The sequence below is a fragment of the Staphylococcus sp. HMSC055A09 genome (genome assembly GCF_001809655.1).
In the GTDB taxonomy this organism is placed as follows: Bacteria; Bacillota; Bacilli; order Staphylococcales; family Staphylococcaceae; genus Staphylococcus; species Staphylococcus capitis.
In genome coordinates this window covers 317-88,034 of sequence record NZ_KV798367.1, presented here as the reverse complement: position 1 = coordinate 88,034, position 87,718 = coordinate 317, and the positions used below count along the sequence as shown (strand labels likewise).

The 87,718-nt window shown below is 32.8% G+C and carries 91 protein-coding genes, 4 tRNA genes and 1 riboswitch; of the genes, 15 read left to right on the top strand and 80 right to left on the bottom strand.

Annotated elements, in window-relative coordinates:
• Positions 1–3: 3 nt before the first annotated feature.
• The 18 genes from HMPREF2642_RS05560 to HMPREF2642_RS05475 form a co-directional block, all read right to left on the bottom strand.
• Positions 4–77 (bottom strand) — tRNA-Gly (locus tag HMPREF2642_RS05560).
• A gap of 22 nt (positions 78–99) precedes the next feature.
• Positions 100–186: transfer RNA gene (locus tag HMPREF2642_RS05555), tRNA-Leu, on the bottom strand.
• Between the two features lie 275 nt (positions 187–461).
• Positions 462–920 (bottom strand): SprT family protein, encoded by a 459-nt coding sequence (locus HMPREF2642_RS05550; protein WP_037551231.1) that lies wholly within the window; start codon positions 918–920, stop codon positions 462–464.
• Positions 913–3,063, bottom strand: coding sequence for a Tex family protein (locus tag HMPREF2642_RS05545; RefSeq protein WP_070597719.1), 2,151 nt, complete (start codon positions 3,061–3,063; stop codon positions 913–915). The genes HMPREF2642_RS05550 and HMPREF2642_RS05545 overlap by 8 nt, the downstream gene beginning before the upstream one ends.
• Positions 3,064–3,228: 165 nt before the next feature.
• A complete protein-coding gene (gene sigB, locus HMPREF2642_RS05540) occupies positions 3,229–3,999 on the bottom strand; it encodes an RNA polymerase sigma factor SigB (RefSeq protein ID WP_002435824.1) in 771 nt (256 codons plus the stop codon).
• Entirely contained in the window at positions 3,974–4,453 is a 480-nt protein-coding gene (gene rsbW / locus HMPREF2642_RS05535) for an anti-sigma B factor RsbW (protein ID WP_002435518.1), read from the bottom strand. The genes sigB and rsbW overlap by 26 nt, the downstream gene beginning before the upstream one ends.
• 1 nt (position 4,454) lies before the next feature.
• A complete protein-coding gene (locus HMPREF2642_RS05530) occupies positions 4,455–4,781 on the bottom strand; it encodes an anti-sigma factor antagonist (protein WP_002435753.1) in 327 nt (108 codons plus the stop codon).
• A gap of 101 nt (positions 4,782–4,882) precedes the next feature.
• Entirely contained in the window at positions 4,883–5,860 is a 978-nt protein-coding gene (locus tag HMPREF2642_RS05525) for a SpoIIE family protein phosphatase (protein ID WP_211181889.1), read from the bottom strand.
• Positions 5,861–6,262: 402 nt separating this feature from the next.
• Positions 6,263–6,619, bottom strand: a complete 357-nt coding sequence (locus tag HMPREF2642_RS05520) for a type II toxin-antitoxin system PemK/MazF family toxin (protein ID WP_002435799.1) — start codon at positions 6,617–6,619, stop codon at positions 6,263–6,265.
• Positions 6,616–6,786 carry a type II toxin-antitoxin system antitoxin MazE gene (mazE, locus tag HMPREF2642_RS05515; RefSeq protein WP_002435513.1) on the bottom strand — a complete coding sequence of 57 codons (171 nt, stop codon included), beginning with the start codon at positions 6,784–6,786 and terminating at the stop codon, positions 6,616–6,618. Before mazE ends, HMPREF2642_RS05520 begins: the two co-directional genes overlap by 4 nt.
• A gap of 88 nt (positions 6,787–6,874) precedes the next feature.
• A complete protein-coding gene (alr, locus tag HMPREF2642_RS05510; protein WP_049427304.1) occupies positions 6,875–8,023 on the bottom strand; it encodes an alanine racemase in 1,149 nt (382 codons plus the stop codon).
• Positions 8,024–8,089: 66 nt separating this feature from the next.
• On the bottom strand, positions 8,090–8,446 hold the full coding sequence (gene acpS / locus HMPREF2642_RS05505) for a holo-ACP synthase (protein ID WP_002435510.1): 357 nt from the start codon (positions 8,444–8,446) through the stop codon (positions 8,090–8,092).
• Between the two features lie 48 nt (positions 8,447–8,494).
• Complete coding sequence (locus HMPREF2642_RS05500; protein ID WP_049427301.1) at positions 8,495–8,995, bottom strand: PH domain-containing protein; 501 nt, start codon at positions 8,993–8,995, stop codon at positions 8,495–8,497.
• Positions 8,988–10,487 (bottom strand): PH domain-containing protein, encoded by a 1,500-nt coding sequence (locus HMPREF2642_RS05495; RefSeq protein ID WP_070597718.1) that lies wholly within the window; start codon positions 10,485–10,487, stop codon positions 8,988–8,990. The genes HMPREF2642_RS05500 and HMPREF2642_RS05495 overlap by 8 nt, the downstream gene beginning before the upstream one ends.
• Positions 10,480–10,959 carry a PH domain-containing protein gene (locus HMPREF2642_RS05490; protein ID WP_049427295.1) on the bottom strand — a complete coding sequence of 160 codons (480 nt, stop codon included), beginning with the start codon at positions 10,957–10,959 and terminating at the stop codon, positions 10,480–10,482. Before HMPREF2642_RS05490 ends, HMPREF2642_RS05495 begins: the two co-directional genes overlap by 8 nt.
• Before the next feature lie 122 nt (positions 10,960–11,081).
• Positions 11,082–12,617 (bottom strand): degradosome RNA helicase CshA, encoded by a 1,536-nt coding sequence (locus HMPREF2642_RS05485; RefSeq protein ID WP_002435499.1) that lies wholly within the window; start codon positions 12,615–12,617, stop codon positions 11,082–11,084.
• Between the two features lie 303 nt (positions 12,618–12,920).
• Positions 12,921–14,276: a UDP-N-acetylmuramoyl-tripeptide--D-alanyl-D-alanine ligase gene (murF, locus tag HMPREF2642_RS05480; protein ID WP_049427292.1), complete on the bottom strand. Its 1,356-nt coding sequence runs from the start codon at positions 14,274–14,276 to the stop codon at positions 12,921–12,923.
• Between the two features lie 15 nt (positions 14,277–14,291).
• Entirely contained in the window at positions 14,292–15,362 is a 1,071-nt protein-coding gene (locus HMPREF2642_RS05475; RefSeq protein WP_002435813.1) for a D-alanine--D-alanine ligase, read from the bottom strand.
• 404 nt (positions 15,363–15,766) lie between these two features.
• Here HMPREF2642_RS05475 and HMPREF2642_RS05470 point away from each other — a divergent pair, with 404 nt between their 5' ends.
• A complete protein-coding gene (locus HMPREF2642_RS05470; RefSeq protein ID WP_064212371.1) occupies positions 15,767–16,978 on the top strand; it encodes an FtsW/RodA/SpoVE family cell cycle protein in 1,212 nt (403 codons plus the stop codon).
• Positions 16,979–17,033: 55 nt separating this feature from the next.
• Here HMPREF2642_RS05470 and HMPREF2642_RS11590 read toward each other — a convergent pair whose 3' ends face one another.
• The 3 genes from HMPREF2642_RS11590 to csoR all read right to left on the bottom strand — a co-directional run bounded on the left by HMPREF2642_RS11590 (position 17,034) and on the right by csoR (position 17,822).
• Complete coding sequence (locus HMPREF2642_RS11590) at positions 17,034–17,171, bottom strand: Lmo0850 family protein (protein ID WP_002435861.1); 138 nt, start codon at positions 17,169–17,171, stop codon at positions 17,034–17,036.
• Positions 17,172–17,307: 136 nt separating this feature from the next.
• Positions 17,308–17,514, bottom strand: a complete 207-nt coding sequence (locus HMPREF2642_RS05465) for a putative copper chaperone CsoZ (RefSeq protein ID WP_023351364.1) — start codon at positions 17,512–17,514, stop codon at positions 17,308–17,310.
• Between the two features lie 14 nt (positions 17,515–17,528).
• Positions 17,529–17,822 (bottom strand): copper-sensing transcriptional repressor CsoR, encoded by a 294-nt coding sequence (gene csoR / locus HMPREF2642_RS05460; protein WP_002435858.1) that lies wholly within the window; start codon positions 17,820–17,822, stop codon positions 17,529–17,531.
• Positions 17,823–18,007: 185 nt separating this feature from the next.
• Here csoR and cls point away from each other — a divergent pair, with 185 nt between their 5' ends.
• Together cls and HMPREF2642_RS05450 are read left to right on the top strand one after the other, a co-directional pair.
• The gene (cls, locus tag HMPREF2642_RS05455) at positions 18,008–19,492 is read left to right on the top strand and encodes a cardiolipin synthase (RefSeq protein WP_070597717.1); all 1,485 of its coding nucleotides are present in this window, start codon (positions 18,008–18,010) and stop codon (positions 19,490–19,492) included.
• A 56-nt stretch (positions 19,493–19,548) separates the two neighbouring features.
• The gene (locus tag HMPREF2642_RS05450) at positions 19,549–20,211 is read left to right on the top strand and encodes an HD domain-containing protein (RefSeq protein ID WP_002453696.1); all 663 of its coding nucleotides are present in this window, start codon (positions 19,549–19,551) and stop codon (positions 20,209–20,211) included.
• 58 nt (positions 20,212–20,269) lie between these two features.
• On the opposite strand, the gene yidC is transcribed toward HMPREF2642_RS05450, so the two are convergent.
• From yidC to HMPREF2642_RS05415, 7 genes are all read right to left on the bottom strand, one after another.
• Positions 20,270–21,142, bottom strand: a complete 873-nt coding sequence (gene yidC, locus HMPREF2642_RS05445; protein WP_002435877.1) for a membrane protein insertase YidC — start codon at positions 21,140–21,142, stop codon at positions 20,270–20,272.
• Between the two features lie 88 nt (positions 21,143–21,230).
• Complete coding sequence (gene thiE / locus HMPREF2642_RS05440) at positions 21,231–21,869, bottom strand: thiamine phosphate synthase (RefSeq protein WP_037551262.1); 639 nt, start codon at positions 21,867–21,869, stop codon at positions 21,231–21,233.
• A gap of 6 nt (positions 21,870–21,875) precedes the next feature.
• A complete protein-coding gene (gene thiM, locus HMPREF2642_RS05435) occupies positions 21,876–22,664 on the bottom strand; it encodes a hydroxyethylthiazole kinase (protein WP_002435520.1) in 789 nt (262 codons plus the stop codon).
• Complete coding sequence (gene thiD, locus HMPREF2642_RS05430) at positions 22,657–23,478, bottom strand: bifunctional hydroxymethylpyrimidine kinase/phosphomethylpyrimidine kinase (RefSeq protein ID WP_049427284.1); 822 nt, start codon at positions 23,476–23,478, stop codon at positions 22,657–22,659. The genes thiM and thiD overlap by 8 nt, the downstream gene beginning before the upstream one ends.
• Complete coding sequence (gene tenA, locus HMPREF2642_RS05425; RefSeq protein WP_002435801.1) at positions 23,471–24,160, bottom strand: thiaminase II; 690 nt, start codon at positions 24,158–24,160, stop codon at positions 23,471–23,473. Before tenA ends, thiD begins: the two co-directional genes overlap by 8 nt.
• A 77-nt stretch (positions 24,161–24,237) precedes the next feature.
• Positions 24,238–24,336, bottom strand: a riboswitch (TPP riboswitch).
• Positions 24,337–24,454: 118 nt separating this feature from the next.
• The gene (locus HMPREF2642_RS05420) at positions 24,455–25,180 is read right to left on the bottom strand and encodes a transglycosylase family protein (protein WP_002453702.1); all 726 of its coding nucleotides are present in this window, start codon (positions 25,178–25,180) and stop codon (positions 24,455–24,457) included.
• 394 nt (positions 25,181–25,574) lie between these two features.
• Positions 25,575–25,970 carry a single-stranded DNA-binding protein gene (locus tag HMPREF2642_RS05415; RefSeq protein WP_002435780.1) on the bottom strand — a complete coding sequence of 132 codons (396 nt, stop codon included), beginning with the start codon at positions 25,968–25,970 and terminating at the stop codon, positions 25,575–25,577.
• Positions 25,971–26,160: 190 nt separating this feature from the next.
• Between HMPREF2642_RS05415 and HMPREF2642_RS05410 the strand changes: the two genes are divergently transcribed.
• Complete coding sequence (locus HMPREF2642_RS05410; protein ID WP_049427281.1) at positions 26,161–26,604, top strand: YwpF-like family protein; 444 nt, start codon at positions 26,161–26,163, stop codon at positions 26,602–26,604.
• A gap of 80 nt (positions 26,605–26,684) precedes the next feature.
• On the opposite strand, the gene fabZ is transcribed toward HMPREF2642_RS05410, so the two are convergent.
• The 27 genes from fabZ to fdaB all read right to left on the bottom strand — a co-directional run bounded on the left by fabZ (position 26,685) and on the right by fdaB (position 50,700).
• Complete coding sequence (gene fabZ / locus HMPREF2642_RS05405; protein ID WP_002435844.1) at positions 26,685–27,122, bottom strand: 3-hydroxyacyl-ACP dehydratase FabZ; 438 nt, start codon at positions 27,120–27,122, stop codon at positions 26,685–26,687.
• Positions 27,123–27,166: 44 nt separating this feature from the next.
• The gene (murA, locus tag HMPREF2642_RS05400; RefSeq protein WP_002435807.1) at positions 27,167–28,432 is read right to left on the bottom strand and encodes a UDP-N-acetylglucosamine 1-carboxyvinyltransferase; all 1,266 of its coding nucleotides are present in this window, start codon (positions 28,430–28,432) and stop codon (positions 27,167–27,169) included.
• Between the two features lie 109 nt (positions 28,433–28,541).
• Positions 28,542–28,775, bottom strand: coding sequence for a DUF1146 family protein (locus HMPREF2642_RS05395; RefSeq protein ID WP_002453705.1), 234 nt, complete (start codon positions 28,773–28,775; stop codon positions 28,542–28,544).
• Between the two features lie 140 nt (positions 28,776–28,915).
• Positions 28,916–29,320 carry a F0F1 ATP synthase subunit epsilon gene (locus HMPREF2642_RS05390; RefSeq protein ID WP_002435826.1) on the bottom strand — a complete coding sequence of 135 codons (405 nt, stop codon included), beginning with the start codon at positions 29,318–29,320 and terminating at the stop codon, positions 28,916–28,918.
• A gap of 19 nt (positions 29,321–29,339) precedes the next feature.
• A complete protein-coding gene (gene atpD / locus HMPREF2642_RS05385) occupies positions 29,340–30,752 on the bottom strand; it encodes a F0F1 ATP synthase subunit beta (protein WP_070597716.1) in 1,413 nt (470 codons plus the stop codon).
• Positions 30,753–30,773: 21 nt separating this feature from the next.
• Positions 30,774–31,640 carry an ATP synthase F1 subunit gamma gene (atpG, locus tag HMPREF2642_RS05380; protein ID WP_002435866.1) on the bottom strand — a complete coding sequence of 289 codons (867 nt, stop codon included), beginning with the start codon at positions 31,638–31,640 and terminating at the stop codon, positions 30,774–30,776.
• Between the two features lie 81 nt (positions 31,641–31,721).
• Positions 31,722–33,233 carry a F0F1 ATP synthase subunit alpha gene (gene atpA, locus HMPREF2642_RS05375; protein ID WP_002435859.1) on the bottom strand — a complete coding sequence of 504 codons (1,512 nt, stop codon included), beginning with the start codon at positions 33,231–33,233 and terminating at the stop codon, positions 31,722–31,724.
• A 22-nt stretch (positions 33,234–33,255) separates the two neighbouring features.
• Positions 33,256–33,795, bottom strand: a complete 540-nt coding sequence (locus tag HMPREF2642_RS05370) for a F0F1 ATP synthase subunit delta (RefSeq protein ID WP_049427279.1) — start codon at positions 33,793–33,795, stop codon at positions 33,256–33,258.
• Complete coding sequence (locus HMPREF2642_RS05365) at positions 33,795–34,310, bottom strand: F0F1 ATP synthase subunit B (RefSeq protein ID WP_002435523.1); 516 nt, start codon at positions 34,308–34,310, stop codon at positions 33,795–33,797. Before HMPREF2642_RS05365 ends, HMPREF2642_RS05370 begins: the two co-directional genes overlap by 1 nt.
• 94 nt (positions 34,311–34,404) lie before the next feature.
• Positions 34,405–34,617: a F0F1 ATP synthase subunit C gene (gene atpE, locus HMPREF2642_RS05360; protein WP_001048816.1), complete on the bottom strand. Its 213-nt coding sequence runs from the start codon at positions 34,615–34,617 to the stop codon at positions 34,405–34,407.
• A 44-nt stretch (positions 34,618–34,661) separates the two neighbouring features.
• Positions 34,662–35,390, bottom strand: coding sequence for a F0F1 ATP synthase subunit A (gene atpB, locus HMPREF2642_RS05355; protein WP_002453710.1), 729 nt, complete (start codon positions 35,388–35,390; stop codon positions 34,662–34,664).
• A gap of 26 nt (positions 35,391–35,416) precedes the next feature.
• Entirely contained in the window at positions 35,417–35,767 is a 351-nt protein-coding gene (locus HMPREF2642_RS05350) for an ATP synthase subunit I (RefSeq protein ID WP_002453711.1), read from the bottom strand.
• 164 nt (positions 35,768–35,931) lie between these two features.
• Complete coding sequence (gene wecB, locus HMPREF2642_RS05345; RefSeq protein ID WP_049427274.1) at positions 35,932–37,065, bottom strand: non-hydrolyzing UDP-N-acetylglucosamine 2-epimerase; 1,134 nt, start codon at positions 37,063–37,065, stop codon at positions 35,932–35,934.
• A gap of 23 nt (positions 37,066–37,088) precedes the next feature.
• Positions 37,089–37,718: a uracil phosphoribosyltransferase gene (gene upp, locus HMPREF2642_RS05340; RefSeq protein ID WP_002435776.1), complete on the bottom strand. Its 630-nt coding sequence runs from the start codon at positions 37,716–37,718 to the stop codon at positions 37,089–37,091.
• 28 nt (positions 37,719–37,746) lie between these two features.
• A complete protein-coding gene (glyA, locus tag HMPREF2642_RS05335) occupies positions 37,747–38,985 on the bottom strand; it encodes a serine hydroxymethyltransferase (RefSeq protein WP_002453713.1) in 1,239 nt (412 codons plus the stop codon).
• Between the two features lie 25 nt (positions 38,986–39,010).
• Complete coding sequence (locus tag HMPREF2642_RS05330) at positions 39,011–39,535, bottom strand: TIGR01440 family protein (protein WP_037551281.1); 525 nt, start codon at positions 39,533–39,535, stop codon at positions 39,011–39,013.
• Positions 39,536–39,646: 111 nt separating this feature from the next.
• On the bottom strand, positions 39,647–40,063 hold the full coding sequence (locus HMPREF2642_RS05325; RefSeq protein ID WP_002435769.1) for a low molecular weight protein arginine phosphatase: 417 nt from the start codon (positions 40,061–40,063) through the stop codon (positions 39,647–39,649).
• Positions 40,060–41,103: an L-threonylcarbamoyladenylate synthase gene (locus tag HMPREF2642_RS05320; RefSeq protein WP_002435873.1), complete on the bottom strand. Its 1,044-nt coding sequence runs from the start codon at positions 41,101–41,103 to the stop codon at positions 40,060–40,062. The genes HMPREF2642_RS05325 and HMPREF2642_RS05320 overlap by 4 nt, the downstream gene beginning before the upstream one ends.
• 176 nt (positions 41,104–41,279) lie before the next feature.
• Positions 41,280–42,116, bottom strand: coding sequence for a peptide chain release factor N(5)-glutamine methyltransferase (gene prmC, locus HMPREF2642_RS05315; RefSeq protein ID WP_049427271.1), 837 nt, complete (start codon positions 42,114–42,116; stop codon positions 41,280–41,282).
• A complete protein-coding gene (gene prfA, locus HMPREF2642_RS05310; RefSeq protein WP_002435511.1) occupies positions 42,103–43,179 on the bottom strand; it encodes a peptide chain release factor 1 in 1,077 nt (358 codons plus the stop codon). Before prfA ends, prmC begins: the two co-directional genes overlap by 14 nt.
• Positions 43,179–43,778: a thymidine kinase gene (locus HMPREF2642_RS05305; protein WP_049427269.1), complete on the bottom strand. Its 600-nt coding sequence runs from the start codon at positions 43,776–43,778 to the stop codon at positions 43,179–43,181. The genes prfA and HMPREF2642_RS05305 overlap by 1 nt, the downstream gene beginning before the upstream one ends.
• A gap of 218 nt (positions 43,779–43,996) precedes the next feature.
• Positions 43,997–44,254: a type B 50S ribosomal protein L31 gene (locus tag HMPREF2642_RS05300; protein WP_002435494.1), complete on the bottom strand. Its 258-nt coding sequence runs from the start codon at positions 44,252–44,254 to the stop codon at positions 43,997–43,999.
• A gap of 118 nt (positions 44,255–44,372) precedes the next feature.
• Entirely contained in the window at positions 44,373–45,689 is a 1,317-nt protein-coding gene (gene rho / locus HMPREF2642_RS05295; protein ID WP_049427267.1) for a transcription termination factor Rho, read from the bottom strand.
• A gap of 302 nt (positions 45,690–45,991) precedes the next feature.
• A complete protein-coding gene (locus HMPREF2642_RS05290) occupies positions 45,992–47,419 on the bottom strand; it encodes an aldehyde dehydrogenase family protein (protein ID WP_049427266.1) in 1,428 nt (475 codons plus the stop codon).
• 191 nt (positions 47,420–47,610) lie between these two features.
• Positions 47,611–47,943 (bottom strand): winged helix-turn-helix transcriptional regulator, encoded by a 333-nt coding sequence (locus HMPREF2642_RS05285; RefSeq protein WP_002435794.1) that lies wholly within the window; start codon positions 47,941–47,943, stop codon positions 47,611–47,613.
• 89 nt (positions 47,944–48,032) lie between these two features.
• Positions 48,033–49,292 (bottom strand): UDP-N-acetylglucosamine 1-carboxyvinyltransferase, encoded by a 1,260-nt coding sequence (locus HMPREF2642_RS05280; protein WP_049427265.1) that lies wholly within the window; start codon positions 49,290–49,292, stop codon positions 48,033–48,035.
• Positions 49,293–49,839: 547 nt separating this feature from the next.
• Positions 49,840–50,700 carry a class IIb fructose-bisphosphate aldolase FdaB gene (gene fdaB / locus HMPREF2642_RS05275; protein ID WP_049427263.1) on the bottom strand — a complete coding sequence of 287 codons (861 nt, stop codon included), beginning with the start codon at positions 50,698–50,700 and terminating at the stop codon, positions 49,840–49,842.
• 220 nt (positions 50,701–50,920) lie between these two features.
• On the opposite strand from fdaB, the gene HMPREF2642_RS05270 reads away from it, so the two are divergent.
• Positions 50,921–51,442 carry a DUF2529 domain-containing protein gene (locus tag HMPREF2642_RS05270; RefSeq protein WP_002435809.1) on the top strand — a complete coding sequence of 174 codons (522 nt, stop codon included), beginning with the start codon at positions 50,921–50,923 and terminating at the stop codon, positions 51,440–51,442.
• 342 nt (positions 51,443–51,784) lie between these two features.
• Here the strand turns inward: HMPREF2642_RS05270 and HMPREF2642_RS05265 are convergent, their stop codons facing one another.
• The 3 genes from HMPREF2642_RS05265 to HMPREF2642_RS05255 form a co-directional block, all read right to left on the bottom strand.
• Positions 51,785–53,392, bottom strand: coding sequence for a CTP synthase (locus HMPREF2642_RS05265; RefSeq protein ID WP_049427260.1), 1,608 nt, complete (start codon positions 53,390–53,392; stop codon positions 51,785–51,787).
• Between the two features lie 295 nt (positions 53,393–53,687).
• Positions 53,688–54,224, bottom strand: a complete 537-nt coding sequence (gene rpoE / locus HMPREF2642_RS05260; RefSeq protein WP_002435872.1) for a DNA-directed RNA polymerase subunit delta — start codon at positions 54,222–54,224, stop codon at positions 53,688–53,690.
• A gap of 147 nt (positions 54,225–54,371) precedes the next feature.
• Entirely contained in the window at positions 54,372–55,232 is an 861-nt protein-coding gene (locus HMPREF2642_RS05255) for a GNAT family N-acetyltransferase (protein ID WP_023351346.1), read from the bottom strand.
• Positions 55,233–55,455: 223 nt separating this feature from the next.
• Between HMPREF2642_RS05255 and coaW the strand changes: the two genes are divergently transcribed.
• A complete protein-coding gene (coaW, locus tag HMPREF2642_RS05250) occupies positions 55,456–56,253 on the top strand; it encodes a type II pantothenate kinase (protein ID WP_049427259.1) in 798 nt (265 codons plus the stop codon).
• A gap of 86 nt (positions 56,254–56,339) precedes the next feature.
• On the opposite strand, the gene HMPREF2642_RS05245 is transcribed toward coaW, so the two are convergent.
• The 3 genes from HMPREF2642_RS05245 to HMPREF2642_RS05235 form a co-directional block, all read right to left on the bottom strand.
• The gene (locus HMPREF2642_RS05245; protein WP_002469798.1) at positions 56,340–57,005 is read right to left on the bottom strand and encodes a DUF2750 domain-containing protein; all 666 of its coding nucleotides are present in this window, start codon (positions 57,003–57,005) and stop codon (positions 56,340–56,342) included.
• 190 nt (positions 57,006–57,195) lie between these two features.
• Positions 57,196–58,386 carry an L-aspartate--L-methionine ligase LdmS gene (locus HMPREF2642_RS05240; RefSeq protein ID WP_049427256.1) on the bottom strand — a complete coding sequence of 397 codons (1,191 nt, stop codon included), beginning with the start codon at positions 58,384–58,386 and terminating at the stop codon, positions 57,196–57,198.
• On the bottom strand, positions 58,386–59,570 hold the full coding sequence (locus tag HMPREF2642_RS05235) for a M20 family metallopeptidase (RefSeq protein ID WP_049427254.1): 1,185 nt from the start codon (positions 59,568–59,570) through the stop codon (positions 58,386–58,388). The genes HMPREF2642_RS05240 and HMPREF2642_RS05235 overlap by 1 nt, the downstream gene beginning before the upstream one ends.
• A gap of 351 nt (positions 59,571–59,921) precedes the next feature.
• Here HMPREF2642_RS05235 and HMPREF2642_RS05230 point away from each other — a divergent pair, with 351 nt between their 5' ends.
• Positions 59,922–60,392 (top strand): S-ribosylhomocysteine lyase, encoded by a 471-nt coding sequence (locus HMPREF2642_RS05230; protein ID WP_070597715.1) that lies wholly within the window; start codon positions 59,922–59,924, stop codon positions 60,390–60,392.
• 261 nt (positions 60,393–60,653) lie between these two features.
• Here HMPREF2642_RS05230 and HMPREF2642_RS05225 read toward each other — a convergent pair whose 3' ends face one another.
• The 4 genes from HMPREF2642_RS05225 to deoC are packed head-to-tail and all read right to left on the bottom strand — an operon-like array spanning position 60,654 to position 64,194.
• Positions 60,654–61,004 carry a DoxX family protein gene (locus HMPREF2642_RS05225; protein ID WP_023351341.1) on the bottom strand — a complete coding sequence of 117 codons (351 nt, stop codon included), beginning with the start codon at positions 61,002–61,004 and terminating at the stop codon, positions 60,654–60,656.
• On the bottom strand, positions 61,001–62,191 hold the full coding sequence (deoB, locus tag HMPREF2642_RS05220; RefSeq protein WP_002435879.1) for a phosphopentomutase: 1,191 nt from the start codon (positions 62,189–62,191) through the stop codon (positions 61,001–61,003). The genes HMPREF2642_RS05225 and deoB overlap by 4 nt, the downstream gene beginning before the upstream one ends.
• A gap of 12 nt (positions 62,192–62,203) precedes the next feature.
• A complete protein-coding gene (locus tag HMPREF2642_RS05215; protein WP_070597714.1) occupies positions 62,204–63,505 on the bottom strand; it encodes a pyrimidine-nucleoside phosphorylase in 1,302 nt (433 codons plus the stop codon).
• Positions 63,506–63,531: 26 nt separating this feature from the next.
• Complete coding sequence (deoC, locus tag HMPREF2642_RS05210; protein WP_002435874.1) at positions 63,532–64,194, bottom strand: deoxyribose-phosphate aldolase; 663 nt, start codon at positions 64,192–64,194, stop codon at positions 63,532–63,534.
• Positions 64,195–64,486: 292 nt separating this feature from the next.
• Between deoC and deoD the strand changes: the two genes are divergently transcribed.
• Positions 64,487–65,197 carry a purine-nucleoside phosphorylase gene (gene deoD / locus HMPREF2642_RS05205; RefSeq protein WP_002453735.1) on the top strand — a complete coding sequence of 237 codons (711 nt, stop codon included), beginning with the start codon at positions 64,487–64,489 and terminating at the stop codon, positions 65,195–65,197.
• Between the two features lie 136 nt (positions 65,198–65,333).
• Here deoD and HMPREF2642_RS05200 read toward each other — a convergent pair whose 3' ends face one another.
• The 6 genes from HMPREF2642_RS05200 to HMPREF2642_RS05175 form a co-directional block, all read right to left on the bottom strand.
• Complete coding sequence (locus HMPREF2642_RS05200; protein WP_002435760.1) at positions 65,334–65,780, bottom strand: Dps family protein; 447 nt, start codon at positions 65,778–65,780, stop codon at positions 65,334–65,336.
• A gap of 253 nt (positions 65,781–66,033) precedes the next feature.
• On the bottom strand, positions 66,034–66,444 hold the full coding sequence (locus HMPREF2642_RS05195) for a thiol-disulfide oxidoreductase DCC family protein (RefSeq protein ID WP_002435797.1): 411 nt from the start codon (positions 66,442–66,444) through the stop codon (positions 66,034–66,036).
• 267 nt (positions 66,445–66,711) lie between these two features.
• Positions 66,712–68,088, bottom strand: a complete 1,377-nt coding sequence (locus HMPREF2642_RS05190; RefSeq protein ID WP_070597713.1) for an EVE domain-containing protein — start codon at positions 68,086–68,088, stop codon at positions 66,712–66,714.
• A gap of 237 nt (positions 68,089–68,325) precedes the next feature.
• Positions 68,326–68,556, bottom strand: a complete 231-nt coding sequence (locus HMPREF2642_RS05185; RefSeq protein WP_002453738.1) for a hypothetical protein — start codon at positions 68,554–68,556, stop codon at positions 68,326–68,328.
• A 62-nt stretch (positions 68,557–68,618) separates the two neighbouring features.
• Entirely contained in the window at positions 68,619–69,557 is a 939-nt protein-coding gene (gene manA / locus HMPREF2642_RS05180; RefSeq protein WP_049427244.1) for a mannose-6-phosphate isomerase, class I, read from the bottom strand.
• Between the two features lie 464 nt (positions 69,558–70,021).
• The gene (locus HMPREF2642_RS05175; RefSeq protein WP_049427241.1) at positions 70,022–70,675 is read right to left on the bottom strand and encodes an SDR family oxidoreductase; all 654 of its coding nucleotides are present in this window, start codon (positions 70,673–70,675) and stop codon (positions 70,022–70,024) included.
• A gap of 155 nt (positions 70,676–70,830) precedes the next feature.
• Here HMPREF2642_RS05175 and HMPREF2642_RS05170 point away from each other — a divergent pair, with 155 nt between their 5' ends.
• A complete protein-coding gene (locus HMPREF2642_RS05170; protein ID WP_030062749.1) occupies positions 70,831–71,148 on the top strand; it encodes an ArsR/SmtB family transcription factor in 318 nt (105 codons plus the stop codon).
• Position 71,149: 1 nt separating this feature from the next.
• Entirely contained in the window at positions 71,150–72,130 is a 981-nt protein-coding gene (gene czrB, locus HMPREF2642_RS05165; protein ID WP_049427239.1) for a CDF family zinc efflux transporter CzrB, read from the top strand.
• 57 nt (positions 72,131–72,187) lie between these two features.
• Here czrB and HMPREF2642_RS05160 read toward each other — a convergent pair whose 3' ends face one another.
• Complete coding sequence (locus tag HMPREF2642_RS05160; protein ID WP_070597712.1) at positions 72,188–72,919, bottom strand: metallophosphoesterase family protein; 732 nt, start codon at positions 72,917–72,919, stop codon at positions 72,188–72,190.
• A gap of 133 nt (positions 72,920–73,052) precedes the next feature.
• Here HMPREF2642_RS05160 and HMPREF2642_RS05155 point away from each other — a divergent pair, with 133 nt between their 5' ends.
• Entirely contained in the window at positions 73,053–74,252 is a 1,200-nt protein-coding gene (locus HMPREF2642_RS05155; RefSeq protein ID WP_064212370.1) for a hypothetical protein, read from the top strand.
• 65 nt (positions 74,253–74,317) lie between these two features.
• On the opposite strand, the gene HMPREF2642_RS05150 is transcribed toward HMPREF2642_RS05155, so the two are convergent.
• Positions 74,318–75,175: a Cof-type HAD-IIB family hydrolase gene (locus HMPREF2642_RS05150; protein ID WP_002453745.1), complete on the bottom strand. Its 858-nt coding sequence runs from the start codon at positions 75,173–75,175 to the stop codon at positions 74,318–74,320.
• Positions 75,176–75,446: 271 nt separating this feature from the next.
• Entirely contained in the window at positions 75,447–77,252 is a 1,806-nt protein-coding gene (glmS, locus tag HMPREF2642_RS05145; RefSeq protein WP_037551327.1) for a glutamine--fructose-6-phosphate transaminase (isomerizing), read from the bottom strand.
• A gap of 669 nt (positions 77,253–77,921) precedes the next feature.
• On the opposite strand from glmS, the gene HMPREF2642_RS05140 reads away from it, so the two are divergent.
• Genes HMPREF2642_RS05140 through HMPREF2642_RS05125 form a run of 4 tightly spaced genes read left to right on the top strand, consistent with a single transcriptional unit; the run spans position 77,922 to position 83,108 of the window.
• Positions 77,922–79,490, top strand: coding sequence for a PTS mannitol transporter subunit IIBC (locus HMPREF2642_RS05140; RefSeq protein WP_070597711.1), 1,569 nt, complete (start codon positions 77,922–77,924; stop codon positions 79,488–79,490).
• Between the two features lie 32 nt (positions 79,491–79,522).
• Positions 79,523–81,550, top strand: coding sequence for a BglG family transcription antiterminator (locus HMPREF2642_RS05135; RefSeq protein WP_070597710.1), 2,028 nt, complete (start codon positions 79,523–79,525; stop codon positions 81,548–81,550).
• A gap of 11 nt (positions 81,551–81,561) precedes the next feature.
• A complete protein-coding gene (locus tag HMPREF2642_RS05130) occupies positions 81,562–81,996 on the top strand; it encodes a PTS mannitol transporter subunit IIA (RefSeq protein WP_002435784.1) in 435 nt (144 codons plus the stop codon).
• Positions 81,996–83,108, top strand: coding sequence for a mannitol-1-phosphate 5-dehydrogenase (locus HMPREF2642_RS05125; RefSeq protein ID WP_002453750.1), 1,113 nt, complete (start codon positions 81,996–81,998; stop codon positions 83,106–83,108). Before HMPREF2642_RS05130 ends, HMPREF2642_RS05125 begins: the two co-directional genes overlap by 1 nt.
• A gap of 87 nt (positions 83,109–83,195) precedes the next feature.
• On the opposite strand, the gene glmM is transcribed toward HMPREF2642_RS05125, so the two are convergent.
• From glmM to HMPREF2642_RS05095, 6 genes are all read right to left on the bottom strand, one after another.
• Complete coding sequence (gene glmM, locus HMPREF2642_RS05120; RefSeq protein ID WP_049427228.1) at positions 83,196–84,554, bottom strand: phosphoglucosamine mutase; 1,359 nt, start codon at positions 84,552–84,554, stop codon at positions 83,196–83,198.
• Positions 84,555–84,581: 27 nt separating this feature from the next.
• Complete coding sequence (locus HMPREF2642_RS05115; RefSeq protein ID WP_023351328.1) at positions 84,582–85,514, bottom strand: CdaR family protein; 933 nt, start codon at positions 85,512–85,514, stop codon at positions 84,582–84,584.
• Position 85,515: 1 nt separating this feature from the next.
• Entirely contained in the window at positions 85,516–86,322 is an 807-nt protein-coding gene (cdaA, locus tag HMPREF2642_RS05110) for a diadenylate cyclase CdaA (RefSeq protein WP_002435856.1), read from the bottom strand.
• A 136-nt stretch (positions 86,323–86,458) separates the two neighbouring features.
• A complete protein-coding gene (gene rocF / locus HMPREF2642_RS05105; protein WP_023351327.1) occupies positions 86,459–87,367 on the bottom strand; it encodes an arginase in 909 nt (302 codons plus the stop codon).
• Between the two features lie 129 nt (positions 87,368–87,496).
• Positions 87,497–87,569: transfer RNA gene (locus HMPREF2642_RS05100), tRNA-Lys, on the bottom strand.
• A gap of 3 nt (positions 87,570–87,572) precedes the next feature.
• Positions 87,573–87,647, bottom strand: a tRNA-Gln gene (locus tag HMPREF2642_RS05095).
• Positions 87,648–87,718: the final 71 nt, after the last annotated feature.

Below are 87,718 nucleotides of genomic sequence, written 5' to 3'. Positions count from 1 at the left end.
AAATGGAGCGGGTGATGGGAATCGAACCCACAACATCAGCTTGGAAGGCTGAGGTTTTGCCATTAAACTACACCCGCATGTAGTATTAAATATATGATTTGGTGCGGCCGAGAGGACTTGAACCTCCACGGGATTAACTCCCACTAGGCCCTCAACCTAGCGCGTCTGCCATTCCGCCACGACCGCTGGCAAAACGCATAATTAAACTTTTAATTATCGAGAACAATAACTATTGTAAATTGTCGGTTACATTTTGTCAACACAAAATTAACTTAAAATTAATATTGTTAATTAAGGTTTGTTTTGCTTTCCTTGTTAAGACAACGATATCTATAATATATCATGTAATAATTATTGTCAATGTTTTTCACAACAAAATTTATATCAATTATAAAAAAGGTTGTTAGAAAACAGCATCTGCTTTTAACAACCCTTTTACTAAATATATATTTATATTTTTTCTATTTCTCAAAAACTTTAACTAATTTAAGTTTGCCACCGCAATGCCCGCATCTCATTATTTGAGTGTTCACTCTTTTAATACGTAAATAATTAGCTTTACAACTGACACATTGATATTTGTAATTAGCTCGACTTTCATATGTTTCAGTCGGATTGCAAAACCTTGGTGCACCTACTTTAGCGCTTAAAGCTTTAAAATCTGTATCTCTGTGTTGATACCCTTTACCAGCAAGATGAAGAAAATAATGACAAAGTTCATGTTTAACTATTTGAACTATCGCATCTTCTCCAAAATGCTTTAATTGTTTAGGGTTTATTTCTATATTGTGGCTTTTTAACAAATATCTTCCACCTGTAGTACGTAATCGTTGATTAAAATAAGCCTTATGTTTGAAAGGTACTCCAAAGTATTTGATGGCCAAGTTTTCAGTTAATCTTTGAAGTTCAATATTATTCATTTGGATCAATCATCGTTAAAAATACTTTGCCTTTATTTTCATCGATATCCAGAATCCAAACATCCACAATATCTCCCACACTTACAATATCCATAGGATTCTTTACAAATTTCTTAGAAAGTTTAGAAACATGGACTAATCCATCTTGTTTAACACCTATATCAATAAATGCACCAAAATCTACTACATTTCTAACAGTACCATTTAATTTCATGCCTTCATTTAAATCTTCAATGGATAATACATCAGATTTAAGGATTGGTGTCTCAAATTCATCTCTTGGATCTCTATTAGGCGCAATAAGTGATTTGATAATATCTTCTAGAGTGGGTTCACCAATATTCAATTGTTTCGCAAGCCCTTCAATATTCACATCACTTAATGTTGATTTTAATTGATCCGTACCTATATCATCAGCGCCTAAACCTAGTTGCTCTAATATTTCATAAGTCACTTCATAACTCTCAGGGTGAATCGCAGTATTATCTAATGGTTCTGAGCCATCAACGATACGTAAAAAGCCTATACTTTGTTCAAAAGTTTTAGAACCCAACCGTTTAATTTTACTAATTTCTTTATTATGTTTAATAGGTCCATTTTCTTCTCTATAATCAATAATATTTTGCGCAATAGTTGAAGATAGTCCTGAAACATATTGAAGTAAAGATTTTGAAGCTGTATTTACATCTACGCCTACTTGGTTAACTGCAGTTTCAACTACGAAAGTAAGCGCATTGCTTAATTCTTTTTGATTTACATCATGTTGATATTGACCTACCCCAATAGATTTTGGATCTATTTTAACTAATTCGCTTAATGGATCTTGAACTCTTCTACCTATAGATACAGCGCTTCGTTCTTCAACTTGAAAATCTGGAAACTCTTGTCTGGCAATTTCTGAAGCAGAATACACAGAGGCTCCCGCTTCATTGACAATGATGAATTGAGCATCTAATTTATATTTTTTAATTACATTTGCTACAAATTGTTCAGTTTCACGGCTAGCTGTTCCATTTCCAATCGCTAGTAATTCAATTTGATAATCTTTAATCATGTTGACCAGTTCTTTTTCAGAAGCTTCGATTTTAGATTTTGGAGGATGAGGATAAATGACGCTTTTAGCAATAAACGTTCCAAAAGGATTAATAACTGCTAACTTACATCCCGTTCTAAATGCCGGGTCCACACCGAGAATTTGTTTTCCTTTCATAGGTGGTTGTAAAAGTAAGTTTCTTAAGTTCTCACTAAAAACATCGATGGCATGTGTTTCTGCTTTCTGAGTTAAATCTCCTCGAACTTCTCTTTCAATCGAAGGCATAATTAATCGTTTAAGACTATCTTCAATAGCCTCTGCAATATAAGGACTTGCTTCATTATTTACTTGAATTAATTGTCGTTCAATGTCTTTTTTAATTCTTGATGTGTCAAATTCTATTTTAACGTTTAATACTTTTTCTTTCTCCCCACGATTCATAGCTAAAATTCTATGATTTGCAACACGCTTTACTGGTTCAGAATAATCATAATACATTGAGAAGATTTCTTTTTCATCTTCTGCTTTTTTCTTCTTAGCAGACACAATTTGACCTTGATGATATACATCTTTTAAAAGTCTTGAACGATATTTAGGGTCATCTGAAACTTGTTCAGCAATAATATCCTGTGCCCCTTTAATAGCATCTTCTACTGTAGAAACTTCTTCATTTATGAATTCTTGTGCTTTTTCATCAACATTCTTATCTAAATTCTTCTGAAGTAACCATTTTGCTAAAGGCTCCAACCCTTTTCTTTTAGCTTCAGTAGCACGTGTTTTCTTTTTCTGTTTATAAGGACGGTATAAATCTTCAACTCTTTGTAGTTTTGTCTGTTTAATAATATCTTTTTTTAAGTCTTCAGTTAGCATGCCTTGTTGTTCAATACTATGTATCACTTCATCTTTTCTTTTTTGAAGATTTTCCATATATCTATATTCATCATCAATTTGCTTAATTTCAACTTCATCTAGACCACCAGTTGCCTCTTTACGATATCTTGCAATAAATGGCACAGTGTTGTTATCTTCTAAGAGTTCAAGAACTGATTTAATTTGTTTCTCTGAAAAAGAATACTTTTCAACGATTGTTTGAATTAAATTTTTGTCCATTGTTCTACCACGCTTTTCTTTAAAAATTTCTTCACTAGTTTAACATAATTTTATAACTAGATTCTTCCTAGATATAATTTAGAATGCTTTAATCTTTTTTAAAGTTAAAAATTCTAACATATAAAAAGAAGTTCATTAACTCAGTCAATGAACTTCTTTTTATATTTATTGTTTAGCTGCTTCTTGCAACTTTTTGATTGCAGTACGTTGCAAGCGAGAGACATGCATTTGACTTAAGCCAATACGTTCGCCTGTTTCCTTTTGGCTTAAACCTTCTATAAATGTACATTGAATAATTTGTCTTTCTCTATCAGATAATATAGGTAAAATACGTTCTAGAATCATTCTCTTTTCAGTTAAATCATAATTATCATCTTGTTGACCCATAATATCTAATAGAGTGACAGTTGATCCGTCTTTATCTGCTTCAATAGAATGATCAACACTGAGCGCATTATAACTTTGACCCATCTCCATCGCTTCCAAGACTTCTTCATCCGAAACTTCAAGTCGTTGAGCAATTTCACTGATGGATGGTGAACGCTCAAGCTCATTTGTAAGTTCGTCACTTATCTTTTTAATTCTTGGACCAATTTCTTTAATACGTCTTGGTACATGAACACTCCATGTTTTATCTCTTAAATACCTTTTTATTTCACCAATTACGGTTGGAACTAGGAATGCTTCAAATTTTCGATCAAATGACAAATCAAATCTATTGATGGCCCCTATTAAACCAACCATACCAACTTGAACTAAATCTTCATGATGTGATTGCCCTTTTGAATATTTATATGCTAAAGATTCTATTAGTTTGCGGTAATGCGTAACTAATTTATCTTGAGCTTGGCTATTTTCATTTTCTTGGTGCTCTTTAATCCATTGGTTAATTTGTTCAGGTGATACATCATTAGCTGATTTCGACTCTTTCGCCATTATTTCGCACCTGCTCTTTTTTAATATACTTAATCATACTGATTGTAACACCAGATTCTTTATAGACCTTCACTTCGTCCATTAATGATTCAATAAGGAATAATCCTAAGCCGCCTTCGCGAAGAAAATCAATGTTTTCGTTATCGTCGTAAGGACCTAATTTTGATTTTGTTGTTTCATAATCAAAGCTTTCACCTTGATCTGAAATAACTATTTTTATTTTATCATCAAATATCTCAAAACATAAATTAATCATACCGGTTTCAGTATTTTGTTTATAAGCATGTTTTACAGCGTTAGTCACTGCCTCACTTACAGCTATTTTAGAATCTTCAATATCGTCATAAGATGCTCCAGCTCTTGAGAATACACCAGATAATGTTAAACGTATTAAACTTACGTATTCCGCAGAGGCTGGTAACCGCATTTCAATGTAATCTTGTCTTGATTGCATGTTATTCAACCTCCGTTCCTTCATTAACATGCATTAAATCTTTCAAACCGGTAATATCAAATAATCTACTGATTCGATCAGAAACACCTAATATATATAAATCTTTATCATTTTGGTTTAATGCTTTTAACGTTCCTACAAATAAACCTAATCCTGTAGAGTCCATGTAACTTACGTTAGCTAAATTAACATGAATGTCATGAGTCCCTTCTTGTCGCATTGGTACAAGTACCTCTTCTAATTCAGGCACTGTATATACATCTAATTCTCCGCCAACTTTAACTTCATAATAATCGTCATGAGTTACAGTTTCTATATTAAGATTCATTCGATACACTCCTAGTCTTTATCAAATCTGCTTCATTTCTACATTTGTGTTCAAAAATATGTATACCCTACGACTTGAAACTTTAATCTAAATTAGTTAAATTAATTTACTCTTTTTATAATTAAAATTGTCATATCGTCTTTTCTACTAGGATTTTGAACTTTTAAAATTCCTTCATAAATAATTTGAACTATATCTTGTGGATGCATATGTTTATATTTTTGTATTAAATTTAACAATTTATCTTTATCGATAAATTCACCTTCTCTATTTCTTGCCTCAGTTACTCCATCAGTAAAGATAATTATTAAATCTTCGAGATAAATAGGTATCTCTTGTTGATTATATCGAGTCTTCTGACTTACTCCAAGCACACGCCCACGAACGTCAATCTCTTCAAATTGTTCTGTTTCAGCTCGATAAATATAACCAGGCTCATGCCCTGCAGAACTACAATATAAAAGATGATTCATTTCTTCATACAAGCCATAAAACATCGTTACAAACATATTTTGGTTGACGTTTTTTTCGACAACTCGGTTAAGACGCTTTAATCCATCACTAGGCAATTGAGAGTGACCATATGAATCCATTCCAAATTTAATCATACTCATAGCTAAAGCAGCAGGTATACCTTTACCGATAACGTCCGCAACAGCGAAACTCATAGTCCCGTCTTTATGATCAATTAAATTAAAATAATCGCCACTTACCTTTTGAGCCGCTACGGAAATTACACCGATTTGTATACTATCGAATTGAGGTATATCTGTTTTAAGCATAGTTTGCTGAAGTCTAGAAGCCAAATCAATTTCTTTGTCGTGAACTTGTAATTTATTAACTAATCTTTGATAATCTCTATAACTATAACCGAATCCTTTTACTACCTCTTGAAGGACATCTAATGTACCGAGTATTTCTTTTTCTTCTAAATCTAATTGGTTAATATATGATTTATGAATTTCTACAATATCTTCTGGCAGTAAATCCTTTTTAATTACTTCATTTGTAAATTCTTCGCACTTTTTTATAAGTTGCGTTCGGTTTTCAGTAGTTAAACTTTCTTTTACAAGTTCCATATAATCTTTCTTAAATTCTTCCACAAGATGTGCCTCCTTACTTCCAATTCACAATTCCATATGCTTTTAATCTGGTACTTTTTGGAATTCTTTTTTATCTATAAAATGAATAGCAAATAACTAAAAAGCCACAGTTTCTTAATATCTAAAAAAGACTTTAGGATTGGAATACCTAAAGCCGAAAAACTCAAGACATTCTTTTATAATAAATGTATTTACATAATAACTATAATTATATGCTATTTAACTAATGAGAGGTAGCACTAGTCTTGATTTGCAAAAATTCTTGATGTAAGCAATCGGTCTAAAGTTACCTAGTTAATTAAGAGTTATAATTATTATAAAGTTATTGTCTTTAAATTCATTATTTTATTTATGTTAACTACATATAAAACGCTATAATCATTGATGGTCAAAATTATGTAATCCTAGACTGATATCTAGGGCGTTGTCAACTTCCTTCATCTTACTTTCAGACAAATAGGTCAACTTCTCTTTTAAACGTTTTTTATCTAGTGTTCTAATTTGTTCAAGTAAGATAACAGAGTCTTTATCTAACTTATATTTTTTCTTTTCAATTTCTACATGGGTTGGTATCTTCGCTTTATTAATCCTACCTGTAATAGCAGCAACTATGACAGTTGGACTATATTTATTACCAGTATCATTTTGTATAATTACAACAGGTCTTACTCCCCCTTGTTCAGACCCTTGAACTGGTGATAAATCAGCTAAGTAAACATCGCCTCTTCTAATCATTCATTCTTAGAGTTAGAAGTAAGATATGTTTCATTACAATCGCAAGCTTCACATTCGATGGGAAAAGCTTCCGTTGCTAGGGAGAGGTTTAAATCGGCCATTTGTGCATAGCCTTCTTTTAATGATTGTTCAAGACTGTGACTCCTAGATTGATTAAAAGATAACATATGAAGAACCTCCATCTGATTCCAAAAAAGTTGTTATTTAACCTTTAATTTATGTTTATAATAACAAATTTTTAACGCAGTGACTATACTATTTTAACAAATCGTTCGTAACCAATTGTTCTTCATTATGGTGATAAATTCTTGGTAAACGTTTTGATAAGTTACACAATACTTCATAATTGATTGTATGTTGCTTTTCAGCTAGAGACTCAACGGACTGTGGTGAATCTATATGATTATCCATCAATATCACTTTGTCTCCCATCTTCACATCATCAGGCACGCTCACAATAGTCTGATCCATACAAACCCGACCTACCACTTCACATTGATGGCCATTAACATTCACATAAGCACCTTGCATAGCTCTTAAATAACCATCGGCATATCCAACTGGTAGTATAGCAATTTTCATTTCTTTTTCAGCTGTAAAAGTTCGTCCATAGCTCACAGTTTCGCCAACTTTAAGAGATTTCACTTGTACTATTTCAGTAACGAGTTGAGCACTTGGGCGAAGATGTACTTTGACATTATCCCTAACATATTGTGAAGGATAATACCCATATAATGAGATACCTAATCTAATCGCATTACAAAATTGTCCATCCATTAATAAAGAAGCTGCAGAGTTTTGTGAATGAATGTAATTTGGTTTTTCAACTTGATTAACAATATCTTTAAAAAATTCATACTGTTCATTCATAGAATCCCCTGGTTCATCTGCGCTAGCGAAATGGGTAAACACGCCTTCAAAAACAAGATCATCTTTTTTATTAATTATATCAACAACATCTTTATACTCTTCAACATCTTTCATACCTAATCGACCCATACCAGAATCTATTTTGGCATGTAACCAAAGTTTTTTCTCATTTTTTTCAGGTATATTTCTAATAGCTTCTTTAAGCCAAGCTTTTGAAGGTACAGTAAGAGCTACACGATGTTGAATAGCTTTACTTATGTCTTTAGTTGGAATGACACCTAAGACTAGTAGTTTTGCATCAATTCCATGCATTCTTAATTCAATAGCTTCATCAAGTGTTGCAACTGCGAAAAACGAAGCCCCATGTTCCATTAGGTGATGTGCTACTTTTACACTACCTAATCCATAACTATTAGCTTTAATGACTGATATAACAGTCTTGTTATGATGTAACTGATTGAATGTTTGATAATTGTTTAATATTGCATCTAAATTAACATTTAAATAGGTTGATCTATAGAATTTTTCCGACATGAAAAGGTCCTCCTTGAAACTACTCGCTTAATACTAAAATATTAATACATTTATTATATAACGCCTTTATTCTAATTTTTCTAAGGTAACTTGACTCATTGCATAATTATCTGTATGGGTAATGCTTACATGAGCTCTAAATCCATCATAGTCGATACATGGCTTACCTAATTCATCGTTATAGCAATTGATATCTTTAAAAGATATCGTCTGACCTAACCCTGTACCCAATGCTTTACTAAAAGCTTCTTTAACAGCAAAACGACCTGCTAAAAATTCAATCTTACGCTTTTCATGAGTGAATTTTTCAAACTTTAGCTTTTCATTTTCAGTTAATACTCGGTCAACTAATTTAGGTTGTTTATATAACACCTTTCTAATACGCTCAATTTCTATCAAATCTATACCTATTCCATGTATCATAACTTCGCCTCTTTAATCACTTTCAATATAGTTTCTATTCATAGTATCTTATTCATCATCGCCGTTTAACATATCATGCGCATCTCTAGTTTTATTTTGTTTAATTAATAACTTTAATTTTTGAGCTTCATTTTTATCTATCAATTCAATTTCACTATTACCACCAGCTGTTGATAGCGTGAGAGTAGCTAGTTGATATCTTCTCATTATAAAGCCCTCATTAATATCGATGTTCTGAATTCTAAAGTAGGGAATGATATTTGTCTTTATGAAAATAATGCCTCTTCTAACATGTACTTCATCTTCTTCAATTGCGTATCTAAAATTTTTATATCGAAATATGGGCATTACAAATATAAAAAAGACTCCTAAAATAACGACTCCAACTATTTCAGCAATGATGAGTGTACGATTATCTATCCAATGAAATTTCAACACATTAAAGATGCTAAATACGATTAATGCAATAGTAAAGATTGTTATCCATAGCAAAGCATTCATTCGCATTGCTTTTAAACCCTTTTTATTCATATAGTTATAATTACTCATGAGTATCACCTCTCATGTACCACTCTTTAAATTCATTAACTTTAGAAACATCTGTGTATTTAAGACCTATTTTTTTATTTTCAAAACCTTTGGCGATTATAAATTTAAAATTGGCCAAATGCTTTCTTTCTAATAAAGGATGCTGTCTAATTTCCATACCTATGACTTTATTGAGTTTGAAGTAGAATCTTTTCATATTAAGTAATGATGCTTTTTGGATAACAATTTCTTCATTTTCAAGGTAATAACCACTATATCGCACATATAATACGGCCCTCATTATTAATAAAATGATTAATAACCCCGCAATAGCAAACGACCACGTAGACCAGAAATACCATCCAATAAAACTAGCAATAATAAGGATAAGTGATGGTATAAGAAAATGTCGATGAAAACCTCTAAGTGGCATGCCAGTATGAGCTGTATTAAAACGCATTTCTGGTACCAGAGATTGAATCACTTCATAAGCTTGTTGCCGTTTAATAAAAGGTAAAATCATTATACGTCCATTAACATCACTCGTCTCTGCAGAAGTAACAACGTCACTAGTAATATAAAAATGAATAGAAGTATAACCAAATAATCTTCTTAGATATGATTGATGTTCAAGTACACCTTGAAGTCGATTTGTTGGTACAGTGACATTCTTTTTTGTAAATAAGCCATATTGAATTTTAAGTTGATGACCTTGTTGCGTTACTTTATATCCATAGTATCTTATGAATGCGAGACACGTACCGATGATATAGCTCATTATTAAAACGACAACCACTATAGCAATAATTATGAAGAAAGTAGATTTTAAGACATATGAGAGTTCCCCACCTAATTTTTCCCAAGGTATAATGTCCGAGAAACTTCCCACAATTGGAGACAATGTTATTAATGTAATACCAATCGCACCACTAGTCATTGCCATAAATAATAATTGTTTAAATGACATTTTAAAAATTGATTTAGTAGGTACATTTTTTAAGGATTCATTATCCTCGTCTTCATCCTTTTCAGAATCAACATTCACTTCAGCTTGTTGCGTTGCGTTCAATTGTTGTTGTATGTTTTTAATCTCACTTTCAATCGATACACTTTGCTTCTTTGATATTGTACTTAGTTCAATACCGTCACTTGGAGTTTTAATAATAAGTTCTACGCCACCTACTATTTGATTCACAAAACCTTCAGTGGTATCAACTGATTGAATTCTACTAATATTGAGTTCTTTTCGCTCTTTATTTAATACACCTGTTGTAAGGATGAAATGATTGTTTTCAATCCAATATCTAGTATTATAAACTTTGAAAATATTATAAAAGAAAGTTATTAAAAATATTAATGTCATGATACCTGGCCATAAGTATGAATAGAAATCATCATATTTAAAATCTTTAATATTAAACAGGAAAATAATAATTACAATAAAATTATTTTTAATAACATTAATTAGACTCGTTACATATGAGACCGGATGTAGCTTTTGTGGATTATACATCGTCATCTACACCTCTCAATCTATTTAATGCTTGATGCTCTATTACGTCTGCTTCTTTTTCTGAAACCATCGGCAGTGAAATTTCATGACCCGCTGTAACCAATTCAATTGTATTTATTTTAAATATTTTTGCTAGCGGATTTGTACTGACTGTAATATATTGCAACCTCTCTATCTTACTTAGTTCTTCCTTTTTAAAGAAAAAAGCTTGCTTCAAAATAATTGAATCGCCTTCAAATTTATAAAAATAGTATTTATATCTCAGAAATGGCCCAACAATAAAGTTTATAACTGAAATCACCGCAACTGTAATAAGTATGTATAGAATAAAGTTCCACCAATTATAAGTAGACCAACAATAATATAATATGCTCAAAATCACTAGTACTACAATTAAACCAATAAAACTAGTGATGTAATAGTACTTTAATGCATTTTTAGGACTGCGATGAAACGTACTATCAAGATTCATATTAAAGCTCCTTTAATTAATTTACTCACATTATAGCATAGAGTGTGATAGGTCTAAATAAAGCTTTAAATCTAAAAAAACCAGCTAAGTCAATAGACTTAACTGGTTAATAACATCATCGATTATTTTTGATGATCGGCAAATGTACGGCCTCTCATTGATTGGTTTGAACCTTTATTTTGTTTATCACGACGTTCGAATTTTTTATTATTTTTCTTTTTATTTGAATGACCTTTAGACCCTTTTGAACGTCTATTTTTATTATCAAATTTGCCATTGCCACGTTTGTTATTGTTACCTCTTCTTGAACCGCCACCTCTACTATTGCGATTCTTACGTGCTAATGGTTTCTCGAACGTTAACTGTACTTCAACTTCATCGTTTGCTTCTACTAATTCTTGTAGCAATGATGCAACTAACTCAGTGCTGTCATATTCTTCAAGTAATTCACTTGAAATGCGTTGTAAACGAGGTTCACTGTCTTTAGACATCCAGTTTTGAACTTTTTCTTTAATATCGTCTTCACGAGCTTTAAGTACTTCTTTACGGTGTGGTGGTCTTAAAGCGTTCATTCGACGTCCATTGACATCTTCAATTTGACGTATATAATCCATTTCAATTGGATTTACAAATGTTACCGCGATACCTTCTTTACCTGCACGTCCTGTTCGACCTATACGATGAGTATAACTTTCTGTATCTTGAGGGATGTCAAAGTTATAAACGTGACTTACACCTGAAATATCCAAACCTCTAGCTGCTACGTCAGTAGCAACTAAAATGTCAATTTGGTCATTTTTGAATTTCTTCAAGACTTCTAAACGTTTAGCTTGAGTAATATCACCATGCAAGCCTTCTGCTTTATAACCTTTAGATAATAGCGCACTAGTTAATTCATCAACACGACGTTTCGTACGTCCAAATACAATCGCTAAATCTGGTTGATGCACATCAAGGAAATTTGTAAATGTATCAAATTTCTCTAATTCTTTAACAATAGTATAGTATTCATCTATTTGTGGATCTGACATTTCATTATTCATTGTTTTAATGATTTTAGGCGTCTTCATAAATTGTTGAACTAAGTCTTGAATTGCTTTAGGCATAGTCGCTGAGAATAACATTGTTTGACGCTGGTCAGATGGAATTTTGTCCATAATAAATCTCATATCGTCGATGAATCCCATATTCATCATTTCGTCAGCTTCATCTAAAATTAATGTATGAATACCATTAGTTTTTAAAGTACGACGATTTAGGTGATCAATTACACGTCCTGGAGTTCCTACTACGATTTGTGGTCCTCTTTTAAGTGCTTTTATTTGTCGTTCAATCGGCATTCCACCGAAGACCGTAACGACTTGAACATTTTGGCCTTTACTAAACTCTCTTAATTGTTCCGCAACTTGCATAGCAAGTTCTCTTGTTGGCGCTAAAATGAGTGATTGTACGCCTTGTTGGCCTACAACTTTTTCAATTAAAGGAATACCAAAAGCCCCTGTTTTCCCCGTACCTGTTTGGGCTTGACCAAGGATGTCGTCTCCTTCTAACGCATAAGGGATACTGTCTTTTTGGATAGGTGTAGGTTCTTTAAATCCCATAGATTCCAGTGTTTGAACCGTTCTATCCGAGATCCCTAATTCTTTAAAATTTTGCAAAATAATTCTCCTTTTTAAGTGTTTATTTCTTAATATACGTTTTTGCATATATGTTCACTTTTGTTTCATCAACTTCTATATAGTACCACCTTAAAAATATTATAGCAATAAAGCAGTTACTTACTTTCTTTGTTTTACTCTTAAATTTTAAATTTATTACTCTTAAAAAAGATAGCGCATCACATGATGTAAGCGGTTAAAATTTTTAAATCATTTTCAACGCAAAAAAACATGCATTTCAACTTACTCATCAACGTTTAGATCGAGAATATTGAAATATGCATGTTCATTTACTTTAAAATATTAAATTAATGCTTCGACTACTTCTTCAAGTTTCATACCTCGTGAACCTTTAACCAATATTTTATCGTTTTCTTTCACAATAGTCTTCAATTCTTTAATCAGTTCACTTTTATCATCAAAGTGTTGTGCAGTAGGCACTTCATTTTGACCTGTGTTAAAAATAAATCGTGCTTCATCACCATAAGTGTATAATACATCAATTGCTTTATTATTGAGATAAGCCCCGACTTCTTCGTGCATAGATTGACTATTTTCACCTAGCTCTAAAACATCTGCTAGAATAAGGATTTTTCGCCCTTCCATACTACTTAGCGTATCGATGGCAGCTTTCATACTTGTCGGACTTGCATTATAAGCATCATTAATGACAGTTACGTTATTAGTAGTCTGGTGACGCTCCATACGCATACCTGTTAACTTAACATGATTAATATTGTCTTTTATTGTTTCATATGACAAACCAAGTTCATGTCCTATCGCAATGGCTATCGTCGCATTTTTCATATTGTGCGTACCTAGGATAGGTAGTGTAAAGCTTTCTTTATCATTTATTGTAAAAGCGATACCTTCTGTTTCTATATCATCAACATGACATACGAGCGTATTACTATTACCTAAACCTACACTTATTAATTTTGCTTTATTTAATTGTTCGAGATGCGGTTTTAGTAATGGTTCATCACCGTCGTATATGAATGTCCCATTCTCTTTAAGACCAATAGTAATTTCAGACTTGGCTTTAGCAATACCCTCTCTTGAACCTAAATCTTGCATATGTGATTCACCAATATTTGTGATGACTGCAATATCCGGTTGAGCAATTGAAGATAATAACTCTATCTCATGGAAGCCAGACATGCCCATTTCAAGAATAGAAATTTCTGTATCTTCATCTAAGTCTAATATTGTTAAAGGCATTCCAATCTCATTATTATAGTTACCTTGTGTTTTCTTTACTTTAAATTCTGTCGTTAAAACACTCTCAATCATATCTTTTGTAGTCGTTTTACCGTTTGATCCAGTTACTGCAATCACTTTAGGGTTCACATATTTAAGATATGCTTTGGCTAAGTCTTGTAATGCTTTAAGTGTATCTTCAACCCAAATAATTGGACCTTCGATATGCTCGCTTAACTCAGTTCCCTTTTCTGAAAATGAAGCACCAGCACCATCCTTTAAAGCTTGTGCAACAAATCGATGGCCATCTACGTTCTCACCTTTGAATGGGATAAAAAGCATATCCTTTTCAATGTTACGAGAATCAATAGTTACACCATTGATAGAATGGCTTAAATATTGTTCATCAATTTCGCAAGGTATCCAATGTTTGATTTGTTCTAATGTAACGTTAATCATATTTAAAATCCTCTATTAATCAATTTTATATTTATTTTTCTTTTTATCTTCATGACGTTCTTTAGCGAGATTTATTAATTTTGCAATTAAATCTGGATATGATAATCCCATATTCTCCCACAAGCTTGGATACATACTGAATGAAGTAAATCCTGGCATAGCATTTGTTTCATTAATATAGATTTGGTTGTCTTCTGTAACAAAGAAATCTGCACGTACTAAACCTGAACAATCAGTGGCTTTAAAAGCCTCTAACGCCATATTACGTAATGTCATTTGAACGTCTTGATCTAAATCAGCTGGTATTTGAAGCTGAACTTTACCATCTTTATATTTAGATTTGTAATCATAAAATGCCACATCTTTAACAACTTCTCCAGGCCATGTAGTTTCAGGATAGTCATTACCCAATACAGCCACTTCAATTTCACGTGCTTCAATTCCTTGTTCAATTACAAGTTTACGGTCAAATTGGAAAGCTTCCTCAATACCTGATTTAAGTTCTTCTTCATTATTACATTTACTAATACCAACACTTGAACCTAAGTTAGCAGGTTTCACGAAAACTGGGTAAGTTAATTTATCATTAACTAATTTAATAATGTTGTTCTCATACTTTTCATATTCACTTCTTAAGAAACTAATGTATGGTAATTGAGGTAATCCTCTATGTTCAAACAATTGTTTCATAACTAATTTGTCCATAGAACTTGAAGCTGCTAACACACCATTACCTACATATGGAATATCTAATACTTCGAATAATCCTTGAATCGTACCGTCTTCACCATTAGGTCCATGTAAAAGTGGGAATACTGCATCATAAGAACGTCCAGTACTACCTTTACTTAATAATTGTGATATTTCTCCCGCTTCAACATTATTTAAAACTAATTCGTCAGTAGATTTAATTTCATCAGTGATGTTTTCTTTCTTCTTCCATTCACCATCATTTGTAATATAAATAATATCTATTTGATATTGATCTTTGTTAATTGCGTTTAATACGTTTTGTGCTGTTAATATTGAAACATCATGTTCAGCACTTTTTCCTCCAAAAACGATACAAATATTCTCTTTTGTCATTTCGTTTTCCTCCATTACAATTACTCGGCTTATATGCCATTTATCTGTTTAATAATTGTGATATTTTATTTATTATGTATAGCTCAATGTACATAACGGTCTCTGAAACTTAATATTATCATATTTCTAAAATCAATTGCATTTGATAATCCATCAATAAATCTAATTTTTAGTGACTGTTTTAATTCCTCTACCTTTGAATGGAAAAGAAAGCTTATTTCTATATAATTTGTCGACTTGCCACTTTGATATTCTAGCAAATTTAAAAAAAGTCATGTAAAATCAATGTAGACTATTTATTAACCGTTAAATTGTGATTTTATATAGATTCATGAATGGTTTATGCTACAAATGAATCATTCATATATCATATTAATACGCGCATGATTATAAAGGAGTAGGAAATGAATTATTCATCTCGTCAACAACCAAGCAAACATTGGTTTCGTAAAGTCGACTGGATATTAGTACTGGTAATTACTGTGTTAGCAATCATAAGCGTAACACTAATTAGTTCTGCAATGGGTGGCGGACAATATAGTGCGAACTTCAGTATCAGACAAATTATTTATTACATTCTCGGAGCTATTATGGCATTTCTGATTATGATAGTTTCCCCTAAGAAAATTAAACATAATACATATCTCTTATATTTCATTTTTTGTATTTTACTCATAGGATTGCTTATTTTACCTGAAACAGCCATCACACCTGTGATCAACGGTGCGAAAAGTTGGTATAGCTTTGGACCTATAAGTATTCAACCTTCAGAATTTATGAAGATTATTTTAATTTTAGCCCTAGCTAAAACAGTTTCTAGACATAATCAATTTACCTTTAACAAATCGTTCCAGTCAGATTTAATGCTATTTTTAAAAATTATAGGTGTCTCAATATTTCCTATGCTATTAATTTTATTACAAAATGACCTCGGTACTACGCTTGTTATTTGTGCAGTTATCGCCGGTGTTATGATGGTTAGTGGTATTACTTGGAGAATCCTTGCACCTATATTTATCGCAGCAATTGTAGGTGGTGCTAGTATTATTTTAGCTATCATTTTCAAACCTACATTAATTGAAAATCTATTAGGAATTAAGATGTATCAAATGGGACGAATTAATTCTTGGTTGGATCCTTATACTTATAGTAGTGGCGATGGATATCATTTAACTGAATCACTTAAAGCAATTGGATCTGGTCAATTAATAGGTAAAGGTTACAATCACGGTGAAGTTTATATCCCTGAAAATCATACAGACTTTATCTTCTCAGTTGTAGGCGAAGAGATGGGCTTCATTGGGTCTGTTGTGCTAATTCTCATATTCTTATTTTTAGTGTTTCATTTAATTAGATTAGCAAGCAAAATCAATAGTCAATATAATAAAGTCTTTATTATCGGGTATGTTTCTCTTATCGTCTTCCATGTACTTCAAAATGTTGGAATGACGGTTCAATTATTACCAATTACTGGTATACCTTTACCATTTATTAGTTATGGTGGGAGCTCTCTTTGGAGTTTAATGACAGGCATAGGCGTCATTCTATCTATTTATTATCATGAACCTAAGCGTTATCAAGAACCTGATACTTTAGATACTGCTAAAACTGCATAATTTACAAACAAAAAAGCACTCACACATAGTGAGTGCTTTTGATCATTTAAGCAAATTATTTTAACTCATGACTTACTTGATTAGATGTAGGTAAAGTATTAATAATATCTAAACGAGATTTAGTTTTTTTAATATTCACACCTAATGATGACAATAATTTGACTACGTTTTGAATCTTATCTGGATTCTTCACTATAATCACCTCGTTTGGATTGACTTCAAAATTATCATACCCCAATTTATACTACTTTACTACATCAATTGTTAAATTTTAAAAAATTATTTACAAATCTATAAATATGCTATATGTAAGTAAATTGAACATTACTCTAATAACGCACGCGAAAGCCAGAATCATATACTTCTTTTTCAATACTATTTAAATTCGCAGGTGTTTCAAATAATACCTTTATTTCTCCTACTTTACTATCAATATCTACTTTTTCGACACCAATCATATTTTCTAAACGTGTCTTTAATTGGTTTTCTTCCTCTATAGTCTCAATATTAGCAACATAAACAATTCCATTTTCCATTGTATTCTACCTCATTAATCTTTAATTAATTTTTGAAAAGTAACCAATAGTTCTTCCATCGCTTCTTCTTGTGCACCATTATTCACTTTATTCATAATACAACTTTTCATATGATGATCTAACAATTTAGTAGCCACACTGTTTAAAGCAGAGCGTGTCGCTCTTATTTGAGTTAAAACATCATCGCAATACACATCGTCTTCAATCATTCGATTAATTGCACGTACTTGACCTTCGATACGATTTAATCGTGACTTTAAATTTGCTTTCGTTTGCTCTGAGTGATGTGCAGTTTCATTTTCAGTCACAAGCGTCACCTCGTTTCTTTATTCTTCATCATCGTATTATTCAATAATTATTAAGTCAATTGATTCATTCACTTTTTAAAATAAAACCGACTATGATATTCAACATTCTTCATGCTATAATTGTATAGTTAAAACTTTTTTGAATATCTTCAACGAAATTATGAGAAATACAAAGGAGGTACCATATGTTAGAAGTCTTTACTATGGCGCTTCACCATTCAAATATAATCATTAATGTTATCTTAATTGGCGCTTTCATTTTAAACTTGATCTTTGCATTTACAATTATCTTTATGGAGAGACGTACAGCTAATTCTATATGGGCATGGTTACTTGTGCTCGTATTTCTACCTTTAATTGGGTTCATTTTATATCTATTGCTAGGTCGTCAAATCCAAAGAGATCAAATCTTTAAATTAAATAAAGAAGATAAAGTCGGTTTAGAAATGATTGTCGATGAGCAATTGGAAGCGCTCAAGAAACAAGATTTCTCTAAAGGTAACCATCAAATAGTTAAATTTAAAGAAATGGTGCAAATGTTACTTTATAATAATGCTGCCTTTCTAACGACTGATAATGATTTAACTATTTATACTGATGGTCAACAAAAATTCGATGATTTAATTAATGATATCCGTAATGCTCAAGACTACATACATATTCAGTACTATATCTTTCATAGTGATGGACTTGGGAAACAAATTCTTAGTGAACTTGAAAAGAAAGCCGAAGAAGGCATTGAAGTGAAAATACTATATGACGATATGGGTTCGAGGGATTTACGTAAAAAAGATTTAAAACATTTTAGAAATAAAGGTGGGCATGCTGAATCATTCTTCCCATCAAAATTGCCATTAATTAATTTACGTATGAATAACCGAAACCACAGAAAAATCGTTATTATCGACGGTAAAATTGGTTATGTTGGTGGTTTCAATGTAGGTGATGAATATTTAGGTAAATCTAAGAAGTTTGGTTACTGGCGTGACACGCATCTACGTATTGTAGGTGATGCTGTAAATGCATTACAACTTCGATTTATTTTAGATTGGAATTCACAATCTACCCGAGACAATTTAACTTATCAAGAACGATATTTCCCTGATGTTAATTCTGGAGGAACAATCGGCATTCAAATCGCTTCTAGTGGACCTGATGAAGATTGGGAACAAATCAAATACGGTTACTTAAAAATGATATCATCAGCTAAAGAATCAATTTATATTCAATCCCCCTACTTTATACCAGATCAAGCATTTTTAGACTCGATTAAAATTGCTGCACTTGGTGGTGTGGAAGTCAATATTATGATTCCAAGTATGCCAGACCATCCATTCGTATACTGGGCTACACTTAAAAATGTCGCATCTTTACTTGAGGCCGGCGTAAAGGTGTATCATTACGAGAATGGCTTCCTACATTCTAAAGTATTGGTCATCGATGATGAACTCGCAAGTGTAGGTACTGCTAATATGGATAATCGTAGTTTCACATTGAATTTTGAAGTAAATGCCTTTATTTATGATGAGAGTGTCGCACGCTCCCTTAAGCAAGCATTTATTAACGATATGAAAGTGTCATCTAGACTTACAGAAGAAAGATACGAGCAACGCAGTACTTGGATTAAATTTAAAGAAGGTATTTCTCAATTATTGTCACCAATTCTATAATAAATTGAAAGGTCTGGGTTGTTCCTAGACCTTTTTAATATGTGAAGGAGACTTTTATGGAAAATGAATTAAAAATTAAACACGCATGTAACTATATGAAAATGGTTCATAAAGATGATCACACTGGGCACGATATCGCGCATGTAGAACGGGTTCATACATTAGCAAAGTATATCGCTTTAAATGAGGGTTTAGTACATACAACGATTATAGAACTTGCCGCTTTATTACATGACACAGTGGATAGCAAAATAACGAATGAACAACAAGCATATGATAAACTTTCTACTTTTCTAGAAACGATTGACTTAACCCAAGATGATATTCAACATGTTTTACATATCATACAAAATATGAGTTACCGTGGTGGGAAAAACAATCAAGCCACATTATCAATTGAAGGACAAATCGTGAGAGATGCTGATCGTTTGGATGCGCTAGGCGCAATCGGAATTGCTCGAACTTTTCAATTCGCTGGATATTTCGGCGAACCAATGTGGACTGAATCTAACGTGCCATTCGAATCACTACATACTGATAATATTGAAGCATTTGATCCTTCAGCAATTAAGCACTTTTACGAAAAATTATTAAAACTTAAAAGTTTAATGCATACCTCAACTGGAAGAAAGCTTGCTGAAGAACGTCATCATTTTATGCTTCAATTCTTAAAACAATTTTTACACGAATGGAATTTCAATAACAACACAAATTTGTAAATTTGACATATGAAAAAGCCAGCAAATCATAATTTAATTTGCTGGCTTTTCTTATAACCTATTTCTTATTCTTTTTAGAAACAACTTGCGTATTTTTGCCTTTTTTATTAGAAGACGGATTATGTTCTTTTTCATATTGTTCGATGAAAGGTTGAACTTCTTTTTTAGCAAGTTTAGAGTAATACATATTTGCAAAATGCGTTTGTATTACTAAGAATAAGGCACTGACTGACCAATATAAACCAAGTGCAGATGACGCTTGTAATGAAATCCAAATAATCATGATTGGTGAAACAATCATCATCATGTATCCCATTTGGCGTTGCTCTTGAGGCATCGTTTTACTTGAAACATATGCTTGAACAAAGTAAAGAACACCGGCAATAATCGTAATCCAAATATCTGGTTTAGTTAAATTAAACCATAAGAAATGTGGATGATCAGAAAGTCCATTAACAAGTTTATCTTTTAATACGAAATATAATCCCATGATAATTGGCATTTGAATAAGCATTGGTAAACAACCGAGCATGCTCTTCATCGGATTCATATCATATTTTTTATAAACTTCCATCAATTCTTGGTTTGCCGCCATTTTCTCTTCTTGAGTACGAGCACGTTTAACTTTTTCTTGAATACCATCAACTTCTGGCTTAGCTACTTTCATTTTTTCACGCATCATATGACTATTTTTATAGTTTGATAACATGAATGGTAACAAGATTAAACGTATAACAAGAACTAAGATAATAATCGCTAGTCCATAGTCGTTATTAAATACATCATTTCCTAACCATTGTAAGAGATGTTTCATTGGCTGAACGAATGTATTAAAGAAGAATCCGTCCTGCTTTTCAGGTTTAGAGTAGTCACACCCTGCTAGAAAAACCATTATCCCTAAAAACAAAGGTAGTAACGCTTTTTTCTTCATTTTTCCACCTCTATTGTAATATTCACATAGGATTCATTTTATCATACTCATACTATAGTAGAAAACAAAAAGTGGAAAAATATATTGATTAATTAAAGTATTTACGAAAATGCTTAACAGTCTTGTCAATATTCTTACTTCTAGTTATTGCAGAAATTACTGAAACGCCATCAGCACCGGCTTCAGCAATTGGTTCAATATTTGTTTCATTAATACCACCTATTGCTACAATAGGTAATTCTCCAACATAATCTCGCAATTTTGTAATCATATGAGGACCAACAGGAGCGTTAGCATCATCTTTTGACGAAGTGGTATACATAGGCCCTACACCTATGTAATCCACTTGAGATAAATCCGATTGTTGATACTCATCTAAATTACCCACACTCAAACCTATAATTTTATTTCTAAACTGCATAGCAAAATCTTTAACTTCTTTATCATCCTGACCAACATGAACGCCATCAGCATCAATATCTTTTGCTAACTCTATATCGTCATTGACAATGAATGGTACGTGATATCTCTCGCATTTTCGTTTTAAATTTATTGCTAACTGTTTCTTCTCTTCACCTATTAAAGATGATGGGCCCTTTTCACGAAATTGATACATAGTGATTCCGGCTTTCAAAGCCTCATCAAGTACTTGTTCAATGGTTCTATTTTCTGGTATATCTTGAGTTCCACAAATAAAATATACTTGTAATTGCTCTGAGCTAAACATATAAGATTAAACCTCTACTTTATGTACATATTTTTCAAATGTTGTCTCATCAATTTGATACATTTGATCGAGCAATTCTGGTAAAAATGATCCAGGGCCATGGACATGGTTTTTATTTTCAGCTAATTCTGCAGCAATATTGTACACACTAACCGCTTCAATTAACTGTTCAATTTCTGGTCGAGTATTTCTAAATAAGAAGCTTGCCACTACTCCTCCTAAAAGGCAACCTGCACCGGTAATTTTAGCTAGAAGAGGTGAGCCATTAGCAAGTTTAACAATTTGATTATTTTGTGCGACAACGTCTTCCTTACCTGTAATGACAATTGCTGTTTCGAGATTTTTATGGGCCTTTCTAGCAATTTCAACTGCATCAAGTGAACTATCACTATCTGTTCCTTTCATCGTAGTTTGAGAGTCAACAAGCGTAAGTAGTTCTGATGCGTTTCCCTTTATTACAGAAACTTCAATTTGTTCTAAAAATCTCTTACAAAATTGTTTTCTGTAAGAAGACGCGCCTACTGCCACTGGGTCGAAGACAATTGGCGTACCTTGTTCGTTAGCGATTCTCCCTATTTTCATAATATCTTCTTCATTATCATGAGTTAGTGTACCTATATTAATCACTAATGCACTTGCCACTTTGTAAAATTCTTCTGCTTCTTCAGGTGCTTCACTCATTGCTGGACTTGCTCCTAAACTAAGTAACCCGTTAGCTGTAAAATTTTTAACAACGTCATTGGTATAGCAAACAATAAGTGGATTTTCTGAACGTAATCTTTCTAAATTATTCATCATCTAAACCTACTTTCTTTAAATATGCAAAGTGATTCACTGGACCTCTTCCTTTACCAATTTCAGGCGTATGTTCAATACTCATTGAAATAAACGACTTAGCTTTTTCTACTGCTTGATATATAGAACGACCTTTAGCTAGTTCTGCAGTGATTACTGCTGAAAATGTACAACCAGTTCCGTGTGTATGTTTAGTATCGAAGCGTTTATTTTCAAAAGTATAAACATCGTCCTTCGTAAATAAGAAATCTTTAGCGTTATTTAAATCAGCAGAATGACCACCTTTAATAACAACGCCTTTACTACCAATCTCATTGATAAAAATATCTCCTGCTTTGCGGATATTGTCTTCACTATCTATTTTCAAACCAGTAATTTCCTCTGCTTCAGGAATATTTGGTGTTACAACATCAGCTAAAGGTAATAAGGTAGTTTGTAAGTGAGATTTAGTATCATCGTCCATGAGTGAATCTCCACTCTTCGCCAACATAACAGGATCAATAACATAAGGAATATCTGAATACTTTTTCAAATAACTTTGTATCAGTTCCATTGTTTCTTTAGTCGCAATCATTCCTGTTTTTATAGCATGTGGTAATTCATCATCAAAAACACTATCAAGTTGCTCTTGTACCCAACTTGTTTCCAAATTATGAATGCTCTGAACACCTAGAGTATTTTGCGCGACAATGCTAGTGTTTGCTGCCATACCGTATACGCCACATGAATGGAAAGATTTTAAATCAGCCATTACCCCTGCGCCACCAGTGGGATCTGTTCCAGCTATCGTTAATGCTATTTTAGGTTTATTCATGGTTTTCTCCTCCAAAATCCCATTTTTCATCGATATAAGCCATATTAAAGAAATGACGCTCATGTACTGTACTTTGCAAGAAGTTTTCTTTGATTTCTTGCTTTTCTTTGTCAGTACATTCTTCTGTTAAACGGTCCATCAATTGATCGAAAACATCAACAAGTGGATCCATTTCAGTACTATAAAAATCAAACCACTTTGCGGTAATTGAATCTTTATTTAATTTAGGATCTTTAATCGCACGCTTAGCTATAACTGCATAGACGTAAGGACAAGGTGCCATTGCAGCTATAGTGTATGCTGCATTTTCGTGAGCATAAGCATTATAATACATATGCTTAATATAGTGATCTCCACTTGGTGGCCAAACTTTTTCTTTAACAATTTCTTCATAAGATTCATTGATATAATCAGCCAGTACTTCATGTGCCTCTACTTCACCATCTAACATGAATTCAATCTGTTCAACTAAGAATTTTACATCTTGCATAGTGTGAACCTTTGGAATAAGTAAGGCATATAAGTTTGTAAATTCTTTTAAATATGATGCATCCGCTCTTAAATATTGACGTACTGCTTGTTTAGGTAAAGTCCCAACTAATAATTCTTGAATAAAGTTATCATTGTAAATTCTTTCAATAATTGGTTGAGCTTCTTCCCTTAATTCTTGTGAAAATTTCATTAAATAAGCCTCCTTGGATAATAAAAAAACTACTTTCCAACAATGAAAAGTAGCTAAATCTGGGCATAGCGATGCTTATTTGATAAAGACTACTTTCCTACGTTGGTACTAACCAAATCAGGTTATAAGGGTCTGAATCATATCATCTCAGCCTTGTGGCTCCCCTAGTAGTTAATATTTATTTAATTCAATAATTACATTATCAAACGACTCTCACTAAATCAATTAAATGTGCTTCTAAATAAAAAACCATCTTCTCATATTGAGAAGATGGTTAATAATCATATATTTAAATTATGCAGTTACCCATTGGCTAGCGCCTGCAGTGTTGTATAATTTAACTGCTGCAGCGTCTTGTACGCTTTCAGGAGCGTTAGCTGGAGATTGACCTTTATATTGTTCTGGAGCTACTGAATCCCAAGTTGATTGTAAGAATTGGAATTTACCAGCTGCGCCAGTTGAAGGGTTGATAGCGTGGATGTCGCCACCTGATTCACGTTGAGCAATTTGTTTTAAGTGTGAATTTAAGTTTACTGATGAACCACTTGAAGCTTGGTTTGATGAAGCTTGACTACTTGCAGTGTTGTTAGTTGGTGCACTGTAAGAAGTAGTTGCTTTAGCTTGTGGTTGTTGAGTTTGCTCAGTTTGTGGAGCAGAAGTTTGTTCTGGTTGAGCTTGTTGAGCTTGGCTAGTTTGTTGTTGTGAACTTACTTGGTCAGCTGAAGTTTGGTTGCTTACATCTTGTTGTGGAGTAGCTTGACCATTTTGTGCATAGTTCCAGCTCCAGTGAGTACCATTTGATTCAAAGTGATAATTGAAACCATTGTAATCAAAGTTTACGTTATAAGCACCTTTTTGGATAGGGCTTTCGTTTAATGATTGGTCATTTGATTGAGCTTTTTGAGCTAATTCTGCTTTATCAACGTTTGTTGCTTCACTTGCGTGTGCGTCGTGTCCAGCATTACCTGCTACAACGCCTAATCCTACTGCTAATGATGATGCAATAATTGTCTTTTTCATTATTAAAAATCCTCCTAAAAGTGATTTGTTTTCTTAACTAATTTACAAGTACTACTCTAACATCTGTATAAACAGTGTAGGTTACAGTGAAATAAAAAAAACAAGCTCTTTTTTACACTCGAATTACATTGAATATTAATTATAATTGGAATTAAATTTCTACTCAAAACTGTCATGACAGTTTTGAGATTGTATCGATTCTTAAACAAGTTTGTAATATAATTGAAATCTGTCAGATAATTATAAGTTGATTGAATGATTGATGACTTAAATATTAAAAGCGACCTTACTTTAATATTGGCCGATCAAAGTAGGTCGCTTGAGTATAATTGAAAGAAAAGGATAATTTAATTTTTATTAAAAATAGGATGGAGTTTAGGGAGAGAATTAATTTTTAGATATTAATAATTTCAATGTCGTCTGAATGATAAGTGTCTTCATCGTATTGATTTTGAGAGAGGATTTCATTATGTTTAGTTTTTGGAGACATAAATTTAATTGTTTCTACATATAGTTCGGTTACAAAATGCGTTTGTCCTTCTTTTTCATATTTTCTTGAACGCATTTGTCCTGTTATACCTACTAATGTACCTTGACTAGTATATTTTTCGATATTGGTTGCTGTTTTGCCGAAAGCTTTACACAATAAATAATCACTTGATATTTCATTATTTTCATCTTTGTAATTTCTTTCAGTTGCTACACAAAATGTTGCGACCTTACTATCCTCCTTCTCATAAATTTGAGCATCTTTAGTCAACCTTCCTACTATTACTATTTTGTTTAACATGTGTCACCTCCTTCTTGTAATACATAATAATTGACGGGTTATAATTTGGTCAAAATTACAAATACCCTTAAAATGATAGCTATTTGTAGTATGTTTTTGATATATTTAAAGAAAATAATCATTAATTAAGTTCATAACTGCTTATAATTTAATTTATTGTATATTTAAAAAACAATTGGGATGTGAAATAATGAAAACATTTAAGGCTGTTCGGTTTCAAATTGTAAATGAGAATGGTGGCGTTTCAGAATATGAAATCGAAGATGGCGTTATTATAAATAAAGAAGGTAGTGGAACAGGCTGGTTACTTGAGATTGTTATTTCAAATGAGCACTATGAAACATTTAAAACATATATGGAAGATAAACAATTATTAGATATTAGAGTAGTCATCACTAGACCTGCAAATGATCCAGCTTTATTTGATGCTACGGTTAAAAATGTCGCTAATTTTAAAAAATCAATGTCTGTTGTTTTTGAATGTCATATTTATACTTTAAGACAAGTCTATGCCGAAAGCTTGCTAGAGGAATTGGTAGATGATGGTTTAACTGGTGAAGAGCTCAAGAAGACCTTTAATCGAATGATGCAATCTAAACCTAAACTAAAAGAAGAAAAATTCGAGAGAAATTAAATAAATAAAAAAAGGAGTGTAAAAGGAACTAATTCATTTTAATTAGTTCTTGATACACTCCTTTTATAATATGGAATAGTTTAAGCATCTTGAATAGCAAATGTTAGTTCACAGCTACAAGCAAGTTGACCATCGACTGTAGCTTTCGCACTACCTTTACCGATTGGTCCTTTAATTTTAGTAATTTCTACTTCTAACATTAACGTATCACCAGGTGTCACTTGTTTTTTGAAACGACATTTATCAATACCAGCGAATAAAGCTATTTTACCTTTATTCTCTTCATTGTTTAACATCGCTACGGCTCCAGTTTGAGCTAGTGCTTCAGTTATTAATACACCTGGCATTACTGCGTATTCAGGAAAATGCCCTTGGAAAAATGGTTCATTACCAGAAACTTGCTTTAAACCCACGCAACGTTTTCCTTCTTCATATTCAACAACTCTATCAATTAATAAGAACGGTTGTCTATGAGGGATAATTTGTTTAATTTGATTATAGTCAAAAATTGTTTCCATTATATTAAACCTCCGAAATGTAAACTTTGATGTTTAAAAATGATTTAATCATTAATACGCTTAATATCTGCACCAAGGTCTTTTAATTTTCCGTGTAAATTTACATAACCTCGATCTAAATGCTTAAGTTCAGTAACTTGTGTAGTACCATCTGCAACTAAACCTGCTAAGATCAATGCTGCTGCAGCTCTTAAATCTGTAGCTTTAACTTGCGCGCCTTGTAATTGACTTTTTCCTTCAATTTTAGCGCTTCTACCTTCAACATTAATATTTGCATTCATTCTTCTAAACTCGGCTACATGCATAAATCTATTTTCAAAGACCGTTTCAGTAATAACTTTATGCCCATTTGCTGTAAGTAATAAAGCCATCATTTGTGATTGCATATCAGTTGGGAAACCTGGATGTGGTAATGTTTTTACATCAACAGGCTTTAAGTCACCTTCAGCAGAAACTTGAATACCGTCTTCTTTGAAGTCTAAATTAACCCCCATCTCTTCAAGTTTATATACTAAGCTTGCCATATGCTCTTTGATGGCACCTCGAACAAAGATATCTCCACGTGTGATTGCACCGGCGATTAATAATGTTCCCGCTTCAATTCTATCTGGAATGATTGAATGTTCTACACCATGTAATTTATCAACACCGTGTATAGTGATTGTATCTGTTCCAGCACCAGTAATTTTACCGCCCATTTCATTAATATAGTTGGCTAAATCTACAATTTCTGGTTCTTTAGCAGCATTTTCAATAATTGATTTACCTGATGCAAGTGAAGCTGCCATGATAATATTTTGTGTTGCTCCTACACTTGGAAAATCTAAATGAATTTGAGTACCTTTTAATCCATTTTTAGCATTAGCATAAATATTACCATTTTCTAAATGAATTTCGGCTCCTAGTGCTTCAAATCCTTTGATATGTTGTTCAATCGGTCTACTACCAATTGCACAACCACCAGGTAACGCTACAATTGCATGTCCGAGTCTAGCAAGTAATGGCCCCATTACTAAAATACTCGCTCTCATTTTACTCACATATTCATATGGAGCCTCTTCATTCAATTTTTGAGTAGCATCAACTTTAACTGCATTTTCTTCTTTATTATATGAAACATCTGCATTAAGTGTTGATAAAACATTATTTATCGTCTCTACATCACTTAAAGCTGGAACGTTAACAAGTTTACTTTGCCCCTCTGAAGCTAATAAAGAAGCTGTTAATACTGGTAATACAGCATTTTTTGCACCTTCAACTTTAACTTCACCTGTTAATCGGTTTCCACCATTTATTACTATTTTATCCATCTTAAATCCTCCACTTATAACTCCTATTACTTATTCATTTCCCTGATTAATAAGTTAATATTCATTTTATAATTATATCCAGTTTTTGATATAAATAACAGTTTTTGAATTACTTTAATAAATACTTAACTTGAGTTGAATATTGTAATAAATCGACAATAAAATTACTTACCGATGTACCTATTAAAATAGCTACAAATATCATACAAATTTGCACTTGTAATGCATAACCTTTTTTAAAAAATTGATCTAATCTAACAGAGTTTAGAGCCCAATAGGCTATACAGATACATATTACATGCAAGATAAGGTGTACAATTGCAAATTGACCAAGATAATCCATGTTCTACTCCTTCGTAAGATTACTGTATAACATTGTACACGAAATAACTTGATAAAGATACTTTAATAATTCCGATTGTGAAATTAAAATATTTAATAAAAAAAGGTTCGAAGCGTATATAACGCCTCGAACCTTTTTTGTTATTTTAATTCAGCCACACGTAAACGGTTATTAGCTCGTTCTAACGCTCTTTTGGCTCTATTAATGTCACTGTTATCATCATCATCTTCTAAATGTGATTCTGCTCTCGACTTAGCCAATTTAGCTCTCTCAACATCGATTTCGCTAGCAGTTTCTGCTGTTTGGACGATAATTGATAATTTATGTTGTCTAACTTCAACAAAACCATCACTAACTGCTACATATTCGTTACCATTATGAAAGTTAACTTTAACATAGCCAGTTTTTAATGCGGCAACTGTTGGAATGTGTCCACTCATGATACCCATTTCACCAGCTGTTGTTTGTAATACAGCTAGTTCTACATCTTCTCGTTCGTAGACAGAACCATTAGGAGTGACAATATTTAGGCTTAATGTATTCATTATCCATACCTCCTAATTATTAGACTTCAACACCCATATCTTTGGCTTTTTCAATTACGTCTTGCATACTACCTACTAAACGGAAAGCATCTTCAGGAATATGATCGTATTTACCATCTAAGATATCTCTGAAATCTGATACTGTTGTTTTAACTGGTACATATGAACCTTTTTGACCAGTGAATTGCTCAGCTACGTGGAAGTTTTGTGATAAGAAGAATTGAATTCTACGAGCACGTTCTACAGTTTGTTTATCTTCATCTGATAACTCATCCATACCAAGAATTGCAATAATATCTTGTAATTCTCTGTATTTTTGTAAAGTAGACTGAACTTCACGAGCTACATCGTAATGGTCTTGACCAACGATTGATGGTTCTAACGCTCTAGAAGTAGAAGCTAATGGATCAACCGCAGGATAAATACCCATTTCAGTTAATTTACGCTCTAAGTTAGTTGTCGCATCTAAGTGAGCGAATGTAGTTGCTGGCGCAGGGTCTGTATAGTCATCGGCTGGAACGAATACCGCCTGAATTGAAGTAACAGAACCTTTATTAGTTGAACTAATACGTTCTTGTAATTGACCCATTTCAGTAGCAAGTGTTGGTTGATAACCAACGGCTGAAGGCATACGTCCAAGTAATGCTGAAACTTCAGAACCTGCTTGTGTGAATCTGAAGATATTATCAATGAATAATAATACGTCTTGGCCTTCTTCATCACGGAAATATTCTGCCATTGTTAAACCTGATAATGCAACACGCATACGAGCACCAGGTGGCTCGTTCATCTGACCGAATACCATCGCTGTTTTCTTAATTACACCACTATCGCTCATTTCATAGTAAAGGTCGTTACCTTCACGTGTACGTTCACCAACACCGGCGAATACTGAAATACCACCATGCTCTTGAGCGATATTATTGATAAGTTCTTGGATTAAAACTGTTTTACCAACACCGGCACCACCGAATAATCCAATTTTACCACCTTTAATGTAAGGTGCTAATAAGTCTACTACTTTGATACCTGTTTCTAAGATTTCTACTTTAGTAGATAATTCATCGAAGCCAGGTGCTTGTTTATGAATAGGATCACGACGTACTGAATCATCAATCTTTTCATCTAAATCGATTGTTTCTCCTAATACGTTAAATACTCTTCCTAAAGTTGCATCACCAACAGGTACGCTAATATCTTTACCTGTATCTTTAACTTCCATACCTCTTTGAACGCCGTCAGTTGAGTCCATTGCGATTGTACGTACTACATCATCACCTAATTGAAGTGCAACTTCTAAAGTTAAATGAAGTGTGCTATCTTCTTTAGGAACTTCGATGTGTAAGGCATTGTTAATATCAGGAACTTCATTATGTTCAAAACGAACATCGATTACTGGACCCATAACTTGAGTTACACGGCCAATTCCCATGTTGATTTCCTCCTTTTAATATTATTCAAGAGCTGCTGAACCACCAACAATTTCAGTGATTTGTTGAGTGATCGCTGCTTGTCTCGCTCTATTATATTCTAATGATAAATCATCAATAAGTTCAGTCGCATTATCAGAAGCATTTTTCATTGCAGTCATACGTGAAGCATGTTCACTTGCTTTAGCATCTAAAATAGTTCCATAGATTAAGCTTTCGACATACTGCGGTAGAATAACACTTAAAATAGATTCTTTGTCAGGTTCAAATTCGTAAGATGACATTTGACCATGACCTTGGCTAGAATCTTCTTGAGATAATGGTAATACTTGCTTAGTTGTTGGTTTATTTTCAAGAACACTAACATAGTGACTATAATAAATTGTCAATTCATCAATATTTTCTTCGCTATATAAATCAATTGCGTGCTTAGCAATCGCTTGAACTGATTTAAATGAAGGTTGATCCGGAAGGTCAACTAAAGAACTTTCGATTTCATAACCTCTATTATTAAAGAAATCAACACCTTGTTGACCTAAAACAATAATACTGTATTCACTACTGTCATTATGTTTCGCTTTAATATCATTCACTAAACGTTTTAATACATTTGTACTATAAGCACCTGCAAGTCCTTTATCACTAGTAATGATTAAATAACCACTACGTTTTACATCTCTAGCTTTAAGCATAGGATGGTTAGAAGAACTATTAGCACCTGCTACTGCAGTAATAGCATCTTGCATTTTTTCCATATAAGGTCTGAACTGCTTCGTATTCTTTTCTGCTCTACGCAATTTAGAACTAGAAACCATGTTCATCGCCTTAGTGATTTGCTTCATCTTTTTAGTCGATTTTATTCGATTATCAATCTCTTTTAGAGAGCCCATTATCTCACCACCTTTTTTAATTAGAGTATTAACGTTGAAAATGTACTCTCATATTTGCAGTTACAATTTTTCAATTAAGAATTATTGTTCTGATTTACTAAAACCTTTTTTGAATTCTGTAATAGCAGAATCAAATTTATCAGCATCTGGTAATGCACCAGTTTCTCTGATTTCATTTAATAAGTCAGTTGCATTTGCATCTGCCCAGTGGTTTAATTCGTCTTCAAATCGAGTAATATCTTCTACTGGAATATCATCTAAATAACCTTTAGTTAATGCATAAATTGTTAAAACTTGATATTCAACTGGTAGAGGGTGGTTTTGGTCTTGTTTTAATACTTCAACAGTACGTTTACCACGTTCTAATTTTTGAGCAGTAAATTCATCTAAATCAGAACCGAATTGTGCGAATGATTCTAACTCACGATAAGAAGCTAAGTCTAAACGTAGCGTACCAGCTACTTTCTTCATAGCTTTAATTTGAGCAGAACCACCAACACGAGATACTGATTGTCCAGCATTAATAGCTGGTCTTACACCAGAGAAGAATAAATCTGATTGTAAGAAAATTTGTCCATCAGTAATTGAAATAACGTTTGTTGGGACATAAGCTGAAATGTCACCAGCTTGCGTTTCAATAATAGGTAAAGCAGTGATTGAACCGCCACCCAATTCATCATTAAGCTTCGCTGCTCTTTCTAATAATCTACTATGTAAGTAGAAAACGTCACCTGGGTAAGCTTCACGACCTGGTGGTCTACGTAATAATAATGATAATTCACGATAAGCTGCTGCTTGTTTAGTTAAATCATCATATACGATAAGAACATGTTTACCATTAAACATGAATTCTTCACCCATAGTTACACCTGAATATGGTGCGATATAAAGTAATGGTGCTGGATCAGCTGCAGAAGCAGAAACAACGATTGTGTAATCTAAAGCGCCTGCTTGTCTTAATTTCTCAACATTTGCACGTACTGTTGAATCTTTTTGACCAATAGCTACGTAAATACAAATTGTATCTTGATCTTTTTGGTTCAAGATTGAATCGATAGCAACAGTTGTTTTACCAGTTTGACGGTCACCAATGATTAACTCACGTTGACCACGACCAATTGGTACTAAAGCGTCAATTGCTTTGATACCTGTTTGTAATGGTTCATCAACTGATTTACGATCCATAACACCAGTTGCTTTTTTCTCAACTGGACGTGTTTTAGTTGCATTGATAGGACCTTGTCCATCAATAGGTTGACCAAGTGGATTAACGACTCTTCCAATTAATTCGTCTCCAACTGGTACTTCCATAATACGGCCTGTACGTTTAACTTCGTCACCTTCACTAATATCGTTGTATGGTCCTAAAATAACCACACCAACATTTGATTCTTCAAGGTTTTGTGCTAAACCTAATACGCCGTTGTGGAATTCTACTAGCTCACCAGCCATAACGTCGTTTAATCCGTGAATTAATGCGATACCGTCACCAATTTGAAGTACAGTACCAACATCAGTTACGGACATTTCAGACTCATAATTTTCAATCTGTGAGCGAAGTAATGCACTGATTTCTTCAGCTTTGATGGCCATCTATGTCACTCCTCTTTAAATATTAATTAGCTCTTTCAAATTTTCTTTGTAATTGAACAAGGTCATTCTTAACACTACCATCCATAACAGTTGTGCCGACCTTAACTCTAAATCCACCAATTAAATCTGGATTGATTTTAGTGCTAACAATTACTCTAGATAAATGTGTTTGATCTTTAATCAATTGTTCTATCCTTGCTAATTCATCTTCATTTAATTCATAAGTAGATTCTACAATTGCAAAGTCTTGGTTATGATGCGCATTATATAAACTTTGAAAAGCTCTAAATACATCTTCAATTAATGATAAATGACGATTATCAGCTAAAACTTTTAGCGTATTAACGACGTATTGATTTGCACCACTATATACTTCATTAACGAATGATTTACGCTCATCTGCTGTTAATGAAGGATTACTATCAATTGCTTTTAAACTTTTATTATAGTCGAAAGATGAATGGCTGATTGTTTCTAAATCTTCATAAACTACATCTAATTGATTTGTATCATTAGAGACATCAAATAATGCTTTGGCATATTTATTTGCTACCTTTACCATTATTTATCCCCTGCCTCTTTTAAATACTTTTCAACTAAATCTTTTTGATCTTGCTCTGAAATTTCTTTTCTAAGAACTTTAGATGCGATTAATACTGATAGTTCAGATACTTGATTATTAATATCAGCAAGTGCACGTTCTTTTTCACTGTTAATTTCACTTTGAGCAGTCTCAATCATGCCGTTAGCTCTTACATTAGCTTCATGAATAATTTCTTCATGTTGCTTACGTGCTTGAACCTTAGCATCGTCTAAGATTCTTTGAACTTCATCTTGAGTTTCTTTAAGTGTCTTTCTGTTTTCTTCTTCAAGTTTTTGAGCGTTAATTTTAGCTTGTTCAGCATCATCAATATCTTTATTGATGTCTCGCTCACGTTTGTCCATTACTTCTTTTAATGGACCCCAAGCAAATTTCTTCAATAGCGCAAGAAGAATTACGAATGTGACAAGTGTAACAATTGTTGTTCCCCATTCGACTCCTGCACCTAAAACGAACATATTAGCTGTTGCAGTCACGGGCTCATGACACTCCTTTCGTAGATATAATCACTAAGCTATAAAAAACAAAACGAACGGCGATAGCCTTGTACAGGCCTCGCCTTAATATGTCTTATCCAGCAAATGTCATGAACGCAATTACAACACCAATGATAGGTAAAGCCTCAACTAAACCAACACCAATGAACATAATACCCATTAATTGACCACGTGCTTCTGGTTGACGTGCTACACCTTCAACTGTTCTAGATACGATAAGACCGTTACCGATACCTGCACCTAATGCTGATAAACCAATTGCGATTGCCGCTGCGATTAAATTCATAATAAATTTTCCTCCTAAGAATTGTATATAATTATTAAATTAATTTAGTGTCCATCTGCCACTTTATGTGACATATAAACCATTGAAAGCATGATGAAGATATACGCTTGGATTGAACCAACGAATATTGAGAACGCTTGCCAAACGATTAATCCTGGAATACTTATAATCCAACCCCATGCTGGTTGTTGGAAAAGTAAACTTGCTAGTAAACCAAGTAATAATTCACCAGCAAAGATATTACCGTATAGTCGTAAACCTAAAGTTAATGTAGATGTAAACTCCTCAAATACATTAATGATTGCAAGTGGCCAGAAAGGTTTAAAGTATCCGGCTGCATATGCTTTAGGCCCACGCATTTTAATACCGTAATAATGCGTTAGTAGAATCATAGTTGTAGATAACGTAAGAGTTACCGTTGCGTCTGCTGTCGGTGATTTCCACCATAGATAGTGATCTTTAGTAACAATAGCAAACGGTAAACCAAGCATATTGGCTACAAAGATGAACAAAATTAATGTCACTGCTAAGAAGTGAAAGTTTCCACCTTTTTTCCAAGCCATGTTACTTTCTATGATGCCTCTTACAAAATCAAATACCCATTCAATGAAGTTTTGCTTTCCAGTTGGTCGTTTTTTAAGATTACGCGTGCATATTAAAGCTATGATAAAAACTAAAATCGCCGTAATGAGCACCATCATAACACTTGCCATGTTAAAGACAATATCGAATCCAAACACGTTCCAACTGACGAGTGGGGATTTGTGATCCATAAACTCACCTCTTTCTTATTTAATTTTTACTCCCTTTTAAGTAGAGGGCGCAATATGATTACAATATAAGAAATCATTAAACCAATTAATACACCTATGATATTGATGTGGTCTTTGAAGAAAAACCATAACAAACACGCAATGATTGCTACAAGATATCTCCATATATTGCCCGTTGAAATATGTATAGCATCTTGTTGTTGTGCCTTTGCTAAATAACTTTCAAAGATGTATGTATTAACCAAAGAACCACATGTTCCTATCATTAATCCTAAAATAAAAGGTCGGGGTATAATTAGATACAATATTCCTAATACTATTAAGAGATAAAGATAATATTGGATATATTGTTTAAAAATGATGTAGAAACGACTCATCTATATGCCTCCGAGTGTCTTATACCAATCATGTAAACCGTTCCACTCATACAATCTAAATGATAATATAGCCTATTGTATGGTGTCAATTCTATTCAAAGTCTTGTTAAAATTTACGGCATTTTTGTCACAAAATATTCACAAAAAGTAACGTAACAAACTTTTTATTTTTCAAAATGATTGGGTTTATCACTAATTAATCCAAAATAATATTTAATATGATTTACTATCCTATTACTTGCATTCCCATCTCCATAGGGATTGTTTGCTTCACTCATATGTTTATAAAGCTGTTTATCGTCTAAAAGACGCTTAGTTTCCTCATAAACAGAGTCCTCATTAGTACCAATAACCCTTAAAGTACCTGCTTCTACCCCTTCAGGTCTCTCTGTACTATCTCTCAATACGAGTACAGGTTTATGTAGAGATGGAGCTTCTTCTTGTATTCCTCCAGAATCAGTCATAATTAGGTAAGCGTGCTTAGCAAAATTATGAAAGTCTATCACATCTAAAGGTTCAATTAACTCTATACGATCATGGTGACCTAAATACGCTTCAGCGAGTTCTCTAACTCTCGGATTCATGTGAACTGGATATACTAATGCTAAATCTTCATACTGATCAATTAATTTTCTAACTGCCTTAAACACGTTAATCATAGGTTGACCTATATTTTCCCTTCTATGAGCAGTTAATAAAATAAATTTCTTGTTACGATGTTTATCGATGATTTGAGAAGTATAATTATCATTAATTGTATAGTTCATAGCATCAATCGCTGTATTACCAGTTATTACCACATTGTTAGATGATTTGCCTTCATCAAGCAAATTCTTAGCTGCATTAAAAGTTGGGGCAAAATGCAAGTCTGCCATTACCCCAACCATTTGTCTATTCATCTCCTCAGGAAAAGGAGAATACTTATCATAACTTCTTAACCCAGCTTCAACATGACCAATAGGTAATTGATTATAAAAAGCTGCTAGTGACCCAGAAAACGTAGTAACTGTATCACCATGTACTAGTACCATATCTGGTGATTCTTTTTTAATTACTTCTTCTAAAAGAACCATCGATTTTGATGTAATATCAGACAAAGTCTGCCCAGATTTCATAATATTCAAATCATGACAAGGTGTTATATCAAATGTATTTAATACTGAATCAAGCATTTCCCTATGTTGAGCTGTAACAACAACGACGGGTTCTAATTCAGCATCTTTTTCTAATGCTTTTACTAGTGGTGCCATTTTAATAGCTTCAGGTCTTGTCCCGAAGATGGTCATAATTTTTTTCATCAAACTATCTGTCTCCGAATCTATTATTTAGTACCAAATAATCTGTCACCAGCATCCCCTAATCCAGGTGTGATGTAAGCTTTGTCATTTAATTTTTCATCAAGTGTCGCGATATAAATATCTACGTCTGGGTGAGCTTCTTGCATCTTTTCCACACCTTCTGGTGCAGCAATTAAGCACATAAAACGAATATTTTTCGCACCACGATTTTTCAGTGATGAAATGGCTTCTATTGCTGAAGCACCAGTCGCTAACATAGGGTCTACAACGATAATTTGTCTTTCATCGATATCTTGAGGTAGTTTAGCAAAGTACTCTACTGCTTTAAGTGTTTCTGGATCTCTATATAAGCCAATGTGACCTACTCTTGCTGAAGGAACTAAACTTAAAACACCATCAGTCATTCCTAATCCTGCTCTTAAAATTGGTACTATAGCTAATTTTTTACCCGCTAGTCGTTTAGCTGTCATTTTAGTTACAGGTGTTTGAATTTCAACATCTTGTAATTCTAAATCTCTAGTCACTTCATAAGCCATTAACATACCTACTTCATCAACTAGTTCTCTAAACTCTTTTGTACCGGTATGAGCATCTCTAATATAACTTAGTTTATGCTGTATTAAAGGATGATCGAAAACATGTACTTTACTCATTTATAATTTCCTCCAATGTGTTTCTCTATTATTCATATAATGGATATTTTGAAGTAAGGGCGTGCACTCTTTCTTTAGCTTCATTAAGTTTAGCTTCATCGTCAGTATGTTTTAAAGCTAAGCTAATAATTTTTGCCACTTCCTCGAATGCTGATTCATCGAATCCACGTGTAGTTGCAGCTGGTGTGCCTAACCTAATTCCACTTGTAACGAATGGTTTTTCTTGATCGAAAGGAATTGTGTTTTTATTACAAGTAATACCTACTTTATCAAGAGTTTCTTCAGCGACTTTACCAGTAATCTCAATAGAACCTTTAACATCAACTGCAACTAAATGATTATCAGTACCACCTGAAACCACTCTGAATCCTTCATCAATTAATGTTTGAGCTAAAACTTGAGCATTTTTAATCACTTGTTGTTGATACGATTTGAAGTCACTGTGTAATGCTTCTCCAAATGCTACTGCTTTCGCTGCAATTACGTGTTCTAGTGGGCCACCTTGAATTCCAGGGAAAATTGTCTTATCAATTTCTTTTTTATATTCTTCTTTACATAAAATCATACCTCCACGAGGGCCACGTAAAGTTTTATGTGTAGTAGTAGTGACAAAATCAGCATATTCAACAGGATTTGGATGTAAACCAGCTGCAACTAATCCAGCAATGTGAGCCATATCCACCATTAATTTAGCACCTACTTCATCTGCAATTTCTTTGAACTTTTTAAAATCAATAGTTCTAGAATAAGCAGAGGCACCCGCTACAATTAATTTAGGTTTATGTTCTAGTGCAAGTTTGCGTACTTCATCATAGTTAATTAATTCCGTTTCTTTATCAACTCCGTATTCAACGAAATTATAAAACTTACCACTAAAGTTAACTGGAGATCCATGAGTTAAATGTCCCCCATGACTTAAGTTCATACCTAGAACAGTATCTCCCATCTCAAGAGCAACTAAATAAACAGCCATGTTGGCTTGTGAACCAGAGTGAGGTTGTACATTAACATGTTCAGCGCCAAAAAGTGCTTTAGCACGATCAATTGCTACTGTTTCAGAAACATCAACATATTCACAACCACCATAATAACGACGGCCTGGATAACCTTCGGCATACTTATTAGTCAATACTGAACCTTGAGCTTCCATAACAGCTTCAGACACAAAATTCTCAGATGCAATTAATTCGATATTACTATTTTGACGGTCATACTCCTTTTGAATTGCTTCAAAAATCACTTTATCCTGTTTTTCAATGTAAGACATAAATAATTCCCCTTCTTTCATTAAATTATTGATATTTAGCACGTTCGCCACCAATTTTCTTAGGTCGTGATGTCGCTATGGTAACGATAGCTTCTCCAACTTGTTTAACGCTTGTTCTGACTGGAACACATACATGCTTGATATGCATACCAATTAATGTTTGGCCAATGTCAATACCTTTAGGTACACTGATATGTTCTACAACCATTGGATCATCCATATGTTGGTAGGCATACGTTGATAAACTACCACCTGCATGTACATCTGGAACTACATTTACCTCTTCCATAGACAGTGGGTTAAAATCTGCTCTTTCAATCGTGATTGCTCTATTAATATGTTCACATCCTTGAAAGACAAATGACACACCTGTATCCTCTTCAATTTGTTTCAAAGCATCAAAAATCTCTTTAGCTATCTCTAATGATCCAACTGAACCAATTCGTTCGCCAATGACCTCAGATGTTGAACAACCGACAATACACAATTCGCCTTTCTTAAAGAATGACATATCTTTTAATTCAATAAGTAGCTTTTGTAAATCACGCAATGAAACCCACCCCTTTGAATATAATAAAAAGGAACATAGCAAACTTGCTATACCCCTTTATTATAACTTATTTAAAGCTTAACATATACTAATTATATATAATTTACTCTGTTATCGATTCATTTCAATTTTTTTCAATAAATCGTAGATATTTTGAAAAGTTTTTTCATATACTTCAAAAGAACATCCAAATGGGTCTTCTATATGCCCCTCAATACCTGCATACTCATTTATCGTGTACACATTTGAATATTGACCGTATTGAGACTTAATTAAATCTTTATGTGAAGGAGACATTGTGAGAATTAAATCTGCTTCTAAATCTTCCAAAGTAAATTGTTGAGCATTTGAAGGCTTAGGTAGATGATGGCTATGAATCAATTGTAATGATTCTTTAGAGATTTTTTGTCCTTCCATAGCAAATAAACCACGTGATTGAATGTCATCGTTTGGCAACAATTTCTTAGCAATACTTTCAGCTAACGGACTTCTACACGTATTACCTGTACAAACAAATATTAATTTCATAATTCGTCACCTTCTATCACTTCATTACCTGCTGCTTTCAACATTCTATTCATAATCGCTTCAGACTGATCCTTTTTTTCAAAACTATAAATATAAGCGTGTTTAATATCATTAGAGCTATCTATAGAGTGCAATACACTATATAAATTATGGTTTGCCCCTTTAATATCTTGCTCATCATCACATAGTGGAATAAATTGAGCATTCTCAGGCAATAAATATTTCATACTAATAGGAAAAATAAATACTACATCATTCCATTTTTCATTATTATCAATTTTGTGAGTTAAATTTTCAACAATTGTTAGTGGCGTATCTGGCGAATAATGTTTATATTTCATCCCAGGAGCAATAGGTTTGTCCTTTTCAAAATAATTAGCCTTTTGAATACTCCCCGGTAAAACTTGTTCTATCATTGAAGTGGTTATAGAACCTGGGCGTGCTATTCTAAAAGGATATTGAGTACAATCTAACACTGTACTCTCAAGACCTTCTTCACTTTGATCTCCATTAACAATTCCGTCCACTTTTCCGTTTAAATCCTGAAAAACATGATCAAACTTTGTAGGTGAAGGTCTACCACTTAAATTGGCACTTGGTGCAGCTATAGGTTCGTCAATATATTGAAGTAACGCCCGCCCTATTTTATGACTTGGCATACGAACTGCAATAGAGTTTAATCCACCTGTCACTTTTTCACATAAATAACCTGTTTTAAGAGGTAAAATAAATGAAATTGGTCCAGGCCAAAAGGCATCCATTAATTTTGAAACACGTTCATCAATTCCATCTACAAACTCTTCAAGTTGCTCCCTTTGATGTATATGAACGATTAAAGGATTATCAGAAGGACGTCCTTTAGCTTCATATATTTTTCTTACCGCATGTTCATTTCTTGCGTTCGCACCAAGCCCATAAACTGTCTCTGTAGGAATCGCTACTAATCCACCATTTAATAATGTCTCTTTAATCTCGTTTAACTTAGGATATTTAACTACATTCTCTTCATATTTTCTAAGATCCCATATTTGAGTATTCACCATTTTCACCTCTTTCTTATCTATATTATGAATTTAAAAAGAGTGGAACTCAATTCAGTTCATTATTGTTGAAGTTGAAGTTCCACCCATTCATTTTTAATTATGTTTAAAACTTAATCCGCATATAAAGATACATTTAATTTCACAAAAAAACGCATTATAATCTCATAAATTCTTTACCATTTGAATGACACGATGCGTTCATTACCATTAATATCTCTAATAACTTTGACTAACTTGTTAGGATACATAGAATTAATTAATGCTTTTAGTTGGTTGCCTTGATTATATCCAATTTCAAACACGACATGTCCTTGTTCTTTCATTACTTGTGGTAAATCTTTTAAAATACCCTCATAGATGGCGTAGCCTTCATTTTCAGCAAACAGAGCATGGTGAGGCTCATATTTAAGTACAGTATCATCCATATCTCTTGCTTCACCTTCATCAATATAAGGTGGATTAGAAATTAATCCGTCAACTTTAATATTATTATCAATTAGAGGTTTCAATGCGTCTCCTTGTAGAAATTGAATTTCTTGCTGATGTAATGTTGCATTATTGCGTGCAACATTCAGTGTATCTTCATATAAATCTGTAGCGAGAACGTTTAAATCTGGCTTAAGCAACTTAAGTGTAATAGCAATCGCACCGCTTCCTGTACCAATATCGGCAACTGTATCTTGATGATGACATTGATTTAGAAAATGAAGCATCACTTCTTCAGTTTCAGGACGAGGGATTAGACAATTATTATCTACCTCGAAGGTATAGCCGTAAAAAGATTGAAAGCCTACGATATATTGAATAGGTTCACCACTCAACATTCTATGTAGAGCTAGGTCAAATTTTGCTAAATCAGCTTGTGACATCTGTTCTTCACGATGGATAAGATAGTCTGTTCGTGACCATTTAAAAAGGTCCAACAGTAGCCATTCTGCCCTAGTCTGCTCATACCCTTTATCTAATGTTAATTGAATAGCCTCTTGAAGTTTATCTTTATAGTTCACCATTATTAAGTTCTTTCAATTTCTCAGTTTGTTCAGATAGAGTAAGTGCGTCTATGATTTCATCTAAATTACCTTCCATAATCTGACCAAGTTTTTGTAGCGTTAAGCCAATTCTATGATCAGTCACACGACTTTGTGGATAGTTATATGTTCTGATACGTTCTGAACGGTCACCTGTACCTACAGCAGATTTTCTTTGTGACGCATATTTTTGTTGTTCTTCTTGTAACTTCATATCGTATAAACGTGCTTTTAAGACTTTCATCGCTTTCTCACGGTTTTGAATTTGTGATTTTTCTGATGACGTTGCAATAACACCAGTAGGTAAGTGGGTAATACGCACTGCTGAGTCAGTTGTGTTAACGTGTTGACCACCCGCACCACTTGAACGGTACGTGTCAATTTTTAGATCTTCGTTACGAATTTCAATCTCAACATCTTCTACTTCTGGCAATACAGCTACTGTTGCCGTAGAAGTATGTATACGGCCACCTGATTCAGTTTCTGGTACACGTTGAACTCGGTGAGCACCGTTTTCAAATTTTAATTTACTATAGGCTCCACTACCTGATACTGAAAAACTAATTTCCTTATAACCACCATGGTCACTTTCAGAAGCTTCAACAATTTCAGTTTTAAAACCATATGCTTCGGCATATTTAGAATACATTCTCATCAAGTCCCCAGCAAATATGGCCGCTTCGTCACCACCTGCAGCTGCTCGGATTTCAACGATAACGTCTTTTTCATCATTTGGGTCTTTAGGAATTAATAAGATTTTAAGTTCTTCTTCCATTTCAGGTAATTCAGCTTTTAAAGACGCACTTTCTTCTTTAAGCATATCCACTTCTTCTTTATCTGAAGTTTCTTTTAACATTTCTTCAATATCTTCAAGTTCTTCTTTTTTAGATTTATAACTACGATAAACTTCAACAGTTTTTTGTAAATCAGCTTGTTCTTTTGAATATTTTCTAAGTTTATCTGAATCATTCACGACATCAGGGTCGCTTAACATCTCATTTAATTGTTCATATCGTTCCTCTACTATATCTAATTGATCAAACACTACATTTCCTCCTTCTCATTTTCACTTGGAGCCACAATATGATGTGCTCTACAACGTGGTTCGTAACTTTCATTCGCACCAACTAATATAATTGGGTCATCTATTTTAGCTGGCTCTCCATTGATTAATCTTTGTGTACGGCTAGAAGGTGACCCACAAACAGCACAAACTGCCTGTAATTTAGTCACTTGTTCACTAACAGCTAATAATTTCGGCATAGGTTCAAAAGGTTCTCCCCTAAAATCCATATCTAAACCTGCAACAACAACTCTGTGACCATTTTTAGCCAGTTGTTCTACAATATTTACTATTTCACCATCAAAAAACTGCACTTCATCTATTCCGATAACGTCTACATTGTCTAAATCTTGGTTTAAAATTTCTCTTGACGTAGAAATATTTATCGCTTCAATTTCATTACCATCGTGTGAGACGACCTTTTCTTTATGGTAACGATCATCAATAGCTGGCTTAAAAACAATGACTTTCTGTTTCGCGTAAATCCCTCGTCTTAAACGACGAATCAACTCTTCTGATTTACCACTAAACATACTTCCAGTAATTGTTTCAATCCATCCGGAATGGTACATTTCATACATTGAGAGTTCCACCTTTTTCAAAACATAATCGCTTAATTATATCATATTTTATGAGTAGTTAAATGCATTTTCAAAGTATTATTCTAAATTAAACGACGATACTCTCATTTTACAAACAAATTGAGTAAAAACAAAATCTACTCACATAATAAAGGGTTAAAAAATAAAAAAACTGTCTACATTCCCTATATGGATACGTAGACAGTTGAAATTCAAATTTAGTTGTTGTTTGATTTGAAACCAAACTTTTTGTTGAAGCGTTCCACACGACCATCCGCAGCAGCGAATTTTTGACGGCCAGTATAGAATGGATGTGAATCAGATGATACGTCTAAACGAATAACTGGGTATTCATTTCCATCTTCCCATTCCATAGTTTCTGAAGATGTTTTAGTAGAACCACTTAAGAATTTAAAGTTTGTAGTAGTATCTAAAAAGATAACTTTGTGGTATTCAGGATGAATTCCTTGTTTCATTTCTTTCAGCTCCTTTGCCCTGAACCATCTGGAACAGAGTTATTTGTGAGTTTTTTACCCAATACTGTGTAATTATAATAGTTATCAAATCAAAACGCAACCCTTTATCAAAGATAACTTAGATAATTGGTTTACCTGTCTTTGTACTTTCTTCTGCTGACTTTTGTAATTGTGAAAAGAAGTCTTTATTATTTTTAGAGCGTTTTAACTTGCGAATAAAACGTTCAGTAAAGTCTGTAGAGTCTGTGAACAAGTTACGTAATTGCCATAATGAGTCAAGTTCAGCTTTCGTAATAAGTAATTCTTCTTTACGTGTTGAACTACGACCAATGTCAATTGCTGGGAAGATACGGCGTTCTGATAATTTACGATCAAGGTGTAATTCCATGTTACCTGTACCTTTAAATTCCTCGTAAATCATATCATCCATTCTTGAACCAGTTTCAACAAGTGCAGTAGCTAATATGGTTAAACTACCACCTGCTTCAATGTTCCTTGCTGCACCGAAAAATGCTTTAGGTTTATGCAGTGAAGCAGGGTCTAAACCACCAGATAGCGTACGTCCACTCGGTGGGATTACAAGGTTATAAGCACGTGCTAAACGTGTAATAGAATCCATTAAGATGATAACATCTTCACCTATTTCAACTAATCTTTTAGCACGTTCTAATAATAATTCTGCTACTTTGACATGATGTTCTGGCGGTTCATCAAAAGTGGAGTGCACTACTTCCGCAGATTCAACTGAACGTTCAATATCAGTTACCTCTTCAGGTCGTTCACCTACTAGTAAAATAAAAAGTTGAGCTTCAGGTTTATTTGTAGCAATCGCATTAGCAATCTCTTTTAATAAACTTGTTTTACCTGCTTTAGGTGGCGCTACAATTAAACCACGTTGCCCTAAACCAATCGGCGTCACTAAATCCATAATTCGAGTTGAATAATTAGTCGGAAGCGTTTCTAATAAAATTCTTTCTTCCGGATAGAGCGGCGTTAACGCTTGGAAATGAGGGCGTTTTTTAACTTCTTCTGCATTTTGATCATTCACAAAATCGACTTGAAGTAACCCATAATATTTTTCATTATCTTTCGGTTTACGTACTTTACCAGTTACTTTGTCTCCACGTTTGATCTCAAAACGTCGGATTTGACTTGCAGAAATATATATATCCTTTTCACCTTTAGAATAGTTAACGGTTCTAAGGAAACCATACCCATCCTGTTGAATATCATCAAGGATACCTTCCATGTAGTAGTTGCCATCTTTCTCCATTTGAGCTTCCATGATAGCTAAAACTAACTCTTTCTTATTTAATTTACTATAATTTGTTAATTTTAAAGATTTGGCTTTTTGAGTGAGCTCTTTAGTAGTGTTGTTTTTGTATAATTCGTGGAAAGATTCATACTGAGGAGATGTTCGTTCTCTTTCAGGCATAGACTTGCACCCATTTCATTATTTTTTATATTGCGAGACTTTGACATATAAATATTAAATATAGACGTTAAATGAAATTTTTAAATTTTAAGATGTGCGAGTAAAATTTAAGAATTTCAGTAAGCCTTATCGTCTTTATTTTATATTCAAATGTGTCATGACCTTCTAATTACTAGAATAACTATAGCAAATTTTCAATTTAATTACAAAATGAATTTAGAAAATATAACAATAAAAACAAAACACGGAACTAATATAGTTCCGTGCATCGTTTAATTGCAAGTTTTAATTAATTTGTTCAATTATTTAAAATAACCAGCAATTGATTTAACTTCTAAGAATTCTTCTATACCATAGTCGCCCCATTCACGACCTAAACCTGATTGTTTATAACCTCCGAATGGTAAGTCAGGTTTTCTGCCAGCTTCATTGATTTCAATAGTTCCTGCCTCAACTGAACATGCTACTTTACGTAAAGTCTCTTGATCTTTACCAATAACGTAGCCAGCAAGACCATATTTAGTATCATTAGCAATTTCAATTGCTTCATCTAAATCATTATAAGTGATCACTGACATAACTGGACCGAAGATTTCTTCTTGAGCAATTGTCATATGGTTATCTACATTGATGAAAATAGTTGGACGTGCGAAATAACCTTTATCAAGGCCTTCTGGTTTACCAGGGCCACCGTAGAATAATTCAGCACCTTCATTTACGCCTTTATCAATATAGTCTTGAACTTGATCGAATTGTTTTTTGCTGATAATTGGTCCGACCTGTGTACCATCTTCACGAGGATCTCCTACTTTAACTTGGCTAAATTCTTCTTTAACTGCTGTTAAGAAATCTTCTTTAATGCTTTCAGGTATAAGTACACGTGTACCTGCAGTACATACTTGGCCAGTGTTATTAACAACTTTGCCAGTTGTAGCTTTAGCTGCTTCCTTGATATCAGCATCGTCAAGAACGATATAAGGAGATTTTCCTCCTAATTCAAGAGACACTTTTTTGAAGTCTTTTGCAGCTTTTTCCATGATTTTAGATCCTGTTGGGCCAGAACCAGTAAATGACATCATTCTCACTTTAGGGTGTTCACTTAATGGATTTCCTACACCTTCACCATCGCCATTAACTAAATTGAATACACCTTTAGGTACGCCAACTTTATCAAAGATTTCTGCTAAGATAATAGCTGCAAATGGTGTTTCTTCAGAAGGTTTAAGAACTACTGGACTACCTGCAGCAAATGCAGCAGCTAATTTTAATGATGTTTGATTAGTAGGGAAATTCCAAGGTGTAACTAATCCTGAGACACCAATAGCTTCTTTAACTACTAAATCATCTCCACGTTGCTCTTCAAATTCAAAATTATCTAAAGCATCTCTTGCTGCCGTAAAGTGATTTAGTCCCATTTGATAGTGAACATTTTCAGAAACAGATAATGGAGAACCTAATTCATCTGTAATCGCTTGTATAATATCGTCTTTTCTATTTTCATATTCTTTTACAATTTTATCTAACAAGTTTCTACGTTCTTCAACTGAACTATGACGAAATTCTAAATAAACTTTGTCTGCCGCTTCAACAGCTTTGTTAACATCTTCTTCATTTCCGTTAGCTACAGATCCCATCACTTCTTCAGTTGCAGGATTGATTACGTCAATTGTTTCGCCACTCGCACTATCAACCCATTCGCCATTAATATATTGTTTAGTGAAATTTCTCATATTAAATCTTCACTCCTTAGAAAAGTTATATGTGTATTCTATCCTTTAAAGCGTTACTTTAAACATATGCAACACCAAAATGAATTACGCTCAATTCATTTTATATTGGAAATTATAAAGCATCATTTTGCATCTACATAAAAAACTGCTTATAAAGTTTTTTACTTTATAAACAGTTCATCATGTCTTATTTATTTTGAAGAATTTGCTTCTAACTCAACGTATTTTTGTGCCCAAGCTTCCATAGGCTTTAATGCTTCGGCTAAAGCTTGTCCTTTATCAGTCAATTGATAAACAATTTCTAATGGGCTAGATGAAATAATTTGCTTCTCTACTAGTTTCCATTCTCCTAGGTCGGTTAATTTTAAGCTCAAAGCTCTAGGAGTAATCGTCTTTAGATCTCTTTTCATATCGGAAAAGTGAGCTGATTGACTTTCACATCTTGATAAATAATTAATAATTAGCCCATTCCAACTACGACCAACAATTTTGAAGGTTTCTTCAAGATATGGACAGATTTCCATTTGCCTCACCTCACATTTAATATGCTTATAATTGTAGGCATTTCTCTATTGTCTTCCAATTATTAATATAAATATTATACCATAAAACCTTAAATTTCTTCAGTCCAAATATCTGCTCCAAGTGATTTTAAATGTTCAACAATATTTGTATAACCTCTGTATATATGTTTTACATTGAATATTGTTGTTACACCTTCAGCGATTAATCCCGCAGTAATTAAACATGCACCGGCACGTAAATCACTTGCATATACTTCTGTTCCTTCCAGACGCGAAGGTTTAATAGTTGCTGTACCTTCATCAGCATAAATATTTGCGCCCATACGTTGTAGTTCATCAACGTGTTTAAATCTAGCTGGATAAATTGTATCTGTAACAAATGATGGCCCATTAGTCATAAATAATAATGGTGTAATAGGTTGTTGAAGATCCGTAGCAAAGCCAGGATAAACTAAAGTTTTGATATCAACATTTTTATATGGTGATTGTTTACGAATAATTGCTTTCTCATCATCTATTTGGATATCAACACCAAGCTCTCTCAATTTAACAGTTAACGCTTCTACATGCTTAGGTACAATATTATTTAATACAACTTCTTCACCCATAGCAGCAGCCATACACATATAAGAACCAGCTTCAATTCTATCAGGAATAATTTGATATTCTGAACCGTGCAACTCTTCCACGCCATTAATTTTGATGGTAGTTGTTCCTGCGCCTTTAATCTTAGCTCCCATACTCATTAAAAAGTTAGCGACATCTACAACTTCAGGTTCTTTAGCTGCATTTTCAATGACAGTCTGACCTTTAGCATGTACAGCAGCAAGCATAATATTTATTGTAGCACCAACACTAACCATATCTAAAAAGATATTTGCACCTTTTAATTCTTTAGCTTCAATTTTCATAGAAGTATCGCTTGATTCATCAATTTCTGCCCCTAATGCTTTGAAACCTTTTATATGTTGATCAATAGGACGTGGTCCTAATGGACATCCACCTGGTAGCCCAATGACACATTTTTTAAAACGTCCTAGCATCGCTCCCATCATATAATAAGATGCACGCAATGATTCAACCTTATTATTAGGTAACGGCGCATTTTCAATTTCAGTTGTATCTACATCCAATTCTTTGCCTTTTAAAGTCGTGTTAATATTTAAATCTTCTAACAAACTTACTAAAGTTTTTACATCAGAGATTTGGGGAAGACCTTCCAACTTTACATGTCCTTGAGCTAATAAAGTTGCGGGGATTATAGCTACTGCACTATTTTTCGCTCCACTAATTTCTACTTCTCCTTTTAGTGTTTGTCCACCTCTTATTTTTATTACCTCTTGAACCATATGATTTATCTCCTTTGTTTCCTTCGTTTTAAAATTTCACATTATTAGCATTATAAAATAATTTTACTTTGTTTGTAAAATAGTTCAAATCTAATCAATGTTAAGTTATTTTAGCAACTTTACACATAAATAGTGTCAAAGTTTCTCGCTAAATAATAATACTCTAATAATTAATATTAGACTATTACCTCATATACAACTTCTTAATCGTTAAATTTTTGTTTATTTATGATTTATATATCTTTTATTTTTATGTAACATCTGATTAATTTGAGGAAATTCATTTAAATGAATTTCATTCTGATTCAAGTATAGCATAAATAAGACTATTGAAACCTTTGTTCAATGGGCTCAGACTGTAGACAAACCCTTTCACTCATTGTCATTTCATTCATGCCTAGCTCATTTACTAGTGGTAAACTCCCGTCGTTATGCATTTTAAAACCTTGATTAAAAGGGAATTCTATCAGTATTCATCTTCTAAAATATTCCATAAAAAAGACCATTGAAACCTTTGTTCAATGGTCTATGATAATGATTTATCAAATTATTTAGCTCGGTTAGAAGTTCCGAATTCTCTAATTTTACCTTTTACTGTTTCTTTAATTGCTTCACGAGCTGGTCCTAAATATTTACGAGGATCGTAAACATTTTTATCGTTATTTAATACATCACGAACAGCTTTAGCTGAAGCAATTTGGTTTTCAGTATTTACATTGATTTTAGCAGTACCATAAGGAATTGCTTTTTGAATGTCTTTAGTTGGGATACCAGTTCCACCATGTAATACTAATGGTAATCCAGTAGAAGCACCAATTTCTTCCATTTCTTTAAATCCTAATTTTGGTTCACCTTTGTAAGGACCATGAACTGAACCTAATGCAGGTGCTAAAGTATCAATGCCAGTCTTTTCAACTAATTCTTGGCATTCTTTAGGATCAGCGTAGATAACGCCGTCAGCTACTACGTCGTCTTCTTGTCCGCCTACCGTACCTAATTCAGCTTCTACAGAAACGCCTCTTTCATGTGCATATTCAACTACTTTAGAAGTAATTTCAATATTTTCTTCGAATGGACTATGTGAAGCGTCAATCATTACTGAAGTGAATCCAGCATCAATCGCTTCTTTACATTTTTCGAAACTTGAACCATGGTCTAAGTGAATTGCAACTGGAATTGTAATGTTTAAATCGTGAATTAAACCTTCAACCATTTTTACTACAGTGTAGAAACCACTCATATAACGAGCAGCACCTTCAGATACACCTAAAATAACTGGTGCATTCTCTTCTTGTGAAGCTTCTAAAATAGCTTGTGTAAACTCAAGGTTATTTAAGTTGTATTGACCAACTGCATAACCGTTTTCTTTCGCATCAATTAACATTTCTTTCATTGAAACTAAAGGCATGAAAGTTCCTCCTTGAGTGCATAAGTGCACGTATTTTTCAAAAATCATTATATCAAAAATACATAGTTAATGCATTCGAATACTTTATATAATATTAATAATTTTCACAATCCTTAGATTTTAAACTGTTGCAACCGCATTCATTTTAACAATCAGTCAAATATTGCATTACTATAATGTATTATTTAAAATGTTTTATTGAAAAGAATGGAGGAAAATCATGTCAAAAATTCTAAATACACAATTGACTGGTATCTTTAATAGGCTTGAAAAGCAAGCATTAGATATACAAATGGCAGCACAATGTTTAATACAAGCTATTGGCGGTGAGGGTTATGTTTATGTTAAAGGATATGAAGATTTAAAATTTTATGAAGCTTTTGTATTGAATAGTAATGAAAAGCTCGAATCAAGCCGTTCACTAGATGACTTAAAATCTATGAGTGAAATTGATTCTACAGATAGAGTGTTTTTATTCTCACCTTTTTACAATGAGGATGTAGAGCAAGACGTTCAACGTTTAATTGAATTAGATGTCGATTTTGTATTAGTTTGTAACAATCCAAAACGTGATGATTTTCCAGAACATTTAATGCATTACGTTAACCTTTCAACACCTAGACCTATTGTTTATACTGAAGATTACGATAAGATTGTTCAACCTCATGCGATGGCATTTAATTATGTATATTATGAAATTTACACTCAAATGATAGAGATGACACGAGATTTAAATCTATAACTTAAGTTTCTACAATTGCGCAAACTATATAATCAGGTATCAAACTTATCGCTATTCATATTAAATTTTCATAAATTTATACACTTCATTATTTTAAACATTAACTCAAGTTACACTAAAAAAATTGAGATTGCTATAAAAAAATTAGCAATCTCTTTTTTTATATTTTAAAAGTAGTTTATTTATATAGTCTGTTTATTTGTAAAAGTAGCCTCTTACGAATGTGAAAGCACACGACACAATATACAGATAAAAAAACAGTAAAAAGATTGTTATCAATCTTCTTACTGCTTTAGTTTTAATACTTATTTATCTAAATTTTTATATATAATCAATTAATGATTATTGTTGTTGATATTTAAGTGAAGCTTCAATAAATGATTTAAATATTGGTTGAGGACGGTTTGGTCTTGATAAGAATTCAGGGTGGAATTGACATGCAATGAAGAAGTCATTTTCCGGAATTTCAACAATCTCTACTAAACGTCCATCAGGGCTTGTACCTGAGAATACCATTCCATTATCTTCTAATTGCTCTCTAAATTCATTGTTAAATTCATAACGATGACGATGACGTTCTTCGATGTCATTTTCAGAATAAATAGATTCTGCAAGTGTACCTTCTTTAATATGACAAGGGTATAAACCAAGTCGAAGTGTACCACCTAAATCTTCAATATCTTTCTGTTCAGGTAATAAATCAATTATTGGGTATGGTGTACTTGGATCTAACTCAGCTGAATGTGCGCCCTCCAAACCTAAAACATTACGTGCATATTCAACTGTAGCTAGTTGCATACCTAAACAAATTCCAAAGAAAGGAATGTTGTTTTCACGGGCGTATTTAATTGCTGAAATTTTACCTTCACTTGCACGGAAACCGAAACCACCTGGAACTAAGATACCATCAACATCAGATAAATAACTTTCAACGTTATTATCAGTCACTTCGCTTGAATCTATCCATTTAACAACAACATCTTTCTTGAATGGATAGCCGGCGTGTTTTAATGATTCAACAACTGATAAATATGCGTCTTGTAAGCTAACATATTTACCAACTAATCCTATTGTAATCTTACCATCAAGATGATTTACCGTATCTAATAAGTGCTCCCACTCATCAAGTTGAGTTTCATACTTAGCGTTTAATTGTAGACGTTTAATGACGATATCGTCCATATCTTGGTCACTTAATTGAAGTGGAATTTCATAAAGTGATTCAGCATCGCGACATTCAATCACGCTTTCTTTGTTTATATCACAGAATAATGCAATTTTGTCTTTTAAATCTTGAGTCATTTCGTATTCTGTTCTAACAACAATTAAATCAGGTTGAATTCCTAATCCACGTAATTCTTTTACACTGTGTTGAGTTGGTTTCGTCTTCATTTCACCTGCTGCTTTAATGTAAGGTAATAAAGTACAATGTACATACATTACATTATCGCGGCCTAAATCACTTCTTATTTGACGAATTGCCTCTAAGAATGGAAGTGATTCAATATCACCTGTCGTACCACCTATTTCTGTAATAACAACGTCAGCGTTTGTACTTTCTCCAGCTAATAATAATCTTTCTTTAATTTCATTTGTAATATGTGGGATAACTTGTACTGTGCCACCTAAGTAATCACCACGACGTTCTTTCTTTAATACATGAGAGTAAACTTTACCTGCAGTCACATTTGAATATTTATTTAAATTAATATCGATAAAACGCTCATAGTGACCTAAGTCTAAGTCTGTTTCTGCGCCATCATCAGTTACAAATACCTCACCATGTTGATATGGACTCATTGTACCTGGATCCACATTTAAATATGGATCAAATTTTTGAATTGTAACTTTAAGACCTCTATCCTTAAGCAATCTTCCTAGAGAAGCGGCCGTAATCCCTTTTCCTAATGATGACACTACTCCGCCTGTTACAAAAATAAATTTTGTCATTGTCTGACCTCCTGTATAATTTAGGGTTGCTACCTCGTTGTTATTATATTAATTAAAATTGTGAGTAACATGACGACCATGATATGACATGTTTATAGATTTTAAATTACTCTACAATTCTGTTCACTTTAAAATATTTAGTTATTTAAAAATAAAAAAACGCTCCCTCTCACAACAATTGTAAGGGGGAGCGTATCTAGTTAATACACGTGTCCTAATTAAATGAGCCCGAATAAAATTCTATCATCTTTTAATTAAAAATAAAAGTCCCACTTTAAAGTTCAGAAAATAAGAATTAGTCGTTGAAGTCTTCCTCATCTTCAAATTCTTCTTCTTCCTCTTCAGCAATATCATCATCGTCATCTTCTTCAATCACGATATCTGAATCATTGATTTCTTCTTCTACTTCTTCGTCTTCTGGATCATTTAAAGTTTCTTGATCATCAGTTTCAGCAGGAATATCATCGTCCTCATCAATATCATCTTCACCTAATAATTTAAGGTTTTGATCTTCTTCATCATCGTCATCAAGAATATCAAATTTTTGAATTGTAGGTGCAATCTTTTCTTCAATATCGTCTACAGAGTACCAATCGCGAAGCCCCCATTGATTTTCGCCGACATTTAAGAAACGACCATCTGTATTAAGATCAGTATAGAATTGAACAACACGATTCTCAATATCATCGTACTCATAACCACCCAGAGATTTGAACTCGTCGATAATATCGTATAAATTCATTGTTGTTTGTTTATCATTTAATAAAGTGTAAGCCATATCGATAAATGACTTCTCATCAACCATTTCTTTTGTGTAATCTTGAATTTTCATTAAAATACTTCCTTTCAAAGGATTTTTCTCTTATTTAAACGTCAAATTTTCATTAATTAATAGTAACAAAAATAAATTATAAATGACAACTACTGATTTAGCAATCACTACTCGTAGTTCAATTGATGTAAACTTTCAGTTGATAGACTAGTAGTTGATATACTTCTCAAATAGAACATAGTCTTCAGCTTCTTCAATAACCACAAAATTACTATTATCACATAAAGGTTTTAATTCATTATTCTCTCCATATAACGTTATAGCCAAAACCTTGATATCATCAAAATGTTTACGAATATAAGTTGGCAATTGTCTTAGAGCACTTTCCGCTATACCTTCGTTACGATGCTCTTTATTAACTTCTATTGCTGAAATTCTCATTCTATCTTCAATCTGTTCAATAGCAATAAATCCAACTTTTTCATTATCTTTAAGTAAATTAATTACATGAATATTAGCCTCATTTGAAGTTTCGCTTTCAACTAAGCGAAGTGAAGAAACATGTTTAGAATCTAAGTCTAAATAATAGAGTCGTTCTTTACCAATAGGGCCTTCCTCTTTAGTAGCAGTGTGCATAAAGCCAGCGCGTTCATAAACGTTCCACGCTCCTTTATTTTCAGCATCAACTACTAGATACAAATGATTAAAATCTGGGAATAATTCTTGCACATATTGAGGTAAGAACATCATCATCTTCGTTCCATAACCATGACCTTGATATTTCTCATTTACTGATAGAGATCGAACATAAACGACATTTTCAGGTGTATCATAGCCTTCATGTTGATAATATTGATGTAAGACAAAGAATCCCACCACTTGTCCCTCTTGATTCATTGCAATATTGGCTACTCTGTTTTCATCATTTAAAGCATCATCCAAAACTGTTTTAGGTAATGAGGAATAAATCTGCTGTCTCTCACTTAATTTAAATTCATTCACTGCTTCACGATACTTTTCTTCAAACACTTGGACTGTAATACCTTCAAATTCTTTTTTGATAAACATTTATTTAATCCCCTATTTGTTAATTACAACTTCTATTATATATGAAATAAATATTGATTACTATTTAGCTCAATTTTCTTTTTGAAAATTTATCTTACAATAGCATTACCCTATTAAGTAATTAAACAACCTTAAATATAAATTTATTTAAATAATGCTTGTTTTTCAGAGATTTTAATATACTATAGTGAGTGACATATTTTTAATGTGGAGTGAGAGTCAAATGAAGGTAGGTATTGATGCCGGAGGTACATTAATAAAGATAGTTCAAGAACAAGGTAATGAACGCTTTTATCGAACAGAACTTACAACAAATATTGATAAAGTCATTGACTGGCTAAATAATGAAGACATTGAGTCGCTTAACTTAACTGGTGGTAATGCTGGCGTCATTGCTGAGCATATCAAAATTTCAGCCCAAAGCTATGTTGAATTTGATGCATCGTCCAGAGGATTGCGTATATTGTTGGAAGAACAAGGTCATCATATTGATACTTACATATTTGCTAATGTTGGTACAGGGACTTCATTGCACTATTTTGATGGTCAGGATCAACAACGTGTGGGTGGTGTAGGCACCGGTGGCGGTATGATTCAAGGGTTAGGTTACTTGTTATCAAATATTACTGACTATACAGAGCTTACTAATTTAGCACAAAAAGGCGACCGGGATTCTATTGATTTAAAAGTCAAACATATATACAAAGACAGCGAACCACCTATTTCAGGAGATTTAACTGCTGCAAACTTTGGGAATGTGTTACATCACCTAGATAACAATTTCTCATCCGCAGATAAGCTTTCATCAGTGATTGGTGTAGTTGGTGAAGTCATTACAACAATGGCTATTACCTTAGCGCGTGAGTATCAAACCGAAAATGTAGTATATATAGGTTCATCATTTAATAATAATAATTTACTACGTGAAGTAATTGAAAATTATACAGTATTGAGAGGTTTTAAACCTTATTATATTGAGAATGGTGCATTTTCAGGTGCACTAGGTGCTTTACATTTGTAAATAATAAAACAACGGTAGTGAGTTAAAGGAAAATAATTTTTTAAAATTAATTTTCCCATTCACTACCGTTGTCATTATTTAATAAGTTAAAAAGTTATTTCGTTAGATAATTTTTGTGCAGATACAACTGTGCCCACGACTCCAGGTTTTAAGTCAATAGCTACTGCTTTATCATCATCACGTAACTTATCTAACCACTCTCCAAAAACTTTACCTTCAATTTCGATAATTTCACATTCCTCAAAATCTTCATCTCGTACCTTAGACGCACGATTTTTAATACTCCAAACCGGCATAATATGAGGTTTTTGATGTTCATCATCACTAATCATGACAAAGTTTTTCTCATTTTTATTAGTTAAACCATAAACTTCATCATATTTAGCTACATCTTTAACAAATTCTTTAATTCTGATGTCATCAAGTTCTGACATCAATTCATCAGTCATTTTAATAACATCCACTAGTTGTCCATCTTCTTCATTATTTACATTAACTAAGATTTCATCACCTTCATCAAATAAATCATCTAATTCATAAGTGACGAATCTGTCAATATCAGCTCGAACAACCTTATCATAATCTATAGAATGTTGAGATAAATATGATTCAGCCATAGCTTCATCTGTCCACATAGCAATATAAGATTGTTCTTTTTGATTTAACCTTACTAACTTCTTATTTTTTGAAGCAAAATAAATATATTCGTTTATTAAAATATCCTTGAAAAATGCTTCATATTTGTACGACATGTCAAACCCTCAATTCATTAGTTATTCGTATAGTGTGTCAATTTAAATGTTAAACGACTAATAATTGATAGTCAATCGTGTACAATTAATAATATTATTTCGTTATATCCTGTAATTAAATCTGGTTATTTCTGAAAATTTCGAAAATATAAATTTTACTAAATATCTATTTGCATTTGTCGAGTATGACTTATAAACCTAATTCTTTAATAAACTCACTTTCATGCTGAATAATTTCTTCTTTACTTGATCCGTGCCATATACATCCAAATCGAGAATTCACTTTATCTTTGCCATACCAATCGCCATCATAATATGAAAGTGGATAAAGAACACCCTTCTTGATATATTTAATAATTGTATTATAAAAATGTGTATTATCACCGTTAGAAAAATAACTATAAAATTTATGATATCCTTTTGCTAAATCCTTTGCGAGCAACAACATACTTGTTGAACCATTTTGTCTAAAATTCAAATCAATTGCAAAGACGTCATTATTTTTATCTACTAACAAATCAAATCCAGCAACCCCAAAGAATCCTTTACTCACACCTATCTCCATAATTTCTTTGCCGGCATCAATGACATGCTGAGGTACATCATTAACATTTTCATTCCCGTTATAAAAACCATACTCATTCGTTAGTTGTTGGGCTGTACCTAAATATTTAATTCCCAAATCAGGAGCATAAGCATATTGAACGCAGTAGTTATTAACCGCTTCAATTTTTTGTTCAATTATTAAATAATCTGTAGCTTCAGTGGCTTCTTTAATGCGAATTTTAGCTTGTTCTAAATCTTGATCATTGTAGCAAATCATTACACCATAGCCACCTGCTGTAGGTAAGTCATCTCCGGGTTTAATTACGAATGGATAAGACCAAGACTTAATTCGAGTTTCAAATTCTTCTATAGGTACAATCTCTCTATCAGGTAAATATTTGTTGTTCGTCCATTCAGGTATCCTTGATTTATTATTTAAAGCAACAAATATGTCTTTATTAAGTGCATAATACTCTTTCTCTAAAATATCTTCATCATGTATATATTGAAAATAAATTTTCTTACCATCTTTATGAGCTAAAGTTTGTAATAATTCTTCATATGTCTCTTTATTATTAAACTTGTAAATGTGAGTTGGAATTTGCTTTCCTACTAATTTAAATAGGTATGCTAATTTCTCAGTAACACTTGCTTCATGCACAATAACTGGAAAGCGATTAGCGATGAGTAATTCTCTTCCAGTTAAAAAATTAGATTGATGTTCATCAGGTTTTAACCATGGATTAGAGATATATGAAGGTCTAGATGTATAAACCACATCATCATTGTATAAATCACTTAAAGTCAACATCGGACCATTTACTTTTTCATTCATTATTTAACATGCCCCTTTATATGAGTATGTTCTTCAACAATTTCATTGAATAACTTCTCATTTTCAATTAATTCTAAGCCCATTAAGGCTAAGATTTTAGCTCCTCTTATTAAAGCTTGATCACCATGAACACTTGCAGCCGCTTCTCTGAAACGATGTGTATGCCCTACAAGATTACGTGAACCGATTTTAATATGAGGATGAATAGTTGGAACTATGTGACTCACGTTACCCGTATCTGTTGAACCATAACCGAAGTCATCATTAATGACTTCCTCTCCCATTTCTTCAGCATACTTTTCAAATAAGTCATCTAATTTAGGCGATTTGATAAATTCATTCACACCGTTTTGAATGGGACCAAATTCATAATCACAACCTGTTTGAATGGCTGCCCCACGCGCAATTTCCTTCACCTTTTCTGTTAATACATCTAGTTCTTTACGAGATGTAGCTCTGGTATAAAAACGAGCATGTGTATAATCAGGTATAATATTTGCAGCTTTCCCACCATCTAATATAACGCCATGTACACGTTGTCCCTTTTTTATATGTTGCCTTAACTGTGCAACACCATTGAAATAAGAAATCATGGCATCAAGGGCATTAAGTGCTTCGTTTGCATTTTCAGAAGCATGAGCACTTCGTCCATAGAATTGAATATCTAATACATCCACTGCCAGAGTGTTGATGGTACGATATGTTTCATTACCTGGATGTACCATGAGCGCAACATCTATATCTTCTATAATGCCTGCTTTAACATAAGACGCTTTAGCAGAACCATTTTCTCCACCTTCTTCAGCCGGACATCCTAGTACAACAACTTTACCACCTATCTCGTCTATAACTTGTTTTAAAGCTGTACCCCCTAGAACGCTTGCTGTTCCAATAATATTGTGACCACATGCATGTCCTAGTCCAGGTAGTGCATCATATTCTGCTAAGAAACCAATTGTAGGACCTGGTTTATCAGACTCGTATGAGGCAATAAAACCTGTAGCATGTCCAGCAATATCTGTTTCTATTTCGAATTCATGCAATTTTAGAATATCGATTAACGTTCTTGACGCAAATATTTCTTCATTTCCTAGTTCAGGGCGCTCATGAATACGATGACTGATTTCAACATAATCATATTTTTTATTTTCTATAAAATCTAATATCTCTTGTTTTGCACTCATTGTACCTAACTCCCTTGAAAACCTTACTAGCTTAATTCAGTTTATACTTTATTCATACTCATTATTTAATGATTATTACTCAAAACTATTACTTAAAGAGGAGGAAAGATAACTAACTTTTTTCTAACATACACTAGCTTTTTTCACTTTCCTCAATTTAATTATTACTTATTCTATCGGAATAAATAATTGTTGTCATTACTTTTTAACATATATACACAATTTTCTTACAATTCAAACGCTAATTGCTTTGCTACTTTTTTCAAAATTGTCATTCACATCGAGGATTGTTACAATCAAATTATTGAAATGAACAATAAATTGCGTAATTGCAATAAGGAGGATACAATCATGCCTAAAATGAACGTTGAAAGTTTTAATTTAGATCATACTAAAGTTGTTGCACCATTTATCCGTTTAGCGGGTACGATGGAAGGATTGAATGGAGATATTATCCATAAATATGACATCCGTTTCAAACAACCTAATAAAGAACATATGGAAATGCCTGGTTTACATTCTTTAGAACACTTAATGGCCGAAAACATTAGAAATCACACTGATAAAGTTGTTGATTTAAGTCCTATGGGTTGCCAAACTGGTTTCTATGTATCATTTATTAATCATGACGATTATGATGATGTTTTAAATATTGTTGAAAAGACATTGAACGATGTCTTAAATGCTACAGAAGTGCCAGCTTGTAATGAAGTGCAATGTGGATGGGCAGCAAGCCATTCATTAGAAGGTGCTAAAGAAATTGCTCAAGCTTTCTTAAATAAACACGACCAATGGAATGATATTTACGGTACGGAAAAATAAATGAATTTAATATTAAATAAGACTCTAGATTTACTTGCTTATCGCAAGATGATCTAGAGTCTTTCTTTTACTACATAATTATTTATTATTTAGAATTTCAACGATATCTTGAGGTTTACGTCCCAATAAATCTTCCAATAAAGAAGAAGATTCATCAAAATCACCATCAACACTTGCTTCAAAAATACCGACAAACATTTGTTTCATTTAAAAAAAAATAAAACTACAACTACTCAATAGCAGTTGTAGTTCAATAATGAATTATAGTTTCTTAACAATACCCATTAATACAAATTGTAATGGTAATCTTAAATAAAGTGCCCATTTAGGAACTTCTTTATCACCCAATGGTAATTTTTTACGTGCCATATAAATATTTGCAGGGAATACTGCTAATAGGAATAAGTTAATTCCTTTCTTCAACCAACTTGCTGGTCTTTGAATTAATAGCATCATTCCAAAGAAGATTTCAAAAACACCTGTAACTAATACAGCTGTTTTTTGTAAAGGTAAATAATCTGGAACAATATTTCTAAATTGACGTTCATTCGTAAAATGTAATACACCAGCTGTTCCAAATGCGATTCCTAATAGAAATCTTAAGAATTTCATTTATGTTCAACTCCCATTTCTTTTAAATAACTTTTACCGTATTCTGGTAATTCTACGTTGAAGTTATCTGCAATTGTAGCACCGATTGAACTAAATGTCGTGTCTTGAGATAGTTCATGATACTGATTAATCTTAGGACTAAACATTAATACTGGTATATATTCGCGTGTATGATCCGTACCATCGGCTATTGGGTCATTTCCGTGATCAGCTGTAATAATCACTAAATCGTCTTCTTGTAAGTGTTCAATTAATTCCGGTAAACGATTATCAAAGTCTTTAATAGCTTGAGCATAGCCTTCTTTATCTCGTCGGTGACCATAAAGCGCATCAAAGTCTACTAAATTTAAGAAACTAATCCCTTTGAAGTCTTTTTGTACTACTTCAATGAGTTTGTCCATACCATCCATATTATTTTTGGTACGAATGGCTTCTGTCACACCTTCACCATCATAAATATCATTAATTTTACCAATAGCAATGACATCGTAATCATTATCTTTTAACGTATTCATCACTGTTTTACCAAAAGGTTTCAATGCATAATCATGGCGATTTGATGTACGTGTAAAGTTGCCAGGTTCACCTACATATGGTCTTGCAATAATACGTCCAATTAAATACTTAGGGTCTTTAGTTAATTCACGAACTTTTTCACATATATCATATAATTCATCAAGTGGAATGATATCTTCATGAGCAGCAATTTGAAGTACAGGGTCAGCACTTGTGTAAACAATTAAATCGCCTGTCTTCATTTGATGTTCGCCCCACTCATCGATGATTTGAGTACCTGAAGCGGGACGATTTGCAACAACTTTACGTCCTGTCATCTCTTCAATTTCCTTAACAAGTTCATCTGGGAAACCATTAGGATATACTTTAAATGGTTGCATAATATTTAAACCCATAATTTCCCAATGCCCAGTCATTGTATCTTTACCAACAGAAGCTTCGCTCAATTTTGTATAAAATGCACCTGGTTTTTCAACCTTAGAAACTACTGGTAAAGAATCAATATTTCCTAATCCAAGTCGTTGTAAATTTGGAAGTTCTTGATTAAATCCTTCTAAAGTGTGTTTGAGTGTATGAGAACCCTCATCTTTAAATGCAGCCGCATCTGGACCCTCACCAATACCTACTGAGTCCATAACGATAAGATGGATTCGATTAAACGCTGTAGTCATTCTTTACATCTCCTACTCGGTTATAATTTTGTGAATTAAGGTTGGTGTTTCACCTTTTTCTTCAATTGTAATACTCTCGTCTAATTTGTCTAATATTTCATTAACATTTTCTTTATTGCTATGAATAGTGAGAATATTATCTCCTTGTTTGACAGAATCCCCAACTTTTTTATTTAGAACAATCCCTACACCTAAATCAATTTTATCTTCTTTAGTTTGACGTCCTGCACCAAGCATCATTGAAGCAACACCGATTTCATTTGCAATCATCTTGGTAATCACGCCATCCTTTTTCGCTTGAAAATGAATTTGATAGCGTGCATGAGGCAACTTATCTGGGTTATCAACAATAGACGAATCACCACCTTGGTGACTAATAAAGGTTTTAAATTTCTCTAAAGCTTTACCTGATTGAATAGCTTCCTCAAGCATTTGACGTGCTTCTTCTAATGATTGAGCTTTTTGAGCTAACACTACCATTTGTGAGCCTAATGTTAATACAAGTTCCGTTAAATCTTTTGGCCCTTGGCCTTTTAGTGTCTCAATCGCTTCTTTTAATTCTAAAGCATTACCAATTGCACGACCCAATGGTTGGCTCATATCAGAAATAATCGCCATAGTATTTCTACCTACATTATTACCTATACTTACCATTGCATGTGCTAATGCTTCTGCTTCCTCTAACGTTTTCATGAAAGCACCGCTCCCGGTTTTAACATCAAGAACAATTGCATCTGCACCAGCTGCGATTTTTTTACTCATAATTGATGACGCGATTAATGAAATAGAATTAACAGAACCCGTCACATCTCTTAGTGCATATAGTTTTTTATCAGCTGGTGTTAAATTTCCAGATTGACCTATAACAGCAACTTTGTTTTCATTAACAAGTTTAATAAATTCTTGTTCACTTATCTCTACATTAAAACCATTTACTGATTCTAATTTATCAATCGTTCCACCAGTATGACCTAAACCACGACCACTCATTTTAGCTACAGGTACACCCAATGACGCTACTAAAGGCGCTAATACTAGTGTTGTCGTATCTCCTACACCACCAGTAGAGTGCTTATCCACTTTTACACCTTGAATTTGAGATAAATCAATCTTATCTCCTGAATTAACCATTGCCATCGTCATTGCTGCTCTTTCTTCTTGGTTCATATCTTGGAAAAAGATGGCCATAGCTAAACTCGAAGCTTGATAATCAGGGATGTCACCTTTCGTATAACCATTAATAAAAAATTCAATCTCTTCTTCTGTTAGCGCATGTCCGTCACGTTTTTTCTCAATAATATCTATCATTCTCATAAAAATCATTCCCTTAAATGAATCTTTTAATAATCTGAGTTGGAATCAAGACCCTCTATAATTTGGACTCCCGCACTTGCACCAATTCTTGTCGCACCTGCTTCAATCATTTTTTCAAAGTCTTCTAGACTTCTCACTCCTCCAGACGCTTTTACTTCTAAGCGGTTGCCTACAGTATCTTTCATTAATTTGACGTCTTCTGGTGTAGCTCCCCCACCAGCAAATCCTGTAGATGTTTTAACAAAAGTAGCGCCTGCTTTTTCAGCTAATTCACAAGCCTTAACTTTTTCTTCATCAGTTAAAAGTACTGTTTCAATTATCACTTTAACTGTTTTTCCATTAGCAGCTGCGATAACACCCTCAATATCTTTTTGCACTTCATCATAGCGTTGATCTTTTAAAGCCCCAATATTAATAACCATATCTATTTCTGAAGCACCATTTTTAATTGCATTTTCAGTTTCGAAGACCTTTACGTCAGTCGTAGTTGCCCCTAATGGAAATCCGATTACAGTACACACAAGTACATCTGTATCTAGTAATTGTTGACTTGCATAACTAACATGAGTTGGATTAATGCACACTGATTTGAATTGATACTTTTTAGCTTCTTCAAGAATTTTATCAATTTGTTCTCTAGTTGAATCAGGTTTTAGTAAAGTATGATCTATATATTTTGCTACGTTCATTTCCGTTCCTCCATTTTTCAAAATATATGTAACAGCTTACTAAGAATGAAACTAGCAAACAAATATAAGTCCTGGTATACTTCTGAAGATGACAGAAAAAAGTGTCTAGAAGTCACTAAATTTTAATTTAATTTGTTATACAGCTTCACACTTAGTTAATAATCACATAATATTTACTTACAATTATATAGTACAAAAATTCGCATAAAAGATAAACAAATGTTATCTTATATTGTGATATAAAGCTTTTTAATCTATATTGATAACTTAAATAATAAGGAGAAGATAACTTATGACGAATGGTACACCTCATATTCAACCAAATGGTGTAAAAATTGCTAAAACTGTATTAATGCCAGGTGACCCGCTACGTGCAAAATATATTGCGGATAACTTCTTAGAAAATGTTGAACAATTTAATGAAGTACGCAACATGTTCGGTTATACAGGAACATATAAAGGTAAAGAAATCTCAGTTATGGGGTCAGGAATGGGAATTCCAAGTATTGGTATTTACTCTTATGAGTTATATAATTTCTTTGATGTAGAAACAATTATTCGCGTGGGTTCATGTGGTGCACTTCAAGAGGATGTTAATTTATATGATGTAATTATTGCTCAAGCTGCATCAACAAATTCAAATTATGTAGATCAATTTAATATTCCTGGACATTTTGCGCCGATTGCTGATTTTGACTTAATTACTAAAGCTAAAAAAGCAGCAGACGAAATTGGTGCTACTTCACATGTGGGAAATGTATTATCATCTGATACTTTTTATAATGCAGATGCAACATTTAACGATGCATGGAAGAAAATGGGTATATTAGGAATTGAAATGGAATCAGCAGGTTTATATTTAAATGCCATCAATGCAGGTAAAAAAGCACTTGGCGTCTTCACAGTTAGTGACCATATTTTACGTGATGAAGCTACAAGTGCAGAAGAAAGACAAACATCATTCACTCAAATGATGGAAATTGCACTTGAAATTGCTGAATAAAATATTAAAGGATCAACACTAGTACTTAGTGTTGAAAATAAAAATAGCAGTAAGAAGATTCTAATTGAAATCTTCTTACTGCTATTATTTTTAGCAATTATGTCCAAATTTATTTTTTAGAACGTTGTCTATCAAATTATTTACCTAAATAAGATTGTAACATCCAATTATGTTTATCAACTGAAGTTTGCATGCCAATAAACATATCTTCTGATACATCATCACCTGCATTACCTGCTACTTCTATTGCATGTTCTAATTGTTTAGAAATATTAGTGAAATCATGTGAAAGTTCTTCTACCATTTGTTCAGCTGCATAATTTTTTCCAGCCTCTTTAACAATTGATTTATCTAAGCTTTCAGTTAAAGTACCGATTGGGTTACCACCAATAGCTAAGATTCTTTCTGCTAAATCATCTACATATTGGCTAGCTTCATCATAAAGTTCTTCGAATTTAGTGTGTAATGAGAAGAAGTTTGGTCCTTTTACGTACCAATGGAAATTGTGTAATTTTGTGTATGCTACTGTCCAGTTTGCTACTTGTTGATTTAATTCTTTTACTACATCTTGTTGATTACTCATTTAAAATACACTCCTTAATTAATCAGCTTTCCTTGATTGCAATAATTATTATATTATAATAATTCTAATCTGTAAAGCAAAATCACACTTTTATTTATAATTATTTCAAATTGTTGTCGAAATTATGACGATGCTTATTTGCATTAATAAATGAACTCATTACATACAAATTCTAATATTTTCTAATATTGAAAGTTATTTTAACTTTTTGACTTCCACCTATATATTATCAATTAGTAGTCAAAATTATCAATTAAGTTAACTTGATTTTAGCATTATCATCTAAAAAGAATGATTTTTCATATTCAGTAGGCTTATGCCAGTGTGTCTTCCACATTTTGTCTCTATTATTAGCAAATAAATTATAACCTAAATCACGTATTGTTTTCGGCAGTACTCTTAGACCTATACCTAACCATTTTTTATTGTTTGGCAACGAAGTAATAAGCGTAGCAATCGCGTCTGATTTATATTCTAAATGCTCACCTTTTTGCAAGATTACACTATTTCTATTTTTGGCTTCGGGGTGTTGATTAAAAAATTGTTCGCCAATCTCACCTTTTATAGTTGCGAACTCATAGCTCTTAGAAAGTCCATTTTGAATAAGCCAAATCGCATAATTATAACAATAAATGCAATTACCGTCATAATATATAATAGGCATATTAAATACCTCCTTTATTAACTCTTACAATTACATTTCCTTTTTTCAAAACATCATAAACACGGCCTCCTCCTCATTTACAAACATTTCTTTAGTAATTTTAATTAATTGAAATAAAAGCATTTGTATTTAACTTAATGGCGATTAAGAATCTTTAAAACATAAAAAGCTCCCCTCAAAACTTTCACTTATTAACGTAAAGAGTTTGAGGAGAGTCATTTCAAATTTAATTTCTAAAATTTAATTAAGATATTCTATTAAACTAACTTACTCTGAATGATTAACGCGTACAATGCGCGTATACTTAAGAAACTGTTGAGAATACTTCTGTTTAATGTCCTCTATAGAATCATATGTTACACCAATAATATGCCAATTAGGATTAAAGTGATAGAAGGAATCTTTGTTTTTAGACCATTTAATCATACTTCCATCTTTATTGTACCTAGGTAATGTCACCTCATAACCTTCTAATACATTAATGTACGTTTGGAAGATATCTGGATCGATACGATTAAAATTATCAATAACTAAATAATTTTTATCTTTGGTAGGCATTAATTGCGTAATAAATCCTTCGCGATAATATAGAGCGCCTGATTCATTTGGTAAATATTTGCCATATAACATATCCTCTGTAAAATCAGGATGTCCACTAGTAATGACAGGATTTGCATTTGTTTTTTGCAATAAATCATTAGCTGCTTTTAAGCCTTCTTCTTTTCTATCAACAACTAATAATATAAATGGTTTGAGTGAATCATCATTTTGATATTCAGTGACTTCTGATTTTTGAACTGTCTCGAATGGATTTTTAATACCATTATTGTCACTCATTTCTAATATAGCATCATATTGTGTTTGTGACATACTCGCGATAGCTTGTTTAGCATTTTCTTGTAAGAAATATAAATTCTTTAATTTCTGATGTTTATTTAAATGACCTAAAGAAATTGGGTCAATATTCTTGCCATACAAGATTTCTATAGCCGTACTATTCGTTCTACCTGGAATTGGAGGTTTCTCATGAATATGACGAGCCACTTCGCCGATACCTACTACTGATTGATCTTTTTCTTTATTATAGATAATAATATTATCTCCAACTTCAAGTTGTGTATAGAAGTGATAACCATTTCTTTTTATTCCATTGTAAGTATGCGTAAAAATTGTATAATTTTTACCTGGTTCAAAGTCATCTGTTTCAGATAATAAAAAGTATCTTGGGATTTTAGTTTCCCCTTTTCCTAAACTTACAATTAAATCAAATTCTGATTGTTTAATTTGATTAAACAACGTTTCTTTCATATTATTCATACGAAAATCTAAAGCTTCACTTCGTTTTAAATAGTCGGTTGTCAATGATTTCAGTTCTTCATTGAATTTAAATTCTACCCTGATTTTATTTTGAGCGCCTGCTTGAACACTTATGATTTCGCCTATACCTAATAAACCAGAATCGGTTTGTACTTGATAAAAGATGACTTGATCTCCTGCTTTGGCCTTTTTAAAAGCACGAAATCCTTGAGAAGGATTGAAATGTGCACCCGATTCAAATAAAGTTGTTTGACCTACAAGGGGTTCATTGTGATTCCATCTATTATAACCACAGTTTAGCCAAAAATAGTTAATTTCCTCAGTCATTATGATACTCCTTATCTAACCTATAATTTAAATAAATGTGTATTACGAATACTTTGATACAAATTTTAAATTCATTTTATCATAATTTTTATCACACATTTTCAATATTCTCTAACAATTAGCTGTTTTTATCATTTTAAGAAAAAGAAGCTAAGACAACTCATCTGTCTTAGCTTCGAATAAAAAGTCATTAAAACTTTTGATAAACATTTACATAACCTATAATAAACAAATTTATTAATGAGGTGTAATCATGCTACCTAATAACGGAATGACGTTAATCATTACTCCACCTAATTTAAGCATAGCATTAATATCTTTATCTTTAATCGTAATCAAAGCACTAATAATACCTACAATTGCTACAACTCTCGGTAGAATTAATGTAGGGTAATGTGGCATATGTAAAAATATTCCAGCTCCTGAAATCATTCCACAAATGAGAGAAATATATAAAAATTGCTTCAAAACTAACGCTCCTTGTATGATTAATCTCTATATAATTACTAGCAATTTATTTTTAATCAAGCTTAAATATAACTAATTATAAGCGTAAAATCACCTTCGAATACGCTATCTAAATCTTCAGATGTTAAAACAAAATTAGTTCCCTTTTCAATCTCAAAAATTTCACCATCAATAATAATTTTACCATTACCTTCTAATACAGAAATTAAGCAAAATTCACGTGGCTTCATATAATTTAATGTACCTGAAATTTCCCATTTTACTATAGTAAAGAAGTCATTAGACACTACGTGGGTGCAATTGTGATTCTCTATCACTTCGTTCTGAGGTACAATATTTGGCAGTTCACTAGAGTACTCCATTACGTCTAATGCTTTAGAGACATTTAGTGTCCGTTGTTCATTGTTATTAAGTTTACGATCGTAGTCATATACTCTATATGATACATCAGATGACTGCATTGTCTCATATGCCATGATTCCAGCGCCTATAGAATGAATTGTGCCAGCAGGAATAAAATAAAAGTCTCCAGGTTTAACTTTAATCTTTCTTAAGTTTTCTTGGAACTTGCCTTCCTTTATTTGTTGTTCAAATTCTTCACGAGATGATGCTTTAGTGCCAATGGTAATTTCAGCATCTTCCTCCGATTCGATAATGTACCAACATTCGGACTTGCCATATTGACCATTTTCATTTTCATAAGCATATGAATCATCAGGATGAACATGTATTGATAAAGGTGCCTCAGCATCAACAATTTTAGCCATTAAAGGGAAATCTTTACTTGGAAACTCGCCAAATAGTTCTCTATGGTCGTTCCAAACTTGATCTAGTGTCTGCCCCGCATAAGGTCCATTGAGAATTTCACTCTTACCATTCGGATGTGCGGATATTCCCCAACACTCACCTATATGCTCATTTGGAAGATGATATCCAAATTGTTGGAGTTTACTTCCACCCCAAACCTTTTCATGAAAAATAGGCTTTAAAAATAACGGCATCATTACACCTCCATTATCTTAAACGTCAACTTAATCTATCATTCTAAAGTTAACTTAAGTATACTTATCTCCTTAAAGACATTTTTCACTTTATTATTAAGTAGTTTCTATATTTCTAAAGAGACAACAGTCAATTTAATAATTATGTATTGAGTTCCCTAACTTTAAGTTATATCCATTATTTTTCATTATCACTATTTATGATTGTACCACATTTCAAAACCTAAAGAAGTACCGAATTTTTTGAATAAAAATTATTATTTAAAAACAAATAGAACAAATCATCTTTAATTCAATTTTAGTTTATCAAACGCTTCACTAATTAATTAAAGTTTTGCATTATTATTAACAATATCAATCTGAAGTTAAATAAACCATTTTTCACTCGATAATTTAAAACAAATAACAGCCGAATCACCTAAAAGGTAACTCGACTGCTTTTGCTAATATCATTTTTATAACGATTATTCATATTTTTGTATCGCATCTTTAATTTCTTTATCGCCACTAAGAATTTGAAATTCTTGATTAGCAAATTTATCTGATGTAACTACTTCTTTAAGCACTGTTGCTACATCGTCTCGAGGAATAGACGCACGTTTATCAAAGTATAAATCTGCTTCAATTTTACCAGTACCTTCATCATCAGTAAGTCTTCCAGGATGCACAATTGTATAATTAAGACCAGAATTTCTTAAATAATCATCTGAGTAGTGTTTAGCAATTGTATACGGTTTTAAATCGCCAGCAGAATCGAAAGCTTCTCTTCTTGAATCATAAGTTGAAACCATTACATAGTGCTTAATGTCCGCCTCTTTACTTGCTTCAATAGTTTTAACAGCACCGTCTAAATCAACTATAATTGTCTTATCATCGCCTGTACTGCCACCTGAACCTACTGAGAAAATAACTTTATCGTAATTGTTGAAGAGTTGAGTTAAATCTTTAACAGTGGCTTTTTCAACATCTACCAACGTTGCATCGACATCTTGGTCCTTTAATTCTTTCACTTGTTCCTCTTTACGAACACCTGCAGTAAAATCAATATTATCTGATTTTAATTGTTGTACTAATCTTGAACCTACGCCACCATTAGCACCGATTAATAAAATACTCATTCTTAACGTCCTCCCTTTTTAAAATCGTAATTGATGTTTACCACTCATTTTCAAAAAGTAAACCCAATAAAAATACGATTGACATCACTACCGCAATAAATTATATTAATATATGAACAAATATTCATATAAAGAGGTGCTTCAAGGTGAATGACATTGATCAAAATAAACATACCGATGTAGATACTTTAAGCAAAGTCACTGAGATATTCAAAGCTTTAAGCGATCTCAACCGTTTACGTATTATGGAATTATTAGAATTTGGAGAAGCAAGTGTAGGACACATTTCACATACATTGAATATGTCTCAATCAAATGTGTCACATCAACTAAAGTTATTGAAAAGTACACACTTGGTTAAATCAAAGCGACAAGGTCAATCTATGATATATTCTTTAGACGACAAGCACGTATCTACATTACTCAAACAAGCCATTCATCATGCTAGTCATCCAAATGAAGGTGGAAGTTAATATGACAAATCACAATCATCAACATCATAGTCACAATCATGCACATGGTCATGTCCATACAAATAATAAGAAAGTACTTTTAATCTCTTTCTTTATTATAGGATTATTTATGTTAGTAGAAATCATCGGTGGATTTATTGCCAATAGCTTGGCCTTACTCTCTGATGGATTTCACATGTTAAGTGACACCATCTCACTTGGCGTAGCACTTATCGCATTTATATATGCGGAAAAGAATGCTACACAAACTAAAACCTATGGCTATAAACGCTTTGAAGTGCTCGCTGCTTTATTCAATGGCGTAACTTTATTTATTATCAGTCTTATGATTATTATCGAAGCTATTCGTAGATTTTTCGCCCCTCCAGAAGTGCAATCTCAAGAGATGTTTATTATAAGCTTAATTGGCTTAATCGTTAATATTGTAGTTGCAGCGTTAATGTTTAGAGGCGGTGATACATCTCATAATTTAAATATGCGTGGCGCCTTTATCCATGTATTAGGTGATCTCTTTGGTTCAATTGGTGCAATCGTAGCAGCATTATTAATTTGGGCGTTTAACTTTACTCTTGCTGATCCTATCGCTAGTATTCTGGTGTCACTAATTATTTTAAAAAGTGCTTACGGTATAGCAAAATCTTCACTAAATATTTTAATGGAAGGTACACCTAGTGATGTAGACCTAGAAGCAGTGATATCTACAATCACTAAAGACGAACGCATTCAAAATGTACATGATTATCATGTTTGGACTATATCAAATGATATGAATGCACTCAGTTGTCACGCAGTTGTTTCAGAGCAATTAACAGTTAAAGAATGTGAAAATCTTTTAGAAACCATTGAACATGATTTATTGCATCAAAATGTTCAACACATGACAATACAACTTGAAACACCTAAACATAAACATGATGATTCAACATTATGTTCAGGTATTCATGAACACATACACACTCATACACATGCCAATAGTCATTAAAAATATCCTCAAGGGCAAGACACTTCCAATGTCTCATCCTTGAGGATATTCAATTATTTACATAAAGTTTTTAAAAATAAAGTCTCTTGCTGGTACTTGTTTTTCAGCAAAACCTTCAATAAATTCTTCTTCATCATAGTCTAGTTTTACACGTTCAACAGAAATGTCTTGTTCATTAATTGTAACAATACCATATACAGTATGAGCTCCGTTATTTAATCCCACTGCACCTGGATTAAAGTAAATTGTAGATTTATCATCAAATAAATGTAAACGATGATTGTGGCCAAATAGTATTAAATCCGCGTCTTTATCTTCAAAAAGCTTAGAAATCTCTTGCTCATCATCACTAGCCATCGGTGCGAAAGGTTGCCCTTCAATTCCTACTTCTAATTTTTCATTAGGAATTTCATAATGAATAAATAAAACCTTTTTACCTTTAATAGTCTTCTCAATGTATCGTGGTAATTGATTTAATTCATCATAATATGATTCATCGAGGTGGCTTTCTATCCATTGATGATGCTCATAAAATTTGCCTTTAAGATCTTCAGGATATTGTGTGTTATTAACTAGTGTCATGATTGCTTCATCATGGTTACCGGCAATCATTTCCATATCATCACGATCAAATACAGTATCTAAAACTTTGTTTGTCTCGTGTCCAATACCTATATTGTCGCCAAGATTATAAATTTTATCGATATCTTCTCTACTATCAATATCATCTAACACCTTTTCTAATGCATCATAATTACCATGGATATCAGTAATAACTGCAAATTTCATGATGATATCTCCTTTCAATGTGAATTTACTAGCATATTTTAACACTTCAATACCCTTTTATGTTAGATATTAATTTAAAAAAAATAAGATTTTTGATATTGTATTTATATTACGTTAAAGGAGTGCTTAAAATTTGTTTAGATATTATAAATCGGCATTTAAAAATGCTAAACCGCAACTACTCAAAGCTTTATTATTCGCTTTAATTAGTTTTGCAGTTTGTTTTATTGTTTATCGATTTGCATCAGCATTTATAGCTCAATTTTCTACTCAGATGCAAATGTTACAACAATTCGGACAATCCGTTTCATTAACAATGTACATCCCTATTATTATTATTTATCTTATTTTAGCTTTACTATTTATTTTCCTTGGATATCAACTATTAGCAGGTGCTATTAATGTTATCCAAAAGGCTATGAAGCACGAAAAAATTAAATTTAGTGATTTATTTTTTGCCTTTAAAAAAGGCCGTTATGCAACATCTTTATTATTAGCATTGATCTCAGTTGTTGCTATTATGATTATGTTTATCATTGCATACTTACTAAAATTATTGTACAACGTCACTTTTATTCAATTGTATGCGTGGATACAACAATCAGTAAGTAATGTGGATAATTCAATTGCTATTTTAATTATTTCTCAAATTGTAATTATTTTACTAATGGGATTCATTACTTCAATCGTTTATTGGTTCTTCTTAATCTTCATGATTAATTACACAGTTGCATTTGCAGAAAATCCACATCGAAAAGCAATGAGTAATGTTAAAGAAGGATTTAATGGAATTAAGAATGGTAAGAAAACTTGGTTAAAATTCTTTATTGGTATTTTATTACTTAACCTAGTTGTTCTTATTACAGGTCAACCATTAATTACCCTATTTAGTTATTTAACTAGTCATATGTCACAATCAGTTGCTCAAATTCTTGCATACGTTGTGCTTATTTTAATCATTCTAATTAGAATTGTTATTTACTTTATCATTCTTATGGGTATCATTTATTACTTCATCACACGTGGTGATAAAATTGATAAACCTGGTAAGAAAGCTCGCAAAGGTAAGAAGAATGACAAAGATTCATTAGCTACATCTAAAGACGATAACAAAGGTAAAACATCTAACGTAAAAGAAAAAGTTCAAGATAAAGTGAACGACAATGACTCTAAAGGTGATAATCTTAAAGATAAAGCTGAAAATCAATTTAGCAATCAAAAAGATAACGCTTCTAGTAAGGGTCAAGATTTAAAAGACAAAGCTTCTGAAAAGGTGTCTGACAATAAAGACGACATTACAGATAGAGCTAAAGACACTTTTGACAAGAAATAATAGTTATTAAATAAACTCGCAAGTAACCTATTATCGTTACTTGCGAGTTTTTAATGTTTATATATTTATTTGTCTAATAATCGTGATTTTAAGTATTTAGCTGCCCCATCTTCTTCATTTGTTTCCTCAGTCACTTCATCTGTGATATCTTTAATTTCTTGTCGTGCATTTTTCATTGCAACTGTATATTGCCCAAAGTCGAACATCGCACGATCATTATCACTATCTCCAATGACTAATGTTTCCTCTTGCTGAATACCAAAGTGTTCAATCATTTCTTTAATCCCCGTACCCTTATCGGTATTATACGCCATTGTTTCTGCATTATAACGAGACGAGTTAGAAACACTGATACTTAGCAAAACTTTATTCTGAATAAGTTCATCTCTGAATGTGGTAATTTTATCAAGATTTGGATTAAACAAATAGATTTTAGAATAATCTAAGTCCGGCAACTCGTCACGCCAATCAATTTTATCTTTCATAGCGTCTAGTCTTGAAGTCCATTCACTATGACTTACATTATTGGGTGGCGTTTCACCAGTAATCATGTCACGCATCCATTGATAATCTTCTTTTAAAACGATACGTTGTGCTCCAAAAGGAAATACTTCATAGTAGATATGTTGTTGTTGAGCTAATTTAACAATTTTTTTAACTTGTTCTAAAGATAAGCTGTGTTTAAACAAATTTTGATCCTCGATTTCACCAGTAGTACCATTAGAACTAATAATTCCATCAACTTTAAAACCTTCAGGTACGAGTTGATGTATCTCAGAATATGAACGACCTGTGGCTAGAAATACCTTAAAACCCTTTTCACGTAATTCATCTACCACATCCTTGGTATAGTTAGATGCTTTATTATTTTCATGTAAAATTGTTCCATCCATATCTAGGAATATTGCTTTAACGTTATTCATATTATCCTCCACTCGTTACTTTAATTACTTAAATAAATTGTGTCACTGTTTGATATAAAGTGCAACGACTTTAACTTTAATAAAGCGTTGATATCATATATATAGCTTAGAAACCTTTACCTTTTGTAGAATTAACGAAGATGCATTTCAATTTAAAATACAACATTGATATTGTGAGCTACCGCGACGATATTTTTCGGAATATTCTGTTAAAAATGTTTTTTAAAAAACCAGCAAGGTTTCCCTTAACTGGTTTTAAAAACTAGTTCAATTATTCAACTGTAACTGATTTAGCTAAGTTACGTGGTTTATCAACGTCTAAATCTCTGTGCAATGCAGCATAATATGAAATTAATTGCATAGTAACAACAGAAACTAATGGTGTTAATAACTCATGTACATGAGGGATAACATACGTATCACCATCTTTGTCTAAGCCTTCCATTGAAATGATACAAGGATTAGCACCACGAGCTACAACTTCTTTAATATTACCACGGATAGATAAGTTAACATTCTCTTGAGTTGCTAAACCGATAACTGGCGTACCCTCTTCGATAAGTGCAATTGTACCGTGCTTCAATTCACCACCAGCAAATCCTTCAGCCTGAATATAAGAGATTTCTTTAAGTTTTAATGCACCTTCTAAACTTACATTATAATCAATTGTACGTCCTATAAAGAATGCATTACGAGTTGTTTCTAAGAAATTAGTAGCAATTTCTTCCATTACTGGTGCATCATCAACGATAGTTTCAATAGCAGTTGTTACTTTAGCTAATTCTCTTAATAAGTCGATATCAGCTTCACGACCGTGATTTTTAGCTACGATTTGTGAAAGTATTGATAATACTGCAATTTGAGCTGTATATGCTTTTGTAGATGCTACAGCAATCTCAGGACCTGCATGTAAGAGTAATGTATGATCCGCTTCACGAGATAACGTTGAACCAGCAACATTAGTAATAGTTAATGATTTATGACCTAATTTTTTCGTTTCAACTAGTACGGCACGACTGTCTGCTGTTTCACCTGATTGTGAAATATAGATGAATAATGGTTTTTCAGATAATAAAGGCATATTGTAAACAAATTCTGAAGCAACATGTACTTCTGTTGGTACTCCTGCCCATTTTTCGATGAACTCTTTCCCTACTAAACCGGCATGATAACTTGTACCTGCTGCAATGATGTAAATACGATCTGCATCTGCGACATCTTTGATAATGTCTTTATCAATTTTCAAGTTACCCTCTTCATCTTGATATTCTTGGATAATGCGACGCATAACTGCTGGTTGTTCATGAATTTCTTTCAACATATAGTGATCATAAACACCTTTTTCAGCATCTGAAGCATCGATTTCAGCAGTATAAGATTCACGCTCTTGAACATTACCTTCAGTGTCTTTGATTACCACATCATCGCGTTTAACAATTACGATTTCATGGTCATGAATCTCCTTATATTGGTTAGTAGCTTGTAACATTGCTAATGCATCTGAAGCGATAACATTGAAACCTTCACCCACGCCAACAAGCAATGGAGATTTGTTTTTAGCTACATAAATCGTATCTTTATCTTGCTCATCCAATAAACCTAAAGCATATGAACCATGTAATAAAGTCACAACTTTAGTAAAGGCCTCTTCTGTTGAAAGTCCTTCATTTGAAAAGTGTTCAATTAACTGAACAATCACTTCTGTATCAGTTTCAGAAAGGAATTTAATATCTGATAGGTACTCAGCTTTCAACTCCTCATAGTTTTCAATCACACCATTATGTACTAATGTGAAACGACCTGTTGCTGATTGATGAGGATGAGAGTTTTCATAGTTTGGTACACCATGAGTTGCCCAACGTGTATGACCAATACCTACTGTTCCATCTTGATCACTGTTATCTGCGACTTTACGTAGTTCAGCAATTCTACCTTTTTCTTTAAATACTTTAGTCCCTTGATCATTAACTACAGCAACACCTGCTGAATCATAACCACGATATTCTAATTTTTCTAAACCTTTTAAAAGTAATTCCTTAGCATTGTCGTATCCAATATAACCAACAATTCCACACATAATCTATTTCCTCCAAAATGAGGGATAGCAAGAGCAATATGATTTGTTATTTTAATTTATATTAATAACCTTCTACCATATCAATGATGTCATACGAGGACATCAAGAAATAAGCGTGTGTAATTGATCATTTTAACACGCTACTCTACGCTTCCCTTAGTAGTATTTTATTTCGGCGATCTTATTAACTTTGTCCACTAAGTTGCCCTAGTGTTTTACTTAATAAGCTAACGAATGAGCCACATCCGGGATAGCATCCGCCGATCTATTCGATCACTATCCTCCTCGTCTACAAAAGCTATATTATTCTCTATAAAAGTTCTCATAATTAACTTTTAATTTTCAACAATAATATAGTCATTTGCACAGGCGCTATAACTATTTATTTACTTTCTTTCCTCCTTTCCATTAATCATTATTGTACACTGACGATGATTTATTTTGCAAATGATTTAACAATACTTCCTAAAATAAGTTAAAAAACTTATTTTTTTAACCTTTGAAAAAACTTATTAATATAAACTAATTCAAAGTTCTACTATATAATAGTTAGACTTAATCTTGTCACAAATATCATGACAAACTCAATTTTTGTTTATATTGAGAGAAACTAACTACAAGATTTAAACTAAATATAGTCACATACTAATTAAAAAAAGAGGTGTAGAGATGTCACAAACTCAAGAGAAAAAAGAAGTCGGTCGTAAAGTCCAAGCGTTTGGATCATTCTTAAGCAGTATGATTATGCCTAACATTGGTGCATTTATCGCATGGGGTTTTATTGCCGCAATCTTCATTGATAATGGTTGGTTCCCTAACAAAGATTTATCTCAATTAGCTGGACCGATGATTACGTACTTAATTCCATTACTCATCGCATTTAGCGGTGGGCGTTTAATTCATGGTTTACGTGGTGGTATTATTGCAGCTACAGCAACTATGGGGGTTATTGTAGCTTTACCTGAAACACCAATGTTACTTGGTGCCATGATTATGGGGCCACTTGTTGGTTGGTTAATGAAAAAAGTAGACCAATTCGTGCAACCTAGAACACCACAAGGTTTTGAAATGTTATTCAATAACTTTTCTGCAGGTATCTTAGGTTTTATTATGACAATTATTGGTTTTGAAATTTTAGCTCCAATCATGAAATTCATCATGCACATCTTGTCTGTAGCTGTTGAATTCTTAGTTCACCTTCATTTACTACCTATAGTAAGTATTATTGTTGAACCAGCTAAAATTTTATTCTTAAATAACGCGATTAACCATGGTGTATTTACACCACTTGGTACCGACCAAGCAGCACATGCTGGTCAATCTATCTTATTTACTATTGAATCTAACCCTGGACCTGGTCTAGGTATTTTATTGGCCTATATGATTTTCGGAAAAGGAACTGCTAAAGCAACTTCATATGGTGCAGGTATTATCCACTTCCTAGGTGGTATTCATGAAATTTACTTCCCATATGTTTTAATGCGTCCATTACTATTTATTGCAGTTATTTTAGGTGGTATGACGGGCGTTGCAACTTATCAAGCTACTGGCTTCGGTTTCAAAAGTCCAGCGTCCCCAGGTTCATTTATCGTTTACTGCTTAAACGCACCTAGAGGCGAATTCTTACACATGTTACTTGGTGTAGTACTTGCTACATTAGTATCATTTGTCATCGCAGCACTTATTATGAAATTCACTAAAGAACCTAAACAAGATTTAGAATCTGCTACAGCTCAAATGGAAGCGACGAAAGGTAAAAAATCTAACGTTTCATCTAAACTAACGCATTCTGATAAAGAAGCAACTCGTTCAAATGCACAGAATGCGAGCACAGCTGGAACAACAGGTGTTACTACGTCTTCTACAGAAAATGAGAAAGAAAATGATGAAGATAATACTGAACAACTTTTAGATAACTACAATACTGAGAATGTTGATGCACACGATTATAGCGGTGTAAATCATGTTATATTCGCATGTGATGCGGGTATGGGTTCAAGTGCTATGGGTGCAAGTATGCTACGTAATAAATTTAAGAAAGCTGGTATTACTGACGTCAATGTGACTAATACAGCTATTAATCAATTACCTCATGATGCACAACTTGTAATCACGCAAAAAACGCTAACAGATCGTGCCATTAAACAAGTTCCAAATGCTATTCATATTTCAGTGGATAACTTCTTAAATTCACCAAGATATGAAGAGTTATTAAATAATTTAAAGCACGAAGATTAACTTAATTATTTTCAAAAATGGAGGATACCGCCATGTTACTGAGTACACGTGCAAAAGAGATTATTGAAATATTAATCAAGTATCACGGCCAATATGTCACTATATACGACATCGCTCAACAACTAGCGGTGTCCTCTCGTACTATTCATAGAGAGTTAAAACAAATTGAATCGTACTTAAGTACATTTTCAATACAATTAGAGCGAGCCAATAAAAAGGGTATACGATTGTCTGGAGAAGCTAACAATATTAGACGATTGAAGGAAGCAGTTACAACTCAACAAACATTAGATTTATCAATTGAAGAACAAAAAGTAATCATTCTTTATGCTCTTATACAAACTAAACACGCAATAAAACAATTTAGTTTAGCACACGAAATTGGTGTTTCAATTCAAGCTCTAGCTAAACTTTTAGATGATTTAGAAGAAGAATTATTATCTTATCAACTGTCACTTTCAAGAAAACGTGGCGAAGGTGTCTACTTAAAGGGTCCTGAGTCTAAAAAAAGAGAATTTCTTAGTCAACTTATGGTAAATAACTTAAATAGTACAAGCGTTTATTCTGTAATTGAAAATCACTTTGTTTACCAATCTTTGAATCATTCTCAACAATCTCTCGTAGATTTAGATAGAATATTTAAAATTGAACGTATATTGATGGACTATTTAGGTCAACTGCCCTATACCCTAACAGAATCTAGTTATTTAACTTTGACGATTCACATTGTGTTAAGTATTACACGTATGCAAAATGGTGAATACGTCTCACTAAATAAAGATATATATGAAACAGTTAAAGATACCTTCGAGCATGAAGTTGCAACAGAAATTGCTAAACGTCTTGAAGAAATATATAACGTTGAGTTTAACCAAGCTGAAATCACTTTTATAACAATTCATTTGCGTGGTGCTAAACGTAAAGGTACAAAGGATTCTAATTCTGAGGAAGATAATAGTAGTAAAAAGATTCGTCAATTTGTTAATACAGTTACACGAATATCAGGACAACATTTTAAAGATAAGGAAAACTTAATCGAGGGGTTAACATTGCATATTAATCCTGCAATTAATCGTTTGAAATCTAACATTGAAACCTACAATCCTTTAACTGAAATGATTAAATTTAAATATCCACGTCTTTTTGAAACGATTCATAAAGCATTGCATATGGTGTGGTCTGATTTAATTTTTCCTGAAAGTGAGATTGCTTTTATAGTGCTTCACTTTGGTGGATCCATTAAAAATCAGGGAAATCGCTTTTTAAATATCCTAGTCGTATGTAGCAGTGGCATTGGAACAAGTCGTTTATTAGCCAATCGTCTTGAGCAAGTCTTTAGTGAAATTGAAAGAATTACTCAAGCTTCTGTAAGCGACTTGAATGTATTAGATTTAAATAACTACGACGGAATTATTTCGACTGTAAATTTAGATATCGAAGCCCCATTTCTAATTGTTAATCCATTATTACCAGAACATGAAGTGTCTTATGTAGCTTCTTTTCTAAGTACGAATTCAAATCAAACTCTTCTAGCTGAAAATGATAACTCAAATACCTTTACAAATCCTGAAGAAACAATTCAAGATATGCGCATAGGTTTAGAGGTATTAGATTCAGTGAAAATAGAATATAAATTAGTAGATAATTGGAAGCAATATTTAGAAACTTACTTATTAAATGAAAATATAATTGAGGACAGGCAATCATTCGCTGATTTACTGCAATCAAAGTTTGAACAAAATCCTAATTGGGTGTTACATCCTTATCCGGTAGCAATCCCACATTTAAAAGATAACATGTTCAAAAAACCTTCCATACTTATTACTATTTTGGAAGAACCGATACAATTGCAACGTAATCAAAATGATTTAAATTCAGTTCATTATTTGATAAGTATGTTTATTCCAGATAATCAAAAAATGGCTCAATTCGTAAGTGCCCTCTCAGAGGCGGTAAGCGAGCATTTGAATGACATCGAAGAATTTATGCAAAATCCATATGAATTTAAAACTATTTTAAGAAACACATTATTAAATCAAATGAAAAATCAATTACAATAGGAGTGTTTTAAATGAGTGAATTATTTAGTAATGACAATATCTTTTTAAATGTATCAGCATCTGATCAAAATGATGCAATCGAAAAAGCAGGACAAGTTTTAGTTGATAGTGGTGCTGTAACACCAAACTATATCGAAGCTATGAAAGACCGTGAAAACGTAGTATCAACTTTCATGGGTAATGCATTAGCAATTCCTCACGGCACTGAAGAAGCTAAAGGTAATGTGATTCGTTCAGGTTTAAGCTTATTACAAATTCCTGAAGGTGTTGACTGGAATGGCGAAGAAGTAAAAGTCGTAGTTGGCATTGCAGGTAAAGATGGCGATCATTTAGATTTACTCTCTAAAATTGCAATTACTTTTAGTGAAGAAGAAAATGTTGATCGCATCGTAAATGCTACATCTGCAGATGAAATTAAACAAGTATTCGAGGAGGCTGACGCATAATGAAAGCAGTTCATTTTGGTGCCGGCAATATCGGCAGAGGTTTTATTGGATATATATTAGCTGACAATAACATTAAAGTTACCTTTGCAGATGTAAATGAAGATATAATTAATGCACTGGATAGTGAACATCAATACGATGTTATTTTAGCTGATGAAGCTAAAACAACAACTCGAGTGAATAATGTAGATGCTATTAATTCAGCTAAACCCTCAGATCAACTTAAAGAAGCAATACTTGAAGCAGATTTAATCACAACGGCTGTTGGAGTAAATATTTTACCAATTATTGCTAAATCATTTGCTCCATATTTAAAAGAAAAGAAAAATCATGTAAATATTGTTGCTTGTGAAAATGCTATTATGGCCACAGATACTTTGAAAAAAGCCATTCTGGATATTACTGGGCCATTAGCTGACAATATCCATTTTGCAAATTCAGCAGTGGATAGAATTGTGCCATTACAAAAAAATGAAAATATATTAGACGTCATGGTAGAACCTTTCTTTGAATGGGTTATCGAAAAAGATGCTTGGTACGGTAAAGAATTAGAACATATTAAATATGTAGATGACTTAACACCATATATAGAAAGAAAATTGTTAACAGTTAATACAGGACATGCATTTTTAGCTTACGCTGGTCATTTTGAAAATAAAGCTACTATTTTAGATTCTATCGAAGATAAACAAATAGAAGCAGGCCTTCGCCAAGCTCTTAGTGAAACGAGTCAATATATCACAGATCAATTTGATTTCTCTAAAAATGAACAAAAGCAATACGTTGAGAAAATTATTGATCGTTTCAATAATCCTAATCTATCTGATGAAGTTACACGTGTTGGTCGAGGAACAATACGTAAAATAGGTCCTAAAGATCGTATTATCAAACCATTAACTTATTTATATAATAAAGGTTTAGAACGTGAAGGTTTAGTTAAAGCAGCTGCTCTTCTTCTTGCATACGATGACAATGCTGATCAAGAAACAGTAGAAAAAAATAACTATATTAAAGAACATGGTGCTAAGGCCTTCTTAAAAACATATGCCAAAGTTGACGATCAATTAGCTGATGAAATTGTTAAAGAATTAGAATTATTACAGAAAAAGTAAATGATATAAAAAACACCTTCGAAAGAAGAAAGATTCTTTCGAAGGTGTTTTAATTTATTAATAAGGAATATAAGAATAACTTATTCGTTACGCATTATCTAATCCCATTTTATCTTGAACAACATCTGCAATCTCTTGAGCAAAACGTTGAGCGTCTTCATTAGTGGTTGCTTCCACCATAACTCTTACTAAAGGTTCTGTACCTGAAGGGCGAACTAAAATTCTACCTTCCCCATTCATTTCAGTTTCAACTTTAGTCATCACTTCTTGTACATGAATATTCTCTTCTACTCGATATTTATCAGTTACTTTAACATTGATAAGAGATTGAGGATATTTTTTCATTTGTGATGCTAATTCACTTAGTGATTTACCGCTCATTTTAATTACAGAAGCAAGCTGAACACCTGTAAGTAATCCATCACCCGTTGTATTATAATCCATCATCACAATATGACCAGATTGCTCGCCACCAAGATTATAGTTACCTCTTCTCATTTCTTCGACAACGTAACGATCTCCTACTTTTGTTTTGTTAGATTGAATACCTTCATTTTCTAATGCTTTATAAAAACCGAGATTACTCATAACTGTTGAGACAATCATATCATTGTTTAATTCATGGTTTTTATGCATTTCTTGACCAATTATAAACATGATTTGGTCTCCATCAACAATTTGACCATTTTCATCTACAGCAATAATTCTATCTCCATCGCCATCAAAGGCTAAACCAAAATCACTTTCAGTCTCTAAGACAGTTTCCGCTAATTTCTCAGGATGTGTAGAACCACATTGTTCATTAATATTATATCCATCCGGATTACATCCAATTGTTTCAGTATCAGCTTCTAAATCACCAAATAAGAACGGTGCTAGTGATGATGTAGAACCATTAGCTCCATCTAAAGCAATTTTAAGTCCTTCAAAATTAACATCTACAGTTGATTTTAAATAGCTTAGATATTTTTGAGCACCTTCAAAATAATCTGAATAATGTACAATGTCTTCACCGATAGGACGAGGTAATTCAGGATTATCTTGATCTAACAATTCTTCGATTTCATTTTCTTGATCATCAGATAATTTAAAACCATCTGAACCAAAGAATTTTATGCCGTTATCTGCAACTGGGTTGTGAGAAGCTGAAATCATAACACCTAAAGCAGCTTCCATTTCTTTAGTTAAATAAGCTACACCTGGTGTTGAAATAATACCTAAACGCATGACTTCAGCGCCAATAGAGATAAGACCTGCGATTAAGGCTGATTCAAGCATTTCACCTGAAACACGCGTATCTCTACCCACTAGTACTTTTGGATGCTTCTCCCCTTTATTATGTGCTAAAACATATCCACCATATCTACCCAATTTAAAAGCTAATTCAGGTGTAAGCTCTTGGTTGGCAATGCCTCGAACACCATCAGTACCAAAATATTTTCCCATTTTTAAACTCTCCTTTATATCTAACAATTATTTAACGTTTATATATGCTTTCGTTTCCTTAGGACTTACTTTTGTAACATTGTCTGGCAAGTCAAATTTTACTGTTTTCTCAGTTGATTCTGATACGCCATCTAAATCAACTTCAGCTGTTACTTCATTGATGCTTTGTAAATCGTCTCTACTACCGTAAATCTCAACTTCTTTATCGTTTAATTTGATATTATCTAATTCTCTATCATTATCTAGTTTACCCGTTGATTTAGTACGAACTTTTACTTTTTTACTATAAGGTTCAACTGCAACTTTTAAATCTACTTCACTAGGATTAATTGAGACATTTAATTTATTTAATTCTTTATCAAATGCATTGACTTCAGCTACATCATTTGTATCTTTTGAAATTTTACTAGCCTTTTTAAATGTAGCTTTTAAATAAGCAATTTTTTTAAGCTGTTGCTCCCCACCTGTCACTTTAACAGTTTCAGGAGAAATGCTTTGTTTACTTACTTTATACTTTGCATCAATATCACTTTGACTTACATCAGGTTGAACATGCATTTTTTTAGTAATCTTTTTCTCTAGATGAACATCTGCGCTTTTAGGTTTTACACTGTAGCTTACATCGTCATCTATACCTTTAACCTGAAATTTCTTGTGATACTCTCCAGCTTTTTTATCGGATAAATCAATTGTTACTTTAAGGTCTTCTGGATTTTCAATTTTAATTAACTTTGATTGGGGGCCTGATAAATTAACATCGACATTATCAGGCGCTTTCGTAACATGTAAATCTTTATTATTGTAAATTACATCTACAGGTACATCCTGAATTGTTTTAGTGGATTTCTGTGATATATCGTCTGTATTAAACACATTTCCAAATACATTATTAACTGATAAAAAGAAAAATATAGCTAGGATTAACGCTACAAATCTTAATCCCCACTTACTTTCTAACATTTTAATTCACACCTTTCTTTTGAAAGTGTGCGCCAAACCAATGTTCAGCAAGTAATTCTTCGAAAACTTCATTAGATATATCTCTTCTAAGTTTACCATCAAAAGTTACAGATATATCTCCAGTTTCTTCTGAAACTACAACTGTAAAAGCATCAGATACCTCTGAAATCCCAACTGCTGCTCTATGTCTTGTTCCTAAACTTTTAGATATTTTAACACTGTCTGATAAAGGTAAATAACTCGCTGCTACAGCTATTTTACTACCTTGAATAATCATCGCACCATCATGTAATGGTGTGTTTGGAATAAAGACGTTTGTCAATAACTCTTGAGAAATATCTGAGTTCATTGGAATACCAGTTTCTATGTAGTCTTGTAATCCTGTTTCTTTTTCAAAAACAATAAGTGCACCTATTCGTCTTTTAGCCATATACTGAACAGCTTTAGAAACAGATTGTATTAATTTCTCTTCATCACGACTATAAGTGTTGGTATAACGTTTTAAAAAGCTACCTCTACCTAATTGTTCTAATGCTCTTCGTATTTCAGGTTGGAAAATAACAATTAGTGCAAGTACTCCCCACTGAATAACGATATCAAATAATTTAGAGGTTGCTGTTAAATTAAGCATCTTACTGACTTGTTGGCCGATAACAATTACGACAATCCCTTTTAGTAATTGAATCGCTTTAGTGCCTTTAAAAACTGTTATGAGAAGATAAAGTACATACCAAACAATCAGTAAATCAAGTACACTAGTAATAATTTTTAATGTACTAAGATTTTGAAAAAAGTTGGAAAAATCCATAACATCTCCTCCGGGTAATATTTTTCCATATTAATTATTATACCAATCATTGTTAATAGTGTCATATGAACAAAGACTAAAAAATAAAAAAACTTACACAGTATATACCATGTAAGTCGTGCTTTCACAATTTTATTTATAGAAGTGTTTCACCAAAGAAAGTACCTAATAGCGCAACAGCTTGTTCAGCAGTATGATTCGAATTGTCAATAAGAGGATTAACCTCAACTATATCCATTGAAGTAACTAATTTTGATTCATTTAACAATTCGAGTGCAAAGTGACTTTCCCTATAGCTCAAACCACCCATTACTCTTGTACCCGTTCCAGGAGTTTCAGCGGGATCTAAAGCATCAACGTCTAGTGAGAAATGAAGGCCATCTATATTTCTAGATTTTAGATACTCAAGAGATCTTTCAATCACCTCTTGTATTCCGAACCGGTCGATATCCGCCATAGTAAAAGTTTTAATATTCTTATCCTTTATGTATTTCCTTTCACCTTCATCTAAATCCCTCATACCAATTAATACGATATTTTCAGGTTTAACTTTAGGCGTAAAATCATTTATATTGACAAGTTCATCTGGTCCATCACCTGCTAATATTCTTAAAGGCATACCGTGAACATTACCAGAAGGAGATTCTTCAGGTACATTTAAGTCACCATGAGCATCGTACCAAATGACACCTAGATTTTCGTAATGTTGACTAATACCTGAAATCGAACCAACAGCTATTGAATGATCGCCACCAAGTGTAAGTGGAAAGTTTCCTTTCTCTACTATTTCTGATGTAGCTTTGCTAAGATTTTCAGAAACAGTTACTATTTCATCATAGTTCCTTAACCCTTCTTGATCAGAGTTAAATTTCTCTACATCTAATGTTGGTACTTCTATATTACCTTTATCTATAACATCAAGTCCCATTTTTTTAAGACGTGACAATAATCCTGCATAACGAATTGCATCTGGTCCTAAGTTTACACCAAGTTTCTTTTGACCGAATGTGGAAGGTGCACCAATAATTTCAATACGTTGATTCATGACAATACCCCTTTCATTTACATAGATTCAGAATAATGTATACGCTTGCATTTTTCAAGAAGTATTGTAGTTATATTTATTTAAATCAAATAATAAAAAAACACCTTCAATAATGAAGGTGTTTAAAAGTGAGCCATAGAGGATTCGAACCTCTGACCCTCTGATTAAAAGTCAGATGCTCTACCAACTGAGCTAATGGCTCTAATGGCTGGGCTAGCTGGATTCGAACCAGCGCGTGACGGAGTCAAAGTCCGTTGCCTTACCGCTTGGCTATAGCCCATTAATAATAAGGGCGGTTGAAGGGAATCGAACCCTCGAATGTCGGAACCACAATCCGATGCGTTAACCACT

What these genes read in the sequence shown, in the direction of transcription:
- thiM (WP_002435520.1), bottom strand. Translation starts at nt 22,664, where the DNA reads ATGAATAATTTAGAAAGATTACGTTCAGAAAATCCACTTATTGTTTGC.
- HMPREF2642_RS05230 (WP_070597715.1), top strand. Translation starts at nt 59,922, where the DNA reads ATGCCTAAAATGAACGTTGAAAGTTTTAATTTAGATCATACTAAAGTT.
- HMPREF2642_RS05270 (WP_002435809.1), top strand. Translation starts at nt 50,921, where the DNA reads ATGTCAAAAATTCTAAATACACAATTGACTGGTATCTTTAATAGGCTT.
- atpB (WP_002453710.1), bottom strand. Translation starts at nt 35,390, where the DNA reads ATGGATCACAAATCCCCACTCGTCAGTTGGAACGTGTTTGGATTCGAT.
- HMPREF2642_RS05415 (WP_002435780.1), bottom strand. Translation starts at nt 25,970, where the DNA reads ATGTTAAACAAAATAGTAATAGTAGGAAGGTTGACTAAAGATGCTCAA.
- HMPREF2642_RS05240 (WP_049427256.1), bottom strand. Translation starts at nt 58,386, where the DNA reads ATGAATGAAAAAGTAAATGGTCCGATGTTGACTTTAAGTGATTTATAC.
- fdaB (WP_049427263.1), bottom strand. Translation starts at nt 50,700, where the DNA reads ATGCCTTTAGTTTCAATGAAAGAAATGTTAATTGATGCGAAAGAAAAC.
- yidC (WP_002435877.1), bottom strand. Translation starts at nt 21,142, where the DNA reads ATGAAGAAAAAAGCGTTACTACCTTTGTTTTTAGGGATAATGGTTTTT.
- HMPREF2642_RS05290 (WP_049427266.1), bottom strand. Translation starts at nt 47,419, where the DNA reads ATGAGAAATTTCACTAAACAATATATTAATGGCGAATGGGTTGATAGT.
- rocF (WP_023351327.1), bottom strand. Translation starts at nt 87,367, where the DNA reads ATGAATCAACGTATTGAAATTATTGGTGCACCTTCCACATTCGGTCAA.
- wecB (WP_049427274.1), bottom strand. Translation starts at nt 37,065, where the DNA reads ATGAAAAAAATTATGACCATCTTCGGGACAAGACCTGAAGCTATTAAA.
- HMPREF2642_RS05525 (WP_211181889.1), bottom strand. Translation starts at nt 5,860, where the DNA reads ATGGAACTTGTAAAAGAAAGTTTAACTACTGAAAACCGAACGCAACTT.
- atpE (WP_001048816.1), bottom strand. Translation starts at nt 34,617, where the DNA reads ATGAATTTAATCGCAGCGGCAATCGCAATTGGTTTATCAGCATTAGGT.
- deoC (WP_002435874.1), bottom strand. Translation starts at nt 64,194, where the DNA reads ATGAACGTAGCAAAATATATAGATCATACTTTACTAAAACCTGATTCA.
- deoB (WP_002435879.1), bottom strand. Translation starts at nt 62,191, where the DNA reads ATGACTACAGCGTTTAATCGAATCCATCTTATCGTTATGGACTCAGTA.
- HMPREF2642_RS05470 (WP_064212371.1), top strand. Translation starts at nt 15,767, where the DNA reads ATGAATTATTCATCTCGTCAACAACCAAGCAAACATTGGTTTCGTAAA.
- cdaA (WP_002435856.1), bottom strand. Translation starts at nt 86,322, where the DNA reads ATGGATTTTTCCAACTTTTTTCAAAATCTTAGTACATTAAAAATTATT.
- HMPREF2642_RS05305 (WP_049427269.1), bottom strand. Translation starts at nt 43,778, where the DNA reads ATGTATGAAATGTACCATTCCGGATGGATTGAAACAATTACTGGAAGT.
- glmM (WP_049427228.1), bottom strand. Translation starts at nt 84,554, where the DNA reads ATGGGAAAATATTTTGGTACTGATGGTGTTCGAGGCATTGCCAACCAA.
- HMPREF2642_RS05300 (WP_002435494.1), bottom strand. Translation starts at nt 44,254, where the DNA reads ATGAAACAAGGAATTCATCCTGAATACCACAAAGTTATCTTTTTAGAT.
- HMPREF2642_RS05390 (WP_002435826.1), bottom strand. Translation starts at nt 29,320, where the DNA reads ATGAATACATTAAGCCTAAATATTGTCACTCCTAATGGTTCTGTCTAC.
- HMPREF2642_RS05200 (WP_002435760.1), bottom strand. Translation starts at nt 65,780, where the DNA reads ATGAGTAATCAACAAGATGTAGTAAAAGAATTAAATCAACAAGTAGCA.
- HMPREF2642_RS05500 (WP_049427301.1), bottom strand. Translation starts at nt 8,995, where the DNA reads ATGAGTAATTATAACTATATGAATAAAAAGGGTTTAAAAGCAATGCGA.
- glyA (WP_002453713.1), bottom strand. Translation starts at nt 38,985, where the DNA reads ATGTCTTACATTGAAAAACAGGATAAAGTGATTTTTGAAGCAATTCAA.
- HMPREF2642_RS05150 (WP_002453745.1), bottom strand. Translation starts at nt 75,175, where the DNA reads ATGAATAACGTTAAAGCAATATTCCTAGATATGGATGGAACAATTTTA.
- HMPREF2642_RS05235 (WP_049427254.1), bottom strand. Translation starts at nt 59,570, where the DNA reads ATGAGTGCAAAACAAGAGATATTAGATTTTATAGAAAATAAAAAATAT.
- HMPREF2642_RS05280 (WP_049427265.1), bottom strand. Translation starts at nt 49,292, where the DNA reads ATGGTTCAAGAGGTAATAAAAATAAGAGGTGGACAAACACTAAAAGGA.
- rpoE (WP_002435872.1), bottom strand. Translation starts at nt 54,224, where the DNA reads ATGAAAATTCAAGATTACACAAAAGAAATGGTTGATGAGAAGTCATTT.
- HMPREF2642_RS05410 (WP_049427281.1), top strand. Translation starts at nt 26,161, where the DNA reads ATGAAAACATTTAAGGCTGTTCGGTTTCAAATTGTAAATGAGAATGGT.
- sigB (WP_002435824.1), bottom strand. Translation starts at nt 3,999, where the DNA reads ATGGCGAAAGAGTCGAAATCAGCTAATGATGTATCACCTGAACAAATT.
- rsbW (WP_002435518.1), bottom strand. Translation starts at nt 4,453, where the DNA reads ATGCAATCAAGACAAGATTACATTGAAATGCGGTTACCAGCCTCTGCG.
- HMPREF2642_RS05175 (WP_049427241.1), bottom strand. Translation starts at nt 70,675, where the DNA reads ATGAGTATTTTATTAATCGGTGCTAATGGTGGCGTAGGTTCAAGATTA.
- deoD (WP_002453735.1), top strand. Translation starts at nt 64,487, where the DNA reads ATGACGAATGGTACACCTCATATTCAACCAAATGGTGTAAAAATTGCT.
- HMPREF2642_RS05465 (WP_023351364.1), bottom strand. Translation starts at nt 17,514, where the DNA reads ATGGAAAATGGAATTGTTTATGTTGCTAATATTGAGACTATAGAGGAA.
- HMPREF2642_RS05325 (WP_002435769.1), bottom strand. Translation starts at nt 40,063, where the DNA reads ATGAAATTAATATTTGTTTGTACAGGTAATACGTGTAGAAGTCCGTTA.
- HMPREF2642_RS05140 (WP_070597711.1), top strand. Translation starts at nt 77,922, where the DNA reads ATGTCACAAACTCAAGAGAAAAAAGAAGTCGGTCGTAAAGTCCAAGCG.
- HMPREF2642_RS05545 (WP_070597719.1), bottom strand. Translation starts at nt 3,063, where the DNA reads ATGGACAAAAATTTAATTCAAACAATCGTTGAAAAGTATTCTTTTTCA.
- HMPREF2642_RS05495 (WP_070597718.1), bottom strand. Translation starts at nt 10,487, where the DNA reads ATGTATAATCCACAAAAGCTACATCCGGTCTCATATGTAACGAGTCTA.
- HMPREF2642_RS05530 (WP_002435753.1), bottom strand. Translation starts at nt 4,781, where the DNA reads ATGAATCTTAATATAGAAACTGTAACTCATGACGATTATTATGAAGTT.
- HMPREF2642_RS05550 (WP_037551231.1), bottom strand. Translation starts at nt 920, where the DNA reads ATGAATAATATTGAACTTCAAAGATTAACTGAAAACTTGGCCATCAAA.
- HMPREF2642_RS05420 (WP_002453702.1), bottom strand. Translation starts at nt 25,180, where the DNA reads ATGAAAAAGACAATTATTGCATCATCATTAGCAGTAGGATTAGGCGTT.
- HMPREF2642_RS05475 (WP_002435813.1), bottom strand. Translation starts at nt 15,362, where the DNA reads ATGACAAAAGAGAATATTTGTATCGTTTTTGGAGGAAAAAGTGCTGAA.
- atpD (WP_070597716.1), bottom strand. Translation starts at nt 30,752, where the DNA reads ATGGGAATTGGCCGTGTAACTCAAGTTATGGGTCCAGTAATCGATGTT.
- fabZ (WP_002435844.1), bottom strand. Translation starts at nt 27,122, where the DNA reads ATGGAAACAATTTTTGACTATAATCAAATTAAACAAATTATCCCTCAT.
- HMPREF2642_RS05490 (WP_049427295.1), bottom strand. Translation starts at nt 10,959, where the DNA reads ATGAATCTTGATAGTACGTTTCATCGCAGTCCTAAAAATGCATTAAAG.
- HMPREF2642_RS05130 (WP_002435784.1), top strand. Translation starts at nt 81,562, where the DNA reads ATGAGTGAATTATTTAGTAATGACAATATCTTTTTAAATGTATCAGCA.
- HMPREF2642_RS05285 (WP_002435794.1), bottom strand. Translation starts at nt 47,943, where the DNA reads ATGGAAATCTGTCCATATCTTGAAGAAACCTTCAAAATTGTTGGTCGT.
- HMPREF2642_RS05450 (WP_002453696.1), top strand. Translation starts at nt 19,549, where the DNA reads ATGGAAAATGAATTAAAAATTAAACACGCATGTAACTATATGAAAATG.
- acpS (WP_002435510.1), bottom strand. Translation starts at nt 8,446, where the DNA reads ATGATACATGGAATAGGTATAGATTTGATAGAAATTGAGCGTATTAGA.
- HMPREF2642_RS05190 (WP_070597713.1), bottom strand. Translation starts at nt 68,088, where the DNA reads ATGACTGAGGAAATTAACTATTTTTGGCTAAACTGTGGTTATAATAGA.
- HMPREF2642_RS05255 (WP_023351346.1), bottom strand. Translation starts at nt 55,232, where the DNA reads ATGTTTATCAAAAAAGAATTTGAAGGTATTACAGTCCAAGTGTTTGAA.
- alr (WP_049427304.1), bottom strand. Translation starts at nt 8,023, where the DNA reads ATGTCGGAAAAATTCTATAGATCAACCTATTTAAATGTTAATTTAGAT.
- upp (WP_002435776.1), bottom strand. Translation starts at nt 37,718, where the DNA reads ATGAGTAAAGTACATGTTTTCGATCATCCTTTAATACAGCATAAACTA.
- HMPREF2642_RS05265 (WP_049427260.1), bottom strand. Translation starts at nt 53,392, where the DNA reads ATGACAAAATTTATTTTTGTAACAGGCGGAGTAGTGTCATCATTAGGA.
- HMPREF2642_RS05350 (WP_002453711.1), bottom strand. Translation starts at nt 35,767, where the DNA reads ATGAGTCGTTTCTACATCATTTTTAAACAATATATCCAATATTATCTT.
- glmS (WP_037551327.1), bottom strand. Translation starts at nt 77,252, where the DNA reads ATGTGTGGAATTGTTGGTTATATTGGATACGACAATGCTAAGGAATTA.
- prmC (WP_049427271.1), bottom strand. Translation starts at nt 42,116, where the DNA reads ATGGTGAACTATAAAGATAAACTTCAAGAGGCTATTCAATTAACATTA.
- murF (WP_049427292.1), bottom strand. Translation starts at nt 14,276, where the DNA reads ATGATTAACGTTACATTAGAACAAATCAAACATTGGATACCTTGCGAA.
- cls (WP_070597717.1), top strand. Translation starts at nt 18,008, where the DNA reads ATGTTAGAAGTCTTTACTATGGCGCTTCACCATTCAAATATAATCATT.
- HMPREF2642_RS05520 (WP_002435799.1), bottom strand. Translation starts at nt 6,619, where the DNA reads ATGATTAGAAGAGGCGATGTTTACTTAGCTGATTTATCACCAGTTCAA.
- HMPREF2642_RS05195 (WP_002435797.1), bottom strand. Translation starts at nt 66,444, where the DNA reads ATGCCTATTATATATTATGACGGTAATTGCATTTATTGTTATAATTAT.
- HMPREF2642_RS05245 (WP_002469798.1), bottom strand. Translation starts at nt 57,005, where the DNA reads ATGTCGTACAAATATGAAGCATTTTTCAAGGATATTTTAATAAACGAA.
- HMPREF2642_RS05225 (WP_023351341.1), bottom strand. Translation starts at nt 61,004, where the DNA reads ATGAAATTCTTAAGATTTCTATTAGGAATCGCATTTGGAACAGCTGGT.
- manA (WP_049427244.1), bottom strand. Translation starts at nt 69,557, where the DNA reads ATGCCGTTATTTTTAAAGCCTATTTTTCATGAAAAGGTTTGGGGTGGA.
- rho (WP_049427267.1), bottom strand. Translation starts at nt 45,689, where the DNA reads ATGCCTGAAAGAGAACGAACATCTCCTCAGTATGAATCTTTCCACGAA.
- HMPREF2642_RS05395 (WP_002453705.1), bottom strand. Translation starts at nt 28,775, where the DNA reads ATGGATTATCTTGGTCAATTTGCAATTGTACACCTTATCTTGCATGTA.
- tenA (WP_002435801.1), bottom strand. Translation starts at nt 24,160, where the DNA reads ATGAAATTTTCACAAGAATTAAGGGAAGAAGCTCAACCAATTATTGAA.
- atpG (WP_002435866.1), bottom strand. Translation starts at nt 31,640, where the DNA reads ATGGGCTCTCTAAAAGAGATTGATAATCGAATAAAATCGACTAAAAAG.
- HMPREF2642_RS05160 (WP_070597712.1), bottom strand. Translation starts at nt 72,919, where the DNA reads ATGAAATTTGCAGTTATTACTGATATCCATGGTAATTATGATGCATTA.
- HMPREF2642_RS05135 (WP_070597710.1), top strand. Translation starts at nt 79,523, where the DNA reads ATGTTACTGAGTACACGTGCAAAAGAGATTATTGAAATATTAATCAAG.
- HMPREF2642_RS05215 (WP_070597714.1), bottom strand. Translation starts at nt 63,505, where the DNA reads ATGAGAATGATAGATATTATTGAGAAAAAACGTGACGGACATGCGCTA.
- murA (WP_002435807.1), bottom strand. Translation starts at nt 28,432, where the DNA reads ATGGATAAAATAGTAATAAATGGTGGAAACCGATTAACAGGTGAAGTT.
- HMPREF2642_RS05115 (WP_023351328.1), bottom strand. Translation starts at nt 85,514, where the DNA reads ATGTTAGAAAGTAAGTGGGGATTAAGATTTGTAGCGTTAATCCTAGCT.
- thiE (WP_037551262.1), bottom strand. Translation starts at nt 21,869, where the DNA reads ATGTTTAGCTCAGAGCAATTACAAGTATATTTTATTTGTGGAACTCAA.
- czrB (WP_049427239.1), top strand. Translation starts at nt 71,150, where the DNA reads ATGACAAATCACAATCATCAACATCATAGTCACAATCATGCACATGGT.
- mazE (WP_002435513.1), bottom strand. Translation starts at nt 6,786, where the DNA reads ATGTTATCTTTTAATCAATCTAGGAGTCACAGTCTTGAACAATCATTA.
- atpA (WP_002435859.1), bottom strand. Translation starts at nt 33,233, where the DNA reads ATGGCCATCAAAGCTGAAGAAATCAGTGCATTACTTCGCTCACAGATT.
- coaW (WP_049427259.1), top strand. Translation starts at nt 55,456, where the DNA reads ATGAAGGTAGGTATTGATGCCGGAGGTACATTAATAAAGATAGTTCAA.
- HMPREF2642_RS05370 (WP_049427279.1), bottom strand. Translation starts at nt 33,795, where the DNA reads ATGGTAAAGGTAGCAAATAAATATGCCAAAGCATTATTTGATGTCTCT.
- HMPREF2642_RS05125 (WP_002453750.1), top strand. Translation starts at nt 81,996, where the DNA reads ATGAAAGCAGTTCATTTTGGTGCCGGCAATATCGGCAGAGGTTTTATT.
- thiD (WP_049427284.1), bottom strand. Translation starts at nt 23,478, where the DNA reads ATGAATAAACCTAAAATAGCATTAACGATAGCTGGAACAGATCCCACT.